Origin of the sequence: Lysobacter solisilvae, assembly GCF_016613535.2 — a bacterium.
Classification (GTDB): Bacteria; Pseudomonadota; Gammaproteobacteria; order Xanthomonadales; family Xanthomonadaceae; genus Agrilutibacter; species Agrilutibacter solisilvae.
The window spans coordinates 3,473,105-3,586,711 of record NZ_CP071518.1; the positions used below are offsets into that span (position 1 = coordinate 3,473,105).

General features: G+C 66.8%; 106 protein-coding genes, 3 tRNA genes and 7 pseudogenes (2 of these 116 only partly in view). 54 read left to right on the top strand and 62 right to left on the bottom strand.

Features of this window, described 5'->3' with window-relative positions; genetic code table 11:
• On the bottom strand, positions 1-472 hold the 5' portion of the coding sequence (locus I8J32_RS15290) for an SIMPL domain-containing protein (RefSeq protein ID WP_200615999.1). The gene continues 281 nt to the left of window position 1, outside the view; the window shows 472 of its 753 coding nt (coding positions 1-472); its start codon is at positions 470-472; its stop codon lies beyond the left edge, outside the window.
• A 308-nt stretch (positions 473-780) separates the two neighbouring features.
• Positions 781-1,278 carry a M48 metallopeptidase family protein gene (locus tag I8J32_RS15295; protein WP_200616001.1) on the bottom strand — a complete coding sequence of 166 codons (498 nt, stop codon included), beginning with the start codon at positions 1,276-1,278 and terminating at the stop codon, positions 781-783.
• A gap of 75 nt (positions 1,279-1,353) precedes the next feature.
• On the opposite strand from I8J32_RS15295, the gene I8J32_RS15300 reads away from it, so the two are divergent.
• On the top strand, positions 1,354-1,905 hold the full coding sequence (locus I8J32_RS15300; RefSeq protein ID WP_200616003.1) for a DUF2058 domain-containing protein: 552 nt from the start codon (positions 1,354-1,356) through the stop codon (positions 1,903-1,905).
• A 245-nt stretch (positions 1,906-2,150) separates the two neighbouring features.
• Here I8J32_RS15300 and I8J32_RS15305 read toward each other — a convergent pair whose 3' ends face one another.
• From I8J32_RS15305 to I8J32_RS15325, 5 genes are all read right to left on the bottom strand, one after another.
• Positions 2,151-2,942 (bottom strand): sensor histidine kinase, encoded by a 792-nt coding sequence (locus I8J32_RS15305; protein ID WP_207526660.1) that lies wholly within the window; start codon positions 2,940-2,942, stop codon positions 2,151-2,153.
• Entirely contained in the window at positions 2,893-3,267 is a 375-nt protein-coding gene (locus I8J32_RS15310) for an RsbRD N-terminal domain-containing protein (RefSeq protein WP_207526661.1), read from the bottom strand. The genes I8J32_RS15305 and I8J32_RS15310 overlap by 50 nt, the downstream gene beginning before the upstream one ends.
• 103 nt (positions 3,268-3,370) lie before the next feature.
• A complete protein-coding gene (locus I8J32_RS15315; RefSeq protein WP_200616008.1) occupies positions 3,371-4,852 on the bottom strand; it encodes a M15 family metallopeptidase in 1,482 nt (493 codons plus the stop codon).
• 362 nt (positions 4,853-5,214) lie between these two features.
• A complete protein-coding gene (locus tag I8J32_RS15320) occupies positions 5,215-5,712 on the bottom strand; it encodes a hypothetical protein (RefSeq protein ID WP_200616010.1) in 498 nt (165 codons plus the stop codon).
• Between the two features lie 301 nt (positions 5,713-6,013).
• A complete protein-coding gene (locus tag I8J32_RS15325) occupies positions 6,014-6,220 on the bottom strand; it encodes a hypothetical protein (RefSeq protein ID WP_200616013.1) in 207 nt (68 codons plus the stop codon).
• Positions 6,221-6,607: 387 nt separating this feature from the next.
• Between I8J32_RS15325 and I8J32_RS15330 the strand changes: the two genes are divergently transcribed.
• Positions 6,608-7,054, top strand: coding sequence for a fasciclin domain-containing protein (locus tag I8J32_RS15330; RefSeq protein WP_200616014.1), 447 nt, complete (start codon positions 6,608-6,610; stop codon positions 7,052-7,054).
• A 142-nt stretch (positions 7,055-7,196) separates the two neighbouring features.
• On the opposite strand, the gene I8J32_RS15335 is transcribed toward I8J32_RS15330, so the two are convergent.
• From I8J32_RS15335 to I8J32_RS15345, 3 genes are all read right to left on the bottom strand, one after another.
• On the bottom strand, positions 7,197-7,955 hold the full coding sequence (locus I8J32_RS15335) for a sensor histidine kinase (protein WP_207526662.1): 759 nt from the start codon (positions 7,953-7,955) through the stop codon (positions 7,197-7,199).
• The gene (locus I8J32_RS15340) at positions 7,930-8,370 is read right to left on the bottom strand and encodes a hypothetical protein (RefSeq protein ID WP_207526663.1); all 441 of its coding nucleotides are present in this window, start codon (positions 8,368-8,370) and stop codon (positions 7,930-7,932) included. Before I8J32_RS15340 ends, I8J32_RS15335 begins: the two co-directional genes overlap by 26 nt.
• 231 nt (positions 8,371-8,601) lie before the next feature.
• Entirely contained in the window at positions 8,602-9,252 is a 651-nt protein-coding gene (locus I8J32_RS15345; protein ID WP_207526664.1) for a sensor histidine kinase, read from the bottom strand.
• On the opposite strand from I8J32_RS15345, the gene I8J32_RS15350 reads away from it, so the two are divergent.
• Positions 9,251-9,892, top strand: a complete 642-nt coding sequence (locus I8J32_RS15350; protein ID WP_207526665.1) for a hypothetical protein — start codon at positions 9,251-9,253, stop codon at positions 9,890-9,892. The genes I8J32_RS15345 and I8J32_RS15350 overlap by 2 nt on opposite strands.
• Before the next feature lie 422 nt (positions 9,893-10,314).
• Positions 10,315-12,084, top strand: coding sequence for a serine hydrolase (locus I8J32_RS15355; RefSeq protein ID WP_200616019.1), 1,770 nt, complete (start codon positions 10,315-10,317; stop codon positions 12,082-12,084).
• Positions 12,085-12,226: 142 nt separating this feature from the next.
• Here I8J32_RS15355 and I8J32_RS15360 read toward each other — a convergent pair.
• Both I8J32_RS15360 and I8J32_RS15365 read right to left on the bottom strand, forming a co-directional pair.
• A tRNA-Ala gene (locus I8J32_RS15360) sits at positions 12,227-12,302 on the bottom strand.
• Positions 12,303-12,421: 119 nt separating this feature from the next.
• Positions 12,422-12,598: a hypothetical protein gene (locus I8J32_RS15365; RefSeq protein ID WP_200616020.1), complete on the bottom strand. Its 177-nt coding sequence runs from the start codon at positions 12,596-12,598 to the stop codon at positions 12,422-12,424.
• Positions 12,599-12,833: 235 nt separating this feature from the next.
• Here I8J32_RS15365 and I8J32_RS15370 point away from each other — a divergent pair, with 235 nt between their 5' ends.
• The 9 genes from I8J32_RS15370 (at position 12,834) to I8J32_RS15405 (ending at position 22,444) form a co-directional block, all read left to right on the top strand.
• A complete protein-coding gene (locus I8J32_RS15370; RefSeq protein ID WP_200616021.1) occupies positions 12,834-13,157 on the top strand; it encodes a hypothetical protein in 324 nt (107 codons plus the stop codon).
• A gap of 344 nt (positions 13,158-13,501) precedes the next feature.
• Complete coding sequence (locus I8J32_RS17895; RefSeq protein WP_284691289.1) at positions 13,502-13,636, top strand: hypothetical protein; 135 nt, start codon at positions 13,502-13,504, stop codon at positions 13,634-13,636.
• A 339-nt stretch (positions 13,637-13,975) separates the two neighbouring features.
• Positions 13,976-14,446: a hypothetical protein gene (locus tag I8J32_RS15375; RefSeq protein WP_207526666.1), complete on the top strand. Its 471-nt coding sequence runs from the start codon at positions 13,976-13,978 to the stop codon at positions 14,444-14,446.
• Between the two features lie 722 nt (positions 14,447-15,168).
• Positions 15,169-17,544, top strand: coding sequence for an EcoAI/FtnUII family type I restriction enzme subunit R (hsdR, locus tag I8J32_RS15380; RefSeq protein WP_200616044.1), 2,376 nt, complete (start codon positions 15,169-15,171; stop codon positions 17,542-17,544).
• A 73-nt stretch (positions 17,545-17,617) separates the two neighbouring features.
• Positions 17,618-19,087, top strand: coding sequence for a type I restriction-modification system subunit M (locus I8J32_RS15385; RefSeq protein WP_200616026.1), 1,470 nt, complete (start codon positions 17,618-17,620; stop codon positions 19,085-19,087).
• Complete coding sequence (locus tag I8J32_RS15390) at positions 19,084-20,766, top strand: restriction endonuclease subunit S (protein WP_200616027.1); 1,683 nt, start codon at positions 19,084-19,086, stop codon at positions 20,764-20,766. Before I8J32_RS15385 ends, I8J32_RS15390 begins: the two co-directional genes overlap by 4 nt.
• 74 nt (positions 20,767-20,840) lie before the next feature.
• Complete coding sequence (locus tag I8J32_RS15395; RefSeq protein ID WP_200616029.1) at positions 20,841-21,065, top strand: OST-HTH/LOTUS domain-containing protein; 225 nt, start codon at positions 20,841-20,843, stop codon at positions 21,063-21,065.
• A gap of 112 nt (positions 21,066-21,177) precedes the next feature.
• A complete protein-coding gene (locus I8J32_RS15400) occupies positions 21,178-21,600 on the top strand; it encodes an Sbal_3080 family lipoprotein (protein WP_200616030.1) in 423 nt (140 codons plus the stop codon).
• A 229-nt stretch (positions 21,601-21,829) separates the two neighbouring features.
• On the top strand, positions 21,830-22,444 hold the full coding sequence (locus tag I8J32_RS15405) for a HEAT repeat domain-containing protein (protein WP_200616031.1): 615 nt from the start codon (positions 21,830-21,832) through the stop codon (positions 22,442-22,444).
• A 730-nt stretch (positions 22,445-23,174) separates the two neighbouring features.
• On the opposite strand, the gene I8J32_RS15410 is transcribed toward I8J32_RS15405, so the two are convergent.
• Both I8J32_RS15410 and I8J32_RS15415 read right to left on the bottom strand, forming a co-directional pair.
• Positions 23,175-23,525, bottom strand: a complete 351-nt coding sequence (locus I8J32_RS15410; protein ID WP_200616032.1) for a nucleotide pyrophosphohydrolase — start codon at positions 23,523-23,525, stop codon at positions 23,175-23,177.
• Positions 23,526-24,204: 679 nt separating this feature from the next.
• Entirely contained in the window at positions 24,205-27,507 is a 3,303-nt protein-coding gene (locus I8J32_RS15415; RefSeq protein ID WP_200616033.1) for a bifunctional diguanylate cyclase/phosphodiesterase, read from the bottom strand.
• 533 nt (positions 27,508-28,040) lie between these two features.
• Here I8J32_RS15415 and I8J32_RS15420 point away from each other — a divergent pair.
• The 4 genes from I8J32_RS15420 to I8J32_RS15435 all read left to right on the top strand — a co-directional run bounded on the left by I8J32_RS15420 (position 28,041) and on the right by I8J32_RS15435 (position 34,699).
• Positions 28,041-30,470 (top strand): DEAD/DEAH box helicase, encoded by a 2,430-nt coding sequence (locus tag I8J32_RS15420; RefSeq protein ID WP_200616504.1) that lies wholly within the window; start codon positions 28,041-28,043, stop codon positions 30,468-30,470.
• Between the two features lie 1,129 nt (positions 30,471-31,599).
• Positions 31,600-32,562 (top strand): ribonuclease H-like domain-containing protein, encoded by a 963-nt coding sequence (locus I8J32_RS15425; protein WP_200613212.1) that lies wholly within the window; start codon positions 31,600-31,602, stop codon positions 32,560-32,562.
• Between the two features lie 152 nt (positions 32,563-32,714).
• Positions 32,715-33,671, top strand: coding sequence for an SOS response-associated peptidase family protein (locus I8J32_RS15430; RefSeq protein WP_200613215.1), 957 nt, complete (start codon positions 32,715-32,717; stop codon positions 33,669-33,671).
• Positions 33,672-33,871: 200 nt separating this feature from the next.
• Positions 33,872-34,699, top strand: a complete 828-nt coding sequence (locus I8J32_RS15435) for a hypothetical protein (protein WP_207526667.1) — start codon at positions 33,872-33,874, stop codon at positions 34,697-34,699.
• Positions 34,700-34,923: 224 nt separating this feature from the next.
• Here the strand turns inward: I8J32_RS15435 and I8J32_RS15440 are convergent, their stop codons facing one another.
• Positions 34,924-35,589 carry a glycoside hydrolase family 25 protein gene (locus I8J32_RS15440; RefSeq protein ID WP_200613221.1) on the bottom strand — a complete coding sequence of 222 codons (666 nt, stop codon included), beginning with the start codon at positions 35,587-35,589 and terminating at the stop codon, positions 34,924-34,926.
• 536 nt (positions 35,590-36,125) lie between these two features.
• Here I8J32_RS15440 and I8J32_RS15445 point away from each other — a divergent pair.
• Positions 36,126-36,911 carry an ROK family protein gene (locus I8J32_RS15445; protein ID WP_245156354.1) on the top strand — a complete coding sequence of 262 codons (786 nt, stop codon included), beginning with the start codon at positions 36,126-36,128 and terminating at the stop codon, positions 36,909-36,911.
• Between the two features lie 71 nt (positions 36,912-36,982).
• On the opposite strand, the gene I8J32_RS15450 is transcribed toward I8J32_RS15445, so the two are convergent.
• From I8J32_RS15450 to I8J32_RS15560, 24 genes and pseudogenes are all read right to left on the bottom strand, one after another.
• A complete protein-coding gene (locus I8J32_RS15450; RefSeq protein ID WP_200613226.1) occupies positions 36,983-37,780 on the bottom strand; it encodes an amidohydrolase in 798 nt (265 codons plus the stop codon).
• A 306-nt stretch (positions 37,781-38,086) separates the two neighbouring features.
• Positions 38,087-39,529: an NADH-quinone oxidoreductase subunit NuoN gene (gene nuoN / locus I8J32_RS15455; protein ID WP_200613229.1), complete on the bottom strand. Its 1,443-nt coding sequence runs from the start codon at positions 39,527-39,529 to the stop codon at positions 38,087-38,089.
• Positions 39,530-39,588: 59 nt separating this feature from the next.
• A complete protein-coding gene (locus I8J32_RS15460) occupies positions 39,589-41,100 on the bottom strand; it encodes an NADH-quinone oxidoreductase subunit M (protein WP_200613232.1) in 1,512 nt (503 codons plus the stop codon).
• 13 nt (positions 41,101-41,113) lie between these two features.
• Positions 41,114-43,309: an NADH-quinone oxidoreductase subunit L gene (nuoL, locus tag I8J32_RS15465; RefSeq protein ID WP_200613235.1), complete on the bottom strand. Its 2,196-nt coding sequence runs from the start codon at positions 43,307-43,309 to the stop codon at positions 41,114-41,116.
• A gap of 88 nt (positions 43,310-43,397) precedes the next feature.
• Positions 43,398-43,664 carry an NADH-quinone oxidoreductase subunit NuoK gene (gene nuoK, locus I8J32_RS15470; protein WP_245156530.1) on the bottom strand — a complete coding sequence of 89 codons (267 nt, stop codon included), beginning with the start codon at positions 43,662-43,664 and terminating at the stop codon, positions 43,398-43,400.
• Positions 43,665-43,723: 59 nt separating this feature from the next.
• Positions 43,724-44,347: an NADH-quinone oxidoreductase subunit J gene (locus I8J32_RS15475; protein WP_200613237.1), complete on the bottom strand. Its 624-nt coding sequence runs from the start codon at positions 44,345-44,347 to the stop codon at positions 43,724-43,726.
• 7 nt (positions 44,348-44,354) lie between these two features.
• Positions 44,355-44,843, bottom strand: coding sequence for an NADH-quinone oxidoreductase subunit NuoI (nuoI, locus tag I8J32_RS15480; RefSeq protein ID WP_200613239.1), 489 nt, complete (start codon positions 44,841-44,843; stop codon positions 44,355-44,357).
• A gap of 20 nt (positions 44,844-44,863) precedes the next feature.
• Positions 44,864-45,931 carry an NADH-quinone oxidoreductase subunit NuoH gene (gene nuoH / locus I8J32_RS15485; RefSeq protein ID WP_207526668.1) on the bottom strand — a complete coding sequence of 356 codons (1,068 nt, stop codon included), beginning with the start codon at positions 45,929-45,931 and terminating at the stop codon, positions 44,864-44,866.
• A 2-nt stretch (positions 45,932-45,933) separates the two neighbouring features.
• Positions 45,934-46,164: a molybdopterin dinucleotide binding domain-containing protein gene (locus I8J32_RS18160; protein WP_407061036.1), complete on the bottom strand. Its 231-nt coding sequence runs from the start codon at positions 46,162-46,164 to the stop codon at positions 45,934-45,936.
• Positions 46,140-48,169 (bottom strand): annotated as a pseudogene (gene nuoG, locus I8J32_RS15490) (NADH-quinone oxidoreductase subunit NuoG); the annotation flags it as partial. The pseudogene nuoG and the gene I8J32_RS18160, both read right to left, overlap by 25 nt.
• 1 nt (position 48,170) lies before the next feature.
• Positions 48,171-49,521 (bottom strand): annotated as a pseudogene (nuoF, locus tag I8J32_RS15495) (NADH-quinone oxidoreductase subunit NuoF).
• 11 nt (positions 49,522-49,532) lie between these two features.
• Positions 49,533-50,060, bottom strand: coding sequence for an NADH-quinone oxidoreductase subunit NuoE (gene nuoE / locus I8J32_RS15500; RefSeq protein WP_200613248.1), 528 nt, complete (start codon positions 50,058-50,060; stop codon positions 49,533-49,535).
• Complete coding sequence (locus I8J32_RS15505) at positions 50,057-51,358, bottom strand: NADH-quinone oxidoreductase subunit D (RefSeq protein ID WP_200614418.1); 1,302 nt, start codon at positions 51,356-51,358, stop codon at positions 50,057-50,059. The genes nuoE and I8J32_RS15505 overlap by 4 nt, the downstream gene beginning before the upstream one ends.
• 17 nt (positions 51,359-51,375) lie before the next feature.
• Positions 51,376-52,099: pseudogene (locus tag I8J32_RS15510) on the bottom strand (NADH-quinone oxidoreductase subunit C).
• Positions 52,100-52,121: 22 nt separating this feature from the next.
• Entirely contained in the window at positions 52,122-52,664 is a 543-nt protein-coding gene (locus I8J32_RS15515) for a NuoB/complex I 20 kDa subunit family protein (protein WP_407061037.1), read from the bottom strand.
• 34 nt (positions 52,665-52,698) lie between these two features.
• Entirely contained in the window at positions 52,699-53,055 is a 357-nt protein-coding gene (locus tag I8J32_RS15520; RefSeq protein ID WP_200613257.1) for an NADH-quinone oxidoreductase subunit A, read from the bottom strand.
• A 217-nt stretch (positions 53,056-53,272) separates the two neighbouring features.
• A tRNA-Leu gene (locus I8J32_RS15525) sits at positions 53,273-53,357 on the bottom strand.
• A gap of 143 nt (positions 53,358-53,500) precedes the next feature.
• Complete coding sequence (secG, locus tag I8J32_RS15530; protein WP_200613260.1) at positions 53,501-53,983, bottom strand: preprotein translocase subunit SecG; 483 nt, start codon at positions 53,981-53,983, stop codon at positions 53,501-53,503.
• Between the two features lie 17 nt (positions 53,984-54,000).
• Positions 54,001-54,750: a triose-phosphate isomerase gene (tpiA, locus tag I8J32_RS15535; protein ID WP_200613263.1), complete on the bottom strand. Its 750-nt coding sequence runs from the start codon at positions 54,748-54,750 to the stop codon at positions 54,001-54,003.
• Between the two features lie 133 nt (positions 54,751-54,883).
• Positions 54,884-55,837, bottom strand: a complete 954-nt coding sequence (locus I8J32_RS15540) for an isopenicillin N synthase family dioxygenase (RefSeq protein WP_200613266.1) — start codon at positions 55,835-55,837, stop codon at positions 54,884-54,886.
• Between the two features lie 38 nt (positions 55,838-55,875).
• Complete coding sequence (gene glmM, locus I8J32_RS15545) at positions 55,876-57,237, bottom strand: phosphoglucosamine mutase (protein WP_200613269.1); 1,362 nt, start codon at positions 57,235-57,237, stop codon at positions 55,876-55,878.
• A 151-nt stretch (positions 57,238-57,388) separates the two neighbouring features.
• Positions 57,389-58,276, bottom strand: a complete 888-nt coding sequence (gene accD, locus I8J32_RS15550) for an acetyl-CoA carboxylase, carboxyltransferase subunit beta (RefSeq protein WP_200613272.1) — start codon at positions 58,274-58,276, stop codon at positions 57,389-57,391.
• A gap of 233 nt (positions 58,277-58,509) precedes the next feature.
• Positions 58,510-59,301 carry a tryptophan synthase subunit alpha gene (gene trpA, locus I8J32_RS15555; protein ID WP_200613274.1) on the bottom strand — a complete coding sequence of 264 codons (792 nt, stop codon included), beginning with the start codon at positions 59,299-59,301 and terminating at the stop codon, positions 58,510-58,512.
• A 67-nt stretch (positions 59,302-59,368) separates the two neighbouring features.
• Entirely contained in the window at positions 59,369-60,517 is a 1,149-nt protein-coding gene (locus I8J32_RS15560) for a pyridoxal phosphate-dependent aminotransferase (protein ID WP_200614419.1), read from the bottom strand.
• A 96-nt stretch (positions 60,518-60,613) separates the two neighbouring features.
• On the opposite strand from I8J32_RS15560, the gene I8J32_RS15565 reads away from it, so the two are divergent.
• The 15 genes and pseudogenes from I8J32_RS15565 to I8J32_RS15635 all read left to right on the top strand — a co-directional run bounded on the left by I8J32_RS15565 (position 60,614) and on the right by I8J32_RS15635 (position 72,148).
• Positions 60,614-61,087 (top strand): DUF3293 domain-containing protein, encoded by a 474-nt coding sequence (locus tag I8J32_RS15565; RefSeq protein WP_200613277.1) that lies wholly within the window; start codon positions 60,614-60,616, stop codon positions 61,085-61,087.
• Positions 61,088-61,175: 88 nt separating this feature from the next.
• Positions 61,176-61,865 carry a heme ABC exporter ATP-binding protein CcmA gene (gene ccmA / locus I8J32_RS15570; protein WP_200613280.1) on the top strand — a complete coding sequence of 230 codons (690 nt, stop codon included), beginning with the start codon at positions 61,176-61,178 and terminating at the stop codon, positions 61,863-61,865.
• A gap of 147 nt (positions 61,866-62,012) precedes the next feature.
• Positions 62,013-62,705, top strand: a complete 693-nt coding sequence (gene ccmB, locus I8J32_RS15575; protein ID WP_200613283.1) for a heme exporter protein CcmB — start codon at positions 62,013-62,015, stop codon at positions 62,703-62,705.
• A 102-nt stretch (positions 62,706-62,807) separates the two neighbouring features.
• Positions 62,808-63,560 (top strand): heme ABC transporter permease CcmC, encoded by a 753-nt coding sequence (ccmC, locus tag I8J32_RS15580; protein WP_200613298.1) that lies wholly within the window; start codon positions 62,808-62,810, stop codon positions 63,558-63,560.
• Positions 63,557-63,757, top strand: a complete 201-nt coding sequence (ccmD, locus tag I8J32_RS15585) for a heme exporter protein CcmD (RefSeq protein WP_200613301.1) — start codon at positions 63,557-63,559, stop codon at positions 63,755-63,757. Before ccmC ends, ccmD begins: the two co-directional genes overlap by 4 nt.
• Positions 63,754-64,227, top strand: a complete 474-nt coding sequence (ccmE, locus tag I8J32_RS15590; RefSeq protein WP_200613303.1) for a cytochrome c maturation protein CcmE — start codon at positions 63,754-63,756, stop codon at positions 64,225-64,227. Before ccmD ends, ccmE begins: the two co-directional genes overlap by 4 nt.
• 3 nt (positions 64,228-64,230) lie before the next feature.
• Positions 64,231-66,133, top strand: a pseudogene (locus tag I8J32_RS15595) (heme lyase CcmF/NrfE family subunit); the annotation flags it as partial.
• Between the two features lie 152 nt (positions 66,134-66,285).
• Positions 66,286-66,837, top strand: a complete 552-nt coding sequence (locus I8J32_RS15600) for a DsbE family thiol:disulfide interchange protein (RefSeq protein WP_407061038.1) — start codon at positions 66,286-66,288, stop codon at positions 66,835-66,837.
• Positions 66,834-67,283 carry a cytochrome c-type biogenesis protein gene (locus I8J32_RS15605; RefSeq protein WP_407060974.1) on the top strand — a complete coding sequence of 150 codons (450 nt, stop codon included), beginning with the start codon at positions 66,834-66,836 and terminating at the stop codon, positions 67,281-67,283. Before I8J32_RS15600 ends, I8J32_RS15605 begins: the two co-directional genes overlap by 4 nt.
• Positions 67,284-67,290: 7 nt before the next feature.
• Positions 67,291-68,286 (top strand): tetratricopeptide repeat protein, encoded by a 996-nt coding sequence (locus tag I8J32_RS15610; RefSeq protein ID WP_200613310.1) that lies wholly within the window; start codon positions 67,291-67,293, stop codon positions 68,284-68,286.
• Between the two features lie 201 nt (positions 68,287-68,487).
• Positions 68,488-69,579 (top strand): homoserine O-acetyltransferase MetX, encoded by a 1,092-nt coding sequence (gene metX, locus I8J32_RS15615; RefSeq protein WP_200613313.1) that lies wholly within the window; start codon positions 68,488-68,490, stop codon positions 69,577-69,579.
• 101 nt (positions 69,580-69,680) lie between these two features.
• On the top strand, positions 69,681-70,301 hold the full coding sequence (locus I8J32_RS15620) for a cysteine dioxygenase family protein (RefSeq protein ID WP_200613316.1): 621 nt from the start codon (positions 69,681-69,683) through the stop codon (positions 70,299-70,301).
• A 568-nt stretch (positions 70,302-70,869) separates the two neighbouring features.
• A complete protein-coding gene (locus tag I8J32_RS15625) occupies positions 70,870-71,322 on the top strand; it encodes a DUF2214 family protein (protein ID WP_200613319.1) in 453 nt (150 codons plus the stop codon).
• Positions 71,323-71,436: 114 nt separating this feature from the next.
• A tRNA-Leu gene (locus I8J32_RS15630) sits at positions 71,437-71,523 on the top strand.
• Positions 71,524-71,677: 154 nt separating this feature from the next.
• Entirely contained in the window at positions 71,678-72,148 is a 471-nt protein-coding gene (locus I8J32_RS15635) for a hypothetical protein (protein ID WP_200613322.1), read from the top strand.
• Positions 72,149-72,157: 9 nt separating this feature from the next.
• Here I8J32_RS15635 and I8J32_RS15640 read toward each other — a convergent pair whose 3' ends face one another.
• The 4 genes and pseudogenes from I8J32_RS15640 to I8J32_RS18165 all read right to left on the bottom strand — a co-directional run.
• Complete coding sequence (locus tag I8J32_RS15640) at positions 72,158-72,661, bottom strand: hypothetical protein (protein ID WP_200613324.1); 504 nt, start codon at positions 72,659-72,661, stop codon at positions 72,158-72,160.
• 160 nt (positions 72,662-72,821) lie between these two features.
• Positions 72,822-73,808, bottom strand: coding sequence for a hypothetical protein (locus I8J32_RS15645; protein WP_200613327.1), 987 nt, complete (start codon positions 73,806-73,808; stop codon positions 72,822-72,824).
• Positions 73,809-74,101: 293 nt separating this feature from the next.
• On the bottom strand, positions 74,102-77,833 hold the full coding sequence (locus I8J32_RS15650) for a restriction endonuclease (RefSeq protein ID WP_245156356.1): 3,732 nt from the start codon (positions 77,831-77,833) through the stop codon (positions 74,102-74,104).
• 144 nt (positions 77,834-77,977) lie between these two features.
• Positions 77,978-78,103 (bottom strand): annotated as a pseudogene (locus I8J32_RS18165) (helix-turn-helix transcriptional regulator); the annotation flags it as partial.
• Positions 78,104-78,514: 411 nt separating this feature from the next.
• Here I8J32_RS18165 and I8J32_RS15655 point away from each other — a divergent pair.
• From I8J32_RS15655 to I8J32_RS15690, 8 genes are all read left to right on the top strand, one after another.
• A complete protein-coding gene (locus I8J32_RS15655) occupies positions 78,515-78,667 on the top strand; it encodes a hypothetical protein (protein WP_200613332.1) in 153 nt (50 codons plus the stop codon).
• Between the two features lie 45 nt (positions 78,668-78,712).
• A complete protein-coding gene (locus I8J32_RS15660; protein ID WP_207526670.1) occupies positions 78,713-79,477 on the top strand; it encodes a hypothetical protein in 765 nt (254 codons plus the stop codon).
• Positions 79,478-79,686: 209 nt separating this feature from the next.
• Positions 79,687-80,367: a recombinase family protein gene (locus tag I8J32_RS15665; RefSeq protein ID WP_200613336.1), complete on the top strand. Its 681-nt coding sequence runs from the start codon at positions 79,687-79,689 to the stop codon at positions 80,365-80,367.
• A 367-nt stretch (positions 80,368-80,734) separates the two neighbouring features.
• A complete protein-coding gene (locus I8J32_RS15670) occupies positions 80,735-81,259 on the top strand; it encodes a hypothetical protein (protein ID WP_207526671.1) in 525 nt (174 codons plus the stop codon).
• A gap of 288 nt (positions 81,260-81,547) precedes the next feature.
• On the top strand, positions 81,548-82,138 hold the full coding sequence (locus I8J32_RS15675) for a hypothetical protein (protein ID WP_200613340.1): 591 nt from the start codon (positions 81,548-81,550) through the stop codon (positions 82,136-82,138).
• 187 nt (positions 82,139-82,325) lie between these two features.
• Positions 82,326-82,508 carry a hypothetical protein gene (locus tag I8J32_RS15680; RefSeq protein WP_200613342.1) on the top strand — a complete coding sequence of 61 codons (183 nt, stop codon included), beginning with the start codon at positions 82,326-82,328 and terminating at the stop codon, positions 82,506-82,508.
• 157 nt (positions 82,509-82,665) lie between these two features.
• A complete protein-coding gene (locus tag I8J32_RS15685) occupies positions 82,666-83,466 on the top strand; it encodes a ParB N-terminal domain-containing protein (RefSeq protein WP_200613344.1) in 801 nt (266 codons plus the stop codon).
• An 835-nt stretch (positions 83,467-84,301) separates the two neighbouring features.
• On the top strand, positions 84,302-84,442 hold the full coding sequence (locus tag I8J32_RS15690; RefSeq protein WP_200613346.1) for a hypothetical protein: 141 nt from the start codon (positions 84,302-84,304) through the stop codon (positions 84,440-84,442).
• 50 nt (positions 84,443-84,492) lie between these two features.
• On the opposite strand, the gene I8J32_RS15695 is transcribed toward I8J32_RS15690, so the two are convergent.
• On the bottom strand, positions 84,493-85,917 hold the full coding sequence (locus I8J32_RS15695) for a tyrosine-type recombinase/integrase (RefSeq protein WP_200613349.1): 1,425 nt from the start codon (positions 85,915-85,917) through the stop codon (positions 84,493-84,495).
• Positions 85,918-86,381: 464 nt separating this feature from the next.
• Between I8J32_RS15695 and I8J32_RS15700 the strand changes: the two genes are divergently transcribed.
• From I8J32_RS15700 to I8J32_RS15730, 7 genes are all read left to right on the top strand, one after another.
• Complete coding sequence (locus I8J32_RS15700) at positions 86,382-86,795, top strand: DUF2170 family protein (protein ID WP_245156357.1); 414 nt, start codon at positions 86,382-86,384, stop codon at positions 86,793-86,795.
• Positions 86,796-86,804: 9 nt separating this feature from the next.
• The gene (locus tag I8J32_RS15705; RefSeq protein WP_200613354.1) at positions 86,805-87,554 is read left to right on the top strand and encodes a PspA/IM30 family protein; all 750 of its coding nucleotides are present in this window, start codon (positions 86,805-86,807) and stop codon (positions 87,552-87,554) included.
• 25 nt (positions 87,555-87,579) lie between these two features.
• Complete coding sequence (locus I8J32_RS15710; RefSeq protein WP_200613356.1) at positions 87,580-88,632, top strand: potassium channel family protein; 1,053 nt, start codon at positions 87,580-87,582, stop codon at positions 88,630-88,632.
• Positions 88,629-89,306 (top strand): YjfK family protein, encoded by a 678-nt coding sequence (locus tag I8J32_RS15715; protein ID WP_200613359.1) that lies wholly within the window; start codon positions 88,629-88,631, stop codon positions 89,304-89,306. Before I8J32_RS15710 ends, I8J32_RS15715 begins: the two co-directional genes overlap by 4 nt.
• An 85-nt stretch (positions 89,307-89,391) precedes the next feature.
• Complete coding sequence (locus tag I8J32_RS15720) at positions 89,392-89,799, top strand: DUF350 domain-containing protein (protein ID WP_200613361.1); 408 nt, start codon at positions 89,392-89,394, stop codon at positions 89,797-89,799.
• A gap of 14 nt (positions 89,800-89,813) precedes the next feature.
• Positions 89,814-90,428, top strand: a complete 615-nt coding sequence (locus I8J32_RS15725; protein ID WP_200613363.1) for a DUF1190 domain-containing protein — start codon at positions 89,814-89,816, stop codon at positions 90,426-90,428.
• 65 nt (positions 90,429-90,493) lie between these two features.
• The gene (locus I8J32_RS15730) at positions 90,494-91,660 is read left to right on the top strand and encodes a glutathionylspermidine synthase family protein (RefSeq protein WP_200613365.1); all 1,167 of its coding nucleotides are present in this window, start codon (positions 90,494-90,496) and stop codon (positions 91,658-91,660) included.
• A gap of 197 nt (positions 91,661-91,857) precedes the next feature.
• Here I8J32_RS15730 and I8J32_RS15735 read toward each other — a convergent pair whose 3' ends face one another.
• From I8J32_RS15735 to I8J32_RS15775, 9 genes are all read right to left on the bottom strand, one after another.
• Positions 91,858-92,208: a hypothetical protein gene (locus tag I8J32_RS15735; RefSeq protein ID WP_200613367.1), complete on the bottom strand. Its 351-nt coding sequence runs from the start codon at positions 92,206-92,208 to the stop codon at positions 91,858-91,860.
• 671 nt (positions 92,209-92,879) lie between these two features.
• The gene (locus I8J32_RS15740) at positions 92,880-93,344 is read right to left on the bottom strand and encodes a hypothetical protein (RefSeq protein ID WP_200613369.1); all 465 of its coding nucleotides are present in this window, start codon (positions 93,342-93,344) and stop codon (positions 92,880-92,882) included.
• Between the two features lie 557 nt (positions 93,345-93,901).
• Complete coding sequence (locus tag I8J32_RS15745) at positions 93,902-94,366, bottom strand: hypothetical protein (protein ID WP_245156358.1); 465 nt, start codon at positions 94,364-94,366, stop codon at positions 93,902-93,904.
• Positions 94,363-94,566 (bottom strand): PspC domain-containing protein, encoded by a 204-nt coding sequence (locus tag I8J32_RS15750; RefSeq protein ID WP_200613371.1) that lies wholly within the window; start codon positions 94,564-94,566, stop codon positions 94,363-94,365. The genes I8J32_RS15745 and I8J32_RS15750 overlap by 4 nt, the downstream gene beginning before the upstream one ends.
• 35 nt (positions 94,567-94,601) lie before the next feature.
• Entirely contained in the window at positions 94,602-95,069 is a 468-nt protein-coding gene (locus tag I8J32_RS15755) for a YfeK family protein (RefSeq protein ID WP_200613373.1), read from the bottom strand.
• A complete protein-coding gene (locus I8J32_RS15760; RefSeq protein ID WP_245156359.1) occupies positions 95,069-95,545 on the bottom strand; it encodes a YbhB/YbcL family Raf kinase inhibitor-like protein in 477 nt (158 codons plus the stop codon). Before I8J32_RS15760 ends, I8J32_RS15755 begins: the two co-directional genes overlap by 1 nt.
• A gap of 101 nt (positions 95,546-95,646) precedes the next feature.
• Positions 95,647-96,717: a class III poly(R)-hydroxyalkanoic acid synthase subunit PhaC gene (locus tag I8J32_RS15765; protein ID WP_200614426.1), complete on the bottom strand. Its 1,071-nt coding sequence runs from the start codon at positions 96,715-96,717 to the stop codon at positions 95,647-95,649.
• A gap of 11 nt (positions 96,718-96,728) precedes the next feature.
• Entirely contained in the window at positions 96,729-97,787 is a 1,059-nt protein-coding gene (gene phaE / locus I8J32_RS15770; protein ID WP_200613376.1) for a class III poly(R)-hydroxyalkanoic acid synthase subunit PhaE, read from the bottom strand.
• A gap of 167 nt (positions 97,788-97,954) precedes the next feature.
• Positions 97,955-98,596: a CDP-alcohol phosphatidyltransferase family protein gene (locus tag I8J32_RS15775; protein WP_200613379.1), complete on the bottom strand. Its 642-nt coding sequence runs from the start codon at positions 98,594-98,596 to the stop codon at positions 97,955-97,957.
• Positions 98,597-98,890: 294 nt separating this feature from the next.
• Here I8J32_RS15775 and I8J32_RS15780 point away from each other — a divergent pair, with 294 nt between their 5' ends.
• From I8J32_RS15780 to dinB, 4 genes are all read left to right on the top strand, one after another.
• Complete coding sequence (locus tag I8J32_RS15780) at positions 98,891-99,298, top strand: hypothetical protein (protein WP_207526672.1); 408 nt, start codon at positions 98,891-98,893, stop codon at positions 99,296-99,298.
• Between the two features lie 9 nt (positions 99,299-99,307).
• Positions 99,308-100,627, top strand: coding sequence for a DUF1800 domain-containing protein (locus I8J32_RS15785; protein ID WP_207526673.1), 1,320 nt, complete (start codon positions 99,308-99,310; stop codon positions 100,625-100,627).
• A gap of 13 nt (positions 100,628-100,640) precedes the next feature.
• Positions 100,641-102,098 carry a DUF1501 domain-containing protein gene (locus I8J32_RS15790; protein WP_200613385.1) on the top strand — a complete coding sequence of 486 codons (1,458 nt, stop codon included), beginning with the start codon at positions 100,641-100,643 and terminating at the stop codon, positions 102,096-102,098.
• 274 nt (positions 102,099-102,372) lie between these two features.
• Entirely contained in the window at positions 102,373-103,428 is a 1,056-nt protein-coding gene (gene dinB / locus I8J32_RS15795) for a DNA polymerase IV (RefSeq protein WP_245156533.1), read from the top strand.
• 17 nt (positions 103,429-103,445) lie between these two features.
• Here dinB and I8J32_RS15800 read toward each other — a convergent pair whose 3' ends face one another.
• From I8J32_RS15800 to I8J32_RS15820, 5 genes are all read right to left on the bottom strand, one after another.
• Positions 103,446-105,080 (bottom strand): glycerophosphodiester phosphodiesterase family protein, encoded by a 1,635-nt coding sequence (locus I8J32_RS15800; RefSeq protein WP_207526674.1) that lies wholly within the window; start codon positions 105,078-105,080, stop codon positions 103,446-103,448.
• Between the two features lie 330 nt (positions 105,081-105,410).
• Positions 105,411-106,307 (bottom strand): DUF3298 and DUF4163 domain-containing protein, encoded by an 897-nt coding sequence (locus I8J32_RS15805; RefSeq protein WP_200613400.1) that lies wholly within the window; start codon positions 106,305-106,307, stop codon positions 105,411-105,413.
• A 113-nt stretch (positions 106,308-106,420) separates the two neighbouring features.
• Positions 106,421-107,134, bottom strand: a complete 714-nt coding sequence (locus I8J32_RS15810) for a pseudouridine synthase (RefSeq protein ID WP_200613403.1) — start codon at positions 107,132-107,134, stop codon at positions 106,421-106,423.
• Positions 107,135-107,215: 81 nt separating this feature from the next.
• On the bottom strand, positions 107,216-107,494 hold the full coding sequence (locus I8J32_RS15815) for a GNAT family N-acetyltransferase (protein WP_200613406.1): 279 nt from the start codon (positions 107,492-107,494) through the stop codon (positions 107,216-107,218).
• 34 nt (positions 107,495-107,528) lie between these two features.
• Complete coding sequence (locus tag I8J32_RS15820; RefSeq protein ID WP_207526675.1) at positions 107,529-108,515, bottom strand: hypothetical protein; 987 nt, start codon at positions 108,513-108,515, stop codon at positions 107,529-107,531.
• Positions 108,516-108,647: 132 nt separating this feature from the next.
• Here I8J32_RS15820 and I8J32_RS15825 point away from each other — a divergent pair, with 132 nt between their 5' ends.
• Positions 108,648-108,842 carry a hypothetical protein gene (locus I8J32_RS15825; protein WP_200613412.1) on the top strand — a complete coding sequence of 65 codons (195 nt, stop codon included), beginning with the start codon at positions 108,648-108,650 and terminating at the stop codon, positions 108,840-108,842.
• Between the two features lie 72 nt (positions 108,843-108,914).
• On the opposite strand, the gene I8J32_RS15830 is transcribed toward I8J32_RS15825, so the two are convergent.
• The 4 genes and pseudogenes from I8J32_RS15830 to I8J32_RS15845 all read right to left on the bottom strand — a co-directional run bounded on the left by I8J32_RS15830 (position 108,915) and on the right by I8J32_RS15845 (position 112,838).
• Entirely contained in the window at positions 108,915-109,517 is a 603-nt protein-coding gene (locus tag I8J32_RS15830) for a rhomboid family intramembrane serine protease (protein WP_200613416.1), read from the bottom strand.
• 92 nt (positions 109,518-109,609) lie between these two features.
• On the bottom strand, positions 109,610-110,248 hold the full coding sequence (locus tag I8J32_RS15835) for a hypothetical protein (RefSeq protein WP_200613418.1): 639 nt from the start codon (positions 110,246-110,248) through the stop codon (positions 109,610-109,612).
• Positions 110,249-110,292: 44 nt separating this feature from the next.
• Positions 110,293-111,926 (bottom strand): annotated as a pseudogene (locus I8J32_RS15840) (POT-type proton-dependent oligopeptide transporter).
• A 278-nt stretch (positions 111,927-112,204) separates the two neighbouring features.
• Positions 112,205-112,838, bottom strand: a pseudogene (locus I8J32_RS15845) (glutathione S-transferase family protein).
• 270 nt (positions 112,839-113,108) lie between these two features.
• Between I8J32_RS15845 and I8J32_RS15850 the strand changes: the two are divergent.
• Positions 113,109-113,607, top strand: partial view of a M14 family metallopeptidase gene (locus I8J32_RS15850; RefSeq protein WP_200613425.1) — the 5' end (the start) only. It continues 1,298 nt past the right edge of the window; only the first 499 of its 1,797 coding nucleotides appear in the window; the start codon lies at positions 113,109-113,111; its stop codon lies beyond the right edge, outside the window.

Sequence of the window (113,607 nt, forward strand, 5' to 3'; positions counted from 1 at the left end):
TGGGCCCGTTGATCTGGTTGGCGCCGGTCGCCACGAGCGCGTCCAAGATGCCGCCCAGGCGGCCGATGTCCCGCACCGTCACGTTGACCGTGTTGGACGCGTAATAGCCCTTGATGCGCGGCGGCCGGTTCGCCAGGTACTGGTAATCCGGGTTGAGACTGACCCCGCTGGTCTGCACATCCTTGGCCGCGATGCCCGCGGCGCGGATGGCGGCCACGACGCGGGTCATCTGCTCCGCGTTGCGGCGGATCGCGCCATTCGCATCCGGGGCCAGCGTGAGCACGCCGGTCGACAGCGTCGCGATATCGGGCGCGCGCCGGGCCTCGGCGGCGGCCGACACCGTCACCAGGGTGACGCGGCGGGACTCACTCTCGGCGGCGTCCTGGCGGCTGCAGGCGGTGTTGGCGAGGAGGGCAAGGCCCAGCAGGGATGCCGCTGCGGTACGGGAGAGAAGCTGGACTCGGGTGGCCATGGGGATTCCGTGGAAGGCGGTAGACGTCTTCAACGGCGCAGGCCCAGGCACGGGGTTACGCGGCGGGCGGCGGGCGCCCGCCGTTCACGGACGCGCGTGCTGTGCGAACCGCGGCCGAAGCCGGCTGGGACATGGGGCGGGTCTCGACCCGCCGCCGTCCGATCCGGGTGAGGTGATGCTTGCCCCGCGGCTGTGGCATGGCGATGGCGGGTCGAGACCCGCCCTATGCGTGACGTGGGTCGAAAAGGTTCGCGAAAGGCTCAGGCCATAGGGCGGGTCTCGACCCGCCGCCTACCGTCAGCGCGCGCTCAGCGCGCCCGCATCTCCAGTTCGGTCAGGTACAGCCGCGTATCGAACTCCAGCTGGTGGTAATCCGGCTCGATGTGCGCGCACAGCCGGTAGAAGTCCTTGTTGTGCTCGGCTTCCTTCAGGTGCGCCAGCTCGTGCACCACGATCATCTTCAGGAACCCGGCGGGCGCATCGCGGAACACGGTGGCGATGCGGATCTCGCGGCTGGCCTTGAGCCGGTCGCCCTGCACCCGGGAGATGCTGGTGTGGGTGCCCAGCGCGTGCTTCATCACCTGCAGCTTGCCGTCGTAGAGCACCTTGCCCAGCGGCACCGACTTGCGCAGGTGCCGGTCCTTGAGCGCCTGGACGTAGTCGTACAGCTGGGCGTCGTTGCGCACGGCGTGCAGCTGGCCGTAGCGCTCGTTCAGCATCGCGCCCAGCCGACCCTCCTCGATCAGCGCATGCACCCGCGCCAGCACGTGGGGCGGGTATCCGGCGAGGTATTTCAGCGGTTGCATGGGCAGCGGGGGACGGGAGGCCGGCGGAGGACGGGAGGTATGATGGGCCCGAATTCCCCCATACGAAACCGCGACATGGCCAAGGCGAACCCGCTCCAGGAACAGCTGCTCAAGGCCGGCCTGGTCAAGAAGTCCAAGGTGGCCGAGGTGGCGCGCGAGCAGGTCAAGGCGCGGCACGGCAAGGGCGCGCCGGAACTTACCGAAATCCAGCGCGAGGCCGAACGCGCCCGGGCCGAGAAGGCCGAACGCGACCGCGCGCTGGCCGCCGAGCAGAAGGCCAAAGTGCGCGCGAACGAACTGCGCGCCCAGGCGCGGCAGATCATCCAGGACAAGAAGGTGCCGCGCGCAGGCGAGAGCGAATACCGCTTTACCGCCGACGGCGCCATCCGCACGGTGCTGGTCAACGACGAGCTGCGCCGGCAACTGTCCTCCGGCGCGCTGGTGATCGCGCGCCTGGGCGACCGCTACGAGCTGCTGCCGCGCGTGGCCGGCGACAAGGTCCGCGAACGCGACGCCAGCATGATCGTGCTCGACCACGGCCAGCAGGACGCCGCGCCCACCGCCGGCACGTCCGAGGACGACGCCTACTACGCGCAGTTCCAGGTGCCCGACGACCTGGTCTGGTAGTCGCGCCCGCTATAGCCCCTTCCCCCGCTTCGCGGGGGGTGAGAGGACGCGCTTGCGGACCACTGGTCCGCGCGTCATCGAACGCCAGCAGGCTGTGCCTGCTGGCCGGGACGGTTGGGATGGGGGCCGCAGATCGCCGCGCTCCAGACCCCGCGTAGTAGCCCGGGGCTTTCAACAGCGAAGCTGGTAAAGCGCCAGCGCACTCGGGGCTCTTCGACCATCGCCGACATCAACTCGCGGCGCCATCAGCTCCGCGGCAGATGCAGCCGGAAGCTCGTCTTGCCCTTGTTCGACTCGGCGCTGATCGTGCCCGCATGCGCCTGGGCGATCTGGCTCACGATGAACAGGCCCAGGCCTAGGCTGGCCTGCTCCAGTTCCCCGCCGGAGACGCCGCCGCGCCGCAGCGGCTCGAACATCAGGTCCAGGGTCTCGCGGGGGATGGCCTCGCCGGGGTTGTCCACGACGATTTCTGCGCTGCCGCCTTCCTCGCGCAGTTCGACCAGGATCTCGCCGCCGCGCGTCCCGTACTTGAAGGCGTTGATCACCAGGTTGGCGAGCGCTTCGCGGATGCGGGCGGCGTCGAACATGCCGCGCACCGCCGCAGGCGACTGGAAACGGATGCGAAGGTCGGGCATCGAGGTCTGCAGCAGGTCGATTTCCTCCCGGCACGCCTGCACCAGGTCGATGTCGCGCCGCTTGACCTCGAAGCCCATGCCCATCTGCGCGCGGTTGTACACCAGCAGCTTGTCCAGCAGCTCGCGCATGCGCTCGCCGCTGCGGATGAGCCGCTGCGCGGCGGCGGCGATCGGCGCATCGACCGCCATTTGGGCGATGGTTTCGGAAGTCATCACGATCGCGCTGAGCGGGCTGCGCAGGTCGTGGCCCAGCACGCCCAGGAAGATGTTGCGCCAGCGTTCCACTTCCACCGCGTAATGGCTGACCGACTCGGCGATGGCCTCGTCGATCGCCTCGTTGAACCGGGTGACGTCATCGGCCGAGGCAACATGGCCCGGCGCATCCGCCCACAGCCGCAGCACCGACGCGCGCAGGGCGCGGTATTCGGAGACCAGGGTGCGAGATGCTGTAACCGCTGTGGGCGCGATGCAGGGCGTGCGTGCCTGCCGCCGAGCGGGTGCTGCCGACCGCCGACACCGCGCGGCCGTGCGACTTCTCGATTTCCTCGGCACGCGTCTGCGGCCTGCGCAAATCCGCCACGATCGCCTCGACGATGTCGGGCAGGTGGTCGCGCAGGGCGACGTCGTCCAGCGGCGTGCCGACCTCCACCGACCGGGCGAAGGTGATCGCGTCATCGATGATCGTTTCGGCGTGTCCTTCGATGAAGTCCGCCAGCCCGCTGCCCATGTGCGTCCATCCGGTTCGCCGGGAAATCCCTCGAGCATCCTAGGCCATTCCCCCTGGCCCGGCCGGCGGGCATCGGCCAGGGCCCGGCTGACTGGCGCCCACCTCAGGCCGGAAACACCCGCTCGCCCCGCTCGTAGGCATCGCGGAAGCGCGACATGCCGTGCGTGCCGCCGTTGACGCACTTGCGGGCCTTCTCCAGGTTCCGTTCGGCCAGCGCCGCGCGCGCGCGGCCTTCGCAGTTCTTGAGGAACTGGCCGAGGATGCGCCCCGCCAGTGCACTGTCGTTGGCGCGCTCCGGGTCGTCGAGCAGGTTCACGCCCAGCTGGCCGCCGACGCGCCGGTAGTTGTCGCGGCCGGTCAGCTGGACGAAGCCGCGGCCCTTGAAGCGCGCGCCATCCCCCGGCTGGGTGTTGCCCAGGATGCGGGCGACGTTGGTGCCCGGGTCGTACAGGTCGAAGGGATGCGTGCGCGTGTTGAAGCCGCTGCGACCTTCGGAGATCGGGCGGAAGCCCTCGGTCTCGGCGCGGATGGTGGCCAGCGCCATCAGCACCATGTCGCGATCGCCCAGGCCCGCCGCGCGCAGGCCGGCGAGCACGGACGGCAGGTGGGTGGTGATGTTCGACTTGCCGGTGTTGGGGAACATGCGCGACACCAGCGCGGGGGTGACATCGCCGGTGATGTCCGCGCGGCCGCCGACGATCACCACGCCCACGCCGCCGCCCGCATCGGGCTGCACCGGCGTCGGCGCCTGGTCGAGCGGGCGCAGGAACGACAGGCTCATGAAGCCGTCGGCCAGGCCGTCGCCGATGAAGTCGACCTGCGCCCAGCCGTTCTCGCGACGCAGCACGTTCACCTGCGTGCCCGCCGGCACGACGCGCTTGATGTCGCTGTCGGCCGACGGTCCGCTGCGCAGGCGCAGGCCGTCGCGGGCGATCACCACGTGCGGGTCGAACACCGCCGGCGCGACCGGCACGGTGACCGGTTCGACCACCGGCAACGGTTCGCCGCCGGTGGCCCGCAGCGCAAGCAGGTAGGCCTCCAGGCCGGGCACGGTCGCCGGATCCAGCCCCGCCGCCAGTTCCTGCGGCGAGACGTCCAGCTCGAAATGCATGCAGTCCTTGACCGAATTCCAGCTGCCGCCCCACTCGAAGATCGGCCGGCCCTCGCGGGTGCGGATGTTGCGCACGTCGGCGATCATCGCCTCGGTCATGTCGGTGTCGGCGTGGTGCGCCTTGACGTCCAGCGCCCGCTCGTCCTGCGTGTCCTTGTCGGAGAAGCGCACCGCGCGCGTGCCCTCGTGGTCGCGGTATGGATTGGTCGTCCAGTTCACGTCCAGCGCGATGCCGTAGGCATGCAGGCTCTTGCCCGAGCCGCCGGTGATCTTGCGGCAGTTGTAGCTGTCGGTGTCCTTGGGGCGGATCTCGTAGCCGTGGTGGTGCATCACCGCGGCCAGCGCCTCGAAGGCTTCCGCCGCCGGCGGCACCACCCGGATCTTGTCCGGCCCGAAGGGGATGAGCATCATCGAGTCCTCGTCGCACTCGAACTCTTTCCAGGCGCTACGCAGTTGGGGCGTGGTCTTCGACATGGCACGGCTTCCTTTTCGGCGATCGAAGCGGTGGCCGGCGAAACCGGGGTGGACACAGTGCGGCGGCCCTATCTGGGAAGAACGCCGGGGTCGAAGGATTGCGGCCGGTTCGCGTTGAAATGGCCGACGAACGGGCGCGCGGGCGGGCGCAACTTCCGCCCAGTGCTGGGGGCGGCCGTCGTGATCAGGCGCATGTGGTGGCCGGACGCAGCGAGTCAGGCCCGTCGCGCACGCCCGCGCCCTGGAGGCAAGGGCTGCGTCAGAAACAGGAAAGGGCCGCATCTGCGGCCCTTCCGGCTGGCGGGTAGCGCGGCGGCGATCGCACTGCTGCCGACGCTCGCCCTGCGTGCAACACAGCCACGTCATCCCGACGCGGAGTGCTCTCCGATCACGGGGACGACGGCCGGTTCGCCTTCCAGCGTGTCCGCGTCCGTGTCCGCGACGTCCCCGGCGCGCAGCGTCAGGCCGGTGTCCTGCCCCGGCTGGTCGGAGTAATCCCCGGGCTTGCGCAACTCGCCTCGTCCGAGGGGGTGAAAGGCATTTCCATGGAGTGTGCTCATGAGCTTGGGCCTGAAAAGTGGCGGCAGGGGTGAAGCCGCCTGGGTGAAGGGTGGCGTCAGCGTGCCGTAATGAAGTTGTCCGGCTTCCAGCAGGACCAGCCCCAGGACTTCGGGCACGCAGGCGAAGGGCTGCGATTCCCACTCGGACCAGATGCGCGACCAGATGTCCGACGGCATGAGGTGGGAGTGGATGGTGCCTTCGAAAGTCAGCGGTCCGTATTCGGCGGCGGCCTGCGACGGTTCGACGCGGACCGGCACGACCACCCACGACGCGAGGCTGGAGTAAAGCGAGACAAGCATGGGAATGAACCTCGGCAGCGGAGTGAGCTGCACGGAGGCCCGCAAGAGCACGACGAAAAGCGGACATCGCCGAGTGCAGGTTCCAGTATTCGCGCGCCTGCATCAGCGCAGGATGAAAGGTCCGCGTACATCAAGCGGGCGCGATGCGTCGGCATGGTGTATCAGCGCGGTCTGTCAGCGCGGTCTGTCAGCGCGAATCGTCTGCAACGCCGACTCGTGCGCAGGCAGCGCCGGCCACTCCGCTGCGGGCGGAGAGCGGACTGAGCGCCTGGAAATACCCGGCGGGCCGGGCTGTCGCTGCCTACTGGACGCAGAGCAGCGTTACTTTCTCGACGGGTTCCGCACCCAGCGTATGACGGGGCCTCAGGCCTTCGGCGACCTCGCCACGCGGTGGATCCGCAGGCCAGCCTTCATTCTCGGCCGACTCGATCGCCGAGACAGGTTGATCGTTGTGCCACCCGCCGATGACGCCCAGGCGGACCGTGCGATGGAGCTTGATGGGATTCATGGCGTCCCCTGGCCGTATACCGGGAGCTCCCGCGAAAGGGTTGCATCGCAGCCCTGGAAGCTCCCAGCCAAGCTAGCACCGATCTCCGCCTGCCCCGCCCCTCCCGGACCGGCGGTCGCACCGCCCCCCTGTGCGGCATCCACGGCAATCCACAACACCGCGTGACGACGTGCGCGTTCCGCGCGCCGTGGATAACACGCAACTAACAAGTCAAAGCGCACTCTGCCCCGGCACTACGACGCACAGTCGTAACGGCCACTCAGCCGCGCTGTACTTCCCCCCTTTCCTCTCCGCACTGAGCCCCGCGTTCCTGCCACCGGCAGGGCCACGGCTTCGGCCGCTCTCGATTTCGCAATCTGCGGATCGCATCAAAAGGCATCAAATTCCATGGACACCGTCACCCGCACCCCGAGCCCGACCAAGACCATCCTCGACAACGCCGCCGCCAACGGGTCGTTCAAGACCTTCGGCAAGGCGATCGAACGCGCTGGCATGGGCGAGACCCTGCGCGGCGCAGGCCCGTTCACCATCTTCGCCCCGACCGATGCCGCTTTCGACAAGCTGCCGGCCGGCCGCCTGGACAACCTGCTCAAGCCCGAGAACAAGGAAGAACTCGTTGCGCTGCTGAACTACCACGTGGTCAGCGGAAACACGACGGTCGCCGCCGTCGGCAAGTGGGATACCGCCAAGACCATGAACGGTCAGTCGGCACCGATCAAGCTCAACGGTGACAAGGTCAGCATCGGCGACGCGAAGGTCACCTTGGCCGACATCGCCTCCAGCAACGGCGTCATCCACGGCATCGACACGGTCAACATCCCGACCAAGCAGTAACGGTCAGCGGTAACAGTCGCTGCGGCGCAAGCAGCGAAGCGGCGGGGCGAAAGCCCCGCCGTTTTTTTGTGCGGCGGTCGATCGCGACGTGTTGCGACTAATGCGACGCACTGCTCGACCGCATCACCCGCCCTGCGTCGCGCTACGCGACGATCGCCTCCAGCTCGCCTTCCTCCGGCTCCGTGCCCGGCAGCCAGTGGCGCGGCAGGTCCAGGCTGAAGACGCAGCCCAAGCCAGGCAGGTTGCGCACACCCAGCGTGCCCAGGTTGGCCTCGGCGCAGCGGCGGGCGATCGTCAGGCCCAGGCCGAGACCGCTGGTGTCCTCGCCCGCCTGCGTGAAGGGCGTGAAGAATCGCTCCGCGTCACCTGGAGGCAGGCCGCCGCAGCGATCCTCGACGTCGATCAGGATCCGGTCGGCCGCGGCATACGCGTTGAGGGAGATCTCGCTGTGCGGGTGCGAGAACTTGAAGGCGTTCTGCAGCAGGTTGCCCACCGCGGACAGCAACAGGTCGCGGTCCGCATCGACCGCCAGCGAGGGATCCACGTTCGATACCGCCAGCGTGCATTCCCGCACCCCGGCCTCGAGCGAGGCGGAAAGCTTGACCTCGGCGATGAAGTCCGCCAGCGAGAACAGCCGATGCTGCACCGGCATGCCGGCGGACGTACGGACTTCAGCCAGGGACCGGTCGATCAGGTTGGCCAGGCCCACCAGGGCCCGGTCCAGCACGCCGCCCGTGGCGCCGTTGACGCCGACGTCGCCCAGCTTGATGACGGACAGCGCGAGCGTCGCCGTCGAGAGCAGGTTGCGCAGTTCGTGCGCGAAGAAGCCCAGCCTGCGGTTCAAATCGGCCGCATGCACGCCCGCCATGGCGAAGTCATGCTGGTAGCCGAACTCCGTCACGGCATTGGCGATGGCATTGTCCAGGCATCGGTTGAGCGTGCGGAACTCGCTGGCCTCGATCTGAACGCCGCGCTCGAACGCCAGGTCCGTGATCGCCTTGGCACACGTCGCCGTAATCGTGGACGACCTCTTCGATCGTGTAGCCCCGCTGCAGCAGTTCACGGCCATGCTGGGAGGCCGATTCGCCGATCTCCGACAGCGCCGGCTTGCCTCCGCCCGCCGCGCCGGAAACCTTGCGGCTTTCCGACGGGTGCGAGGTCTGTTCCATCCGCAGGGTGCGGATCAACTGCTCCAGGAACACCGTGACCCCGTGTTCGAGTTCTTCCTCGCCCACGCCGGCGGCCCGTCGCGCCACCTTGGCCCTGCAGCGTGCGATCAGTTCTTCCTGGTTGTTGGTAAGGAACTCGTGCAACATCCCCTCACCATACGCCGATTCAGCTGGATAGCGCCTCCTCCGGCCGGAGTCGCGGCGAGCCGTACAGGCGCCGCGTGGGCGAGCAAGCGCGTTCACGCCGCGAAGATCCACCGACCGCCATGCGCGAACCATGCATTCGTCGCCTGCCAGCCAAGTGAATGCGTGTATTCGCGCACGGCTGGTTGATTTCGGCGACGCGATCGAGCGGCTGCGTTCTCGCGCCTCGGCAGCTCAGGTCGCCCGCATCAACCGCGCGGCAGGCGCAGCTGAAAGGTCGTCCTGCCCCCCTGACGATTCCGCGCGGATGGTCCCCTGGTGGGCCTGCGCGATCTGGCTGACGATGAACAGTCCCAAGCCCAGGCTGGCCTGCTCCAGGTCGCCGCTGGATACGCCGCCGCGCCGGAGCGGTTCGAACATCAGCTCGAGCGTTTCCGGGGCGATCGGGTCGCCCTCGTTGGTAACGTCCAGCGCGACGCCGCCGTCGTCGTTGCGCAGCACGACGCGGATCTCGCCGCCGCGCTGGCCGTATTTGTGCGCGTTCACCACCAGGTTGGCCAGGGCCTGGCGGATGCTCACGGCATCGAACTGCCCGCGCACCGATTCGGGGGAGTGGAACTGGATGCGCGCTTCGGGCGTCGAGGCGCGCAGCAGTTCGATCTCTTCGCGGCACGCGGTGACGAGGTCGACGTCCTCCTTCTGGATCTCGAAACCCAGCCCCATCTGCGCCCGGTTGTACACCAGCAGCTTGTCCAGCAGCTCGCGCATGCGCTGGCCACTGCGGATGAGCCGCTGCGCGGCGGTCGCCGTCGTGGCCTCGCCCGTGGTGCGCGCGATCAGCTCGGAGGTCAGGACGATGGCGCCCCAGGGGATTGCGCAGGTCATGGCTGAGCACGCCCAGGAAGATGTTGCGCCAGCGGTCCATCTCCTCCGCGTAGTACGCCACCGACTCGGCGACCGCTTCGTCGATCGCTTCGTTGAACCGGGTCACCTCATCGGGCACGGCCGGCGCCTTGTCGGGCGCGGAGGCCCACAGGCGCAACACCGATGCGCGCAGGGCGCGGTATTCCGACACCAGGTGGGAGACGCTGTAACCGCTGTGGGCGCGATGCAGCGCGTGCGTGCCCGCGGCCGACCTTGTCCGGCCCTCCTTCGCGCGGCTCTCCGACCTGTCGGCTTCCCCGGTTCGGCCCTGGGACCTGTCGGCCTTCTGCGCACCGCCCAGGGATTTGTCGCCATCCTCCCCACCGCCCCCGGAAAAATCGTCGCCCTCCTCCGCGCGGCCCTCGGACTTCTCGACTTCCTCCGCGCGGGTCTGCGTCGTGCGCATGTCCGCCACGATCGTCTTGATGATCTCGGGCAGGTGATCGCGCAGCGTCACCTCGTCCAGCGGCGCCCCGACATCCACGGTCCTGGCGAACGTGATGGCGTGCTCGACGATGGTTTCAATCTCACGCTCGATGAAGTCCGCCAGCCCGCTTTGCATGCCGTTCATCCGGTTCGGGGAATCCCCGCCCAATCCTAGGCGATCGCCCGGGTAGGGCTTGCGAAGACGGCATCGCTGCGCTGACATCCCGCCCGGCGCACCTGCCGTGCAGCCGGTGATCCGGGATGGGTCGGACGCGTTCACGCAGGCTCAAACTGGCGCTGGCACTCCCCGAGCTACTGCGCCGACGCGCGAGGCGACGGCGAGCCATGTGCGAAGGTCATGTTCAGTCGCGCCAGGCTTCAAAGACATTTTTTCACTCGGCCTGGAGGGTGTGGGCCGCAGTCCTCGACTGGTCCCTGAGGAGCCCCCAGATCCGGGCGGTTGACTTGCTGGTCAAACTGACGTCCTCTCACACGACCACGCATCATTACGCAAGAGGGAAGATGAGCTTCGTACGGCAGCACCGCCACGAGTCGCGTAAGGCTCTCGTCCCCAGCCTTCTCTGTTGTTCAATCGCGGTGCTTGCGACCAGTGCGGCTGTCGCCTGCCCGGCCCCACCGGCGCGTGCCGGCGGCGCCGTCAATGCGCATACCCGCTTCGTCGAGCAGAACCTGTTTCCCGCCGTGATGGAGGCTGGCGCCAAGCCGCTGAGCCTGTCCAATCGCATGCAGGCGTACGGCGTCCCGGGCGTCAGCGTGGCCGTGATCCACAAGGGCAAGGTGGATTGGGCGCGAGGCTGGGGTGTTCGTGACGCGACCCGATGCAAGCCGGTGACCGCGGACACGGCCTTCCAGGCGGCTTCGATCAGCAAGGTCGTGACGGCGGTCCTCGCCCTGCGGATGGTCGAGCAGGGCAGGATCGGTCTCGATCGCGATATCAATGCCTACCTGCGTTCATGGCAGCTGCCGGACGCTGGCACCACGTCGGCCGCACCCGTCACTCTGCGTCGATTGCTCAGCCATACCGCCGGCCTCAATGTCCACGGATTTCCCGGTTATCAGGCCGGCGCAGCCGTCCCGACTGCCGTCCAGGTGTTGAACGGGCAGCCTCCCGCGAACACCGAGGCTGTCCGGGTGATTTCCCCGCCCGATCCCGAATGGCGCTATTCCGGCGGTGGGTACGTCATCGCACAGGTCGCGCTGGAAGATGTCGCGCGGACGCCGTTCGCGCGCCTGGCCGAAAACGAAATTTTCCGGCGCGTCGACATGCCACACAGCGCCTTCTCCCAGCCGCCGTCCCCTGCCATTGCCGCGAACGCTGCCAGTGGGCACATCGATGGCAAGGTCGTCGCCAACGGCTATCACGTCTACCCGGAACTCGGCCCGGCCGGTCTGTGGACCACAGCGGAGGACCTCGCCCACATGCTGCTGGACCTGCAGGCCGCGGCCGATGCGCGGCCCGCGCGCCTGCTCTCGCCTGCCATGGCGAAGGCCATGTTGACGCCGGTAAAGGGCCAGTGGGGCCTTGGCCCCGCGCTGTCCGGAACGGGCGCCGGCCGGCGCTTTGGTCACGACGGCGTCAATGAGGGCTTCCAGTCGACGATGGTGGCCTATGTCGAAAAGGGCGAAGGGGTGGTTGTCCTGACGAATGGTGCGGGCAAGCGCCTGGCCGACGAGATCGTTCGCGCCGTCGCCACCGACTATGGCTGGACCGAACTGGCCAGCAAGCCAACGATCGAAGCGCATCTGCCCACGGCGGCACTCGCGGCGCTCGCGGGAAGATACGAGGGTGGGGGCCTTTCCGTTTACCTGGACCTGCGCGACTCCCGCCTGTATGCCAATACCGGAGGCCCAGAGCCGGAGCGCCTGATCGCGCTCTCCGCGGATCGTTTCAGGACATCTGCGAGCGGGATAGTAGTGGAGTTCGACAGAGCGCCCGACGGAAGCCCACTCGGCTTCAGGATCGTCGAAGGCGGACCTCCCATTAGCCTGGCGAGGAGCGCGGCGCCCACGTCGGACCCGCTGGCGCAGCCTCTCTTCATTCGTGGCTCGATGAACGACTGGGGTACGTCGGCGCCGCTCATCAAGACGGCGGACGGCCAGCTGATGGCGGACCTTTCCCTCGGCGCCGGCGAGCATCAGCTGAAGATTGGATCGGGTGACTGGCAGACGGCCGATTTCGGCCTCGTGGGCGCCACTGCGGTGCAGGAGCCCTTCGGTGTCCTGCCTCTGGTTCCACGCGGTGGAAACATCCGCTTGCAGCTTGCCGCGCCAGGCACGATCCGATTTCAGCTGAAGCAGGCTCCCACCGGATTGGTCCTCGAGATCCGCCGGTTGGAAGGAGACTGACCGGCACAGCGTCCGCGTGGGGGCGGGAGCGGCCGACATTGGCCACGGCGAACGCCTGCCGCCCCGTACGCAATCCCGCCCGCCCGGCACGCCGCACCCGCCAAAAAGAAAAGGGCCTGCTTGCGCAGGCCCTTCGGATACGTGGTGGAGCGGAGGGGGATCGAACCCCTGACCTTCGCGATGCGAACGCGACGCTCTCCCAGCTGAGCTACCGCCCCACGTAGGGGCGCAAGTTTAACGGGGTTGGCCGGGGGATGCCAGCCGGGCCGCGGCACCTCCCCCGCCCCAGCCCAGCGCTCCGGGAGGCCGTCTTCCGCGCGAAGGCCGGAAGCGAGGTTCAAACGCAGTTGGCCATCCAGGGATATTGGGCTGGCTCCGCCAGGTCCTGGTCGGCGCAGGTCAGCGTCGTGGCTTCGCCGCCCGCCATCGGGAGCAGGTGGAGCTTCGCACCGCTGTTGTCGCGAGGGGACAGGAAAGCCAGCGTGCTTCCGTCCGCTGCCATGAAGGCCAGCATGCGTCGAAGTCGACGCTGGAAGCAGCGCTGTGCACGAGTGCAATCACCTCGCAGGCAAGCATTCGCATGGAGCGTTCCCACGTGTTTTCTCCACGCAGCATTCAGCTTCCGTCGTTGCTGCCATGGAACGACACGAAGTGAATGGGGCTATGGCGCTACCTCACCGCAGTGTCATTGCCGCCCGCGTAGCGTCAGCGAACCGGCGACCTGTCGGAACATATTTGGAGAAACAGAAATGGGTAACAACCAGAATCAGCAAGGCGCCGGCAGCCAGACCGAACGTAAGGAAGGCGGCAACCAGATGCAGGACCAGAAGGGCGGAAGCCAGGCTGTCAATGCTGCTGGTCAGACCGACAAGCAGGAAGGCCGCAGCGCCGCCGGACAGAATGAAAAGCAGGACAGCCGCAGCGGCGGCCAGAACGAAAAGCAGGAAGGCCGCAGCGCTGGACAGACGGACAAGCAGTCCGCCAGCAGCGATGCCAAGACCGAGCAGAAGCCGGCCCGTAGTGGCCAGAGCGATCGCCAGGACACCCGCGGCGGGCAGAACGCCCAAGCGTAATTTTGTCGGGCTGCAAGGCCTTTGACTCCCTGGGAAGGGAGGGCTCATGCCCTCCCTTTTTTGTTGTGGCCGCCGCGCGGCTGGGCGGGCTGATATGTGGCACGCCAGCCCGCGTGCTGTCGGAACCGTGGTGGGAACCTCACGCCGGGCTGCGCGACCCAGGGCGCGAAAATTGCATCCGTTGCAGCGCAAGCCGCTGGTCGCCTACCCCGCCGGCGATGCCGCGCCGCTGGACGCCGCGCGTAAAATGCGACCACGGGTACGAGGTCGCGCCATGAACATGCCGCAGGGAACGGATCCCGGGCTGATCAACCTGTTCGCCGCACTGGCCCAGGCACCGGCTCATGCTCGCGCCGTGGGAAGAAGTCGAACCCGACCTTGAACAGGGCTGGACGGAACTGGCGAACGGCTCCCCGCCCTGGGACCGGGTGGCCGAACTGATCCGGCAGGCCGCGACATCGAAGACCCGTGAGGGCTGACAACCGGTGCGACGACCGGGCGCCCGCGCACATGCGGCAGGTCCGGAGCGGCGGCGATCATCGCCCGCCCGGAATCGACGGCGCGGCGCCGCTACGCCGACTCGGCGTATTTCCTGCCGCCCACCCCGTCCGGGTCGGCCCGCTTTCTCCGTATCCCTCTTTCAACGCAGATCGTGGCGGTGCCCCGCGCACCGACCCAGACCCACCCGCGGTCTGCGTTGCTTCGCTGTTTGCCGACGCATTTCGGTAGATGAGCAGTTACGCCGCACGGACCGCGGCGAAGCATGGACATCCGGCCAAACCCGGACTTGCAGATGGACAACCACGGAAGACACGCAGATGCAGAATTTGATTTCAATCACCCTGACCGACCAGGACCTGGCCGACTTCGACGAGGCCCTCGCCACCCTGCGCCGGCTGATGGCGCCAATGGTGTCGCTCCAGGCCGCCGACCGCCGGGAACTGAGCAAGATGGGCCCCAAGTCAGAGGCCTTCTGCAGCCAGACCCTCGCGGTCCTGGCCAACAACCCCGGCATGGTCCCGCCCAACCTCGGCTTCCCCGAGGCGCAGGCGGACTACAAGACCCTGCAACAGCTCCGCCCCCGCTTCGCCCTCCTCCGCCAGCTGGCCGAAAAGTCCGACGACAGCGAACTGGCCCTGGGCAGCGACCTCATGGCCTGCTGCCTGGAGGGCTACCGCCTGATGTCCGGCGCCGGCCAGGCCGAGTCCCTGAAGGCCGCCCGCCGCGCGCTGTCGCAGCGCTTCGCCCGAAGGGCGGGCGCCGGGGAGCCGGAGGTGCCGCAGTCCTAGTCGTGGTTCCGTCTGATCGCCTTTCACTCCTGATCGTCTTTCAGTCCTGATCGTCGTTCAGTCCTGATCGTCATTTCAGCCCTGATCGTCATTTCAGCCCTGATCGTCATCCCCGCGAACGCGGGGATCCAGTGACTTTGCAGTCCCAGTGAGCCCGGCGGATCGGCCAAGCGCCTGATCCGCCGGGCTTTTTTATTGCGCCGAGCTCGGAGCTCGGCCCGTGGGGATAAGTGCTCGGCCCGTGGGGATAAGTGCTCGGCGGGTGGGGATAAGTGCTCGGCGGGCCGAGCGAAAAGCTCGGGGCGCCGAGTAAATTGCTCGGGCTGCCGAGCGAATTGCTCGGGGGGCGGAGCTTTTTGCTCGGGAGGCCGAGCGAAAGGCTCGGGGTGCCGAGCTCAGAAGGCGGGGGGCCGAGCGATTTGCTCGGGGCGCGGGAAGTTTTGCTCGGGGCGCCGAGTAAAAAGGGCGGCGGTCGGGAATTTGAGCTCGGGGGGCCGAGCACTTATCCCCAACAGTGCAGAAGTTATCCCCACGGGCGAATCCGCAGCCCAAGTTGCACGCCGATCAGACTGAAGCACTCACTTTGCCCAATCAGTCCCGCCGGTAGCTCCCCGCCTCCAGTACCCAGAGCGGCTCGCGCGCCGCGGCGCCGGCAGGCATGATCAGCGTCCAGCACTGCGAGGGGGACGCAGATGACCGTGGCCGGCATCGCGGGAAACCAGATCGACAAGAAGTCACTATCGGAGCGTGACATCTGCACGCAGTTCATCGTGCCGGCTCTCAACCGGGCGGGATGGGACTTCGAGCTCCAGGTCCGTGAAGAGGTCTCGTTCACTAAGGGCCGCATCATCGTCCGCGGCAAGCTGCATACCAGGGGCGAGGCCAGGCGCGCCGATTTCGTCCTGTACCACCGGCCCAATCTGCCCCTCGCCGTGATCGAGGCGAAGGACAACAAACATTCGGTCGGCTCGGGCATGCAACAGGCCCTAGGCTATGCAGACGACCTGCAAGTGCCCTTCGTGTTCTCCAGCAATGGCGACGGGTTCCAGTTCCACGACCGCACGGGCCTCTCCGATCCGGTCGAGCAAGAGCTGACGCTGGACCAGTTCCCAACCCCGCAGGAACTGTGGCGGCGTTACTGCCAATGGAAAGGACTGGCTGACGGCGCGGCCGAGCGAGTCGAGGCGCCGTACTACGACGACGGGTCCGGCCGCAGCCCCCGTTACTACCAGGTCAACGCCATCAACCGGACCGTCGAGGCAGTTGCCCGCGGCCAGGATCGCATCCTGCTGGTCATGGCCACTGGCACGGGCAAGACCTACACCGCCTTCCAGATCATCTGGCGACTTTGGAAGTCCAGGCAGAAGAAGCGCATTCTGTTTCTGGCCGACCGCAACATCCTCGTCGACCAGACGCGCAACAACGACTTCAAGCCGTTCGGCGCGCCAATGACCAAGATCGCCAAGCGCCAGATCGACACCTCCTACGAGATCTACCTGTCGCTTTATCAGGCGGTCACGGGCAACGAGGAGGAGAAAAACATATACCGGCAGTTCTCGCGGGACTTCTTCGACCTGGTCGTCGTGGACGAGTGTCATCGCGGCAGCGCGGCCGAGGATTCAGCTTGGCGCGAGGTGCTGGAATACTTCTCCGGTGCGACCCATATAGGCCTCACGGCCACGCCCAAGGAAACCCGCGAAGTCTCCAGCACGCTCTATTTTGGCGATCCAGTCTACAGCTACAGCCTCAAACAGGGCATTGAGGACGGCTTCCTGGCGCCCTACAAGGTCGTGCGCATCGACTTCGACCGCGACCTGCAGGGCTGGCGGCCGCCCAAGGGCATGAAGGACAAGCACGGCAACGAGATCGAGGACCGCATCTACAACCTGAGCGACATGGACCGGAACCTGGTCCTGGAGGCGCGTACCCATGCCGTTGCCCAGAAGGTCACCGAATACCTGGCCACCGATCCCTACCAGAAGACCATCATCTTCTGCGACGACATCGACCATGCCGAGCGCATGCGCCAGGCGCTGGTCAATCTCAACCCGGAACGCGTCCGCGAAAACCGCAAGTACGTCATGCGCATCACCGGAGACGACAAGGAAGGCAAGGCCGAGCTGGATAACTTCATCAACCCGGAAGAACGGTATCCGGTCATCGCCACCACCAGCAAGCTGATGACCACGGGGGTCGATGCACAGACCTGCAAGCTCATCGTGCTCGACCAGCACATCAAATCGATGACCGAGTTCAAGCAGATAATCGGCCGTGGCACCCGCATCAACGAGGACTACGGCAAATACTGGTTCACGATCATGGATTTCAAGAAGGCGACCGAGCTGTTCGCCGATCCCGCCTTCGATGGCGATCCAGTGCAGATCTACAGTCCCGGCCCTGGCCAATCGCCTGTCCCGCCGGATGAGGGCGTTGAAGTGGATGGAGGTACGGGCAGTGCGGACGTGGAAGGTGGCGTGGACGCGGATGGCCGGCGCGGCGAACCGCGCATCCGCTACGTGGTCGACAACCTCCCCGTCACCGTCGTAGCCGAGCGCGTCCAGTATTACGGGCCGGATGGCCGTCTCATCACCGAATCGCTCAAGGACTACACCCGCGAGCGGGTCCGGCGCCAGTTCGCCTCGCTCGACGAGTTCCTGCGCCGGTGGTCCGATGCAGCGCAGAAAAAGGCCATCATTCAGGAGCTGGCCGAACAGGGCGTGCTGTGGGAGGCGCTGTCGGAAGAGGTGGAAGTCAAGCTTGGCAAGCAGCTAGACCCGTTCGACCTGGTCTGCCATGTCGCCTTCGACCAGCCCCCGTTGTCGCGCAGGGAACGCGCGGACAACGTGCGAAAGCGCAACTACTTCGCCCGATATGGTGGCGCCGCGCGCCAGGTGCTGGAAGGCCTGCTCGACAAGTATGCCGATACGGGAGTCGAGCACATCGAAGACATCCGCATCCTGCAGCTGGATCCTTTCCGCCGGCTGGGTGCACCAATGGAACTGGTGTCCAGCCTTGGCGGGCGTGACGGCTACCTGCAGGCGGTGCGTGACCTTGAAGACCAGCTGTACACCGCGAGCAATGACGGCGCCGCAGCCTGATCATTCCGCAGAATTTTCTCATCCCTGACCATCGCGCGGTGACCAAATCCCGCGCCCAGAAGAAGAAGACCGCATGTCTATCGGCTCCACCATCAAATCCATCCAGGACATCATGCGCAAGGATGTCGGCGTCGACGGCGACGCCCAGCGCATCGGCCAGCTGGTCTGGATGCTGTTCCTCAAAATTCTTGACGACCGCGAGCAGGAATGGGAGTTGCTCAACGAGGATTACCGCTCGCCATTGCCGCAGCGGTTGCGCTGGCGGACTTGGGCAGCCGACCCGGAAGGCATCACCGGCGACGAACTGAAGGAGTTCATCGACAACGACCTGTTCCCGTCGCTGCGTGAGCTGGCGCCGCGCCAGAACAAGCCGCTGGGCTACGTCGTACGGGACGTGTTCCAGGACGCCTACAACTACATGAAGTCAGGCCAACTGCTGCGCCAGGTCGTCAACAAGATCCAGGCCGGTGTGGACTTCAACAAGGCGCAGGAACGCCATGCCTTCGGCGATATGTACGAGCAGTTACTGCGTGACCTTCAGGCGGCCGGCAATGCAGGTGAGTTCTACACGCCGCGCCCGGTCACCGAGTTCATGGTGCGCATGGTCGACCCAAAGCTGCACGAAACGGTGATGGATCCGGCCTGCGGCACCGGCGGCTTCCTGACCTGCACTATCGAACACAAGCGCAAGAATTACGTCCGAACCGCCGAGGACGAACAGGTTTTGCAGGCCAGCATCCTGGGCGTCGAGAAAAAGCCGCTGCCGCACCTGCTGGCCACCACCAACATGGTCCTGCACGGGATCGAGGTGCCCAGCCAGGTCCGGCACGACAACACCCTGTCCCGACCGTTGACGAGTTGGGGACCGGGCGAGCGGGTGGACTGCGTGGTCGCCAATCCCCCGTTCGGCGGCATGGAGGAAGACGGCATCGAGAACAACTTCCCGTCGGCCTTCCGCACGCGCGAAACGGCCGACCTGTTCCTCGTTCTGATCATGCAGGTGCTCAAGTCGGGCGGTCGCGCGGCGGTGGTCCTGCCCGACGGTTTCCTATTCGGCGAGGGCATCAAGAGTCGGATCAAGGAAAAGCTGCTAACGGAGTGCAACCTGCACACCGTCGTCCGCCTACCCAACGGCGTGTTCAACCCCTACACCGGCATCAAGACCAACCTCCTTTTCTTCACCAAGGGCACACCGACCCGCGAGGTGTGGTTCTACGAGCACCAGTATCCTGCCGGCACGAAGAGCTATTCCAAGACAAAGCCCATGCGCGTCGAGGAGTTTGCGGTCGAGGCAGCTTGGTGGGGTAGCGAGACCGACGGCTACGCCGCGCGGGTGGAGAACGCATTCGCTTGGAAGGTCGGTGTCGATGATCTTAAGGCGCGGAACTGGAATCTGGACTGCAAGAACCCGCACGTGGGTGAACAAATTAGTCACGATCCCGACGAACTCCTCTGCCAGTATGAAAAGCTGCAGGGCCAAGTCAGCGAGCTGCGTAATCAGCTCCGGACCATGCTGGCCGAAGCGCTGGAGCGAGGCCAATGACTGCGCAGCTCGTCGAGAATATGCCGCTGCTGGCGGGCGCCCCCAATGGCATTCAAAGGCTCCGTGAGTTAATTCTTGAGCTGGCAGCGCGCGGGAAGTTGGTGCCGCAAGACCCGAGGGATGCACCGGCTCGTGAGTTGCTGAGGGATATTTCCAAAGAAAGATCGAAGCTGATGGCGGAGGGAAAGATCCGCAAGCAGAAGGCCCAAGCAGAAATCAATGATGAGGGGAAGCCGTACGAGTTGCCTGCTGGATGGCAATGGACGCGACTTGCAGAGGTTGGTCATGATTGGGGGCAGAAAACTCCGAATCGGGATTTCACCTATATCGACGTCGGCTCCATTGACAACGCCGCCGGCGTGATCAAAGACCCACAGATTTTGACGGCAAAGTCGGCACCTTCGCGGGCACGAAAGCTCGTCAGGCGTGGAACGGTCATCTACTCAACGATCCGTCCGTATCTTCTGAATGTGGCGGTCATTGATCAAGATTATGCGCAAGAGCCCATCGCGAGCACTGCGTTTGCAGTTGTTCACCCCTATCTGGCCATGCCGTCAAGGTACTTCTTTTGGTACCTGCGGAGCCCTGTTTTTGTTCGTTACGTTGAATCAGTACAGATGGGCATTGCCTATCCGGCAATCAACGATGGCCAATTCTTCAGCGGGCTGATTCCGCTCCCTCCCCTCGCCGAGCAACACCGCATCGTCGACAAAGTCGATGAGCTCATGGCGCTATGCGACAGACTGGAAGCCCGCCAGGAAGGTGCCGAAAGCGTGCACGCGCAACTGGTTCGTGCGCTGCTCGACAGCCTGACTCAAGCCGTCGATGCCGAAGACTTCGCTGCTAGCTGGCAGCGTTTGGCCGAACACTTCCACACCCTGTTCACCACCGAATCCAGCGTCGACGCTCTCAAGCAGGCAGTGCTGCAATTGGCCGTGATGGGCAAGCTGGTTCCGCAAGATCAAGGCGATGAACCAGCTAGTGAGTTGCTCGAGCGAATTTCTCAGAGAAAGGCGCAACTAGTGGCTGAGGGGAAGGTTAGAAAGCAAACCGCATTGCCCGAGGTTGAGACTAATGAGTGGCCCTACGTACTGCCATCGAGCTGGAGATGGGTACGGTTTGGCTCGATCTCAGAAACACGCCTCGGAAAGATGCTCGATAGCGCAAAGAACAAGGGGACGCTGCGGCCTTACCTCCGAAACACCAATGTTCAGTGGTTTACGTTTGAACTCGATGACCTCAAGAAGATGCGATTTGAAGACCAAGAGCGTCATGAGTACCGGGTTAGTCCGGGAGACCTGGTTATTTGCGAAGGGGGGGAGCCGGGGAGGTGTGCTGTCTGGCAGAGCGACGTTGAAGAAATGTTTATTCAGAAGGCTCTACATCGCGCTCGCCCTTGGCTGGGCGTTTCACCATTCTTTATTCAGTTTTGCTTGAAGGTAGGCGCTCAATCAGGGTTGCTTGATCGGTACTTCACTGGGGCAACCATCAAGCATTTGTCTGGCGAGAAGCTGGCGCGGTATCCCATACAGCTTCCCCCAGTAGCTGAACAACATCGAATCGTTGCCAAAGTGAATCAACTGATGGCCCTCTGCGACCAACTCAACGCCCGCCTGAGTCAGGCCCGCCAGATGCAAGAGCATCTGGCCAACGCCTTGGTCGAGCAGGCCGTAGCCTGACCGAGTTTGCTGATGCCCATCCGCACCCAGATCTTGACCGTCGCCGCTCAGCCGGCTTACCCATACCACTGGAGATGATTCGCCAGGCCATTTGGGAGGGGTCCGATGAGGAGGGCTGGGCGCAACTCGGCGCCGCCGGTCATTACCTCAACAAGATTCGTCCGGACTTCGACCCGCGCCTGTACGGGCAGAAGAAGCTCAGGCACCTGTTACGCGAGCATCCTCGACATTTTACCTTGGAAGAACGCATCCCGCCGGGTGCCACAGGGAAGACCCTTTATGTGCGCGCACTCGAATAAGCGGCACATAGACGGATATGCAGCCTCCGGCCCAAATTCGTATTGCTGATCCGGGAATCGGCCGGCAAATCAAGGCCGATCTACAAGACTCACCAAATCCACAGGGGATTCCATGAAGAAGTTCGCATTGGCGGCAATGTCCATCGCTGCGCTTACCGCCTGCACTGCCGTGCAGGTCAAGCCGGTCACCGGCGTGGCGGAGCTCAAGAAGGTCTGCGTCGTCAGCAACCCGAAGGTGATCGTCGAGGACTTCGTGGATGTGGTGCGGGACGGGTTCAGCCGTCATAGCATCGCGACGGACGTGGTGAGTAGCGAGGCGGCTGGTGGTTGCGATGTCACCCTGACGTATACGGCACTCAGGTCCTGGGATATGGCGCCGTATCTGTCGCATGCGGAGTTGCGCTTGTGGCGGGGTGGCATGCAGATCGGGTACGCGGAGTACCACCTTCGCGGGAAGGGTGGGTTTGCGCTGACGAAGTGGCAGGGGACGAAGGCGAAGATGGATCCGGTGATTGATCAGTTGTTGGCGCAGTGAGGTAGGCGCTGGGCGGAAGTCGCTGGATCCCCGCGTTCGCGGGGATGACGAGGCTGGGGGGGGGACGGGCCTTTTCGTGGACAAGGCGGACGTCCATGGACGACCAGCTTCGCGAGGCGCTTCCCGCCTTCGCGGGGATGACTAGCCTCAAGAATGACGCGCCTCCCCGCCTCGCGGGGATGACGGCGGTAGGTGGGGCACCGGGCTGGGAATCGGAGGGGGCGCGGGGATGGGAAGCTGGATCGATGTGCATCGCTGGATGCTGGTCATGCTTGCTCGGCTTACCTTCAACCCGGTGAAGGAGGCCTGGTATCCCGTCGATCGCTCGGGGCGGCCGGATCTGCGGTACTACCGCGATGACTTGGCCCACTACGTGCGCTTGTACGAGATGTATCTCGATGCGTTGCGGGAGCGGCGCTCGCAGGGGCGTCGGTTGTGGACGTTGCGGACGCATGCGCAGTGGGGACTGATCGCCAAGGGCCCGGCGGCGGCGGGGTATGCGGCGGCGCTGTTGCGGCATGCCGAGGCTTCTGCGCGTGAGGATGGTGCTGCGATTCTCGGGGCGCTGGTGGGCGATGACGCGGCGGTGGACGTGCTGGTGGGGGCGTTGCAGGTGGAGCAGGACCTCGAGGCGCGCGATGCGATCGTGGTGGCGTTGGGGCGGTTGCGGAATCGGCGTGCCCTGCCCGCGCTTGCTGCGCTGGTTGAGGATGAGGACGGCGACGGGGATACGCGGTGGACGGCGGTGGAGAGCGTGGGGCTTATCGCGAGGCGGCGGTTTATTGGGCAGGTGGATCCGGTGGGGGCTGCGCGGGAGTGGTTGCGGGGGCGTGAGGTGCGGTAGCTTCGCTGTGGTCGCTGCGGAGAGCGAAAGTCGCTGGATGACCAGCTTCGCTGTTGAAAGGCGCTTCCCGCGTGCGCGGGGATGACGAGGTTGGTGGAGGCGGCTCTTAGCGCCTTCCGTGAAGTCGCTATGACATTGCCAAGAAGAGGAGGTCACTAACCATGCCCGCAAAGGCTACAAGGAAGCCCAGTGCGCCCGAGACCACTCATGAACTACGTGCGAAGGCTGTTTTCAACGCCCACTTGAAAACGCCCGGGCTCGTGGATTGGCGAAGGTTCGTAAAATCTCCGCACTTCGAATTGCTGGCAGCGTCGGCTACGGACCACTACAAGCAACACGGGGACTCTACCCTGATTGCGCGGCTCGTGAAGCCACTTCAAAGCAACCTCGCTTACAAACCTGTTCTCTTGTGGTTTCTTGACAGCTGCCAATTGGAAAGTGAGTTTGTTGGACTCGACTTGCGCCTGCGGCGAACCTCGGCACCCCGCGCGCTCGAAGGCAACTTGGCGCACTACCTGCGTTCTTACCGGGGAACCGCGACTGCGATGGGCGCCAAGCAGGACAAGGCTCCTACACCAGACCCAGAGCGTGGCCGAGGTGGCAATCCCTTCTTGCAGGGCGGCGCACCAGGCTTAGGTAAGAGGAGCTAAGGGTCCGACGGGACTCCTGACTTGGATCGCGATCGCGACCGACGCTCCCAGCATGAGCAAACCAGGGCCCGGCCCCGCAGTCACAGCTCGGTGTACTTCGTGATCCTGCCTTTTGCCTTTTCGACCGGGTATTTGGCGGCGTTCTTGGCGAGCTTGTCCCTCGCTGCGGCCATGATGTCGACGTCGAGCTTGTCGGCCAGGCGGATCAGGTAGAAGAGGACGTCGGCGATTTCGTCGCCGACGGCTTGGCGCTTGGCGTCGGTGAGGGACCAGCTTTGTTCCTCGGTGAGCCACTGGAAGTGTTCGAGGATTTCGGAGGCTTCTACGGCGAGTGCGGAGGCCAGGTTCTTGGGGGTGTGGAACTGGTCCCATTCGCGCTCTGCTGCGAAGGTGCGGAGGGTGGATTTCAGGGATTCGATGTCGGTGGGCATGGGTGGCTCCGTGGGGCTGGGGGAATGCTACATGCCGTTGCAGGGGCGTCGCTTGGGTGCGCCTTGCTTGCCCAGGGGCCACAAGTCCGTTGGTTGTGGTGGAAAGCGGAAGTCGCTGGATCCCCGCGTGCGCGGGGATGACGGGGGTGGGGGATTGCGAAGGCTTCGGGGACGGGACGAGAGCGGAAGTCGCTGATTGCGAAGGCTTCGGGGACGGCGCGGGGAGCGGAAGTCGCTGGATCCCCGCGTGCGCGGGGATGACGGGCTGGGGGATCACGAAGGCTTCGGGGAGGGACTGGAGCTAACGTCCATGGATCCCCGCCTTCGCGGGGATGACGGGCTGGGGATTACGAAGGCTTCGGGGGGACGGCACTAGAGCGGAAGTTGCTGGATCCCCGCGTGCGCGGGGATGACGAACTCGGTGATCTGTATGACCAGCTTCGCTGTTGAGAGGCGCTTCCCGCGTGAGCGGGGATGACGGACTGGGGGGTGCACGAAGTCTTCGTCGACTGCACAAGGCTAGCGTCCATGGATCCCCGCCTTCGCGGGGATGACGGACGTGGTGCCTTCGCGGGGATGAGTAGGGCTTGCGCAGGGATTGACGTGCGGCGGTGCGTGGATCACGAGCGAGGCGTCAGCGCTTGTAGACGAAGCAGGCGCGTACGAGGTCCTCGTGTCGCTAGATCACCGCAGCCGCCCCCTCCCCCACCCGGCCCCTATCCAGCTCCAACTCGAACGCCCCCGCCGACAGCGGGCGGGCGAACAGGAAGCCCTGCATGTTGCGGCAGCCCATGTCGCTCAGCGCGCCGGCCTGCGCCTCCGTCTCTACGCCCTCCGCCACGACCGAGCACTCCAGTGATTCGGCGATGCCCAGGATCGCCTGGATCACGGCGCGGCCTTCGTTCTCGTCGGGGAGGCCGTGGACGAAAGCGCGGTCGATCTTGATGGTGTCGAAGCGGAAGTCGGCGAGGTAGCTGAGGCTGGAGTAGCCGGTGCCGAAGTCGTCTACCGCAAGACGCACGCCGAGGGCGCGGATGCGGTCGACGAGTTGGCGGGAGCGGACGTTCTGGCCGAGCATCTGGCTTTCGGTGAACTCCACTTCCAGCAGCGATGCGGGCAGGTGGGCGTCGGCGAGGGCGCGTTCGATGTTGTGGACGAGGCGGTCGACGTCGGCGCGGGCCAGGGACATGTTCACGGCGACGGGGACGGGCTTGAGGCCGGCTTCGTGCCAGGCGCCGACCTGGCGGCAGGCTTCGCGCAGGACCCATTCGTCGATCGCCATGACCAGGCCGGTTTCTTCCGCCACGGGGATGAAATCACCCGGCGGGATGTCCATGCCGCGCGGATGGTGCCAGCGGACCAGGGCTTCCATGCCGACCAGGTCGCGTTCGGGGTAGCGGACCTTGGGCTGGTATTCCAGGAACAGCTGGCCTTCCTTGATCGCGGTGCGCAGTTCGGTCTCCAGGCGCAGGCGCTGGTCGGCGCGTTCGCCCATGGCGGCGGTGTACAAGCTGAAGCGGCCGCGGCCGGCCTGCTTGGCGTGGTAGAGCGCGGTGTCGGCCTGCTTGATCAGCAGCTTGGGGTCGGTGCCGTTCTCGGGGAACACGGTGATGCCCACGCTGGCGGAAACGTGCAGCGTGCGCTTGCCGTATTGCAGGGGCTGTTCGATGGTGCGGATGAGCTGTTCGGCGGTGCGCTCGAGCTGTTCCTGGCCGGCCACGCGCGGCAGCAGCAGGACGAACTCGTCGCCGCCCTGCCGGCTCACGACATCGGTTTCGCCGACCGCGCGCTCGAGGCGGTCGGCGACCTTGCGCAGCACCCAGTCGCCGGCGTGGTGGCCCAGCGAGTCGTTGATGTGCTTGAACAGGTCCAGGTCGACGAACAGCAGGGCGCCGTTGCAGACCTCTATGGCCTTTTCGCAACTGAGCAGCCATTCGGCCAGGCGCTCCTGCAGCAGGCGGCTGTTGGGCAGGCCGGTCAGGTGGTCGTGCTGCGCCAGGTAGGCCATGCGCTGCGCCATCGCGTGCGTCTGGCTGATGTCGCGCACCACCATCACGCCGCCGATGACCTGGCCGTCGTCGTCGCGCAGCGGGGCATCGGAGACTTCGACCTGCAGGCTCTCCTGGCCGGGGCGCCGCAGCAGCAGGTCGGCCTCGTAGATGTCGTCGCCCGGGCCGCGCCGGGATTCGATGTGCACCGCTTCGGCGCCCGCCTCGTCGGAATCGTAGAGGCGCACGATCTGCTCCAGCGGTTTGCCGACGGCTTCGGTGCTGGACCAGCCGGTGATGTCCTCGGCGACGCGGTTGAGCGAGGTGACGGCGAGCGCGATGTCGTAGGTCAGCACCGCATCGCCGATCGACTGCAGGGTCACGCGTGCCTGCTCGCGCTCACGGCGCAGGTCGTCCTCGGCCTGCTGGCGCCGGCTGACATCGCGGATGCCCGCCACCACCTGCGAGGAGGCGGCGCCGGCGAGCCGGCTCAGCACCACTTCCACCGGGAACCCGCGGCCATCGGGCCGGCGGCCTTGGAAGGCCAGCACGTCCCAGGTGCGTCCATCCGGGTCACTTTCATGCGTGGCGGCCATCGCCTCGGCGAGGCGTTCGGGATCGTCGATGAAACGGCCGATCGGCTCGCCCAGCATGGCGTCGCGCGACACGCCGAAGATGCGTTCGGCCTGTTCGTTGACCAGCACGATGTGCCGGGTCGGCACGTCCACCACGACCATGGCGTCGGGCGCGGACTCCAGCAGGTTGCGGAAGCGGCGGTCGGCCTCGTGGCGCCAGGTGACGTCATGGCCGAGGACCAGCACGCTGCCGGCGCTGGGCAGCGGTTCGTACACCGCTTCGAGCAGCGTGCCGTCGCCCATGGTGACGTCGAAGCGTTGCGGGTGGCCTTCCAGCGCGCGCTCCAGGTGGGGCTGGATCTGTTCGGCCACCTGGTCGCCCAGCAGGTCGCGCGGACGCTTGCCGATGATGGCTTCCGGCGGCAGGCCGTAGGTGGCCTGGTATTTCGCGTTGACGAAGCGGTAGCGCAGGTCCTTGCCGATTTCCGCGACGAACGCAGGCATCGCGTCGGTGAGGATGCGCACGCGTTCGCCGGCGCGGATGGCGCGATAGCGCTCGCGGTTGCGCTGGCTGCTCATGAACGCGACCAGCAGCGGGCCCACGGCGCAGATGCAGCTCGACAGCCACATGTCGACCAGCGCCACGCCCTCGCCGGCCGCGCGCAGCACAGGCAGGTAGCCGCGATGGTGGGCGTCGACCACGAACAGCACACTGGCGATCATCAGGGCGTTGCACAGCGCGGTGCCGAGCACGCCGGTGCGCACCGCCACCATCAGCAGCGGCAGCGAAATCAGCACGAACGGATGGCGCGCGTAGACCAGGCTGGCAATCACCACCAGCACCGTCATCGTCGCCAGGGACCAGAACTCGGGCGCCTGGGGGCCGATGGTCAGCCGTTTCAACTTCGTTCGGTCCAGCGCCCAGAGCAGCGGCAGGCCGACGAACATGCCGAAGGCGTCCGCGCGCCACCAGTCGACCCACAGCCGCGTCCAGGGCACGTCGGTCACCAGCCAGCGGGTCCAGGCGCCAAAGGCCGCCGCGAAGGCAGGCACGACGAGCACGCACAGCACGAGGAAGGCGAACACGTCGCGGTCGGCCAGCGGCTTGCCCGGGCGCAGGCCGAGGCGCCGGATCACCGCGCAGACGGCGTAGATCTCGAAGGCGCTGGTCAGGCCGCCGAGGAAGGCCAGGTCCACCCGGCGCTGGAGCGCCACGCCGTTGAGCGTCACCGCGAGCACGACCGCCGCCAGCAGCCACGGCAGGCGGACATGGGGGCGATGCACGGCGTAGCCGATGACCAGCGCGTTGGCGATCCAGATCGACGCGACGCCCCCGCTGGCCAGCTCGATCTGGAACGTCGACCACGCGACCACCCAGTAGCAGGCCGTAACGATCGCAAACCGCATCAGCTGCTGCATGCCGGCCGCCATCCCAGGGAGGGGGTCCAGCGGAGGAGTGTGCCGGGCTTACTGTTGTGAAGGTGTCGTTGGGGGGCGAGCTCCCTCCCCCGCTCTGCGGGGGAGGGTTGGGGTTGGGGCCGCAGGTCGCGGTGCTCCTGTTGCGTGCGACATATTGATTCACCCAGATGCGGTAGCTGCCGTTGCCCGGGCTACGAACAGGTGGCGCGGTTCGCGGCGATCGTCTGCCCCCATCCCAACCTTCCCCCGCGAAGCGGGGGAAGGGGCTGATGCGCGGCGATCGTTGGCCCCCATCCCAACCTTCCCCCGCGAAGCGGGGGAAGGGGCTGATGCGCGGCGATCGTTGGCCCCCATCCCAACCTTCCCCCGCGAAGCGGGGGAAGGGGCTGATGCGCGGCGATCGTTGGCCCCCATCCCAACCTTCCCCCGCGGAGCGGGGGAAGGGGCCAAGCGCAAGCGGGGGAAGGGTCACGCCCAGTCGCAGCCGATGAGACGCCCTCGCCCTACATAGAGCGCTCCTGCTGGAGCCCGCGATGTCGTCCGCACTGAGTCTGTTCGCCCCGCCGCCCCTGCCCGCGCCCAAGGCCGATGGCGGTGCGCTCGCCACGCGCCTGGCCGGCAAGCACGCCGGGCTGGTCACCGGCCATTTCGTGCTGCCGGGGCGCGAGGGCGTCTACGCCGACCTGCCCGCGGACCTGCCGGAGGCGCTTGCCGCGGCCCTGAGGGCCCGGGGGGTCGGCCGGCTCTATGCCCACCAGGCCCAGGCCTGGGACGCCGTGCAGCGCGGCGGGCACGTCGTCATCGCCACGCCCACGGCCTCGGGAAAGTCGCTGTGCTACACGCTGCCGGTGGTGGCCGGGGCGATGACGCGGCAGGCCAAAGCGCTTTACCTGTTCCCGACCAAGGCCCTCGCCCAGGACCAGGTCGCCGAGCTGCTGGAACTCAACCGCGCGGGCAACCTGGGCCTGCGGCCGGCGACCTTCGACGGCGATACGCCCGGCGACCAGCGGCAGGCGATCCGGCTCAATGGCGACATCGTGGTGAGCAACCCGGACATGCTGCACCAGGGGATCCTGCCGCACCACACGAAGTGGGCGCAGTTCTTCGAAGGCCTGCAGTACGTCGTGATCGACGAGATCCACAGCTATCGCGGCGTGTTCGGCTCGCACCTGGCCAACGTGCTGCGGCGCCTGCGGCGGGTGTGCGCGTTCTACGGGGCGTCGCCGCAGTTCATCCTGTGCTCGGCGACGATCGGCAATCCGCAGGCGCATGCGGAGGCCCTGCTGGAAGGCGAGGTCACCGCGATCACCGAATCCGGCGCGCCGACCGGGGACAAGCACGTGCTGCTGTGGAACCCGCCGGTGGTGAACCCGGACCTGGGGCTGCGGGCGTCGGCGCGCTCGCAGAGCAACAAGATCGCGCGCACGGCGATCCGCGCGGGCCTGAAGACGCTGGTGTTCGCGCAGTCGCGCACGATGGTCGAGGTGCTGACCAAGTACCTGAAGGACGTCTTCGACAGCGACCCGCGCAAGCCGGCGCGCATCCGCGCCTATCGCGGCGGCTACCTGCCCACGGAGCGGCGCGAGGCCGAACGCGCGATGCGGGCCGGCACGATCGACGGGATCGTGTCGACCTCGGCGCTGGAGCTGGGCGTGGACATCGGCAGTCTCGATGTCGTCGTGCTCAACGGGTATCCGGGCTCGGTCGCGGCGACCTGGCAGCGCTTCGGGCGTGCGGGCCGGCGGCAGCAGGCTTCCGTGGGCGTGCTGGTGGCCAGTTCCGATCCGCTGGACCAGTACGTGGTGCGGCATCCGGAGTTCTTCAGCGCCGCCACGCCGGAGCAGGCGCGCATCGCGCCGGACCAGCCGGTGATCCTGCTCGACCACATCCGCTGCGCGGCCTTCGAACTGCCCTTCCTGAAGGGCGAGCGCTTCGGGCCGGCGGCGCCTTGCGGGGTCGACCCCACGGTGTACCTGGAACTGCTGGCGCAGGACGGCGTGGTGCATGGCGAGGGCGACCGCTGGGAGTGGATCGCCGACAGCTATCCGGCCAATGCGGTGAGCCTGCGCTCGGTGGCGGACGGCAACTTCGTGGTGGTGGACCGCACCGATGGGCGGCAGGTGATCATCGCCGAGGTGGATTTCTCGTCAGCGCCGCTGATGCTGTACGAGGGCGCGATCCACATGGTGCAGTCCACGCCCTACCAGGTGGAACGGCTGGACTGGGAAGGCCGCAAGGCCTACGTCACGCGCACGCACGTGGACTACTACACCGACGCGATCGACTACACCAAGCTCAAGGTGCTGGAGCGATTCGACGGCGGCATCGCCGGCGCGGGCACCTGCCACCACGGCGAGGTGCATGTGGTGCGGCGTGTGGCCGGGTACAAGAAGATCCGCTACTACACGCACGAGAACATCGGCTACGGGCCGGTCACCCTGCCCGACCAGGAGATGCACACCAGTGCGCTGTGGTGGCAGCTGCCGCAGGGCGAGCTGGATGCGCGCTTCGCGTCCCGGCAGGACGCGCTCGACGGCTTCCTGGGCGCGGCGTACGCGCTGCACGTGGTGGCCAAGGTGGCGGTGATGGCCGACGCCGCCGACCTGCAGAAGGCGGTGGGCAGCGGCGATGGCGCGTGGTCGGCGCATACCGACCGCAACGGCCGCGGCCAGCTGCGCGCCACGGATGGACAGGCGATGGAGCTGGCGGGGATCGACGCGCAGGAGCGCTTCGTGCCGACGGTGTACCTCTACGACAACTACCCCGGCGGCGTGGGCCAGAGCGAACCGCTGTGGCATCGCCAGCACGAGCTGATCGTGCGCGCGCGCGAGCTGGTGGAGCGCTGCGACTGCAAGGCGGGCTGCCCCGCCTGCGTGGGTCCGGTGCTGGCGGCGCAGGAGGATGTGGAGACGACGCCGCGGGCGCTGGCGTTGCGGGTGTTGTCGGCGTTGGAGGGGGCGTGAGGGCCAGGCGAGAGAGCCCAGGACATTCCGTAATGCCCGCGCAGGCGGGCATCCATGGACGTAGGTTTTTCGGGAGGAGAAACGCGTGGGCTCAGACATCTCGTCATGCCCGCGCAGGCGGGCATCCATGGACATGGGGGTTTGCTGGAAGGAAAACGAGTGGGCTGACACCCCTCGTCATGCCCGCGTACGCGGGCATCCAGTGGCGTGGCTCTTCGGGGCCCACGCAAAAGTCACTGGATCCCCGCGTTCGCGGGGATGACGACCAAGAAGCGTTCGCCTACGCGGGGACGACCAGCAGAACAACGTCCATGGATGACCAGCTTCGCTGTTGAGAAGCGCTTCCCGCCTGCGCGGGGATGACGAGCAAAGGGACGTAGGTTTGCGAGGGAAGCGAGCGGGCCTAAACCTCCCGTCATGCCCGCGAAGGCGGGCATCCATGGACGTAGGTTTTTTCTGGAATAGAAGCGGGTGGCTCAGACATCTCGTCATGCCCGCGAACGCGGGCATCCAGTGGCGTGGCTCTTCGGGGCCCACGCAAAAGTCACTGGATCCCCGCGTACGCGGGGATGACGACCAAGAAGCGTTCGCCTACGCGGGGATGACCGGCAGAACAACGTCCATGGATCCCCGCCTGCGCGGGGATGACGAGCAAAGGGGCGTAGGTTTGCGAGGGAAGCGAGCGGGCCTAAACCTCCCGTCATGCCCGCGAAGGCGGGCATCCATGGACGTAGGTTTTTTCTGGAAGAGAAGCGGGTGGGCTTAGACATCTCGTCATGCCCGCGAACGCGGGCATTCAAACGGCTCGTCATGCCCGCGCAGGCGGGCGTCCAAATGGCTCGTCATCCCCGCGAAGGCGGGCATCCATGGACGTGGGGGTTTGCTGGAAGGAAAACGAGTGGGCTTACACCCCTCGTCATGCCCGCGAACGCGGGCATCCAGTGGCGTGGCTCTTCGGGGCCACGCAAAAGTCACTGGATCCCCGCGTACGCGGGGATGACGAGCAAGAACAACGTCCATGGATGACCAGCTTCGCTGTTGAGAAGCGCTTCCCGCCTGCGCGGGGATGACGAGCAAATACAACGCCCCGCCTGCGCGGGAATGACGAATACGAGGTAACGCGCACCGCATGACACTCACCCTCGCCAAGCTCCAGCAACTCAAGCGCCAGGCCGGTGGAATGGCGGGGGCAGTGGGCGGGCCTGCGCCGAGCGAAGTGACGCCGGTGACGGCAATCTCCCCGTTCGACTCGCTGCCAACGGCACCGGCCCCGACCACCCCGCCCCTGCTCGGCCTCGACAACCTGCGCCAGTTGCTGCGCCTGCGCACGCCGGCGCCGTTGCGCGTGCGCGTGCCGCAGGACCGCTCGCTGCCGGGGGAGGAGATCGCGCCGGGCCTCCATCTCACCCAGGCCACGCTGCCCGAGGACGCCCTGCCCGCGCACCTCGACGGCAGCTTCGACCGCAAGGAGCCGATCGCCACCGCCCACCTGCTGTTCTTCGACACCGAGACCACCGGCCTGGCCGGCGGCACCGGCACGCGGGCTTTCATGATCGGGGCGTCCGACTGGCACCAGGGCGCGCTGCGCATCCGCCAGCTCACCATCGCCAACACCTCGGCCGAGCGCGCGATGCTCGAGGTGTTCCGCACCTGGCTGACACCCGACACGGTGCTGTGCAGCTACAACGGCAAGTGCTTTGATGCGCCGCTGCTGGCCACGCGCTACCGGCTGGCGCGCATGCGCAATCCGCTCGCCGACCTGCCTCACGTCGACCTGCTCTATCCGACGCGGCGGCGCTACCGCGGCGTCTACGAGAACTGCCGGCTGGCCACCATCGAACGCCAGGTGCTGCGCGTGGTGCGCGAGGACGACCTGCCCGGTTCGCAGGCGCCGGCCGCGTGGCTGGACTACCTGCGCGGGGGCGGCAGCGGGATGCTGCGGCGCGTGCTGGCGCACAACCACCAGGACGTGGTGTCGCTGGCGGCGCTGCTGCGCCATCTCAGTGCGGCGACGGTGGCCGACGCGCTGGCGGCCGCGGCAGCGGCAGAGGCGGAGGCGGGCATGCAGGATGCCGGGGCGTTGCGACTGTGAATGGGGGGTTCCTGCGGGCTTGGGTTGCATCCAGGGCTCGGTGGCGTCGTGGTTTGCCTTCGTCGCGCGTTGCGACGCGTTTGGGCTACTCGTTGCTGTGTTTTCATCGGGGCGCGCTACCATCTTCTCAGGCCCCCGCCGGCATCTCCCCCATGTGCTATTCGGCCCGGATCGAAGCGGACTACCACGAGTACACGCGGCTGTATGGCGCGGACATCTCGATCGGTGACTTCGTCAAGCTGTACTGGAACCGCAAGGAAGGCGCGAAGCTGCGCATCCCCAAGGCGGTCGACGCCGCCTTCGCGCGCGACGGCTCGCAGGAGGCGCGGCAGGTGCGCGAATGGATCGCGCAATACGACGCGCAGCAGGCGACGAAACTGGAGCAGGACCTGTTCAAGCAGCGCAAGCGCCTGGCCGACGCGCAGCGCACGCTGCAGGTGAAGACCACCAAGGCCGCGCAGGAAAGCCAGCGCATCGCCACCGACAAGATCGCCTGGACGCTGGGCAAGCTGGCCGACCTGCGCCGCACCGCGTTGACGGGCGAGGACGCACGCATCTTCCCGGGCTGGTACGCGCCGGTGCTGGTGGTCGAGAACGGGCGGCGCGTGGTCAAGCCGATGCGCTACCAGTGCCGGCCCGCCGGCAAGCCGGCCTTCTACGACAGCAAGTATCCCGGCTGCTACAACGCGCGCCGCGACAACCTGCGCGGCTTCTGGAAGGAACAGTTCGGCCATACGCACGGCCTGGTGGTGATGGACGCGTTCTACGAGAACGTGAGCCGGCACGCGGTGGAGCGCCGGGAACTGCGCGCGGGCGAGACGGAGGAGAACGTGATCCTCGAGTTCAGCCCCACTCCGCCGCAACCGATGCTGGTCGCCTGCGTGTGGTCGCACTGGCGCCAGGGCGATGAGGAACTGCTGTCATTCGCCGCCATCACCGACGACCCGCCGCCGGAGATCGCCGCCGCCGGACACGACCGCTGCGTGATCCCCATCAAGCCGGCGAACATCGACGCGTGGCTGAATCCCGACCCGGCGAACCTCGATGCGGCGCTGGCGATCCTGGACGACCGCGAGAGGCCGTATTACGAGCATCGGCTGGCGGCGTAAAGACCGCGGGACGCAGACTGATCCCGCGCGACGTCCGCCAGACCCTCCCTGCCTTGCTGCCGTGCGAGCACCGACGATCATTCCAGGGCGCGGGGGTGAGTGCCGGACAAGGTGCATCGTCCAGGATCACAAGGACCATCCACGGCAAGAATCTGCTTTTCCCGCTGAGGGAAATTGCTAGAGTAATCGCCGACCGCGGCATGTGGTCGACCAACCTACACAAGGAAAAATGGATTATGTGGATTCGTGTTGTACTGGGATGCATCCTGCTCGCCGCCAGCTTCGGGGCATCCGCCAAGACCATCAATTGCTCGGCCTGCACTTCCGTCCAGCGCATGACCAAGGCCAAGCAGGCCGGGCCTCGCACGCATTACATGTTCGACCTGGCCAAGCCGTCCAACACTTTCAAGGTGACGGTTACAAACGTCTGTGAAGTCCAGTGGGACGGCAGGCGCGTTTGCCACCTGGAAACCTGGTTCGCGGCTCCCGAGCCGGCTGTACGCGATTATTTCAACCGAATCGCACAGGGTTCCGAGCGCTACGTGTCGATCAACGGGAATCTGTTTCCGCAGGACGGATACGAGATGCTCGAGTTTCCTCAGCTGCAATCGAACATCAACCTGTATCTGAGAGATTCGGGCACCATCTATTTCGCGGACATGTGGAATTTCGTGACTTCCGTCGCGCCGTTCGACCTGGAGATCCAGAAGACGGTCCTCTGGACGATGCCAGACGGCAGTACTTCGCTGTATGTCTATGACAAGGCAACAATGACCTGGAAGCTGGTTCCGGAAACCACCAAGGATTCGGAGGGGAATCGCATTCCGGACACTCTGCAGTCTGTTGCAGGCGGCGCGGGATCAACGATGATCTACACCTTCCAGGACCCCAACAACTGGCGCAATTTCACGGTTCGCATCGTCGACCTTGGAGCAAGCGTTCAGGGCACCGTTACCGTCGGCCGCATAATCACGGTTTCTTGCAGCCAGACCACTCAGGGAATCATCTGCACGATCAAGCAGTCCTGACGGTCGCCTGGACCTGACCTTCGGACGCTGGGTTGACGGAGCCAACCCAGCGTCCGATTTCGACAAGCGCCAGGCATCGCAACATGGTTCCCTTCTGCTGGCTGTCCAAGTCAGCACGGCAGAACCTTCGTCGAGGCGCGGCGATTGCCCTGCCCCCTCCCCAGCCCTTCCCTGCGAGCGGGGTAGCCGATGCGGGAGAAGGAGCTACTCCTCCGGTCTGATCGTCAAGCCGGCTCCGCCACCGGCGCCGCCGCCACGATCGCGCTGCCCTGCTTCCAGAACGCCTGCAGCTGCTCCGCCGTGCCGTTGAACTGGTCGCGGTCGCAGCGCCCCACGCCGGGCACTTCATACGGGCCGCTGCCGGCGGCGCCGTCGGTGTACTGCCACAGGGTCCAGCTGCTCCAGGCCTTGGCCACCAGCGGTGCGGTCGCGTACTGCGCCACCCACAGCCAGCACTTGGACAGCTCGGTCTGCGCGGGGCTGGTGATGCCCGCGGCGGTGAGCGCCTGCTTGATCGTGGCGCCGGAATACAGGCCCGGATAGCGTCCGGTGGCCTGGTGGATGTGGTGCACGAACTGTTCGGCTTCATCCAGCGTCATGCTGCCGCCCTGCGGGTTGGACTCGAAGTCCAGCACCAGCAGCGCGTCCTTGCCGGCGACCGACAGCAGGTGTTCGGCCTGCGCATCCGCGTCGCCCGCGGTGCCGAAATGGTAGGCGCCGAACAGCAGGCCGGCATCGAGGATGCGCGTGCGGTTCTGGGCGAAGGTCGGATCCACGTAACCGGGGCCCTGGGTGGCCTTGTGGAACACGCCGAGGATGCCGGCCTGTCGCACGGTGTCGAAGCTGGACACCTGGTTGTGGTGCGAGATGTCGATGACGGCGTTGAGCATGTGCGCCTCCTTGCGATGGTGGATGTGGGGCCCTGTGTCCTGCGCCATCCCTGGGCCGTGCGTCTTTGTAGCACCGGGACGTGGCGGGCGGAATGGTGGCGTCGACGCGGGCTGGGTCGTGGATGCGATGGAGGTTCGAACGCAGCGCCCTCCCCTGCCTCAACGCGCCACGCGGCACGCCGTGAACCCGGCGCGACAGGCGGCTTTCATCCGCGCACCGCGCCGGGTGCGCTATATCGGAGCCTCCCCGGCCCTGGACGAACGTCGACGCGTGCACCCTGCCCCGCTCCCCGCGGACACCCGTGGCCAGCACGCCGCAACGCGGCTGCCCGGGCTGACGATCGACAACTGCAACCTGACGGTGCGCGATCCCGACAGCGGCGGCTTCCTGGGCGACCGGGCGAGCCAGACCGCCTTCCGCGAGCTGCTGGCGCAGGCCCGCCAGCAATGCACCGGGCCCGACCCGTTCGGCGATACGCCCAGCGAGGAGATCCCGAAGAAGACCCTGGACCTGGTGCTGGTCGGCGGCGACGCCGATGCGGCGCACCTTGGTCCACGTGGCGGTGGAACGCTACGCGATGCGGCTGGCGGAGGTGACACGTGGCTTCCTCGCGCAACCCGAATGGCACGGGGTCAGCGCGATCGTGCTGGGCGGCGGTTTCGTGGAGAGCCGCTTCGGCGGGCTCGCGATCCGGCGTACCGCCTGCCTGCTCGCGCAGGACGGTGCGGGCGTGACGCTGCGCATCCTCCAGCACGACGCGGACGAGGCGGGCCTGCTCGGCTGGGTGCACCTGCTGCCCCAGGGCCTGCACGACGCGCACGAGGCGTTCCTGGCGGTCGACGTGGGCGGCACCAACCTGCGTTGCGGCATCATCGAGCACGGGCTGCGCGATGCCCCCGACGGCTCGGCCGCGCGCGTGCTCGAGCACATGCAGTGGCGCCACGTGGAAGACGAACCGCGGCGCGACGAGGCCGTGCTGCGGCTGGCCGGCATGCTCAACGGCCTGGCCGCGCAGGCGCGCACCCTCGGCATCGGCCTGGCGCCCTTCATCGGCATCGCCTGCCCCGGCATGATGCAGCCCGACGGCCGCATCGCCCACGGCGCGCAGAACCTGCCCGGCGACTGGGAGTCGCCCTTCAGCCTGCCCGAGGCGCTGGATGCGCGCCTGGATGCGATCGGGGGCGAGCGTGCGTCGGTGGTGATGCACAACGACGCGGTCGTGCAGGGCCTGAGCGAACGCGCACGCATGCAGGGCGCCCGCCGCTGGGCCGTGCTGACGATCGGCACGGGATTGGGGAATGCGAGTTATACGACGGGGTGAGGGTGGCCGAGCCAATTCCCCGCCTTGCGGGGAGGGAGTTCATGGCCCGCCGCCGACATGCGCCCCACTTCTCACACCAGCCGGAACGCATCCCCGTCCAGCATCGCGGGGAAACGCGCGCGGTGTTCGAGCAGCGGCGCGGCCTGCAGCAGCATGGTGGAGACGACTTCCTCGTCGGTGGCTTCGGTCAGCGGGTGGCCGAGGAAGTCGATGATCGCGCTGTCGCCGGAGTACTCCAGGCCGTTGCCGTCGGTGCCCACGCGGTTGACGCCGGCGACGAAGCACAGGTTCTCGATGGCGCGCGCGCGCAGCAGGGTCTTCCAGGGATAACTGCGCGCGGCCGGCCAGTTGGCGACGAAGATCAGCAGGTCGTAGTCGAGACCGTTCTCGACCTCGACGTTGTAGCGGTTGCGAGCGAATACGGGGAAGCGCAGGTCGTAGCAGACCAGCGGGCAGATGCGCCAGCCTTTCCACTCCACGGTCAGGCGCTCCTGGCCGGCGGCGTAGCGCTCGTGTTCCTTGGCGTAGCGGAACAGGTGGCGCTTGTCGTAGTGCGTGAGCTCGCCGTCGGGCTTCACGAACAGCAGGCGGTTGTAGACGCCCTGCGCGGTGCGCAGCTGCACGCTGCCGCAGATCGCCGCGTCGATGCTGGCGGCGCGTTCGCGCAGCCAGTCGACGGTGGGGCCTTCCATCGTTTCGGCGCTGTCGATCGCCTCGTTGGAAAAGCCGCTGGTGAAGGTCTCCGGGAGGATGACCAGGTCGGTGAGGTTGTGCAGCGGCTCGATCAGCCGCGCGTAGTAGTCGCGGTTGCCGGCGGGATCGTGCCAGCGGGTCTGGCCCTGGACGAGGGATACGCGGAGGTTCTTCATGGGGCAACTCTAGCGCCGTCGCGTGAAAGCGTCATGGGGTGCTTCCATGACGTTGCGTTCTTTTACCGCGCCGCCGGCAACCAAGGGCTCTTCGGACAGATCGCCGTCGGTGAGGTCGGCCTGTCCGGAAGGTCGCAGCGCGCCGCGGCGCGTTCAAGGCTCCCGCGGGCCCGGGTTCCCCGGAGGCGCGATGCGCTATCGCTGGACCAGCTTCGCTGTTGAAAGCCCCGGGCTGCGGGGCTGGCCCCGAAACGCAGCGGGCGCCCCATGGGGCGCCCGGCGTGGTCTGGCTGTGCGGGGCGCGGATCAGGCGCCGAAGGCGTACTTGCACCAGGCCATGATCGGGCTCCAGGTGAAGCCCAGGGCCAGCAGGGCCAGCGCGTTGACGCCGAACACGACGGCCAGCGGGCGGTCGCTGTTGGCCGGCCGCGCGTCGCCCTGCGGCTCGTCGAAGTACATCGCCTTGACCACGCGCAGGTAGTAGAAGGCGCCGACGACGGCGAACACCAGGCCGACGATGGCCAGCCACCACAGGCCGCCCTCGAAGGCCGCGCGCAGGACCGCCAGCTTGGCCCAGAAGCCCAGGAACGGCGGCACGCCGGCCAGGGAGGCCATCACGCACAGGATCAGGCCGGCCAGCCACGGGTTGCGGGCATTGAGGCCCTTGTAGTCGTCGATGTTGTCGGCCTCGAAGTCCTTGCCCGCCAGCATCACGATCGCGCCGAAGGCCGCGGCCGACATCACCGCGTAGCTGATCGCGTAGAACAGCGCCGCCGCCATGCCCTGCGGGCCGCCACCGGCCAGGCCCATGAACAGGAAACCGACGTGCGAGACGGTCGAGTACGCCAGCAGGCGCTTGAGGTTGGTCTGCACCAGCGCGCTCAGGTTGCCGATGACCAGCGAGGCCACGGCCAGGGCGGCCAGCATCAGGCGCCAGCGGTCGTCGAGCGGGCCGGCGCCGGTTTCCAGCAGGCGGTACGCCATGCCGAAGTACGCCAGCTTGGGCGCCGAACCGATGAACAGCGTGATCGGCGTCGGGGCGCCGTGGTAGACGTCGGGCAGCCACATGTGGAACGGCGCCGCGCCGAACTTGAAGGCCAGGCCGGCCAGGGCGAACACGACGCCGGTGATCAGCATCGCGCCCTGCGTGGTCGCGTGAGCCGAGGCACCGATCGTGGCCAGGTCGAGCGAACCGGTGGCGCCGTAGATCAGCGACATGCCGTAGAGGATCAGGCCCGAGGCCAGCGAACCCAGCACGAAGTACTTGATCGCCGCTTCCGACGCGATCGGGCTGTCGCGGTCCAGCGCCACCAGCGCGTACGAGCACAGCGCCAGCATCTCCAGGCCCAGGTAGATCATCACCAGGTTGCCGGCCGACACCAGCAGCATCATGCCGCCGACCGCGAACAGCATCAGCACCGCGATCTCGCCCTGGTACAGGTTGCGCTGGCGCAGCCAGGGCCAGCTGTAGATCAGGGCGAAGATGCTGGTGATGCAGATCGCCAGCTTCATCACGTCCGCGGCCGTGTCGCGGATGAACATGCCGGACAGGACGGTGCCCTGCCCGCCGATGCCCATGCCGATCATCACCACCACCGCGCCGAGCGTGGCGATGGCCGCCACGTGGGTGACGATGCGGTGGCGCGCGTCGAGGAACAGGTCGAGCATCAGCCAGACGAAGGCGGCGCCCACGAGCACCAGCTCGGGGAGCAGCGGCATCAGTTCGGCGGCGGTGGGCATGTTCATCATCAGGCGGTCTCGGGCGGCAGGAGCGCGGTGGTGCGTTCGGCCTCAGCGGCCGACGCGTCCTACAGCTTGGAAGTGGCGATTTGGGTGGCGAGGTTGGCGATCGACGGTTCCATCAGGTCGGTCAGCGGCTTGGGCCAGATGCCCAGCGCCAGCACGCCTGCGGCGAACACGCCCAGCACGATCGCCTCGCGGAAATTGATGTCCTCCATCTCGGCGACGTGGGCATTGCCCACCTCGCCCCAGATCACGCGCTTGACCAGCCACAGCGTGTAGCCGGCGCCGACGATCAGGGTGATGGCGGCGGCGAAGGCGATCAGCGGGTGCTTCTGGAAGCTCGACAGGATGACCATGAACTCGCCGACGAAGCCCGACGTGCCCGGCAGGCCGGAGTTGGCCATCGCGAACAGCACGAAGAACGTGGCGAACCACGGCATGACGTTCACCACGCCGCCGTAGTCGCGGATCATGCGGCTGTGCATGCGGTCGTAGAGCACGCCCACGCAGGTGAACATCGCGCCGGAGATGAAGCCGTGGCTGATCATCTGCACCATCGCGCCCTGCAGGCCGAGGCGGGCGGCGTCGGCGTTGCCGAAATCGCGCACCAGGGCGAAGGAGATGAAGATGCCCAGGGTCACGAAGCCCATGTGCGAGACCGACGAATAGGCGATCAGCTTCTTCATGTCGTCCTGCACCAGGGCAACCAGGCCGACGTACACGACGGCGATCAGGCTCAGCGCGATCACCAGGCCGGCGTACTCGGCGCCGGCGTCGGGGACGATCGGCAGGGTGAAGCGCAGGAAGCCGTACCCGCCGATCTTCAGCATGATGGCGGCCAGGATCACCGAGCCCGCGGTCGGCGCTTCCACGTGCGCGTCCGGCAACCAGGTGTGCACCGGGAACATCGGCACCTTCACCGCGAAGGCCGCCAGGAACCCGAAGAAGATCCACATCTGCTCGGTTGCGGTGAGCTGCAGCGCGTACATGTCCGTGAGCTGCCAGCTGCCGCCCTTGAGGTACATGTAGATCAGCGCGGCCAGCATGAAGACCGAGCCGAGGAAGGTGTACAGGAAGAACTTCACCGCCGCGTACACGCGCCGCGGGCCGCCCCAGACGCCGATGATCAGGAACATCGGGATCAGCATGGCCTCGAAGAACACGTAGAACAGCATGGCGTCGAGCGCGCAGAACACGCCCACCATCAGGCCTTCCAGGATCAGGAACGCGGCGTAGTACTGGCTGACGCGCTTGTCGACCGAGCCCCAGGCCGAGATCAGCACCAGCAGCGAGGTCAGCGTGGTCAGGCCGATCAGTGCGATCGAGATGCCGTCCACGCCCAGGGCGTAGCGGATGTCGTAGGCGGCGATCCAGCTGTGTTCCTCGGCGAACTGCATGCCGGGGAAGGTCATGTCGACGCCGGTGAACAGGGGGATGCTGAGCAGCAGCGTGGCGGCGGCCACGGCGATACCGAACCAGCGCGCCGCGTTGGGGCGTTCGTTGCCGAAGGCGAGGGTCAGCAGGCCGCCGACGATCGGCAGCCAGATGAGCAGGCTAAGCAAGGGCCAGGAAGTCACGTTGCGAGGTCCTTTAGCGCCAGTAACGAATGAGCACGGCCAGCAGGGCGATCAGGCCGAGCAGCATCGCGAATGCATAGTGGTAGAGGTAGCCGGTCTGCAGGCGGCGCACCAGGCCCGCCGACAGTTCGGTGACGCGGGCGCTGGCGTTGACCAGGCCATCGACGATGTAGGTGTCGAACCAGCGCGAGGCGCGGCCGACGGCCACGCCGCCACCGGCGAAGCCGCCGATCCACAGCGCGTCCATGCCGTACTTCTCTTCGAGCACGCGCACCGGCAGCGACAGCGTGCGGCGGATCTTGCCCGACAGGCCCGGCCTGAGCAGGTACAGGAAGGTCGCCAGGGCGAAGCCGCCGAAGGCCAGCCAGAAGGCCGGTGCCTGGAAGCCGTGCAGTGCGAACGCAATGGGGCCGTGCCACTCCTCCTTGCCCACCGCGGCGATCGTGTCCTTGGCCGGGGCCAGGTCGATCGCGCCCAGGAAGAACGGCAGCTGCGGGTGGTGGCCCATCATGTCGGTGCCGAACAGCATCGGGCCGATGGTCAGGAAGCCGATCACGATCGAGGGGATCGCCAGCAGGATCAGCGGCAGGGTCACCACCCACGGCGACTCATGCGGTGTGTGCGCGTGGCCGTGGTCGTCGTGGCCATGCGCATCGTGCGCGTGGTCGTCGTGTCCGTGCTCGCCATGGGCGTGCACGTCATGGGCAGCCGGTGCGTGGTGCTCGTGCGCCAGTGCCTGCTCGTGCTCGGTCGAGTCCGCTTCCGGGGCGACGTAATGGTCCGGAATCGGGTCGTGGAAGTGTTCCTTGCCGTGGAAGGTCATGTACAGCAGGCGGAAGCTGTAGAACGAGGTCACGAAGGCGCCCAGCAGCACCGCCCAGTAGCCGTACGTGGCCACCCAGTTATGCGCCTCGTGCGCGTGGTGCGCGGCGGCCTCGATGATCGTGTCCTTCGAGTAGAAGCCGCTGAAGAACGGCGTGCCGACCAGGGCCAGCGTGCCGATCACCATCGTGATGTAGGTGATGGGCATGTACTTGCGCAGGCCGCCCATGCGGCGCATGTCCTGCTCGTGGTGCATGCCGATGATCACCGAGCCGGCGCCCAGGAACAGCAGCGCCTTGAAGAAGGCGTGGGTCATCAGGTGGAAGACGGCGGCGGAGTATGCCGACACGCCCAGCGCCACGGTCATGTAGCCCAGCTGCGACAGCGTGGAGTACGCGACGACGCGCTTGATGTCGTTCTGCACGATGCCGATCAGGCCGGTGAAGAAGGCCGTGGTCGCGCCGATGAACAGGACGAAGTTCAGCGCCGTCTCGCTCATCTGGAACAGCGGCGACATGCGCGCGACCATGAAGATGCCGGCGGTCACCATCGTCGCGGCGTGGATCAGCGCCGAGATCGGGGTCGGGCCTTCCATCGAGTCGGGCAGCCACACGTGCAGCGGCACCTGCGCCGACTTGCCCATGGCGCCGATGAACAGGCAGATGCAGATGGTGGTGGCGATGGACCACGTCCAGGGCGAGGACAGCGAGAGGCTGCCCAGCGTGCCCGACCACACGGTCATGTCCTTGCCGGCGATGGTCGGCGCGTTGGCGAAGACGGTGCCGTAGTCCAGCGAGCCGAAGAACATCAGCACGGCGGCGATGCCCAGCAGGAAGCCGAAGTCGCCCACGCGGTTGACCAGGAAGGCCTTGAGGTTGGCGAACACCGCGGTCGGACGCTTGAACCAGAAACCGATCAGCAGGTACGACACCAGGCCCACTGCTTCCCAGCCGAAGAACAGCTGCAGGAAGTTGTTGCTCATCACCAGCATGAGCATGGAGAAGGTGAACAGCGAGATGTAGCTGAAGAACCGCTGGTAACCCGGGTCCTCGTGCATGTAGCCGATGGTGTAGACGTGCACCAGCAGCGAGACGAAGGTCACCACGACCATCATCATCGCGCTGAGCTTGTCGATCATGAAGCCGACATGCGCGTCCAGCCCGGCCACCTGGAACCAGGTGTAGACGTTCTCGTTGAACGGCGCGGCGCCCTGGGACACCAGCTGCCAGAGCACGTACATCGACAGCGCGCAGCTCACCGCCACGCCGCCGATGGTCACGCTGTGCGCGCCGACGCGGCCGATGCGGCGGCCGAACAGGCCGGCCAGGATCGCGCCCAGCAGGGGCGCGAGCACGATGATCAGCAGATGGGTTTTGGACAGTGCCATCGGTTTTCCAATGCTTGCATTGCGACCAGCCGCGCCGCTGCCGGCGCGCATCCGTCGTGGAGCGAAAGTGCGTGCCGGGCCTTGCGGCTCAGCCCTTCAGCGTGTCGATCTGGCCCACGTTGATCGTGCGTCGGTTGCGGAACAGCGTGACCAGGATCGCCAGGCCGATCGCCGATTCGGCGGCGGCCACGGTCAGGATGAAGAACACGAACACCTGCCCGGCGGGATCGCCCAGCTGGCGCGAGAACGCGACGAAGTTGATGTTGACGGCGAGCAGCATCAGCTCGATCGACATCAGCAGCACGATCACGTTCTTCCGGTTGAGCACGATGCCGGCGACGCTGATGCAGAACATCACGGCGCCCAGCGCGAGGTAATGGCCCAGGGCCACGCCTCCAATCACGCTTTCAGGGGTCACGGCAGCGTCTCCTCACCGGCGGCCGGGGCCGGCGGCTTCACGGCGTCCATCTGGACGATGCGGATGCGGTCGGAGGCGCGCACGCGGGCCTGGGCCGACGGATCCTGGTGGCGCGCGCCGACGCGGCGGCGCAGGGTAAGCATGACGGCCGCGATCACCGCGATGGTCAGGATCACCGCCGCGACCTCGAAGGGCAGCATGAAATCGGTGAACAGCGCCTGCGCCAGCCATTTCGTGTTCGGGATGCTGCCCGCGTCGGCGAACGGCACGGTGATGGCCGCCTTGACGCCGATCAGGGTGAGCATCTGCGCCAGCATCACCACCGCCACGATCAGGCCGAACGGCAGGTAGCGGACGAAGCCCTCGCGCAGCGGCGCGACGTCGATGTCGAGCATCATCACCACGAACAGGAACAGCACCATCACCGCGCCGACGTAGACCAGCACCAGGGCGATGCCCAGGAACTCGGCGCCGGAGATTATCCAGGTGCAGGCCACGGAGAAGAAGGTCAGCACCAGGCACAGCGCGGCGTGGACCGGGTTGCGCACGGTGATCGTGCCCAGGGCCGCCATGGTGGCGACGGCGGCGAAGGCCAGGAAGGCGAATTTCACGAAGTCCATGGCGGCCTCAGCGGAACGCGGCGTCGGTGGCGCGGCGCTCGGCGATCTCGGCTTCGAGCCGGTCTCCGATCGCCAGCAGCTGCGTCTTGGTCACGATGTTCTGGCCCCGCTTGTCGAAGTGGTACTCGTGGATGTGGGTTTCCACGATCGAGTCGACGGGGCAGGATTCCTCGCAGAACCCGCAGAAGATGCACTTGAACAGGTCGATGTCGTAACGCGTGGTGCGGCGCGTGCCGTCCTCGCGCTTTTCCGAGTCGATGGTGATCGCCAGCGCGGGGCACACGGCCTCGCACAGCTTGCAGGCGATGCAGCGCTCCTCGCCATTGGGATAGCGGCGCAGCGCGTGGATGCCGCGGAAACGCGGCGACTGCGGCGTCTTCTCCATCGGGTACATCAGCGTGTACTTGGGCTTGAACAGGTACTTGAGCGTCAGCCCAAGGCCCTGCAGCAGCTCGATGAGCAGCAGGCTTTTGAAGTAGGAAACGATGCGGTTCATAGGGTTCTCGGCGTTCCCGGTCAGACGTTCGGCAGGAACACTTCGTAGTACGCCAGCAGCGCAGTGACGCAGATCCACGCGATGGTGATCGGAATGAACACCTTCCAGCCCAGGCGCATGATCTGGTCATAGCGGTAGCGCGGGAACGAGGCGCGGAACCAGATGAAGCAGCTGGCGAAGAAGAACACCTTGACCAGCAGCCACCACCAGCCGTCGACCGACAGCAGCGGGATGCCCAGGCCCTCGAACGGGCTCAGCCAGCCGCCGACGAAGAACAGCGAGACCAGGAAGCTGATCAGGATCATGTTCGCGTATTCGGCCAGGAAGAACAGCGCGAACGCCGACCCCGAATACTCGACCATGTGGCCGGCCACGATTTCCGACTCGCCTTCCACCACGTCGAACGGCGCGCGGTTGGTCTCGGCGACGCCGGAGATGAAATACACCACGAACAGCGGCAGCAGCGGCCACATGAACCATTCGAAGGCGCCGGCATTGCCGGCCTGCGCCATCACGATGTCGGTCAGGTTGAGGCTGCCGGCGGCGATCAGCACGCCAACCATCGCGAAGCCCATCGCGATCTCGTAGCTCACCATCTGCGCCGCGGCGCGCATGGCGCCCAAGAACGCGTACTTCGAGTTCGAAGCCCAGCCGGCGAGGATGATGCCGTACACGCCCATCGAGGTCATCGCCAGCAGGTACAGCAGGCCGGCGTTGGCGTTGGACAGCACCAGCTTCGCATCGAAGGGAACGACGGCCCAGGCCGCGAAGGCCGGCGCCAGCGCCAGCAACGGCGCGAACTTGAACAGGAAGGGCGCGGCCCGCGTGGGCTGGATGACTTCCTTGAACAGCAGCTTGAACACGTCGGCGAAGGCCTGCAGCACGCCGCGGCCGACATACATCGGCCCCCGGCGGACATGCATCCAGCCGATCAGCTTGCGCTCCCACACCACGTAGAACGCCACGGTGATGATCACCGGCATGGCGATCAGCAGAATCTTCAGGATGATCCAGCCCACGCTGCCGGCGACGCCCAGGCCGAGCATCCAGTCGCGGAAACCATCCACGCCATTGGCAAGGAATTCCATGCTCACGCCCTCCCCGCCTGCACGCGACCGGCGCCCAGCGGCGTGGTCGCGCCGTGGCCGGTCTCGATCCACACCGCGCCGCGCGCGACCTTGTCGCTGACCACGACGGGCAGCGTCGCGGTGCCGGCGGCGGCGGTGAACCTGCCGACCATGCCCTCCTCCAGGCCCAGCGACTGCGCGTCGGCCGGATGCAGGATGGCGCGCGCCTGCGCGTTGAGCGGATGGGACTGCAGGTTGGCGGCACGGCGCACGGTGGCGTCGCTGCGGTAGACACCGACGCTCAGCGCCAGCTCCAGGCCTTCGTTGCCGGCGACAGGCGCCGTCGAGGCCGCGGTCGCGGCCGCGTCGCGCGGCTGCAGGCCGGCACGCAGGCCCCCCAGGTCGGTGAACTCGAAACCATCGGCGCCCAGCTGACCACCCAGTGCACGCAGGACGCGCCAGCCGGCACGCGCGTCGCCAGGCAGCTTGCCGCCGGCGATGGCGGCCTGGTCCAGGCCTTCCAGGTTGGTCAGGGTGGCGTCGATCTCGGGCAGCAGGCCGATCGGCAGGATGACGTCGGCGACCGCGCGCGTGGAGCGGCAGGCGTAGTGGCTGAAGGCCACGACCTGCGCCGACTTCAGCGCCTGGTTGGCCGCGGCGGTATCGGCGAAATCCAGGCCCGGTTCGATGCCGTAGAGGACATACGCCGAGCGCGGCTGCGCCAGCATGGCCTGCGCGCCGCGCGTGCCGGGCAGCACGCCGTGGCGGGCCAGGCCCACCGCGTTGGCGCCCTGCGGGATGCGGCAGACGCGGGCGTTGGTGGCCTGTGCGAAGTCGGCCGCGGCCTGGCGGATGGCCGAGGCGTGCACGCTGTTCTCGGCGACGCCGCCGACGATCACCACCGCACGGGTGGCGTCCTTGAGTGCTTCGCGCAGGCCGGCGTCGGCGAGGGCGCCGGCCAGCTGCGACGGCGCGACGATGCGCGCACTCGCCGCGGTGAATGCGAAGTCGAAATCGACCGGATTCACCACGTGCACCTTGGCGCCACGCGTCCAGGCCTTGCGAACGCGGGCATGCAGCAGCGGCACTTCGTGGCGCAGGTTGCTGCCGACGATGACGATGACGTCAGCCTTGTCCAATTCGGCGACCGGCATGGCAAAGGGCTGCGCGACCGCGCCATCGGCGAGGTCGTGCTGACCGATGCGGTGGTCGATGTTGGCGGTGCCCAGCGCCTGGGCCAGGCGGGCCAGCAGCGCGCCCTCCTCGTTCGAGGTGGCCGGGTGGACGAGCACGCCCAGGTTGTCGGCGGCGTTCTCGCGCAGGATGTGCGCGGCCTTGGCCAGCGCTTCCTCCCACGAGGCCTCGCGGAAGTCTTCACCGTCCCGGATCAGCGGATGGGTCGCGCGGTCCTGCGCATACAGGCCCTGGTGCGAATAGCGGTCGCGATCGGACAGCCAGCACTCGTTGACCGCTTCGTTCTCGCGCGGGACGGTGCGCAGCACTTCGCCGCGACGAACATGGAGGAACAGGTTGCTGCCCAGCGCGTCGTGGTAGCCCAGCGATTCACGGGCGGTGAGCTCCCACGGGCGCGCCTTGAACTGGAACACCTTGTTGGTCAGCGCGCCCACCGGGCAGACGTCGATGACGTTGCCGGACAGTTCGGTGGTCAGCGGCTTGCCGTCGTAGGTGCCGATCTGCAGGTTCTCGCCGCGGTACATGCCGCCCAGCTCATACGTGCCGGCGACTTCCGCGGTGAAGCGCACGCAGCGCGTGCACTGGATGCAGCGGGTCATCTCGGTGGCGACCAGCGGACCGATGTCCTCGTCAGGCACCACGCGCTTGCGCTCGGCGAAGCGGCTGACCGAGCGGCCGTAGCCCAGCGACAGGTCCTGCAGTTCGCACTCGCCGCCCTGGTCGCAGATCGGGCAGTCGAGCGGATGGTTGATCAGCAGGAACTCCATCACGTTGCGCTGCGACTTCAGGGCCTTTTTCGCTGCGCGTGGTGACCTTCATGCCATCCATCACCGGCGTGGCGCAGGCCGGCGCGGGCTTGGGCATCTTCTCCACTTCGACCAGGCACATGCGGCAGTTGGCCGCGATGCTCAGCTTGTCGTGGTAGCAGAAGCGCGGGATCGCGATGCCGGCCTTGTCGGCCGCACTGATGATCATCGAGCCCTTGGGCGCGGCGCACTCGACACCGTCGATGAAGACGGTGACGTGGTCGGGCGGAAGATTCGGATTGATGGGCTGTGCGCTCATGTTATGCGGCGACCTTTTCCACGACGGTGCCGGCGCGCTGGTCGTCGACCAGGAAGCGGCGATTCACGATCGCGTATTCGAACTCATCCCAGAAATGGCGCAGGAAGCCCTGCACCGGCCATGCGGCGGCTTCGCCGAAGGCGCAGATGGTGTGGCCTTCGATCTGGCCGGCCGCGGCGCGCAGCATGTGCAGGTCGTCCAGCGTCGCGGTCTTCTCGACGATGCGGGTCAGCATGCGGTACATCCAGCCGGTGCCTTCGCGGCACGGCGTGCACTGGCCGCAGCTTTCCTTGAAGTAGAAGCGCGCGATGCGCTGGCAGGCGCGCACCATGCAGGTGGTCTCGTCCATCACGATGACCGCGCCCGAACCCAGGGCCGGAACCGGCCTTCTGGATCGAGTCGTAGTCCATCGTCAGGGCCATCATCACCTCGCCCGGCAGCACCGGCATCGAGGAGCCACCCGGGATCACGCCCTTGATCTTCCGCCCATGGCGCATGCCGCCGGCCAGGTGCAGCAGGTCCGCGAACGAGGTCCCCAGGCGGATTTCATAGTTGCCCGGACGCGCGACATGGCCGGAGACCGAGAAGATCTTCGGGCCGCCGTTGTTGGGCTTGCCCAGGTTGAGGAACCACTCCGCGCCGTTGCGGATGATCGCCGGCACCGAGGCGTAGGTCTCGGTGTTGTTGATCGTGGTCGGCTTGCCGTACAGGCCGAAGTTGGCCGGGAACGGCGGCTTGTAGCGCGGCTGGCCCTTCTTGCCTTCCAGCGACTCCATCAGTGCGGTTTCTTCGCCGCAGATGTAGGCGCCCGCGCCGAGCGCGTTGTACATGTCGACGTCCACGCCCGAACCCAGGATGTCCTTGCCCAGCCAGCCGTTCTTGTAGGCCTCGGCCAGGGCTTCTTCCAGGTGCTCGAAGGGCTCGTGGTGGAACTCGCCGCGCAGGTAGTTGTAGGCCACGGTCGAACCGGTGGCGTAGCAGGCGATCGCCATGCCCTCGATCACCGAGTGCGGGTTGTAGCGCAGGATGTCGCGGTCCTTGGCGGTGCCCGGCTCGGATTCGTCCGAGTTGCACAGGATGTACTTCTGCGTGCCCGAGCCCTTGGGCATGAAACTCCATTTCAGGCCGGTCGGGAAGCCCGCGCCGCCACGGCCGCGCAGGCCGGACTGCTTGACCATCTCGATGACCGCGGCCGGATCCATCTTCTCGGTCAGGATCTTGCGCCAGGCGCTGTAGCCGCCGGTCTTGAGGTAGTTCTCGTACGACCAGGGCTTGTCGAAGTGCAGCGTCGTGTAGACGACGCTGTGCTCCTGCGGAGCAGGACCGACCGGGCCGGAATGTTCGTGTGCCATCGCGTCCGGCCTCACTTGAGCTCGTCGAGCAGCTCGTCAACGCGCTGGGCGTCGAGCTTCTCGTGGTAGTGGCCGTTGATCACCACGACCGGGGCGCCGCAGCAGGCGGCCACGCACTCTTCCTCGCGCTTGAGATAGATGCGCCCGTCGGCGGTGGACTCGCCCAGGCGGCAGCCGAGCTTCTTCTCGGCGTGCGCGACCAGGTCCTCGGCGCCGTTGAGCCAGCAGCTGATGTTGGTGCAGAAGGCGACGTTGTGGCGGCCGACCTGCTGGGTCTCGAACATCGAGTAGAACGAGGCGACCTCGTAGGCCCACACCGGCGGCAGGTCCAGGTACTTGGCCACCGCGGCGATCAGTTCGTCGCTCAGCCAGCCGCCGTTCTGTTCCTGTGCGGCATGCAGGCCCTGCAGCACGGCCGAGCGCTTGCGGTCCGGCGGGAACTTGGTCAGCCAGTGGTCGATGTGGGCGCGCGTCTTGTCGCTGAGCACGACCAGCGGGTCGACGTTGCGCGCGTTTTCGAAATTGCCAGTGGCTTTCATCGATCGATCTCACCAAACACGATGTCGTAGGTGCCGATCATCGCCACCACGTCGGCCAGCATGTGGCCCTTGACGATCTCATCCATGGACGACAGGTGCGCGAAGCCCGGCGCGCGCAGCTTCACGCGGAACGGCTTGTTGGCGCCGTCGGACACCAGGTAGCAGCCGAACTCGCCCTTGGGCGCTTCGACCGCGGCGTAGGTCTCGCCGGCGGGGACGCAATAACCTTCGGAGAAGAGCTTGAAGTGGTGGATCAGGGCTTCCATGTCGTCCTTCATCTCTTCACGGCGCGGCGGCGCGACCTTGAAGTTGTCGACGATCACGGGGCCGGGATTGGCCTTCAGCCACTTCACGCACTGCTGGATGATGCGGTTGGACTGGCGCATCTCCTCGACGCGGACCAGGTAACGGTCGTAGCAGTCGCCGCCCACGCCCACCGGGATGTCGAAGTCGACCTCGGCGTACTTGGCGTAGGGCTGCTTCTTGCGCAGGTCCCAGGCAATGCCCGAGCCGCGGATCATCGGGCCGGTCATGCCCCACGCCAGCGCCTGCTCCGGCGTCACCACGCCGATGCCGACGGTGCGCTGCTTCCAGATGCGGTTGTCGGTCAGCAGCGTCTCGTACTCGTCGACGCGCTTGGGGAAGTCTTCCGTGAAGCGCTCCAGGTAGTCCAGCAGCGAACCTTCGCGCCATTCGTTGAAGCGCTTGAGCTGCGCGCCCTTCTTCCAGGGCGATTCCTTGTACTTGGACATGCGCTCGGGCAGGTCGCGGTACACGCCGCCCGGGCGGTAGTAGGTCGCATGCATGCGCGCGCCGGAGACCGCTTCGTAGCAGTCCATCAGCTCCTCGCGCTCGCGGAACGCGTACAGGAACACGGCCATCGCGCCGAGGTCCAGCGCGTTGGAGCCCACCCACATCAGGTGGTTCAGGATGCGCGTGATCTCGTCGAACATCGTGCGGATCCACTGCGCGCGTTCCGGCGCCTGGATGCCCAGCAGTCGTTCGATGGCCAGCACGTAGGCGTGCTCGTTGCACATCATCGAGACGTAATCCAGGCGATCCATGTAACCGATCGACTGGTTGAACGGCTTGGATTCGGCCAGCTTCTCGGTGCCGCGGTGCAGCAGGCCGATATGCGGGTCGGCGCGCTGGACGATCTCGCCGTCCATCTCGAGGATGAGGCGCAGCACGCCGTGCGCGGCCGGATGCTGCGGGCCGAAGTTCAGCGTGTAGTTGCGGATCTCGGCGTTGAGCACGCCCGAGCCGGCCGAGTCCCTGTGCAGGCTGGTGGCGCGCATGTCGGAGGCAGTGCTGCTCACTTCTTCACCTCGTTGCGCTGGGCCGTCTCGCCCGCCGCGGTCTCGTAGCGCGCGTCGTCGCGGATCACGCGCGGCACGAGCACGCGCGGCTCGATCGAGACCGGTTCGTACACCACGCGCTTCTTTTCGGCGTCATAGCGCACTTCGACGTTGCCGATCAGCGGGAAGTCCTTGCGGAACGGGTAACCGACGAAGCCGTAGTCGGTCAGGATCCGGCGCAGGTCGGGATGGCCTTCGAAGACGATGCCGTACAGGTCGAAGGCTTCGCGTTCGAACCAGTTCACACCCGGCCACACCGACGTCAGCGACGCCACGACCGGGAGCTCGTCGTCGGCGGCGAACGTGCGCAGGCGAACGCGCTGGTTGTGCTGGTAGGACAGCAGGTGGGCGACGGCGGCAAACCGGCGCTGGGGCGTTGCGGCGACGCCGTTGGGCGATTCGCCCCCAGGCGAAGCGGCCGGCGCCCTTGCCTTCCACGCCGCGGGAGAAGCCCTCGGAGGACACGTCGGTGTCCCATTCGTCGCTGCCGAAGCTCAGGTAGTCGACGCCGCTGACGTCCACGCACTGCTCGAAACCGAAATCGTCGTGCAGCGCGTTGGCGGCCGCTAGCCACTGGTCGGGGGCGACCTCGAGGGTCACCTCGCCGCGCGGCTGGGCGACCGTGACGGCGGCATCGCCGAAGCGCGCCTGCAGGCGCGCGACCAGGTCGGAAACGGACATGTTGCTGGAAGTGGCGACCATGTCAGCGCACGCCCTGCTTGTTGTCGCCGAAATTGGTGCCGCGACGGATCTTCTTCTGCAGCTGCAGGATGCCGTAGACCAGCGCCTCGGCCGTCGGCGGGCAGCCCGGCACGTAGATGTCGACCGGCACGATGCGGTCGCAACCGCGGACCACCGCGTAGGAATAGTGGTAATAACCGCCGCCGTTCGCGCAGCTGCCCATCGAGATGACCCACTTCGGGTCGGGCATCTGGTCGTAGACCTTGCGCAGCGCCGGGGCCATCTTGTTGACCAGGGTACCGGCCACGATCATCACGTCGGACTGGCGCGGCGACGGACGGAACACCACGCCGTAACGGTCCAGGTCCAGGCGCGCGGCGCCGGCGTGCATCATCTCGACGGCGCAGCAGGCCAGGCCGAAGGTCATCGGCCACATCGAGCCGGTGCGCGCCCAGTTCCACAGGGTGTCGAGGTTGGTGGTGACGAAGCCCTGCTGCATCACCGGGTTCTGGTCCTCGGGCAGCAGCAGGTCGTCGAGCCGCCCTTCCGGCAGCGGGTTGTGCATCAGGCCCGAAACAGTCTGAAGAATGCTCACAGACTCACTCCCATTCCAGCGCGCCCTTCTTCCAGACGTAGACGAAACCGATCACCAGCAGCGCGAGGAACACGCCCATCTCCACCAGGCCGAACACGCCCAGCTCCCGGAACACCAGCGCCCAGGGGAAGACGAAGGCGATTTCCAGGTCGAAGACGATGAACAGGATGGCGATGAGGTAGTAGCGCACGTCGAACTGCATGCGCGCGTCTTCGAACGCGGCAAAACCGCACTCGTAGGGCGACAGCTTCTCGACAGTAGGGCGCTGCGGACCGAGCAGACGGCCCACTACCAGCAGGGCGACGCCGATGCCGCCGGCGACGATCAGGAACAGCAGGGTCGGCAGGTATTCGGCCAGCACTCGCGTTCTCTCGCTTGAAGGCAGGCGTGAGCGGAGAGGCGTGAAAGCAAGGAGAGGCAAGGCCCCGCCCCGATCTTTCGACCTACCGCCTTGAACCTGCGCTTTGGCTCAAAAGCAAGGAGCGAGTGAAGAGCAGTAGGAAAAGAGAGGAAGCACGAACAGATGTTCCGCTCTTTCTCTTTTCTTACTCCTCTCCACTCACTCCTGTCGGTTTTTTTGGTGCCCAAGGGGGGACTCGAACCCCCACGACCTAAGTCGCTACCACCTCAAGGTAGTGCGTCTACCAATTCCGCCACCTGGGCTGAAACTCTGTAGCCATCCTGGCGGCCTTCCCGTTCGTGAAGACCGGGACTGCCTGCGGACCCCGCCGACGCGTCGGCGCTGCCCGTCACCCGACATCCGTGCCGGGCTGGAAAAGACTGCTAATGGTACCGCGTTTGCGCCGTCAGCCCTGCGGGGGCGTCGTCGCCGGAGCGTCCTGGGAAGCCGGAGCCGGTTGCGCCGCGGGGGCGGGAGCGCCTTCACCGACCGGGGCCGAAGGCACCGTCGCCGGCGCGCTCGCCGGGACTGCGGGCGCGGCTGCGGGCGCCGTGGCCGGTGCCGAAGGCACGGCCGAACCGCTCGCCGGCTGCGCCGGAGCGGCCGGGATTTCCGACATCAGGCCACCGGCGGGCTTGGCGCCGGCCTGCGGGCGGTTGCCCACGCTGGCCTGCCAGGCCATGAAGAGGCTGATGGTGAAAAACGCGATGGCCAGCCACTTGGTGGACTTGGACAGGAAGTTCGACGCGCCGCGCGCGCCGAACACCGTGCCGGACGCACCGCTGCCGAAGCCGGAACCGGCCTGGGCGCCAGCGCCGCGCTGCATCAGGATCAGCGCGATCATCGCGATTGCGATCAGCACGTAGATAACGTTGAGGAACAACATCATCGCTTGGGAACTCGAAGTTATGCCGCCGCAGCGGTAATGGCATTGAAGTAGGCGGCCACCAGGGAGGCTCCGCCGATCAGGCCGCCATCGACGTCGGGCTGGGAAAACAGCGCAGCGGCGTTGTCGGCGTTGACACTGCCGCCATACAGGATGGGCAGCAAGCCAGCGATTCTAGCATCGTGCTGGGCGATTTCGCCACGGATGAATGCGTGGACCTCCTGCGCCTGCTCCGGCGTGGCGGTTTTGCCGGTGCCGATGGCCCATACCGGCTCGTAGGCCAGGATGGCTCCGTCGAACGCCTGCGCCCCGCCCTGCTCGAACACCGGGGCCAGTTGTTCCTGAATGCGCCAGGAGGTCTGTCCGTTGTCGCGCTCGCGCAGGGTCTCGCCGATGCACAGGATCGGCGTCAGCCCCGCCTCCTTGGCGGCGAAGAACTTCCGGGCGACCAGCTCGCTGGTCTCGCGGTGGTACTGGCGGCGTTCCGAATGGCCCACCAGGCCGTATTTGGCCCCCACGTCGACCAGCATGGCGGCCGACACCTCGCCCGTGTAGGCGCCCTTCTGGTTGGCGCTGACGTCCTGCGCGCCGAACTGGAGCCCCTTGTCGCCGTAGCGATCCACCAGCTCGCCCAGGTAGGTCAGCGGCGGCAGGATGATCCGCTCCACGCCAGGGGCGGCCGGCGCCGCGATCAGCGCGTCGAGCAGCTCGCGGGCAAAGGCGCGGTTGCCATGCAGCTTCCAGTTTCCGGCAGCGATCTTGCGGCGCATGGGGCGGTCCCGGTGGGGTTCGAAGGGCGCGCAGTTTATCAGTGGTCCTGCGCGGCGAGGAGCGGTGCGCCGCCGAACATGCCGCCAGGCACGGTTGTCCCGCATGGCGGCGCGCGCGGCGGCCGGGAAAGGCCTACTTCAGCTTGATTTCCGCCAGGCGCTCTTCCAGGTAGCCGTGCGCGGTGATCGGCTCCGGATAGCGGCTGGGATTGTCCGGCGTGATGCACGAAGGCAGCACGTCGATCAGGAAGTCGGGGTTGGGATGCAGGAAAAAGGGCGTCGAGTAGCGCGGCAGGCGTGCCTTTTCGCCCGGCGGGTTGACCACGCGATGCGTCGTCGACGGGTACACGTGGTTGGTCAGGCGCTGCAGCATGTCGCCGATGTTGACCACGATGGTGTCGGCATCGGCGGTGAACGGCACCCAGTCGCCCTTGCGCGACTTCACTTCCAGGCCTTCCGAGCTCGCACCGACCAGCAACGTGATCAGGTTGATGTCCTCATGCGCGCCGGCGCGGACATTGGGAATGTCGTCGGCGGTGATCGGCGGGTAGTGGATCGGCCGCAGGATCGAGTTTCCCGAGTCGGTCTTGTCGGCGAAGTAGTCCTCCGGCAAGCCGATGTGCAGCGCCAGCGCCGCCAGCACCTGCGAACCCAGGTGGTCCAGCGCGTCGTACAGGCCGTAGGCCATCTCGCGGAAATGCGGGACTTCCGTCGGCCACAGGTTGGGCGGCATCACGTCGGCGTACTTCGAATCCCGCGGGATCTCGCGCCCGACGTGCCAGAACTCCTTGAGGTCGAAGTACTTGGAATCCTTCGCCGTCTCGATGCCGAACGGCGTGTAGCCGCGTGCACCGCCGCCGCCGGCGACGTGGTACTTGCGCTTGGTCTCGTCGGGCAGCGCGAAGAACTGCTTGAACACATCGTAGGAACCGTCGATCAGCGACTGCCCGATGCCATGGTGGCGGATGCCGGCAAAGCCCCATTCGCGATAGGCCGCGCCCAGTTCGGCGATGAAGGCCTCACGGTCGGCGCGGCTGGACGGATGGGTGAAACGGCGGATGTCGAGGGTCGGGATCTGCGACGCCATGGGGTTCTCTTTCGTAATGCCGGTTGCGTTGGGAAAAATCATTGCGCCGCGTCGCGCACGGCCTGGGCCAGCGCGTCCAGCGTGTTCTGCATCAGGGCGTCGTCATCGGCCTCGACGGTCACGCGGACCACCGGCTCGGTGCCGGAAGGACGCAGGAAGGCGCGGCCGCGGCCGGCCACGGCGGCCTGCGCGGCGTTCAGCGCGGCCAGCACCGAAGGCGCTTCGGCCGGCTGCACCGCACCCACGGCATAGCGCACGTTGACGGTCTTCTGCGGCACGCGGTCCAGGCCTTGCAGGGCTTCGCCCAGGCCGATGCCGCGGCGGCGCAATACTTCGAGCACCTGCAGCGCGCTGACGATGCCGTCGCCGGTACCGGTACGGTCCAGGCACAGCATGTGGCCCGAGGCCTCCCCGCCCAGGACGCCGCCGTGGGCGACCAGCTGCTGGTGCACGTAGCGGTCGCCGACCTTGGCGCGCACGAAGCCGATGCCGTCGCGCTCGAGCGCCTGCTCGAGGCCGAAGTTGGTCATCAGCGTGCCGACCACGGGCCCGGCCAGGCGGCCGGTCTGCTTCCAGTCCCGCGCCAGCACGTAGAGCAGGTCGTCGCCGTCGCGTACCCGGCCCTCGCCGTCGACGAACATCACCCGGTCGCCGTCGCCGTCGAAGGCGATGCCCAGGTCGGCGCCGGTTTCGCGCACGCGCTGCGCCAGCGCTTCGGGGTGGGTCGAGCCGACGCCGTCATTGATGTTCAAGCCGTTGGGATCGACACCGATCGCGTCCACGCGCGCGCCCAGTTCGCGCAGTACCAGCGGACCGAGCTGGTAGGTGGCGCCGTTGGCGCAGTCCATCACGATGCGCATGCCGCCCAGGTCGAACCCGTGCGGCACGGAATTCTTGCAGGCCTCGATGTAGCGGCCCAGCGCGTCGCGCGTGCGCACGGCCTTGCCCAGCCGCTCGGACGCCACGGTGCTGAAGGGCTGCTCCAGCGCGCTCTCGATGGCCAGTTCGGTGGCGTCGTCGAGCTTCTCGCCGTGGGCGGAGAAGAACTTGATGCCGTTGTCGTAATGCGGGTTGTGCGAGGCGGAGATCACGATGCCGCCGTCGGCGCGCATCGAGCGGGTGAGGTGGGCCACGGCCGGCGTCGGCATCGGGCCCATCAGCTCCACGTCCACGCCGGCGGCCACCAGCCCGGCTTCCAGCGCCGCCTCGAACATGTAGTTCGAGATCCGCGTGTCCTTGCCGATGATCACGTGCGGCTTGCGCCAGTCGCGCAGGCCCTCGTAGGCGCGGTGCAGCGCGTAGCCGTAGGCGTTGCCCAGGCGCAGGACGAAGTCGGCCGAGATCGGGCCCTCGCCCACGCGGCCGCGGATGCCGTCGGTGCCGAAGTATTTGCGGGTCATGGGCGGGCGAACCAAAGGCGGGAGGGAACGGGGAACACGGAAACGCGCAAGCGGGGGACGCGGGACTGCGGGAAGCACGGTCCGGGAGGATCTTCAGCAGACCACGCCGCTTCCACGCTCCCTGCTCCCTGTCCCCGCTTCACCGCAGGCCTCACGCCGCTTCCACGTCTTCCGGTGGCGCCGGCTGCCGCATCATCATCGCCAGCAGGTGCGCCAGGCGATCGCGCAGTTCGCGGCGGTCGCAGATCTGGTCCACGGCGCCGTGGTCGACCAGGAACTCCGAACGCTGGAAGCCTTCCGGCAATTTCTCGCGCACGGTCTGTTCGATCACGCGCGGGCCGGCGAAGCCGATCAGCGCCTCCGGTTCGGCGATGTTGATGTCGCCCAGCATCGCGAAGGACGCCGACACGCCGCCGGTGGTGGGGTGGGTCATGACCGAGATGTAGGGCAGACCCTTGGCCCGCAGGCGGCCCAGGGCGGCCGAGGTCTTGGCCATCTGCATCAGCGAGAACAGGCTTTCCTGCATGCGCGCGCCGCCGCTGGCGGAGAAGCACACGAACGGGCAACCCACTTCCAACGCGCGTTCGGCGCCGCGGGCAAAACGCTCGCCCACAACCGAGCCCATCGAGCCGCCCATGTAGGCAAAGTCGAACGAGGCGGCGACCAGGTCGCGGCCCTTGAGCGTGCCCTGCATGGCGATCAGCGCGTCGCGCTCGCCGGTGGACTTCTGCGCGGCCTTGATGCGGTCGGAATAGCGCTTCTGGTCCTTGAACTTCAGCACGTCCGTCGGGCCCAGCTCGGCGCCGATCTCGCTCATGCTGTCGGCATCGAACAGCGCCTTCAGGCGGGCGCGGGCCCGGATGGGCATGTGGAAGCTGCACTTCGGGCAGACCTCGAGGTTTTCCTCGAGCTCGGGCCGGTACAGCACCACGCCGCAGCGATCGCACTTCTCCCACAGCCCCTCCGGGACGCTGCGCCGCTTGGCCGTGGCCGAATCGGTGCGGATGCCGGACGGCATGAGTTTCTTCAGCCAGGACATGTGTTGCGTCTACCCCTGTTCAGGCCTTGATGGCGAACGACCAGTTTACCGCGACACGGGGAAAACCCGCTCCTCGGCGATCGTGAGGGGAAAGTGTGGCAAACGTCGCGGAATTCAAGGTCCGGGGCCATGACCGCCGGGGAGCGTCGAGCGGTCAGAGCAGACCGGCAATCCGGGCGAAGCCCAGGGCGCGGCTGCCCCGAAGCGATCAGCCAGTGCCCGGCGCGGGGAAATCAGGCGTCCAGCGCCTGCCGCAACTCCCGCAGGAATTCGCCGGCCCGGGCCACCGGGTCCGCTGCGCCGTCCAGCGCGGCCACCAGGGCGCTGCCGACGACCACCCCGTCGGCCTGGGCGGCCATGGCCTTCGCCGAGGCGGCGTCCTTGATCCCGAACCCGGCCGCGACCGGTACCCGGCTGCGGGCACGGATGGCTTCCAGGCGGCCTGTGGCGGCGGCCGTGTCCAGGTGGTCGGCGCCGGTCACGCCGGCAAAGCTGACGTAGTAGAGATAGCCGCTCGCCTGCCCGCACAGCAGGTCCAGGCGGTCGTCGGTGGTGGTCGGCGAAGCCAGCAGGATCAGCGCCAAGCCGTGCTCGGCGAAGGCCTGGCGGAACTCGCCGGCTTCTTCCGGCGGCAGGTCGACGAGCAGCACGCCGTCCACGCCCGCCTCGACCGCCTCGCGGGCAAACCGCTGGGCGCCGCGGATCTCGATCGGGTTGAGGTAGCCCATCAGCACCACGGGCGTATCGGCGTCATCGCGGCGGAACGCGCGCACGCTGTCGAGCACGAAACCCAGGCCGGCCCCGCGGGCCAGCGCGCGTTCGGAGCTGCGCTGGATGGTCGGACCGTCGGCCATCGGGTCGGAAAACGGCACGCCCAGTTCGATCACGTCCGCGCCGGCGGCCGCCAGTGCGTGCATCACCGGCACGGTGGCTTCCAGCGAGGGATCGCCCGCGGTGAAGAACGGCACCAGCGCCTTGCGGCCCTGCGCTTTGAGACGGGCGAAGCGGGTGTCGATGCGGGTCATGGCTAGGTCCGGAGCCACGCGGGCTCGCGCAGGTGGAATGTGGGAGCGGCAACGCGAACCGCGATGATCAGAGCTTCTGCAGCCGCTCGATCGCCGCGTCCAGGGTCTGCGCGTTCTTGGCGAAGCACAGCCGCGCCAGGCGCTGGCCGGCCGGCGCGGACTCGTAGAACGGCGACAGCGGGATCGCAGCCACGCCCTTTTCCACCGTCAGCCAGCGGCAGAAGGCGACGTCGTCCAGGTCGCTGACGTCGGAGTAGTCCACCAGCTGGAAATAGCCGCCCGGCACGGGCAGCGGCCGCAGGCGCGTGGTCAGCAGCTGCTCGCGGAAGTGGTCGCGCTTGGCCTGGTAGAAGGCGCCCAGCTCGTCGTAGTGGGCCGGCTCGGCCTCGATCATTTCGGCGAAGGCCCATTGCGCCGGGGCGAACGTGCAGAAGGTGTTGTACTGGTGGACCTTGCGGAACTCGGTGGAAAGCGCCGGCGGGGCGATGCAGTAGCCGACCTTCCAGCCGGTGCAGTGGTAGGTCTTGCCGAAGCTGGACACCACGAAGGCCCGCTGGCGCAGCTGCGGGTAGCGCAGCACCGATTCATGGCGGGCGCCGTCGAAGACGATGTGCTCGTAGACCTCGTCGGACAGCAGCCACATGTGGGTGCCTTCCAGCAGCTCGGTGAGCTGCTCGATGTCCTGGCGGGTGAACATGGCGCCGGACGGGTTGTGCGGCGAGTTGATCATCAGCATCCGCGTGCGCGGCGACACCGCGGCGCGGATGGCGGCCCAGTCGGGGGCGAAGGTGGCCGGATCCAGCGGCACGTGCACGGCGCGGCCGCCGGCCAGGTCGATGGCCGGTTCGTAGCAGTCGTAGCAGGGGTCCAGGACGATGACCTCGTCGCCCGGGCGGACCACGGCCAGCACCGCGGCGAAGATCGCCTCGCTGGCGCCGGAGGTGACGGTGACCTCGGTGTCGGCGTCGGGCCGGTGGCCGTAGCAGCGCTCGGTCTTGGCGGCGATGGCCTGGCGCAGTGCGGGGATGCCGGTCATCGGCGCGTACTGGTTCTTGCCCTCGCGCATGGCACGGTCCAGGGCCTGGACCAGCCGCTGCGGGACATCGAAATCCGGGAAGCCCTGCCCCAGGTTCACCGCGCCGTGCTCCATCGCCAGCTGCGACATGACGGTGAAGATGGTCGTACCGACCTTGGGGAGCTTGGTTTCCGGGGTCATCGAGGGGGCGGTCATGGGGGAAAATCCGGAGTGTAAGGAATCGTGCTTCTGCGGCCTAATGACTTCACTGTCATGGACCGGACTGGAGACTCCCACATGCGCGCGCTGCGGATCGTCGACGCCCTGGAACTGGCCGCCGCCTACGCGGGGGCCGAATACGCCGTCGTGATGGACGGCGACGCCCTGCCCCTGCGTGTGGGCCGCCCCGCCAGCGACCTGGAGGCCTACCTGCCGGCGCGCAGCTACGCCCTCATCACCGCCTGGAACCCGGCGTCCATCCCGCATTCGGACGCGGCCAACGAATCGGCCAACGCTGCCCTGGTCGCGCGACTGGATGCGGCCGGCATCGCGCGCCAGCCGGCGCAGGGCTACTCCAGCGACGGGCAGTGGCGCGAGCCGGGCTGGCTGCTGTTCGATGTCGGCGAGATGGGCCTGGACCTGCTGGCGCGCGAATTCGGCCAGGCGGGCGTGCTGGCCTGGTCGCATGGCCAGCCGGTGCGCCTGCGCATGCAGCTGTCGCGGCCCGAGCGGGCGGACGAACTGAGCTGCGTGGACTGGGCGCTGGACTGATCCAGGGCAGGTCGTCCGGGGTGGCGATCGCTTAAACTCGCCGGCCTCGCGGCCGTGGCCGCCTGATCGGTGGCCACACGCCCGCGCCATGACCACCCCCGCGCATCGGTCCGAATCCGCCGCCACCCCGGAACGCGCTGCGTTGCTGGAGGTGCGTGGCCTGCGTTTCAGCCGCAACGACGAACCGGTGTTCGGGCCGCTGGATTTCGACGTCGACGCGGGCGAGGCGCTGCTGGTGCAGGGCGACAACGGCGCCGGCAAGACCACCCTGCTGCGCGTGCTGGCCGGCCTGCTCCGGCCCGATGGCGGCGATATCCGCCTGGGTGGCCATGCGCTGATGGGCCGTGCCCGCGACGCGGCCGAACGGTCCCATGCCATGGCCTACCTGGGCCACCTGCCCGCCCTGAAGGCCGACCTGAGCGCGCTGGAGAACCTGGAATTCCTGTGCGGCCTGCATGGCCGCCGGCCGACCCAGTCGCCCGAAGCCGCGATGGCGGTGACCGGCCTCGCCGGCTTCGAGGACGCGCTGGCCCGCCAGCTGTCCGCCGGCCAGAAGAAGCGGCTGTCGCTGGCCCGGCTGTGGCTGTCGCCCGCCCCGCTGTGGCTGCTCGACGAGCCCTACGCCAACCTCGACCTCGAAGGGATCGAACTGGTCAACCGGATGATCCAGGCCCACCTGCACGAGGGCGGCGCCACCCTGGTCACCACCCACGGCGCCTACGCCGCGCCGCCGGTGCGCACGAAGATGCTGGTCATGCGCAGGCCCGCCCATGCGTGAGCCGCGGGGTGCCGCCAGCGGTCGGAGCCTCGTATCCGCGGGCCCTCGGGTGCGTCTCCAGTGCCCCCGACCGCACCACGCGGCTGCGGCGTACCGCGCCGACGACGCCCGCGTCCCGCCCGTTGCCTGCCGCGCCGGGGCCCATCCATGACGCCCGGCATCGCCCCCACCCTGGCCGGCGCCGCCCGCGCCCTGCTCGTCCGCGATGCCCGCCTGATCTGGCGCCGCCGCGGTGATGCGCTGCAGCCGGCTCTGTTCGCGTTGCTGGTGGTCACCCTGTTCGCGCTGGCGCTGGGCGGCGAGCGCGAGGCGCTGGGCCGTTCGGCCGGCGCCGTGCTCTGGCTGGCCGTGCTGCTCGCCGGCCTGCTGGCGCTGGACACCCTGTTCCGCGGCGACGCCGAGGACGGCTCGCTGGAACAATGGATGCTGGCGCCGGTGCCGCTCCCCTGGCTGGTTGCGGTACGCACGTTCATGCACTGGGCGACCACCGCGCTGCCGCTGCTGATCGCCACGCCCGTGCTGGCGCAGATGCTGCACCTGCCCGCCGCGCAGCTGCCCGCGGTCATGGTGTCGCTGGCGCTGGGCACGCCGCTGCTGAGCCTGCTGGGCGCGGTGGTCGCCGCGCTGACGGTCGGAATGCGGCGCTCCGGTATACTTGTGGCCCTGCTGGCGCTGCCGCTGTACGTGCCCGTGCTGGTGTTCGGCGCCGGCAGCGTGGCCGCCTCGGCACAGGGACTGGATGTCACCGGCGCCTGGCTGATGCTGGGAGCCGGCCTGATCCTCGCCCTCGTGCTGGCGCCGCTGGCCGCGGCGGCGGCGATCCGGATCTCGCTGAACTGACCCAACCACACCCTTCCGCCGGCTGCGCGGCTCCCTGTTCCACCAGGGCCTGGTTCCCGCAGGCCTGATCCTTGAAAGCCCATGGGGCAACGCCACGAGCGCATGAATCCGATCGTCCGCTGGTTCCACCAACTCGGCTCGCCCCCGTACTTCGACCGCTTCGCCGCGCGCTGGGCGCCGTGGGCCTACGGTTGCGGCCTGCTCGTCATGGCCGTGGGCCTGTATCTGGGCCTGTTCCGGGTGCCGGCGGACTACCAGCAGGGCGACAGCTTCCGCATCCTCTACATCCACGTGCCCAGCGCGTGGATGAGCATGGCCGTGTTCGCGCTCATGGCCGTCTACGCCGCGATCGCGCAGATCTGGCGCATCAAGCTGTGCGAGATCCTCGCCATGGCCTGCGCGCCGATCGGCGCCGCCTTCACCGTCATCACCCTGGCGACGGGATCGATCTGGGGCCGGCCGATGTGGGGCACCTGGTGGGACTGGGACCCACGCCTGACCACGGAACTGATCCTGCTCTTCATGTACCTGGGCGTGATCGGCCTGTACAACGCCATCGACGACCGCCGCGCCGCCGCGCGCGCCGCCGGGTTCCTGGCCATCGTCGGCGTCGCCCTGCTGCCGGTGATCCGCTATTCGGTGGTCTGGTGGAACTCCCTGCACCAGGGCCAGACGATCCGCCTGCTGGGCGATTCGACCATGGACTCCAGCATGATCGCGCCGCTGGTGCTGATGATCGTGGGCACCAAGCTGTGGTTCATCGGCGCCCTGCTCGCCCGTTCGCGCGCCGACAACCTCCGCCGCGAGGCGGGCAAGGCCTGGGTGGCGCAACAGGCCACCGGAGCGCGTCCATGAGCTACGCGGGCTACCTGATCGCCGCCTACGCGGTGTTCGTGCTGGTGCTGGGCTGGGATTTTGTCGCCACGCACTGGCAGATCCGCCGCGAACTGCGCAATGCGCGCATGCGCGCCCAGCGCGAGGCGGCACGCAAGTCGGCGCCGGGCACGACGCCGGCACGCACCACCGATCCACGCACCGAACTGAGCCGATGAATCCCGTCCGCCGCAACCGCCTGCTGTTGATCCTCGCCCTGGTCGTCGCCGCCGGCATCGCCGCCACGCTGGTGACCTGGGCCATCCAGCGCAACATCACCTACCTCTACACGCCCAGCGAAGTGCTGCGCGGCGAGGCCGGCCAGCATGCGCGCTTCCGCCTGGGCGGGATGGTGGCCGCCGATTCGTTCAAGCGCGCGCCCGGATCACTGGAAGCGCACTTCCGGGTCACCGATGGCGATGCGCAGATGCCCGTGGTCTACAACGGCATCCTGCCCGACCTGTTCCGCGAGAAGCAGGCAGTGATCGCCACCGGCCGCATGGAAGGCGACCGCTTCGTCGCCGAGCAGGTGCTGGCCAAGCACGACGAGACATACATGCCCAAGGAAGTCGCCGACAAGATGGGCATGGCGCACAAGAAGCACGACGTGCAGGCGCCCGGCGCGGCGCCCGCCACGGAAATGAAGTAAGCCATGCTGCCCGAACTCGGCCAGTTCGCCCTCGTCCTGGCGCTGCTCATTGCCGCGCTGCAGGCCGTGCTGCCCCTGCTGGGCGCACACCGGGGCATCGGCGCCTGGATGGCGGTGGCGCGGCCGGCCGCGTACGCGCAGCTGGCGCTGGTGGCGATGGCCTTCGCCATCCTGACCCACGGCTTCGTCACCCAGGATTTCTCGCTGCGCTACGTGGCCACCAACAGCAACAGCCTGCTGCCCGTGGTCTATCGCTATACCGCCGTGTGGGGCGCGCACGAGGGCTCGCTGCTGCTGTGGGCGCTGATCCTGGCCGCGTGGACGGGCGCGGTGGCGCGCTTCTCGCAGCGCCTGCCCGCCACCGTGGTGGCGCGCGTGCTGGGCGTGATGGGCGTGGTCGCGGTGGGCTTCCTGGCCTTCCTGATCTTCACCAGCAACCCGTTCGAGCGCCTGCTGCCGGCGGTGGCCGAAGGCCGCGACCTCAACCCGCTGCTGCAGGACCCGGGGATGATCATCCATCCACCGATGCTGTACCTTGGGCTACGTCGGGTTCTGCGTGCCCTTCGCCTTCGCCATCGCCTCGATGCTCGAAGGCGGCGCCATCGACGCGCGCTGGCTGCGCTGGACGCGGCCGTGGACGAATGTCGCCTGGGCGCTGCTCACCGTAGGGATCGCGCTGGGGTCGTGGTGGGCGTATTACGAGCTGGGCTGGGGCGGCTGGTGGTTCTGGGATCCGGTCGAGAACGCCTCGTTCATGCCCTGGCTGGCCGGCGCGGCCCTCCTGCATTCGCAGGCGGTGACCGAGAAGCGCGGCAGCTTTGCCGGCTGGACGGTGCTGCTGGCGATCGCCACCTTCTCGCTGTCGCTGCTGGGCACCTTCCTGGTGCGTTCGGGCGTGCTGACCTCGGTGCATGCCTTCGCCTCCGATCCGGCGCGCGGCCTGTTCATCCTGACCTTCCTGGGCGTGGTGATCGGCGGCTCGCTGCTGCTCTATGCCCTGCGCGCACCCGCCCGCGACGAGGGCAAGCCCTTTGCCACGGCATCGCGCGAAACGCTGCTGCTGGCCAACAACCTGCTGCTGTCCACCGCCTGCGCGATGGTGCTGCTGGGCACGCTCTATCCGCTGCTGGCCGATGCGCTGGAGCTGGGCAAGATCTCGGTCGGCCCGCCCTACTTCGCAATGATGTTCCTGGTGCTGATGGCGCCGCTGGTGCTGTTGCTGCCCTTCGGGCCGGTCACCCGCTGGCAGCGCGAACAGGTCGCGGTGCCGATGGCGATGCTGCTGCCGTGGGCCGGCCTGGCTGTCGGCGCGGCGATCGCGGCCTATTTCCTGGCGCCGTATTCCTCCTGGAAGGTGGCCGCCGGCGTGCTGGGCGCGTTGTGGGTCGCCGTCGGCACGGCGCGCTTCGTGTGGACGCGGCTGGCCGGCGGTGGTCGCCAGTTCACCGCCGAGATGCTGGGCATGACGCTCGCCCACCTGGGCGTGGCGGTGTTCCTGATCGGCGCACTGCTGACCGAAGGCCTGAGCCAGCAGCGCGAACTGGCCGTGTCGCAGGGCCACAGCGTTGAGCTGGGCGGCTACGAATTCCGCTTCGAGGGCGTGGAGCGCTACCAGGGCCCCAACTTCCAGGCCGATCGTGGCGAAGTCACCGTGTTCCGCAACGGCGCGCCGCAGGCCGTGCTGCATCCGGAAAAGCGCGCCTACGCCAGCGGCGGCCAGGTGATGACCGAGGCCGCCATCGACCCGGGGATCACCCGCGACCTGTACGTCGCGCTGGGCGAACCGCTGGGCGACGGTGCCTGGGCGCTGCGGGTGCACGTGAAGCCCTTCATCCGCTGGATCTGGGCCGGCGCGCTGCTGATGATGCTCGGCGGCCTGGTGGCCGCGACGGATCGCCGCTTCCGCGCGGCACGACCGGCGGGCGCCCGCGATGCGGCGACTGGCGACATTGTTGTCGACGTGCCCGAAATGCTGCCCGTGCAAGCGGCCGCCACGTCAGCGCGCCACGCGATGGGCGACCACGATTTCGACTTTGCCGACGCCCAGGGAGACGCCGACTGATGAAGCAAGCAACCCGCTGGCTGCCGCTGGCCGTGGTCGCCGTGCTGGGCGTCCTGCTGGCCGTGGGCGTCTGGATGAGCCGGAATCCGAACCGGGAAGCCCTGCCTTCGCCGCTGATCGGCAAGCCGGCGCCCGAATTCCACCTGCCCGTGCTGCACGAACCCGAGCGCCAGTTCGGCACCCGGGACCTGCGCGGCGCGCCCTACCTGCTCAACGTCTGGGGCAGCTGGTGCCCGGGCTGCCGCGACGAACATCCGGTGCTCACCCGCTTCGCCGAGACCCGGCGCGTGCGCGTGGTCGGCTTCAACTGGAAGGACGAGCAGGCCGACGCGATGGCGTGGCTGGAGCAGTTCGGCAACCCCTACTGGGTGATCGTGCGCGACTACGACGGCCAGGTCGCCATCAACTGGGGCATCTACGGCGCGCCGGAAACCTTCCTCGTCGACGGCAAGGGCATCGTGCGCTGGAAGTTCGTCGGCCCGCTGACCGACGAGGTCGTCCAGTCGCAACTGCTGCCTGCGCTGGCGCAGCTGGACGCAACGAAATGAAGGCCTGGATCCTCGCACTGCTGATGGCGTGCTGCGCCGTGGCGACGCCGCCCGTGTTCGCGCAGGCGGGCCAGGCGGAGGCGCCGCTGACCTTCACCGACACCGCCGAGGAAGCCCGCTTCCACGCCCTGGTCGCGGAGCTGCGCTGCGTGATGTGCCAGAACCAGTCGCTGGCCGATTCCAACGCGCTGATCGCGCGCGACCTGCGCCGCGAAGTGCTGGAGCTGATGCGCCAGGGCCGCAGCGATGCGCAGATCAAGGACTTCCTGGTCGAGCGCTACGGCCAGTTCGTCCTGTATCGCCCGCAGGTGCGCACGAGCACGTGGCTGCTGTGGTTCGGCCCGCTGGTGGTGCTGCTGGCCGGCGGCGTCCTCGTGGCCCGCATCGTGCGGCAGAAGGCGGCCGCCGCGCCCGCGCGCGACGCCGACGACGGACAGGAATGGTGATCGCCGCATGACCGCTTTCGTGATTGCCGCGGCGCTGGTCGCGCTGCTGGCCCTGGGCTTCGTGCTGCGGCCGCTCTGGCGGGAAGGCCGTGCGACCGGCGCGGCGCTGATGGTGTCGTTCGGCGCGGTGGCCAGCCTGGTCTATGTGCTGGTGGGCACGCCGCGCGCGCTCGATGCGACCCAGCTGACCGAACCCAGGACGCTGGACGCCGCGGTGGCGCAGCTGGAGCAGCGCCTGCGCGACGACCCCGACCAGGTCGAGGGCTGGCGCCTGCTCGGACGCGCGCTGTCCACGCAGGGGCGCGCCGCCGAGGCGCGCGATGCGTTCGGCAAGGCGGCCGCGCTCGCCCCCGAGGATGCCGACGTGCTGAGCGAAGCCGCCGAGGCCCGCGCCCTCGCCGCGGCGGACCGCAACTTCGATGCGAGCGCCGTGGCGCTGCTGCGCCAGGCCCTGGCTCGGCAGCCCATGCACCAGCGCGCCCGCTGGTTCCTGGGCATCGCCCAGCGACAGGCCCGGCAGCCGGCGGAAGCCGCGCGCACCTGGGAACCGCTGCTGGCCATCGTGGACAGCCAGACGGCCGTGGGTCTGCGCGAGCAGATCAACCTGGCGCGCGCCGAGGCCGGCCAGGAGCCCTTGCCCGGCGCCGCACCGGCGGCGGCGACCGGCGGCCTGCGCGTGACCATCGCACTGGATCCCTCGCTGCCACCGCCGGCAGGCGCCACGCTGTTCGTCATCGCGCGACAGGCGGGCGGCCCGCCGATGCCCGTGGCGGTGGAAAAGATCGCTGCGCCGAAATTCCCGCTGGAGGTCGTCCTCGACGACAGCGACAGCCCCATGCCGACGATGCGGCTGTCCGCGCTGAAACAGGTCGAAGTCATCGCGCGCCTGTCCAGCACCGGCGATGCGACGCCGCGGCCCGGCGACCCGGAATCCAGGGCCTTGCCGGTATCCTTGCCCGCCAAGGCGCCGGTCGCGCTCACGATCGACCACGCGCGCGACTGACCGCGCGCGCCAGGACCAGGGAAGGCCCATGCATCCACCAACACGGCAGCCGCCTGCCCCGGCGCACCACAACGTTGCGCGGCGGGTTCGGTGCACGGATGCGGCGCGGCCGATGATGCAAGCGCGTCCGTGCAACCGGCGCGGCGCGACCACCACCGCGCGCACGACCCGCCCCTTACGCCCAGGCCTCACGCTGACGCAATGACCGAATTCATTCCTCCCGGCACCCGCTTCCATCCCCTGCCCTCGCCCTTCCCGATGAAGCGCGGCGGCGCGCTGGTCGGCGCGCACGTCGCCTTCGAGACCTGGGGCGAACTCAACGCCGCGCGCGACAACGCCGTGCTGATCGTCACCGGCCTGTCGCCCGACGCCCATGCCGCGGCGAACGAGGGCAATCCCGAGGCGGGCTGGTGGGAGCCGATGCTGGGGCCGGGAAAACCCATCGACACCGATCGCTGGTTCGTGGTGTGCGTCAATTCGCTGGGCAGCTGCAAGGGTTCCACCGGGCCGGCCTCGATGAACCCGTCCACCGGCGCGCTCTACCGCCTGGATTTCCCCGACCTGTCGGTCGAGGACGGCGCCGATGCGGCCGCCAGCGTCGTGCGCGGCCTGGGCATCACGCGCCTCGCCTGCCTGATCGGCAACTCGATGGGCGGCATGACTGCGCTGTCGCTGCTGCAGCGCCATCCGGGCATCGCCCACGCGCACATCAACATTTCCGGCGCGCCGCGGGCGCTGCCGTTCTCCATCGCCATCCGCTCGCTGCAGCGCGAGGCGATCCGGCTGGACCCCAACTGGAACCACGGCCAGTACGACGAGGTGACCTATCCCGAATCGGGCATGCGCATGGCGCGCAAGCTGGGCGTGATCACCTATCGCTCGGCGCTGGAATGGGACGGCCGTTTCGGCCGCGTGCGCCTGGAATCCGACCGCCCGGATGAGGAGCCCTTCGGCCTGGAGTTCCAGGTCGAGAGCTACCTGGAAGGCCACGCGCGCCGCTTCGTGCGCCGCTTCGACCCCAACTGCTACCTCTACCTGAGCCGTTCGATGGACTGGTTCGACCTGGGGCCGGACGGACTGCGCCAGATCCACGTCGACAAGGTGCTGGCCATCGGCGTGCACACCGACATCCTGTTCCCGCTGCAGCAGCAGCAGGAGATCGCCGACGGCCTGCGCGAAGGCGGCGCGGACGCCACGTTCCTGCCGCTGGAATCGCCGCAGGGACACGATGCGTTCCTGGTCGACATCGCGCGCTTCGGGCCGGCGGTCGCCGGGTTCCTCGCCACCCTGTGACCCCGGCACCGGCCGCCCGGACGGGCGGGCCGCGCGTCCGGCGGGTGCAAATCGGGCAACGGACCGCTTTCCCCGCGGTCCGGCCGGGCTAGAATCGGCATATGGACATTACCAGCGCTCATCAGTCCGATCCCTGTCCGGATCTTGACTTTCCCGGCCACGACAAGCTGATCGCCGCGATCGATGCCGCCGTCGTCGCCGGCGACGAGCACGAGGTCACCGCGTCCCTGCGCAACGCGCTGTGCCGGATGATCCGTGACCGCGACGTCCAGCTGCCGGCCTGCGTCTACGACCGGATCGAGGACCACTACGCGCGTCGCGAGCTCTACCGCAGCCCGCAGCACGGCTACAGCGTGGTCGCCATGACCTGGGGCCCCGGCCAGGGCACGCCGGTGCACGACCATTCGGGCCTGTGGTGCGTGGAAGGCGTCTGGGACGGCGAGCTGGAGATCGTCCAGTTCGAACTGCTCGAACGCGACGGCGACCAGTTCCACTTCCGCGCCGCCGGCGGCATGCATGCCGGCCCCGGCAGCGCGGGCAGCCTGATCCCGCCGCACGAGTACCACACCATCCGCAACACCAGCGACAGCAACGTCGCCATCTCGCTGCACATCTACAAGGCGCCGATGGAGTGCTGCTCGATGTTCGTGCCGCGGGAAGGCGAGTGGTTCGTGCGCATGGACAAGACCCTGTGCACGGATACGACGGATACGGCGGAGTAAATCTTCGCGCCTGGCCGGATCGCGCCTGACGCCCGCGTCCCACCTGAAAGCCGCCTCCGGGCGGCTTTTTTGCTGCCCCCGGTAATCCGTCGCATCTCCGGCACGCGCGATGGCGGGTTGAAACCCGCCCTATTGCAGCGCCATAGGGCGGGTCTTGACCCGCCGCCCGATAATCCGTCGCATCTCCGGCGCGCGCGATGGCGGGTTGAAACCCATCGCACCCCATAGGGCGGGTCTTGACCCGCCGCCCGATGATCCGTCGCATCTCCGGCGCGCGCGATGGCGGGTTGAAACCCGCCCTATTGCAGCGCCATAGGGCGGGTCTTGACCCGCCGCCCGGTGATCCGTCGCATCTTCGGCGCGCGCGATGGCGGGTTGAAACCCGCCCCATCGCAGCCCCATAGGGGGGGTCTTGACCCGCCGCCCGGTGATCCGTCGCGTCTTCGGCGCGCGCGATGGCGGGTTGAAACCCGCCCTACACGCCACGGCCTCGCAACTGACTTCCGCCACTGGAACTTGCCGCGCGCGTCACGCAGCATCGCCGCTCCCTCCCCGCCGTGATGCCCGCATGCTGACCGACCTGACGCTCGCCAGTGTCCACCACCTGCTGTTCTTCGCCATCATCGCGATGCTGGCCACCGAATCGGTGCTGCTGCGCGGACGTATCGACGCGGCCACCATCCAGCGCCTGGCAGGCGTCGACCTGGGCTACGGCTTGAGCGCGATGGCCCTGATCGGCGTCGGCATCGCCCGCCTGGCCTACGGGGTGAAGGGTTCCGACTTCTACCTGCACAACCCCTGGTTCCACGCCAAGATGGGCACGTTCCTGCTGGTGTTCGCGTTCTCGATCAAGCCCACGATGATGTTCCTGCGCTGGCGCAAGACCCTGCGCACCGACCCGGCTTTCGAACCCGATCCCGCGCTCGTGCGGCAGCTCGCGCGCCTGGTCCGCATCGAACTGGCGCTGATCGCCCCGATCCTGGTCTTCGCCGCGATGATGGCGCGCTACGGCGGCTTCTGAACGGCATGCTCTGAAAGCCGCGCTCTGAACGCCATGTCCACGCCCATCGGCCTGCGCCGTCCCCCACCCCCGCCGTGCCCGCGCGCAGCCCCCTCGGCTATACTGCGGCCCCGCGCCGGAATGGCGGAATCGGTAGACGCAGCGGACTCAAAATCCGCCACCCTTAAAAGTGTGTGGGTTCGAGTCCCACTTCCGGCACCACCCCCTCCTGAGGCTTAAAAATCAGGCACTTACTAGGCGATGACCCATGCCGTCTAGTACACCTCTCTAGTACACCGAGACGAAGGCCTCAGGCGATCCCTGGGGCTTTTTTCGTATTGCGTATGCTCTCCCCACATCCCGGGGGAGTGAGCGCATGAGTACAGCAATGCTGGCCGTCTTTGAAGCTGCCGAGGGCCTCAAGCTCGCTGCGGACCTAATCAAGAGCGCGATGGCTGCGGGCGACGCGTTAGACAAAGCCGAAATGAGGTTCAAGTTGGCGGACGCGCTGAACGCCCTTGCAGACGCCAAGAACAGCGTCACGGACGCGAAGGAAGAACTTCAGCAGGCCTACAAAGAGCTGGATGAGATGCACGAGAAGCTCAAGCTCAAGGCCAAGACCGTCAGGTTCAAGGACGGGTATTACGAACTCGATGGAGAGGGCGCAGCATCGGGAGACCCGTACTGTTCTAAGTGCTGGGAAGTCGACCACCGGCTGGTACATCTTGTGCGCGGTGACCGGACCGAGCAGTTCACCTACTGCCCTAGTTGCAAACAGAAGTACTCGCGATGGGCCACACCGTTTGAGCTGGATGCCGAGATCAGAAAGAAGTACGAACCGGCCTAGCGCTTGCGCCTATAGGATGTCCAATTTCGCGTGCGAAAGGGTGATGACCATGGACGTCACGGCTGCGATACGCCCGGTAACTCGAACGGGCTTGCGGCTATGGAGTACTTGAAGCTGCGGGTACAACTTCGATGGAACGTCGCATATGACGGCCACAATAGGTGCGCCAGGTTTCTGTTCTGGCCCCATGGTCACCGATAGGGTGCCGAAGCGTTCGGTGCCTGAACCGAATTCCAAGTCCCATTGGACCCCCACACCGACCAGCCCCTTCTCAACGTGCTTGCGCTGTAAGGGCGGTGAAGCTTTGAACAGTTCCACCACCTCGGCCAACGTGAGCTTGCTAATCGCGGGCTCAGGCTCAGGCCCGGCTGACGGGAAGTACCGCTTTGAGAGGCGGGTGTAGCCATCTTTGGCGGCTTCTTTCAGAAACGCACCGAGGAGCGTTCCCGCGAAGCCCGCAACGAGAACCGATTTCCAGTCCATCGCCAAGAAGAAATTCTTCCAACCTTCCATGCCAAACGCCCCCCATCCCCTTGAAGTCGGCCTAGAGTAGGTTGGTCGCCGATTCTTCGCAAAGTGGCCGCAAGCAGATCCAGAGTGGGGGGCTTCATGCCACACGCCAAAGTGCGAGAGTCCGGCACGTAGCGAATACGATCAGCAATTCGGGCAGTCACTACCAGATCGGCTCAGCTCGCATTGCCGATAGGCTGAGACTGTAGTCCTGCACGAACTGGTCGCAGAAGAGTTCGTCCAGAATAACTTGCTCCTGTGGGACTCGAACAACCTGTTCCAGTTGCTGAGTTACGAGCGCCCGGCTATGCCTAGACAGTCCGGCAGCGGTCCCAATTACTGCACGCCTCTTGTCGAAGCCTCCGCCACCGCCAGAGGCAAGCAGCTTCAAGTTCAGACGGTCATATCCAAACCCCATAAAAACAACAGTCTGACAACTACGAACCAGTTGCTTGATCTTTGCGGTTTCAGGACTAGTCTTCGAGCTCTCTGTAAACGTTTTGATCTCTCCGGCGAGCTCAAGCAACACGTCGCCCGCAACTTCATCGCCAAAGTGCACCCGACGACGGTCTCCGGACTGCCAATCCAAGCGCCCAATGCTGCCGTACGGGTGATAGATCTCTACATGACTCAATAGATCGACTGTTTCTTCGTCCCCCAGGGAAAAGTAGTCGCGAATCCAATTGAATAATTGATGCTCAACGCACCTGTCGTAGTTGAATACGATGAACTTGAGCGAGGACAACCGATCCGCCAGGCCGGCCCTTTCCCTCTTTGTGCATCCGATGAAATAGTTCCTGCAAAACCGGTTGAACCACCCTTCTTGCAGACCCTCGTGATTCATGCGGTTGCAGGAATCTGAGCGCGAAACGAAGAGCGTACTCTTCGACTCTGCCAGCAAGATTTCACGGACGATAGCAAGCTTTCCACAGAGTTCGATTTCCGAATCGCCTTTGTGAGCATGGATGTAGTTGTCGATTGACGGCGCCTGCGCCATGCCGTTTGAAATTCTCTCAGCAGCCCTGACATGAGTGTGCAGGCTGTTTCCTGGGCCCAACTTGTGTCGAATGGCCGACAAGATTGGCCGGTCGCCGAGAGGATGACCGAATGCGTCAACCGTGAATCGGAGCCGATTGGCGATGTTTGCCATCAGTTCCTTACCGGTTGGAAGCCCGTATTCCTTGCTCGCTCCGGCGCCAACGATAAGGACAAGATCCCCGCGGTCTGTCAAAGACTATCCTCCACTGTGATATTCCTGGGTGGCTACATCTGCCAACCAGCCCGCCTCACCCACAAGGTACAACACGAGCCGCGGGAGCGGGCTAGGCCATGTTGGGCGGGGGATTTGAAAGGACACGCGAATCAGAACCGGCGACCAGCGCCCCCCCAGCCCCTCCCGAATTCGTAAAAGCTTTAGGTCTGGCGCTCAAGGGACTGTCCGCTTCATCCCCTGTCCTCGTCCAGTCGATCTAGATTTCGCCCCTCCTCACGCTGGTTAGCAATCTCCAGCTCCGCATGCTTTCGCAGATCATCAAAGAGCTTGAACGCGGGGTCGTGCTTGCCCAGCCCGGCCAGGACTTGCTGTGCGCGATCGAGCAGCCTCAAGTCCTGCGGGAAGGGTTCGCCTGGCGAGCCCATGCGCATCCCCGAAACTGACGCCGCATAGAGCGCCGATGACAGAGTCCGGTTCGCCTGCGGCCCAAAGCTTCGTGAAGCGCGTAGCAGTCGAATCACAAACTCCTGGTGTTCAAACACAAATCCATTGGGAGCCTCGCGCAACACGGTGGACACAACCTCATAGTGGCGTTCGGTCCCCGCAGATAGCCATGAATCCATGAACGAAACTAGGTTGGCATCGAACGTGCAACAAGACTCGATCATGTCGCCGAACAGGTACAGCACTGAGTCATCCGCAAGAGCCCAGTCAAACAGCTCGCGAAGATGTATGCCCGCTTCCGGGATGGCCATGAGACCGAAGTTCCCATGGGATGGTCGGCGGGGAATTGCCCTGTACTCCCAGTCGCGCTCACGCTCGGAGCCGCGGATAACTCGCCGCTTCAGGAAGTCCAAAACCGAGCGCGGATAAACGCGCATGGACTTTCTGAGAAATTCCTCAATCCAATAGTCACCAATTGATTTCAGACCTTCGATTTTGCTGAGGAGCGTCTCGACCTGCTCTAAAGTTAGGCGCTCAAACTGGATCGACTTCTCGCTAGTCAGCCACAACAAATATTCGTGAGCTACGCGCGAGGATACGGCCAAATTTGCATGCAGGAGCAAATCAATCGCAAGGTCCATATCCACGCGGGAAACTTGACGGACCGCCCCAGCGGCCATGATGTGCACTCGCTCTTCGTCAGACGCAGTAATGGCGCGGAGCGCGGTTATGTCCACTGCTTCAAACACTGAAAGCGACACCCGGCTATAGGCTTCAGCCAGAATACCGACTTGCGCACTTTGATGTGCCACCAAAATGACCTCAATCGCCGACATCGCAATCGGTGAGTCTTTGGCGCGAAGATGGGCGAGCGCCATACCCGCGAAGTCCGAAAGCTGGGTTCGCGAACCGTGCAGTGCTTGATCAAGGACCAAAGATGCAAGGTCGGCGGAGCGACCAAGAATCGCGTCCATTAGGATGTGCGAAGAAGTGCTCTTAGCTACCTGAATCTCCTCAAGGCAACTCTCAAGCAGATCAGCCAACCCATCAGCAGGGTAGGTATCAACAAGCTTCTCAGCGAACTCCGCCAATTCGCGCTGTGAATCCTCCCAGCCTCCTGTGTACCGTTCGCGCGTGAGATGCCCCCAGCCATCTACCAACATACGAACGGTGCTCGTTCGCATATCCCTATTCAACGATTCGAGGATGGCCTGGGCGTTCTCCCGGATTGCACCTTGGCCGTACTGCGAAAGCCAACTAACTACACTTCCTAGCCTCGTTAACACAGTGGATGCCAATTCGCCGGACTCAATCGTGCTTCTAATCCGTTGAAGGGTGCTCAAAAACTCAGCGTTCCAACTCTCTCGCGCCTCTTCTCCCGGGGTCGCACCGAGCAGGCCTCGCGGAGCTTGTAATGCCTCTCCAAGCGCACCGGCGGCGGCATGGGCCTTCGCCACGTCCGTGTGCGTGAGGAGTGCAATGCAAGCATCGATAACCTTTGCCCGGACTCCAGCGACCGCCGCTTGCCGGACCGAGAATGGCACCATGGATATGGCTCGTGCAGTTGCCGAGGTTGTGTACCCCTCCGTAGATAGTGCCGAAGTCAGCACGTCCAAAGGCGTGTGCGCACCCGTCCAACTGCTCTCATACGGAAGCAACGAGAGCATGAAATCTACGACCTGTTCCATGTAATAGACCGACTTGTCAGGCTCAGGTGCAGCTAACTCCGAAAGCAGTCGTATCGCATGGTTTGGATGCTGATTCGTCGGCCTACTGTCATTCTGCCCAATTTCCCACAGCAGCGCGAAGGCGTCAGCCATACCCTCTTCGTTGTAAGCCGCGTTTCGAGCAATGACAGCGAGCTGGTCATCAAGGTGGCCATTGCTAATCATTCTTCGTACGAATGCGAGTGCCTGGGACGGCTGATAGAAGGCCGCCGCCGCAGCTGCTCGAAGATGAGGATTTGCATAAGGGCTCGACCACCGTAGCCTTCCCCACAGGTCGTCGAGCAGCTTGGACTGCTTCATGCCACTCGACCGCCGCCAATCAAGACGGCCGAGGTTTGCGAGAACGTGCCCCGCATAGCCGGCCGGCGCAAGATCAAACACCTCTTCTGCGAAGCCGTTGGACCCGCCACCGGCCGAAACAATAGCGTCCTCGATGAGGAAGTCCGCCAAGAGATCTGGCGCGATGCGACTCCCAGCACCGCGTTCGAACAAGACCCCTGCGTCGCGAAGCCGCTTGATGATCCGATTGACTTCGGGCACTGGGAGTTCTGAGATCTTGCTCAAAGTTGATGCAAGCTGCGCATCTAGATCGGTAATAGGCTGTAGCAGCGCAATAGCAGCGAGTGTCGTTCGGACATGCGACTCATTGAGGGACAAGCTAATCCCGCGAACAGTTGAGTCGATCAGGCGCGCAAACAACTCGGAGCGAAAGCGCTCTTCATCGTGAAGAAACTCCGGAAGAGCCTCCCCCTTACCCAAAACCTGCGCTGCCAATACCGTAGCGAGGGGGCAGTCTTTCGTGTACTCGGCCACCCTCCGTGCGTATGCCTTGTCGGCACCAAAGTGCACCAGCGCCGAACAGGCCAACTGCTCGGCTTCGGCGGCGGAGAGTCGCCCCAATTCGTGGGTGGGTAGGTCAGCGAGAGGCGTCGACTGCTCGCGAACCAGACGGAGCCCGTACGGCCTAAGGGCCAATATGAGCTTCGCGCGGTTGGATGGGTGCGCGACGTAGCTCGCGAGGAGAGCAATATCCTCTCTCTCATGCGCGTCGTCGCAAATGAGCAGTTTCTCGCCCGCCCCGAGTGCTTCCAACTCGCGCGAAGTTAGGGGCTCGCGAGAAAGAAAGTAGGTGCGCCGATCGGCCGTGCTTTCGTCTTCGGTGAGCTCTTTCAGGAGGCGAGTCTTTCCAGCGCCCCCTGCGCCCAGCACCGCTATGGCGCAAGAATTTGGGGCGCGGACGAAGTCGATGAGCGCTTTTGTGTCGGCTTTTCGACCAACGAGCTTCCACGCATGAGAGAACCCTGGACCAAAGTCCGACATAGCGGCGAAGAACTCTTCAGGCGTACGCCACACCGAAGGCTCAGTCTCTCCCAACAGTGCAAGGCGTTGGCCAGGAAAGTAGGAGTCTACAAGCCGCCTGAGGTCAACCTTGGAGAGGTTTAATCGAGCCTGCCGAGTGATGTCCTCCCTGTCCCATAGCTCCCAACCTGGGTAGCGCCGGATGTGCTCACGCGCCCGAGGGCTTGCAAGTCCGGTGAAAAGAATGACTTTGCTGTCGGCAAGAGCCGTATGCGCGGCAACGGCCTCGTCAATCTTGCCTTGGCCGAACGTCGAATGCCGCTTGCATTGGTATGTAATGCGAGTGCCATCTGCGAGGTCAGCGATAACGTCTAAGCCCTCTTGCTTATGGCCGCGGTCTCCGTAGCGAGACACCTTCGAGGACTGGCCGTGAAGCAGTTTCGCGAGGTCCGCAGAGAACCGCTCAAGGGAATCTGGGGACAGGGCATCCAAGGGCCACGGCGCGTCAATCGGCCGTTGAGCAGGCGACTTGGCAGCCGGAATGCTCGGCCCGTAGCCAGACGAAAGCAGGAGCTGATCTAGGTCTGCGCTTACGGCCGCAGCGACTTGAGGCATTTGCGTGAGCCTTGGCCTGGACTGCCCCAACTCCCATCGACTGACAGTCTGCTGAGCCACACCCAACTGAGAGGCGAGCTCTGCTTGACCCAGGCCAGTCGCCTCCCTGGCAGAAGCCAACGCTTGGCCGAAAGCTATCCACTTCATGGCGCTCGTCACTCACAATGTGTGTGTCACAAGTATGGCACACATTTCATGTGTAACGAAGAGCTAGGCCGCCCGGATTCCGTGCGGGAATTTTTTGATAGAAATTTCCGAGGCAACTCCATAGAGCGACGCCGCAGCAACCCCCCGCACCCCCTTCCAGGCGCCTGCGTCAAACCGCCCCCTTCTGCCTCCCTCTGCCCCCATCTCGCGCGCCCCTCGCCGACACGAAGGACAACATGGTAAATGACAGGAGCACTTTTGCGGCTTGTATTTACCATCTCGAAATGCTGCATTTTCCCTCCGAAATAGCGGCCTAACTCCATTTTGCCCATCTCGTGCGCGTCGCTCGCTCTATACTATCTCCGCAGGAGCAGCTAGATTTGGCGCATCCCCGCCCTCGGAGCGCCAGGCATGATCGACCTCACCCCCCTCATTTCGATGATCAGGGACGCGCTGCACGCTGACAGCGCCACCTTGGCCTACGTCGTGTGTCTCGGCGCCCTTGGTGTTGCGCTCTACGCGTTGCATGTCGCCTTGGTCGCGCTCCGCCGCGAGAGGAAGTAGGCCATGAGGAAGGCAGCTGCGTTCCCGAACTGGTGGATTCGCGACATGCTCCTCAAGCGCTTAGGCGCTGGCGAATCCACGACGGGACGGAGCATCGCGGCATTGAAGGTGTACCTGGCGATCGCACTCTCGGCGGATGAGCTGTTCGCCAAGGTGCAGGTGTCGCTTACCCAGCTTGAGGTGCTGACAGGCTTGTCGCGCCCGATGGTGATCGCCGGTATCCGTGCGCTGGAGGAGCTCGGTGCGCTGGGGGTAGATCGCCACGGGTATCGAAGCACCTACCGGCTCATCGAGTCAGAAGATCGGAAGCAGTTCTCGAAGCTCCCGCGCGACATCGTCCGCGCACGCCTGAAGAACGTGCCCAATGGAAGTGCAGAAGCCTTGGCTGCCCTCAAGGTCTACCTGACTCTCCTCACGGTCAGGCAGCGCAACTCTCACTTGGCGCCTGTGTCACACCGTCGAATTCAGGCGTACACCGGCATCCGGCCGGCGACGATCGCCAAGGGCACCAGCATCTTGATTGAGCACGGCTTGGTCCGGCACTCCAATCGGCCGAGTTTCACGGGTCCTGACGGCCACCCTGTTAACAACTACTACGTAATCGGCGTGCTTGGCGAACACGATCAAGCTGATGACGTTGATCCACTCACCGGGGGCGCGGCTGTGACGGCCACCTCCGGGCTGGAACACGAGATGGTGTCGGAGTTCGAAGCTGAACGCGCGACTCCCGAGCCTCCCCAGGTCGCCACCCCCTTGGACCTCACCAGCGATGAGATGGAAGAGATCATTGCGATGTACAATTCCACCTAACGTCGGTTAGGAGGATTTGGTCTATGACCCTCCCCAATCTGTCGCTGCCACCTAACGCATAGAAGACCGCTTTGGTCAGTGCCACCTCTCGGTAGAAGCCCTTGAATTTGTCACGGCCACCTAGAACCGCTCTGCGCCGGCATTCGGGCCAGGGGGGACCTAAGGCCCACTCCGACCTTCCTCACCCTCCAGCTCTTTGGAGCCCCCCCATGGCGACCTCACCCAAACTCGTTGCGTACTACCGGGTGTCTACGGCCCGCCAAGGCCGATCAGGACTCGGGCTGGCCGCCCAGGAGGCCGCGGTCAAGGAGTACGCCAACAACGCTTCTGGCGCTGTGCTGGCCTCGTTCACTGAAATCGAGAGTGGCAAGCGCGACGACCGCCCAGAGCTCACCAAGGCGCTGCAACTTGCGGACGTTACGGGTGCAACGCTCGTAATCGCCAAGCTGGATCGACTCAGCAGGGACGCGGCCTTCCTCCTCCAACTGCAGAAGTCGGGAATCCGGTTTGCCGCGGCCGACATACCCAATGCGGACAACACGACTATTGGCGTCCTGGCTGTCATCGCCCAAACGGAGCGAGAAGCCATCTCTAGGCGCACCAAGGAGGCCCTAGCGGCCGCCAAGGCCCGAGGCGTGAAGCTGGGTAACCCCAACGGCGCGGAGGCCCTCAGGCGCGCTGGCAGGGGCAACCAGGCAGGCACCGCAGCTGCCGCCCGAAAGGCCAAAGAACATGCCGCAAAGGTGAAGCCGATCGTCGATGCACTGGGGGAAAGCGGGTTCAAAACCTTTGGAGCCATTGCGGGGGCATTGAACGCGCGGGGCGTCCTCACCCTGCACGGAAAGAGCTGGCATTCCTCCAGCGTTCGCAATCTACTTGCGCGCAGCTAGTAGCACCCAGGACCAGGCCAGGAACACGGCGGCGATCTGCCGCATACCGTTCTACCTTGTTTCGCGCCCTGCCTGCTCTGGCGGATCATCCCCGGCGCCCAACCCACCCCCACCCTCTCTAGTGACGCCTGCGGATGCACGCGTGCTCCCACCCATTGCCTTTTTGGCTCCCGCGCTTTCCGCGCCCGTGTGCCCCGGTGTACCTCCCCGAAACTGACTAGGAGAAATGAGAGAAAGTCGATATCAGCAATGCGCAGCCCCTGGCTGCTTCCAGCATCCCCGGCCGTGTAGCAGGTACTGCGCGGCCCACTACAGGCGCCTTGAGCGCACCCGGGACCTCCGCGGACGCGTCCTCAGGAAGGGCGAATTGAAATACCCGCGTGCCGAGTGCCTAGCCTTCATCGAAGCGCACGAAAGCCACCCCGCCGTAGCCGCGGCCCTCGAGTACATGGACGACTTGATCAGGCCTTCTGAGAAGGCAGGCTTCCTGCGACGCGAGTTCGCAAGGCTTCGAGCGGCAGGCGCCACACCAAAAACGATGCTCGCGTCGGCCATGGGGCTGTTCTTCTGGGCCGAATGCAACGGCCACTGGGAGCCGGGTCTACGTCCCTTCAACGACAGATGCTTCGACCTCAACCTAGGCCGAGCACTCCTCGGAACCGTCCCGGCCCAGACCCGCATTACGTCCAGCGGGAAAACCAGCTACGTGCGGGTGCGCCCAAGTCACGCGGAAGCCCTAGGGCAGAACCTAAGGGTCTCTGTGGGGCTCCTCTGCCTTACGTCCGCACGGAAGATTCTCAAGGATTCTGGCTGGTACGCACCCGACGAACGAGGGCGCTTGATCCTCGAAGCAATGAAAAGCGCCCCCTTTGACCGTAACGATGAGGAGTAGAACGACAACGACACAAGAGCAACGAATGCAAACCAGTGCTTTTCGGGCCGATCGAGCCCATGCGGCCCTCATCCAACGCCGGGGCGAACTGCACCGCCTATTGGAACTCAGGGGTGAAATTCGGCCTAGCGAACCAGAGCGTTCGCGAATCGAAGACGAACTCAGGTTCGTTGAAGCAACGCTCGCCCTCTTCTCGGAATAGGCGAGCCAACCCCGCACGGGTCAGGCGCAGATGCCTTGTGCGGATTCTAGAGCTGCGCAAACTCCGAACAGGAGAAGGAATCAACTTTGAGTGACAAAACAAACCGCCCCGAACCCGGGACCGACGAGTACGACTTGGCGATGGTTCGGAAATTCAGGGCTCAACAGGGTAGCGAAGAGGCGCCATTAGCCGACCTCGGCATTGGAATCCGTCAGACGCCCAACGGGCCCATTAGCGTCCAAATGCGGCCGAACGAGTCGGTCACCCATGGTGACCCCACAGGAGGTGCGGCGGGAATTTCGCCGGCAGCGGCCGCCCATCAGGTGGAGCTGATCAGGTCTGAGATCGCGAGGCTTCGCGAGGAACTGGAAGAGCGCAGCACGATTCTGGACCCCGATACCGGCCAGGCCCGCTTCTACCATCAAGGCGGCAATCGGACATTCCGCGAGGTGCGGCTGCGCCAGCTGGAAGAGGCAACGTTGCCCCACGCGTTGATGGTGCATCAGGCAGCGATTGAGGCCCAGGCTGCGCAGCCGACGCTCGAAGAATCGCTCCTGGCCGAGAAGGATCGACAGGCTGCGAAGAGGGTTCGTGCCGAGGAGATCGTGGCGGACCAGGAAGCTGTGGATTCAGCAACGCGCATTTACGAGCAACGAAGGAACAGCAGGCGCGGCTAAGGCCGCACCGCGTCAGGAGGACAGCCCGCGTCGCAATGAGCTGACGCGGTAAACCGAGGGAGACCCGGTCCAACCTCGGTTCCACTTCGGGCCCGAAACGTAATGTCGCCACGGCGCGTTGCGCAGTATGGAGAACCCGGAGGGGGACTGAGGGAGGGCCGTCAACCATCAGGAAAATTTGCATGCAATGAACACCCCAAATGGCCGGGTGCGGGAAGCGCCCTACGTCTATCGCATGATCAGCTTTGAGCTTGCGTGCTTCGATCGACTCAAGGAGGAGCAGCGCCGACTGCAACAGCAGTTTGGGCGCACCGTCACGAACTCCGAGGCGTTGTGCAGTTTGATCAAGCGTGCCCCTCGGTGGGATTGAGGGGATGCGAATGGAGAAGATGCAATCCAAGCCCCACCAGGACCAGCAAACGGCGCCCGAGTGCACACCGCAAGCACCGCCCAGCGCCCCACCTCCCAGGCCACCTCAGGGGCCACCTCAGGGGCCAGCGAAAGAGCACCCGAAGGAGGTCGTTAGGGTGAAGCTGGACCAGATCAAGACGCACAAGGCACTGCAGCCACGAAACCTGCTATTGCTCAAGGCGCGCGACCAAGTCAGACAGGAACAGTCCTCCCAGTCCCACATACACGACATGTGTCTGTACTTGAAGGCGTCCTCAAATGTGGATTTGATCCCTTTGCATTTGGCGAGCGTGGACGGCGCGCTGTATGTGGTTGACGGACACCACCGGCTAGCCGCGTACAAGCGCGCGAAGAGGGCCGACCTCCCCGCACAGGTGGAGACGATGACGCTTCGACAAGCCAGCCACGCTTCCAAGTTGGCGAACGTCAAGTACACGAAGCTTGAGATGAGGCCGGAACAGAAGCGCGACGCTCTCTGGCAGCACATGGCCTTCATTACCAACAACGGTTCTTTGGGTCTACCCAAAGGAGTCAGCCAAAGGTCACTTCAGGGGCAGTTTGGGGTGGCCTTAGATACGGTGCAGAGGATGTTGGCGAGGCTCCCCAAGGTGGAACCGGGTGAGTTCCCAAAGGAGCACTGCGACGCCATTACGGGGTTCCCTCATTGGAAGTTCGTGCGTCAGACAGTGGTGAACGACATGTACCAGCAAATGACTCCAGACGTTCGGCTGGATTGGCAAGCCCGCAAGTACACCCAGCGCCTAGTGAGGCTCTGGGACAAGACGACGCCGGAGGCCGTTGAACTGGCCCATAGGAGACTGAGGGAGGAGGCTGAGCGCGAGGAAGCGGCGGAGCGGATTGAGGAGCTAGACCAGGCCTACCTAAAGACCATGGAAATCAAGAGCGATGAGTTCTGACCGACATAGAGACCGTGCATGTCGGTCGATTGGGCGACCGATTCGGTCACAGGGATCGCCGAAGTGTCCGAACTAAGGGGCCGCGGGCCGTTGGTTCCACGGCTCAAGAAAGGGACTCCAGAAGCGCGGCGACGGGTAGAGGCCGAGGAGCCGGACCGGCATACCAAGCCAAAGACCCCCGAGCAACGCCGCCGCTCTGCTACTAGGCGCCGGCTCGCGAGAGTCCAGGAAAAGTTGGACTGGTACATCCACAGTCTGCTAGTCACGCACATGGACCGAAGCGGCCTCTGGCACTGGAACTGCCCGCCATTAATTTCGGACGCTGCTTGGCGAGGCACCCCTGCGAAGCCAGGCATCGCCTTGCTCATGGAGAGAATCGAGACGGACGCTCAAGCAGGATGCGACCTATCCGCCGAATTTCTTGCGCAGTGGCAAGAGGCCTTCGAGCTCTGTGACTACTGGAGAAACCAGCGCCCGCCGCCTCGGCACCAGGACTATAGACACCCGCAATGGCGGCTTCCCGCCGATGACGATTTTGACGACCTTGCCGAGCACATCGACTGACATGGACCAGTCAAGTGCAACGCCCTGCGCACAACTACGCATTCATTAGTTGCCTGCCGGAAACTACGCCTACCGCTCGTCGTCTCGTCCCGGCACAAGAATGATCGCAAGCCAATGAATTCCAATCACCTTCCACGCTGCTCACGGGATATTGAGCGAATGGGAAAGTATGCGAATCGGTAGGCGCCCATTAGGATGATCGCGCAAGGGAGACCAATCCGTCGCAGGCCCAGAGTGATCACTTCCAGGCTCTTCAGAGAGGCAAATTGAAATGAAAGTCGATGCCGCGTTTGAGAAACTCCTGCCGCGCGAAGTCTCAAGGACATGGACCATCACCAAGGGCGAGAAGTCAATCGAAGTTGAGATTGTTCTGCTCCGCCGCAGGTTGCTGATCGGGATTTGCACCCGCTAAAGCAACGAAACGTACCGGGGGCGCCCCACTGAGGCGCCCTCTTTTTTGTTCTAGGTCTGGCCGGATTCTATTTGCTCCAAGCCCCCTTTGCGTCCGCGAGGCCTTGCCGAAGCTTTGACACGAACGGTGGCGCCATGCGCCGCCACGAACGAATCAAGCGATTTTCCATAGGACACGTGCGCGATTGCATCCCGCTTGGCCTTGTCCGGCACACCTGCGGAGTACACACCCAAGGTCATCCCCTGCCGCTTGTGCCCCACGATTAGCTGAATTGTCGATTCGGGGACGCCTGCGCCTTCGAGCTGCGTGATGACGGTTCCGCGCAAGGCATGGAAGTCGAGCGCGGGATCATCAATACCCAGCGCACGAATGGCGCGTCCGAAGCGCTTGCCCACGTACCAAGCTCGCTTCTGGTCGGGCCCACCACGAAGAAGTCCCGGAATCAGGAAGCCATCAGGGCTCGCCTTAGCTAAGTGCTTCACCAAGGGTTGGATCGTCGGGTGGATCGGCACCCGACGCACGGCCGCGGCCGTCTTCCCCTCTTTGACTTGGAAGACTGTGCCATCCACGTCGGACACCGCGAGTTCTGCGACCTCCTCGCGCCGCATTCCGGTGTGCGCGGCAATGACCGTCAGGACCCAAACGGGGTCGGCCGTATCTATGCCCCTTAGGACCGTAGCCAACTCCGCAGGCTTCCAAGGCCGGCGGCCCCTGGCCTTTCCGCGCGTGGATTCTTTGATGCTGGCGGACATGCGATCGAACGGGTTCGCATCGATCACGCCGCGCGTTGTGAGCCACTCGAAGAACGCCCGGAGATCACTGACCTCCTTCTTGCGCGTTGTCGGGGACAGGGCCACCGAGGCGCCCTCTGCCGTCTTCCGTGTGCGTCGCTGGATCACGTCGGACACGTAACTCCCGGCCACCTTCCGCGACACCTCGCTGGCCTCTCGGTCGCCCCCAAACCAATCCCGGTATGCCCCGAGGTGCCGCCGCTTGTCTCCGAGGGTCTGGGCCGTGACGCTAGGCGCGCTCTCCTCCAAGTGCCGCTCAATCAGGCGCTCCAAGGTGTACTCCAGGCGACCTCGCATGGCCTTGTATGCCCTGCGGACAGTCTCGGTGGCCTCGGGGGAAAGATTGGGGTCACCCTCGGGGTCAAGGCCCAATGCCTTGGCCTGCCCCTCAAGGAAGTTGTCGGCCGCGGCTTCAAAGGCCGCCTCTGCTTCCCCTTCTGCGCGCGTCCCGCTTTCGACCGCGGCGCGCTCCTCTTTTGCATAGTCCAGCAACGCACGCGCCGCCTCCTCAGGGTTGGCAGCCTGGGCCCGTTTACCAGCCGCCTCCGCTATCTGCGCATGCAAGTCGGCAATGACAGCGTGCTTGCGCTTGCCGGCCTCGACCTTGTCCCGGGTGCCAAGGGATCGAACCAGGACCTTGGCGCCAACAGCGACTTGATGCTCCCGGGGTACGGCCAGTTGCACGTACCACCCCTGCTTTCTTTGCTTCAGGTAGGATGGCGCGGCCACGCTCTAGCACCGGAAGTTAGTACACTTCTCTAGTACACCATGTGGCACCGAAGGCGCAAATGCCTCGGGGAAAAGCCATTTATTGTATTTTGGGTTCGAGTCCCACTTCCGGCACCAGCAAGAAGGCCACGCCCACGGCGCGGCCTTTTTTGTTGGGGGTTCCGGCGGCGCACGTTCCCGCGTTCCCAAGCCGATCCGGGCTCCACCGTTGCCGATTCAGCCGTGCGGCCGGGCGGCGGTCGCCACGAGGCCACCGGCTTGTCTAAGATGCTACCGGCCCCTCGCCGCCAGGCAGGGATTGATCAGGCGCAAGGGCCCGCCGGATGTCACCGACCCGCAGCGTGCGACCACTCGCCGCGGTCCGCTCGCGCAGCGGTGCGCCCCTTCCCCTTGCCCCACCATGCGGACCCGGAGGTCCAATGTTCAGCACCATCGAAATCCACCAGCAGCTCAGTGACCGCTACGCCGCGGACGAGCAGATCTCCCTCGAGTTGTTCGAGGGCGCGGAGCCGGCGATCAACCTGACCCTGCACGAGTTCGGCGACATGCAGGTACAGCTGGCCGCCTACGGCCACCAGATCCTCGTCTCCACCGTGCTGGCGCCGGCCGAGCGCGTCCGCGATGCCGCCGGGCTCAACGAGGCCTGCCTGCTGCTCAATCCGCTCAACCCGCTGTCCAACCTGGGCATCGTCGAGCGCGACGGCAAGCGGGAGTACGTGGTGTTCGGCGAGCTCTCGGCCGCCTCCGACATCGACGCCATCGACGAGGAGATCCGCACGCTCGCCGCCAACACCATCGATGCCGCCGAATCACTGCGGCATTTCTTCGCCTGAGGCCTGTCCATGAGCATCATCAACAAGCTGTTCACCCTGTTCCGCGGCACCGCCCACGAGGCGGGCCAGGCGGTCGTCGACAACAACGCCATCAAGATCCTGGACCAGGAAATGCGCGACGCCGGCACGCAGCTGGCGCGCTCGCGCGATGAGCTGACCAAGCTGATGGCGCAGAGCAAGCTGTCGCAGGGCAAGCTCGACGCGCGCGCCGCCAAGATGGCCGAATTCGGCCGCTACATCGAGGGTGCGCTCGGCAAGGGTGACCAGGCGCTGGCGCTGGAAGTGGCCGGCAAGCTGGCCCCGCTGGAAACCGAGCAGAAGGCCGAAGCGGCCTCCAAGCAGGCCCTGGACCGCTCGATCGCAACGCTGAAGGACACGATCAAGAAGACCGAGCTCCGCCTCAACGGCATGCGTACCCAGATCGACCAGGTCAAGGCGACCGAAGCCGTGCAGCGCGCGCAGGCCGCGATCGCCCAGCGCCACGCCGGCACCAACAGCCAGATGACCTCGGCCCTGGACTCGCTCGCCCGCATCCAGGAGCGCCAGGCCGAGAAGGCCGCCCGCATCGAAGCGGCCGAGGAACTGGAAGCCGACGCCGGCGATGGCGACCTCAACAAGCGCCTGGCCGCCGCGGGCCTGCTGACCGACAGCAGCGACGCCCATGCCGTCCTGGCGCGCTTCTCGCAGCCCAAACAGCTGACCCACGAGAACACCACCACGGTGCACGCCCTGCCGGCGCCGGACCACACGTCCAGGTAAGCCGGCCAGTACCAGGGGAAGTTCCGTGATCGTGATCGGCCGACTCGTCCGCTCATTGCGCCGCCACATGCGGCGCGTGAGCTGGACCGCCGTGTTCCTCGCCTACCTGGCGCACCTGCTGCTGACCTGGGCGCTGCTGGCGCTGGCCGGGGAATCGAAGCTGGTCGCGCCCGATGCGTTTCCCTACTACTACATGACCACGGCGACCACGATCGGTTACGGCGACCTGTCGCCGTCGACGACCGCGGGCCGCTACATCGTGGCCTTCCTGCTGATGCCGGGCGCGGTGGCATTGTTCGCCGCGATCCTGACCAAGACCAGCGCCTCCCTTCTTCTGTTCTGGAAACGCCACCTCATGGGAAAGATGAGCTACGACATGCAAGGGCACACCGTGCTCGTGGGCTGGCGCGGCGCGGAGTCCGTGCGCCTGGTGCAGCTGCTGCTGTCGGACACGGCGACCGACGATGAAGGCATCGTGCTGGTCGCGGAGGGGCTGAGCGAGAACCCGCTGCCCGACCAGATCCGCTACATCGCCGTCCCCTCGTATGCCGACGGCGCGGGCTACCAGCGCGCTTCGCTGCCGCAGGCCGGGCGCGTGATCGTGCATACCGCCAGCGACGACCAGACCCTGGTCGCCGTGCTGGCGATCAAGGCGCTCAAGCCGACCTGCCATGTCGTGGCGCACTTCGATTCGACCTCGGCGCTGAACCTGGTGCAGGCGCATCATCCGGACGTGGAATGCACCCGCCCGCTGACGGTGGAGATCATCGCCCGCGCGGCGCAGGACCCGGGCTCTTCGCTGGTGACGCTGGACGTGCTGTCGGCGTCCGACGCGGGCACCACGCAGTTCAGCATCGAGGTGCCCGCGGGCGTCCAGGGTTCGATCGGCGAACTGGCGACGGCGTTCCGCAACGAGGGCGCCATCCTGCTCGGCTACCGCGCCTCCGGCAGGGTGCCCCCGCAGATCAATCCGCCCGCCGACACCCGCATCGGCCCCGGCGCGACGCTCTACTACCTGCGCGACTGCCGGCTCGAGCGGAACCGCATCTTCGCCGCAGCCCAACGGGTGCCGGCATGAGCCTGTTCGACCGGCTGCTGGGCCGCAAGCCCGCGGCGCCGGCGATGCCCGCGTCCTTCGAACGTGGTGCGATCGGGCACGAACTCCCGCTCGGCCTGCGCATCGGCGGCCGCGTCAGCTTCGACCGCACCATGTACCGCGTCGCCCCGGACGCGATGACCGCCGAACTGCCGGACGGATTCCAGGGCATCCCCTGCTACGGGTACATCAATCTCGGCGACGGCTACGCCCTGCATCGCTTCTACCTCGACGACGACGCCTTCCTGCAGGTGTCCACCTGCGCGGGCGAAGTGGAGGCGGTGAAGGCCTTCGTCTTCCATGAGACGGTCAACCCGCCCAGCAAGCAGGCCTTCCAGCAGTTCGTGCTGGAGCACGCCCACCTGGGCGCGCCGCAGATCCAGTACGCCGGCCGCCAGTGGTTCCGCAGCACCCAGTCGACCGATGAAGCCGGGCGGATCCCCGCGATCTGCTACGACGAGGTGCTCTACCGGCACACGCCGCCGCGGCGCGACGACGACCTGACGCACTACGCGATGCTCTATCGCCGCGACGTGCCCGAACTGGAGCGCGAGGAGTTCCTGCTGGTCACCGCCGAGGACTCCGGCCCCAACGAGTTCTGCATCACCTATGCGGTCGGCGTCGACCTGGGCCAGGCGGACTTCGACGTCACCTGATCCAAACCGCTTCAACAGTTCAGTCGCGGTCGCCACCGCGCCATCTCACCCCACCCATCCTTCAATCCACCCTCAAGGGACATCCATGCAAGCCGCAATCTCCGCGCAGTCGTTCCTGGCCTTCCTGGCCTACTTTGGCCTGGGACTGGCTGTTCTGATCGCCGCCATCGCGATCGTCACGCTGATCACCCCCCATCGCGACATCACCCTGATCCGCGAGGGCAACGTGGCCGCCGCCACTGCCTTCGCCGGCTCGCTGATCGGCGTGGCGCTGCCCCTGCACGCGGCGATCAGCCACTCGGTCAGCCTGGTGGATGCGCTGATCTGGGGCGTGGTCGCCGCCGTCATCCAGGTCATCGCCTACCTGATCGCGCGCGCCATCTCCGGCCGCATTTCCAGCCAGATCACCGAGGGCGTGAGCGCCGCGGGCGTGTTCTCCGCCGGCGTGGCCATCGCCGTGGGCCTGGTCAACGCCGCCGCCATGACGCCCTGAGGCCCCGTACGAACATGAAGCGATCAAGTAATCTCCGCCTCACGCTGATGGCGGTCGCGATTCCGGCGGCCCTGGCCGGCTGCGAATCGGCCCCGACCGGCCAAGTCCTGGCCGACGCGCACGACTGCGACCTGCAGACCGAAGTGGCCCCGCTCGAATGCCGGGCCGAGTACGACAGGGCCCGGCTCGAGCATGAGCGCATCGCCCCGCGCTTCGAGAGCTCGTCCCAGTGCAACGAGCAGTTCGGCCAGTGCACCGAAATCACCAACGAACTCGGCCAGCCCAACTGGATCCCGCCGATGACGGGCTTCCTGCTGGGCTATGTCGCCAGCGACCTGGTGAACTCGCGTCGCGAAGACTGCCGCCGCAACCCGGATCAGTCCGACTGCCGTACCGGCGGTGGTGGCTACTACCGGATCGGGGGCAGCTCGCCGCTGTATCGCGATTACCGCTCCGGCGACTACCTCAAGCCGAACGGGGACGTCGCTTCCGACCGCCTGGGCAAGGTGACCGGCAAGGCCGGCAATACCGCGCCACCGGCGCGCGCCATCACCATCTCGCGCTCCGGCTTCGGCTCCTCCTCGGCCGCGCGCAGTTCCTTCGGCGGCGGCGGCCGCTTCGGCGGCTGAGCCTGCGGGCCCCGCCGCCACGGCGGCGGGTTCTGCATCCGCACCGCAACTTCATCGAGTACACCGTGCAACGCATCCGCATCGCGCCGCGCCCCGACTGGAAACAACAGGCCGAACGCCTGGGCTTCCATTTCCACACCATCGACGGCGAGGCCTACTGGGACGAGTCGGCCTACTACGCCTTCACCCTGCGCCAGATCGAGGAGGACATCGAGCCGGCCACGCAGGAAATCCACGACATGGCGATGGGCCTGGTCAACGACATCGTCGGTTCGGAAGAGCTGCTGTCGCGCCTGAACATCCCGGCCACGCACTGGGACTGGATCCGCGACTCCTGGCGCACGCGCGAGCCGCATCTTTACGGCCGCATGGACCTGGCCTACGACGGCCGCGGCCCGGCCAAGCTCTACGAACTCAACTACGACACGCCCACGTCGCTCTACGAGTCAGCCTATTTCCAGTGGGTCTGGCTGGAGCAGCAGATGGCGGCCGGCCAGCTGCCGGCGACCGCTGACCAGTACAACATCATCCAGGAACACCTCCTGGAAGCGCTGGCCACGCTGGCGCGCGGGGGCCTGATCCACAAGCGCATGCATTTCGCCGCCGTCCGCGACAGCGTCGAGGACCGCGCCACGGTGACCTACCTGCGCGACTGCGCCCACCAGGTCGGCATCGAGACCCGCGAACTGGCGATCGAGGACATCGGCCTGAGCCAGGACGGATGGTTCACCGACGTCGACGACACCGTGATCCGCACGATCTTCAAGCTCTACCCGCTCGAGTTCATGATGGTCGAGGAATTCGGCGCCGCGCTGACCACCGGCAAGCTGCAGCTTATCGAACCGGCATGGAAGTCGGTGCTCAGCAACAAGGGCGTCCTGCCATTGCTGTGGGAACGCCACGCGAACCATCCCAATCTGCTGCCGGCGATGTTCGCGTCGAGCGCTGATGCCACACCGGCAGGCTGGGTGCGCAAGCCGCTGCACTCGCGCGAGGGCGCCAACATCGAGATCGTCACCGCGCAAGGCCAGGCGATCCGGTCAGACGGCCCGTACGACGACGGTCCGGCGATCCTGCAGGCGTTCCATCCCCTGCCGGAGTACGAAGGCAACCATCCCCTGGTCGGCAGCTGGGTGATCGCCGACCAGCCGGCCGGCATCGGCATGCGCGAGGACGCGCATCTGATTACGCAGAATACGTCGCGGTTTTTGCCGCACGCGATTATTGGGTAATTGGGCGATCCGGAGTGCCCGTCCCGTGAGGGCGCGAGATCCACTTCCGGAACCTGATACATCGAGGATCGGACTAGACGTGGGTCGACAGCCCCATGGCCAACTTCCGGCACCTATAAAAAATGAAGGGCTCGCGAGCAATCGCGGGCCCTTGCTTATGGGCGACCCGAATCCGATTTGAGTGCGAACTGTCGGGCCTATAGCCCGAGCACCACCCGGATGTATTCGCCTTCCGCCGAGAACACGTAAGTTTCAAAGCCACCTTCAAGGGGCGTGCAAGCAGGTGGGTCGCCCGCAACCAATGCCCTGGAGGCGATCACCTCGATCTGATCGTTTGCCCCATGGCGCAACTGCAAGTTGCACTCGACGTCGGTTGGTCGACAGGTAGCCGCGACGCGGCGCTCCACAAACTTGACCGCCTTGATCTCGCCGGCGCTTGTCGGGTTTACCGGTGGGTTGTCGCTGAAGCACAGCTGCGGCTTGCTGGACCACGAGGCGCAGCCAGACGTCGCGATGACCATGCCTGCAATGGCGAGGCATTTGATCATCTTTGAGACACCGTCTTCTCGAGCATTCGTCATCGTAACTGCTGGCGGCTCAGGACTTCTGGCGTTGCCGGTCCCCACTCTGCGGCAGCCTATCCAACCGCTCCTGCTGCCCGGCGGGATCTTCCCGCAGGCCGCCTTGCCTGCCCGAATACCTGGTTCGCCTTCGCGAAGCCGAAAATGGTCTTCCCGAATCCAATTCCGGTCTTCCCGAATCCTTTTTCGGTCTTCCCGAATCCAATTTCGGTCTTCCCGAATCCGTTTTCGGTCTTCCCGAAGCCTGCAGAGGACTCGCGAAGACCAAATCAGTATTCGGGAAGGCAAATTTTGTATTCCGGAAGACGAAATCCGGATTCGCGAATCCAATTCCGGTCTTCCGGAATCCCTGGCGGCTTGCGGGAGTCCTCCACAGGCTTCCGGAGTGCTCCCAGCTCTTCCGGAGTCCTCGACAGCCTTCCGGAGTCCTCGACAGCCTTCCGGAGTCCTCCCCAGCCTTCCGGAGTCCTCCACAGCCTTCCGGAGTCCTCCCAGCCCTTCCGGAATCCTCCGCAGCCTTCCGGCAATGTCTCCCGCCCGTCCGGGGGCCCTCGCCCGTCGGCACTGGCACCCCCCAGAACAAAACAGGCCACCCGAAGGTGGCCTGCCCGATCACATCCAGTGGTAACGCCGCGCGGTCAGCTCTGCGGGTCTTCCTCCACCCGGCGCGACTTGCTCCAGCGTGCGGCCAGTTCCTTGCGCAGGCCTTCCAGCCCGTGGGCGGCGCTGGCGATCTTGATGTGGTTGTAGCCTTCCAGCGCCGCTTCCATCGCGTCGCTGCCCAACGCGCCGACGGTGTCGTCCAGGCGGGTCATCAGGCGCCGCATCTGCTCGAACACGGGGCGCAGCTTGTCGTGCGCGTCCATGTCCTGCTTGGCCGCCGCCAGGTCCAGGCTGGCCGGCACGATCTGCGGGTTCTGTTCCAGTCCGCGCAGGGCCAGCCGCACGAACACTTCCGACTTCGGACCCATGTGGCTGAGCGAGCGGCGGTCGGCCGGGTCCAGCGAGATCAGGCCCGGCAGGGCCGCCTCGATCTGCGCCAGGCCGGCCAGGGCCTGCGCCACCTGCGCCTCGGATACCGTCAGGGAAACCAGGTTCTGCATGACTTTCAAACTCCATTTGAATGCATGGATCGGTCCAGGCGTCCGCCTGGCCGCGCCCCGGGTGTCGGGGCGGCAAGGAGTTTGGCATCTGCAAAGCGCGTGGGATCGCCCGGATACAAAGCGGTACACGCTGGGACAATTCGATACAAATGGCCAGGGGGTGCGGCTGGCCGCTGGGGGGGTCGGATCCAGCTAGCGTCATTGCTGGACGATGCGCGCGCCGATCGATCAGGTGCGCGGCGATCGGCGGCCCCCATCCCAACCTTCCCCCGCAAAGCGGGGGAAGGGGCTGATCCACGGCGTTCCTGAGTCGGTCCGCCAGACCAAATAGAGAAGGCCCAGTTTCGATGAGGTTTGACCCTCACGCGACTGAGCCTTCCGTGCCGGAGCGGTTGCAACTGGTTTTTCAACTCCAGTTACTTGTTCTCCGACGCCTGCGAGAGTACGCGATGGTGCGTTAGCGCAAAGTCAAGGCGACTGGAGAAATTCCGCAAGCCGCGCGCTGCAAGTGGCTGTGCGGTGGTGCCCGGTCGCACACCGTTCACCGGCGCCTGCATTCAGCCGCGCCGTCCGTCCGCCGGACGGCTCCACGGCCACCACCCCGAGCCCGTCATCGCGTAGCGGTCGGCCGCGCGCTCGAAGCGGTTGCGCACGCTCACGCCGCCACTGAGCAGGTACAGCGGCAGGAACAGCACGCCCAGCGCCATGTACTGGTAGACGTGCGCGCGTTCATGGTCGGCCAGCAGAATCGGATCGTCGACGCAGTGGCCGGCGCGATGGGCGTAGGTGACGCAATGCTGGTCGAGCGAGTCGCCGGTATGCAGGATCACGTTGCCCAGCGTCAGCGCGCCGCCGGGGCCCCAGGGCCAGCGATGGAAGACCAGGGCCAGGTCCTGCGGACGCCAGTGGCAATGTGCGCCGAAGCACATACCCACGCCGCCGGCGATCAGGCCCAGCAGGGTGTTGGGCGACGCCCACAGGATGCCCAGCGCGTTGATCAACGGGCGCGGATTGGAATTCAAAACCCCTCGTCGGGCATCAGCAGCCAGAGGATCAGGTAGACCACGATGCCGGGGAAGGCGACCGACGCGATCGACAGGAGCACGAACGCGATGCGCACCAGGGTGGAATTCCAGCCGAAGCGGCGGGCGATGCCGCCCATGACGCCGGCCAGCAGGCGATCGTCGCGGGAACGGGACAGGGAACGGGTCATGTAGGTCATACGCCCAAGGTGCCGCGCGGCCAGTCTAGCCCGCGTCAACGGCCGGTGGGCGGCCGGCGCAGGGCCTGGAGCCGGTCGCGCAGCCACCTCGCCGAGGGCTGCGCGGCCTGGCCGGGACAGCGCACCTGGTAGGCGCGGCCGGTCATGCTGCTGCGGCTGGCGCCGTCCTCGATGAACTGCTCGGCCGAGACGATGCGGTCGTGGTCGCGCAGCCACTCGTACTTCCGGCGCAGGTGTTTTTCGGCCTCGGCGGCGTCATGCCAGCTGCCGTTGCGCTGGAAGCTGCAGCCCGAGCGGCCGAGCTGGGCGATGAGGTGTTCGATTTCGCTGCGTGCCGCCGCGGCCGGCACCGGCGCGGCGGTCGCGGCCTGCGCTGAGGCGGCCTGCGATGGCGGGGCGTGCGCAGGACCGGCGTGCGCCGACAGCGCCAGCAACCCGCCCGGCAACGCGGCCAGCAGGAGCCACGTCGGGAGGCGCCTGCGCCCGTCGCGGCCTGGACGCATCAACGCCCCGTCTTCTGGTAGGTGCCGACCAGTTCGGCGCGGGCCAGCACGTGGCCTTCCATCGCCCGCTCCAGGCCGGCCTTGTCCAGCACCGGCTCGGCGGGCAGCTCGATGTCGAGGGCGTAGAGCTTGTGGAAGTAGCGGTGCCGGCCGACCGGCGGACACGGCCCGCCATAGCCCGTGCGGCCCCAGTCGTTGCGGCCATCGCGCGCGCCGGTGGGCAGCTGCGTGCTGGCGCCTTCCTCCAGCGCGGCGACGTCGGCCGGCAGGTTGTAGACCACCCAATGCACCCAGGTGCGCTGCGGCGCGGCCGGATCGGGGGCGTCGGGGTCGTCGACGATCAACGCGAAGCTCTTGGTGTCGACGGGCACCACGGACCACGCCAGCGGCGGCGAACGGTCGCCGCCTTCGCAGGTCAGCTGCCTGGGCATGTCGCCGTTGGCGACGAACGCGCTGGATGTCAGTTGCAGGCTCATGGCAGGACCTCCATCGGTGGAACCGGACGAGCACGCGGACAGCATCACGGCCGCAAGCATGAACCCGCCGGCGCGGACGGCGACCGTCGCGCGCCGCGCCATCAGCTCGAGCGCTGCGCCAGCCACTGGTGGATCGCCTCGGGCACTTCGCGCTGCGCCCGGCTCGACACGTAGATGCCGATGTGGCCGCCGCGGAAGGACAGTTCGCTGTAGTCGTCGCTGCCCACCAGGCCCTTGAGCGCGCGCGAGGACGCCGGCGGGACCAAGTGGTCCTGCTCGGCGAAGATGTTGAGCACCGGCATGTCGACGTGGGCCAGGTCCACCGGACGGCCGCCGATGCTGATGCCGCCGTTGACGAACCCGTTGGCCTGGTAGAACTGCTTGGCGAACTGGCGGAAGGCTTCGCCGGCCTGGTCGGGCGAGTCGAAGATCCACTTCTCCATGCGCAGGAAATCCTCCAGCGCCTGCTTGTTGTCCAGGATGTCGACCATGCCGACGTACTTCTGCACGAACAGCCGCCACGGCTTGAGCGTGAGATAGGTCCAGTTCATGACGTCGGCCGGGACATTGCCCAGGGTGTCGACGAAGGTGTCCACGTCCACGCCGCGCACCCAGTTGGCCAGCATGTTGTCGCCGACGTGGAAATCCACCGGCGTGACCATGGTGACCAGGTTGCGGACCTTCTTCGGGTTGAGCGCGCTGTAGCACAGCGCGAACGCGCCGCCCTGGCAGATGCCCAGCACGTTGACGGCGTCGAGCCGGTACTGGCCGCGCAGGTAATCGACCGCGCCGCCGAGGAAGCGCTGGATGTAGTCCTCGAGCTCCAGGTACCGGTCGGAACGGTCCGGGTAGCCCCAGTCGAGCACGTAGACGTCCTCGCCGCGCTCCAGCAGGCCGCGCACGATCGACTTGTCGCTCTGCAGGTCCACCATGTAGGGACGGTTGACCAGCGCGTAGCTGATCAGCAGGGGTACCTTGGCGGTCGGCGTGCGTTCGCCACGGAAGCGGTACAGCGCCACCTTGCCGTCGCGCCACACTTCCTCGCGGGCCGTCGCGCCGTAGGTGACGTCGTCCACCTCATGCAGCGTCTCCAGGCCGGCGCGCAGCTTGGCCTGCACGTTCATGGCCTCCTGCGCGAGGGCGTCGGGCGAGAAACCGAACGGGCCGTACAGATCGCCGCTGCTCATCGTGCGCTCCCCTTCCTGGCGGCGGGCTTGCCGTTGGACTTGCCGGCGGACTTGCCGCCAACCTTGTCAGTGGACTTGCCGGTGGACGGGCCGGCGGCCTTGGCGGGCTTTTCAGCGGGACGCGCGGTACCGGACGGCGATGCCGACTGCGTGTCCGCTGCAGTGCCCGCACGCGCGGGGGCCTCGCGCTGCAGGGCGTCGCGCATCCGCCGCACTTCGCGCTCGAGCTGGACGATCTTGCGGTGCGCCGCGTCGATCTCGGTGCGCGTGGGCATGCCCAGCAGGTCGCAGGTCTGCTCCACTTCGCGCTGCAGGGCGCCGCGCACGCGCATCTGCGCGTTGACGTACTCGCCGTAGGTCTCGCGGAAGCGCGGCGACAGGGCGATTTCGGCGTAGGCCTCTTCGGCCGCGTCGATCCACAGGTCGAACAGCGCGCGTGCCGAGGTCAGCTGCCGGCCCGGTTCGCTGCGCTCGGCCAGCTTGTCCTCGAAGCGGCGCAGCGCCAGCTGCATCGTCTCGGCCATCAGGGCGTTGTAGGCGTTGGTTTTGTCCTGCAGCTCCAGCTGCGCCTGCGCCAGCGCCTGCAGGCGCTCCTGGTGCTCGCGGGCGAAGCCGAAGGCCGGCAGGCCCAGCCAGCTGCGGCCATCGCGCTGCATCGACTGCAGTAGCGGGGCCATCTGCTGCATCCACTGGTCCACGCCGTGCTGGCCCGGGCCGGACATGCCCTTGAACAGGTCGGCCATGCCCTGCCCGCCCAGCATCTGCTTCCACGCCGAGGCGATGTCGGCCGGCGCCGCGTTCTGGCCGGCGAAGCGCGCGGCCAGCTGCTGGATCTGCCCGTACCAGTCGCGGGCCTGGGAGTTGAACCGGTCCACCGCGTCGTCGACGCCGGTGTTGGGGAAGCTGCCGGCGCCCTTGGCCATCTGCGACCACCAGGACATGGCGTCGTTCCAGTTGGGCATGGCGGGTTGCGCCGGCGCGCCGGCGGTGCGCATCGCATCCCCCCAGGCAGTCCAGTACTGGCGCGTGAGGTTCTCGAAATCGTTCTGGGCCATTGCATCCTCCGTGGATACGGAATGATAGCAATGCGAATGTTGCGGTCCGTGCAGGGGCGCCTGGCCGCACGGGGCGGCCGGCCTCCGGGGCGTCGCTTCAGGGCCTTCTTTTCAGGCCCGTCGCGTCAGGGCCATCGCTTCAAGGCCGTCACTTCAAGGCCATCTCTTCAGGGCTTGGGAATGTGCAGCGTCTTGCTGATCATCAGCGAGCCCGAAAGCGCGAACATCAGCACCAGCGGGTGGAACTGCCAGGGGCCGAGCTGGATCATGCCCAGCCACACCTGGTCGCCGATCGCGCCCTGCATGGCGGCCACGGCCAGCACGACCACCAGCAGCAGGCTGGTCGGGATGGGCGTGCCCTCGAAGTACTTGACCTTGTCGCCGCCGCCGGACAGCTGCTCGGCGGTGACGTTGTAGCGCGCCAGGCGGCTGACGCCGCAGCCGACGAAATAGCTCAGCACCGCCCAGTCCCAGCCGCCCTGCAGGCCGCACGCGTAGGCCAGCGCGGCCGGGGCGACGCCGAAGGAGATCACGTCGGCCAGCGAATCCAGTTCCCGCCCCAGCGTGGAGGAGGACTGCCGCCAGCGCGCCACGCGCCCGTCGAGCGCATCGAAGATGAAGGCCGCGGGGATCAGCGCCATGCCGATCAGGAGGTCGCGCACCACGCCATCCTGCAGGAAGCGCATGGCCGAGAAGATCGCGCCCGTGCCGCAGAACGCGTTGGCCAGCGTGAACCAGTCCGCGAGATGGAAGCCGCGGATCATGGAGAAATGGCGCGACTGCCTGGGCGTTCCGGAGGGCTCGTTCATGGACCGATCGTGCCAAGGCGGCCCCGCCGCCGCAAGCGGCCGCGCACCTGCGTGCCGTGACAGGCACCCGTGCGGGCACCAGGGCAGGCGCAATGGCAGGCGAGTTGGCAGGTGAGATGGCAGGCACGATGTCGTCACGCCATGCACACTTGGGGCCGGCGCCCGGGGTGGTTCTGTGACGCGCCGCACGCCGGTCCTTTCGCACCGGTTCTAGCCTTCGTGGCGCAGTTGGGGATGAACCCCTCGGGATGGATGCACCTTATGGATTCGATGTCTGCGTGGGACCGCGCGCGCATGCGCGACCTGCTCCGCAAGCGCTACGGCACGCTGGGCCGGCCGTTCTCCTCCACCCCGCAGGCACGCGACGGCCAGGTCGTCACCGCCACCGGTGAGCTGCTGACCACCAAGCGCGACACCGGCGGCGGCCTGCGCCCGGACACGCTGACCCTGCCCGTGGCCCCGGTCGCCGTCCGCGCGCTGGGTCACCTGAGCTACGGCGCCACGCCGGCGTCGATCGCCCAGTTCAACGCGCTGGGCGGCACCGACACCGACCGCGTCGCCAATTACGTCGAGTGGCAGCTGGACTGGTCGTCCATCGACGACAGCGCGCTGGACACGCGCCTCGCCAATGCCGGCTACACCACGCTGGGCAAGAACCTCACCCAGCTGTGGGCCGACCATGTCGCCTCCGACCCGGCCTAGGAAGTCCGCATGCGGCCGGCGGTGGAAGTGCAGCGCGCCTCGTTCGTGCGCGCGGTGCATTCGCAGCGCCAGCTGCGCGAGCTGGCGGTCAACTTCTGGCACGACCACTTCAACGTGACCGCGACCGAGGGCGAGGCCGGGCCGGTCTACGTCCACTTCGACCGCGACGTGCTGCGCCAGCACGCCTTCGGCAATTTCCGGGCGATGCTGGAGGCCGTGGCCCGCAGCACCTCGATGCTGTACTACCTGGACAACGCCGACAACACGCGCGCCGGCCCGAACGAGAACTTCGCCCGCGAGCTGCTCGAACTGCACACGATGGGCGCCGAGCACTACCTGGGCTTCACCGACCCGTTCGACATCCCGCCCTGCCCCGAAGACCCGACCTTCCCCTCGGGCTACTGCGACATCGACGTCTACGAGACCGCCGCCGCGTTCACCGGCTGGACGGTCAAGGACGGCCACTGGGAATTCCCGTCCGAGAACGACGGCAACTTCGTCTACCGCCAGGCCTGGCACGACGCCGGGCCCAAGTTCGTGCTCGGCAAGCTGCTCAATCCCGAGCAGCCGGCGATGAAGGACGGCCGCGACGTGCTCGACCGCCTGGCCGCCCACCCGTACGTGGCCCGCTTCATCTGCACCAAGCTGGTCCGCCGCTTCGTCAACGACACGCCCGACCCGTCGCTGGTCACCAGCGCGGCGGCAATCTTCCGCCAGCACTGGCAGTCGGCCGACCAGATCGAGCGCGTGCTGCGGCACATCCTCACCACCGGCGCGGTGATGAACAGCTGGGGGTACAAGCGTCGCCGTCCGTTCGAGGCGATGGTCGCGGCGATGCGCGCGATGGGTTGCGACTGGACGCTGCGGCTGGGCCACGACAAGAGCAACGAATTCATGTGGCGCATGGGCTACACCGGCCACCTGCCCTACGAATGGCCCGCGCCGAACGGCTATCCGGACATCGCATCGGCCTGGTCGGGCTCCAACAGCCAGGCGATGACCTGGAAGATGCTCAACTGGCTGACCGAAACCAGCGACACCGGCACGCCGCTCGCGCCGATCCTCGCCGTGACCCGTGCCAACGTGGCCTCGTGGACCGCCAACAACCTGGTCGACTACTGGTGCGGCCGCCTGCTGGGCCGCCTGCCGACGCCGGCGCGGCGCCAGGCGCTGGTGGCCTTCATGGCGCAGAACGGCGCGGCGGCCAGCTACGTCATCGAGGACACCGACGCCTGGAACGGCAACGACCTCAAGCGCCACTACAACCACCAGCGGCTGCGCAGCATGGTCTCGCTGATCCTGATGTCCCCCGAATTCCTGGGTCTCTGAGAGGACCGCCACGATGAGTTTCAGTCGACGCGAATTCCTCAAGGGCTGCTGCGCCAGCACGGTGCTGGGCGCCGGCGGCAAGCCGCTGATGATCTTCGCCGGCGACGCCGGCAAGCTGGCCGCCAACCCGCACGACACGATCGTGCATGTCTTCCTGCGCGGCGGCATCGACGGCCTCAACCTGGTCGTGCCGATCGACGGTGTCGATCGTGGCCACTACGAGCAGGCCCGCCCCAACCTGGCCATCGACGCCAGCGGCACCTACGGCGCCCTGCCCCTGACGCTGGCCAACGGCGCGGCCACCGGCTTCGGCCTGCATCCGTCGGCCACCGGCCTGCGCGACCTGTGGGCCGCCCAGCGCATGGCGATCGTGCACGGCTCGGGCCTGCCCGAAGCCACGCGCAGCCATTTCGACGCCCAGCTCTACATCGACCTGGGCACGCCCGGCGCGAAGGGCGGCAACAGCGGCTGGATGACCCGCGCCTGGAACATGCAGCCCGGCGCGACCGGCACCGAGAACATGCCCTCGCTGGGCGTCAACAGCCGCCAGCCGGTGTCGCTGCTGGGCTCGACCAAGGCCCTGGTGATGGCCGACCCGGACGATTTCGCGCTCGATTCGGGCGCCTGGGCGTGGCAGCGCACGCGCGGCGACTCGCCCGCGGGCCTGCGCGGCGTCAACGAAACCCTCGCCGCGATGTGGGCGGGCCAGACGCCGCTGGAAATCAGCGGCCAGGGCGCCGACCGCGCCCTGAAGGTGATCGCCACCCAGCCCTACGGGACTCTGCCGGCCGGCTGGCCCACGGGCGGTTTCGCCCAGCAGTTGTGGACGGTGGCCCAGTCGATCCAGTTCAACCTCGGACTGCGCTACGCCACGCTCGACCTGGGCGGCTGGGACACCCACGACGGCCAGGGCACCGCGGGCTCGGGCTGGAACTACTACCAGAACAAGATCAGCGAACTGTCGGCCGCGCTGACTGCCTTCCACGCGGCGCTGGACGCGAGCGGCCACATCGGCCGGGTGACGGTGGTCGTGCAGTCCGAGTTCGGCCGCCGCGTGCGCGCCAACGCCGCCGGCGGCACCGACCACGGCTACGGCAACCCCTTGCTGGTGCTGGGCGGCCCGGTCAACGGACGCCGCTTCTACGGCACCTGGTCGGGACTGGATCCGGAAGTGCTGTCGCCCTACTACGGCGACGTGCCGGTCACCACCGACTACCGGCGAGTGCTGTCGGAACTGCTGGTGCGCCGCATGGGCAATCCCTACCTGGGCCACGTGTTCCCCGGCTACGCGGGTTATTCGCCGCTGGGCATCGTCCAGGGCACGGACCTGGCCATCAAGTCGGGGCTGCATCCGGCCACCGCCGCGCCGTCGGCGATCGCACGGCCGGGGCGGCGCGCGCTGCCGGTGCATCGCGACGATGCGCTCGAGCGGTTCTGGAAGTTCCTGCAGTTCCTGATGTCGCGGGTGTAAAGCAGTCGATCCGGCTCGTCATCCCCGCGAGCGCGTGCGTGGAGGCGGGCTTTAAGCAGCAAAGCTGGTCACCCGTGGAGAGGAAGTCCCTGGATGACCAGCTTCGCTGTTGAAGAGCGCTTCCCGCGTTCGCGGGGATGACGAACTGACCGCGAGCCTGCGGCCAGCCTGTTTGCGACGGCGGCCTCACGCACGCCACGTCGCGCCTGCTGCGCCGGCAAACACCTAAAATGCCCTGGTGGACTCCCCGCCCCGCAAGATCGTGCACGTCGACATGGACGCGTTCTACGCGTCAGTGGAGCAGCGCGACGACCCGACGCTGCGCGGACGCCCCGTCGTCGTGGCCTGGCGCGGCGCCCGCTCGGTCGTGTGCGCGGCCAGCTACGAGGCGCGGGTCTTCGGCGTGCGCTCGGCCATGCCGGCCATCCGCGCCGAGCGCCTGTGCCCGCAGGCTGTGTTCGTGCCGCCGGACTTCGTGCGCTACAAGGCCGTCTCGCGGCAGGTGCGCGAGATCTTCGCCCGCCACACCGACCTGATCGAACCGCTCTCGCTGGACGAGGCCTACCTCGACGTCACGACGACGAAGACCGGCCTGGCGACGGCGACGGAGACCGCACAGGCCATCCGCGCGGCGATCCGCGAGGAAACCGCGCTCACCGCCTCGGCCGGCGTGGCGTCCAACAAGTTCCTGGCCAAGATCGCCAGCGACTGGCGCAAGCCCGATGGCCAGTTCGTCATCCGTCCGCACCAGGCGCTCGCCTTCCTCGAGCCGCTCCCCGTCGGCCGCCTGCCCGGCGTGGGCAAGGTGACCGAGGCGCGGCTGGCGCAACTGGGCATCGCCACCGTCGGTGATGTGCGTACGATCGCCCTCGAAGTCCTGGAAGGCCACTTCGGCCGCTGGGGCCGCCGGCTGCACGAGCTGTCGATGGGCATCGACGAGAATCCGGTCGAAAGCGAGCGGCCGACGATGCAGATCTCGGCCGAGGACACCTTCGAGCACGACCTGCCGCTGGAGGAGATCGAGCCGCACATCCGCCGCCTGGCGCAGAAGACCTGGGCCGGCTACGAACGCGAGCGGCAGTCCCGCGCCGGACGCATCGCGCGCACCGTCGTGCTCAAGCTCAAGACCGCCGACTTCCGCGTGCTCACCCGCAGCCTCACGCCGGCCAGCGTGCCCGCCTCGGAACTGCAGCTGGCCGACATCGCCTGCGAACTGCGCGCCCGCGTGGACCTGCCGCACCGCACCCGCTATCGCCTGGTGGGCGTGGGCCTGTCGGGCTTCATCGATCCGGACAGTTCGGCCGAGCAGAGCGACCTGTTTGCGGGCTGAGCTGGCGGTCGACGCCGCTACAATCCAGGCAGACACTTCGACCGCCCCTGCCATGCCGACCCTCGCCCCCCCGTTCTCCCGTCCTGCGCGTGCTGCGCAACCTCGTGCTGGCCTGGGTGGCCCTGTCGCTGCTCGGGCTGGCGGGCGCGATCGCGCTGTCGGTCTACGCGATGGGCTGGGGTTGCACGGGCGAGGCGCCGCTGGCCGCCGGCGCGTCGTGGGGCGTGTGCGCGCTGGGCTGGTCGGTGGGCATCCTGGGTGCGCTGGCTTCGCTGTTCTGCGCGGTGGTGACGCTGTTCTTCGTCCAGTTGTTCTACTGGGCCGGCGCCGACATCAAACAGGTGCACGGTCGCCCACGGCGCCGGTGGTTCAGCCGCGAGGCCTTGTTCGACGAGGTCGTCGACGAAGCCGTCGACGAAGCGCTCGACGTGCTGGATTAACCGGCTGCCTGGCCGGACGGCGCGCGGCGGCCGGCAGGGTCGAGCGCCAGGAAGCGCTCGCGCGCGGCGACGCCCTCGTCGGGCTGGTCGATGAAAAAGCCCTGCACCCCGAGGCCGTACAGCTGCATGGCTTCGTCCCTGGACCAGCTGCGGGCCCGTGGCCGTCTGGTTGAGATAGCGCGCTTCGGCGCGCAGCGTGTAGGGGTGGACGAGCAGGCCCAGGGCCAATGCGTCGGCCAGCATCGGGTGGACCCGATCGGCGTGACACGACGACACATCGACGCCGCCGCAGCCATCGGCCACGATGACGGTGGCCCCGTGCGGCAGCAGGTTGCCCTTCCACGGCCCGATGCCGCTGGCGTAGTGCTTCTTCAGCCAGTCCAGCGCCGGCGCGGTGGCCAGGTGCGCGTAACGCGTCGCCGGCCCCAGGCCGCCTCCGACGGCATCGACCAGGGTGCCGTACACCGCGCGCAAATCGTCGCCCTGCGCCAGGTGCCAGCGCAGGTCATGCGGCATCGACGACGCCAGCTCGCCATACAACTGCACCAGCGGAAACCGCACGCCCGCCGCGGGCATCAGCGTGCGCTGCAGTTCCAGCAGGTTCTCGATCTCGAAGCTCTGGATGTAGACCTGCGCGGGGTCGGTGAAGCCTTCCTCGACCAGTGTCCGGATCAGTGCCGCGCCCAGGCAGATCCCGATCGGCGTGCCGTCAATATGGCGCCCTTCGCGGGCGAAATACGTCGGGTGCTTGGTTTCCGGATACACCCCGATGCGTCGGTGTGGGCTGCTGTGCGCCCTGGCGAGGCGGACGATCTCGGCGAACGTGGGTATCGGGTACAGGCCGTCGAAGCGCGCGTTGGCGGACCGCACGTCGGGAATGCGCTCGCGCGCCCGCAGCGTGCGCAGTTCGGCCAGGGTGAAGTCTTCGGTGAACCAGCCGGTGACCGATCGGCCGTCGACCGTCTTGGTCGTGCGCAGGTGCGCGAACCGCGGATGGCGCGCGACGTCGGTGGTGCCCGATATCTCGTTCTCGTGGCGCGCGACCAGCACGCCGTCGCGCGTGGCCACCAGGTCGGGCTCGATGAAATCCGCCCCCTGGCGGATGGCCAGCCGATACGACTCCAACGTGTGTTCGGGCCGATAGCCACTCGCACCCCGGTGACCGATGACGATCAGGCCATGCGCATCCGGGGCGTGCGAAGCGGCGGTCACGGGGCGCGATTCCTCGTCGACAACGGGGTTGGCGGCAGCACGCATGTCGGCCGGGCCATGGCGGCACGGGCTCGACGCATGATGAACCTGCATCGGCCATCAGGGAACGCCGCGCGGGCTCCGGCTGCTGCCGGCTGTTCCGGTCATTGCCTGGCTGGCCCGGCTCCGGACCCGGGCCGCCAAGTCCGCCGCGCAGCCGGCATGCATCGCCACGCCGCGCGCTCTTGGAAGTTGGCCAGCAGGCGCCGCCATCGGGCAGCTACCGTGGACCGCTTTCGCGCAGGGGGCTTGCCGGCTTGCGGACGCCGGCCCGCGACCGGCCCGCGCCGGTCAGGTGCTCTGGAACAGGCCGCGGTACTGCGGCGCCACGTAAGGCAGCAGCGCCGCGGCAGGTACCTCGACGGTCTGCGTGCCATCGGAATACGGACCCACCTGGTAGGGCGGGAACACGAAGCGCATCGCGCGGATGTGGCCATCACTGCCCACCACCGGCTCGAACTGGCTGTAATGCGCCGGGTCGGGCTGGGTGCCGTCCTCGATCATCTTGCTCGCGCTCTTGAGCACTTCCACCCGTTCGCCGGCCGGCAGTTCATCGGCATCGACGCGCTGGGACAACGCCGTGTGCAGCTGCTCGCGCACCAGGCCGGCGATGGCTTCCCAGCCTTTCGCATCGGGCACCAGGTCCTGCGCGGTGAGCAGGCGGTTCTGCGCCGGCAACCACACCCAGCGTCCGATCAGCGGCGCGCCATGCGCACCGCCGGTGTAGCTGCTGCCGTCCACGGCCACGACCACCAGCTGGGGCGATACGTGCAGTTCGCTGAAGGGCAGCACGAGCTCATAGGCCGCTTCGCTGCCCCCCTTTTCACGCCCCTGCACCGCCTGCATCAGCTCGGCGCGCGCGGCGTCCGAATAGCGACGCAGTTCCGCGGCCAGGCCGGGGTACCGGGTCGCCACGGCCGGATAGCTGATGCCGATGATGTAGTCGGGCGTGTGTTCGGTGACGTCCTTGAGCTCCATCGCGGGTGCGGCGGCCGGAGCGGCAGGCGCGCCCGAGGTCGCCGGTGCCGGAGCCCCGGGCGCCTGCGGTTGTTCCTTGCGGCACGCCGGAAGCGTGCAGGCCAGCACCAGCACGGCCAGGACAGCCGCGGGGATGCGCCGCGCGGCGGCTGCCGGCAGCGGGTTGGAATGGGGGTGGGAAGCAGTGCGTGTGCGCGGGATTCGGCGCATTGGGATCGGTCCTTGTTTGAGCGGCACGGTATCGCCGGCCGCGTGATGTCCTTATTCACGTAAAAGCGCGTCGCAGGCAGACACGGCGCGCGATTTCGCCCGCTGGCGGGCGACTACCACTCCGTGCGTTGCGGCAGCAGGCCGCGCAGCTCGGCGTCGGTGAGGTTGCGCCATTGTCCGACCTTGAGGTGCGCGAGCTTGACGTTGCCGATGCGCACGCGGATCAGCTGTTTCACGCGCAGGCCGAAGTGCGCGGCCATCAACCGGATCTGCCGGTTGAGCCCCTGCACCAGCACGATGCGGAACCCGAAGCGCCCCAGCTTGCCGGTCCGGCACGGCAGCGTGGTCTGGCCATGCAGCGGAACGCCGCGGCTCATGCCGCGCAGGAATTCGTCGGTGACCGCGTGGTTGACCGCCACCAGGTATTCCTTTTCCAGCTTGTTCTCGGCGCGCAGGATCTCGTTGACGATGTCGCCGTTGCTGGTGAGCAGGATCAGGCCTTCGGAATCCTTGTCCAGCCGTCCGATCGGGAAGATCCGCTTGTCGTGGCCGACGAAGTCGACGATGTTGTCCTTCACACCCGACTCGGTCGTGCAGACGATGCCGACCGGCTTGTTGAGCGCGATGTACACGTGCTTGCGCTGGCCCTTGGCCGCGGTGCGCACCGCCAGCTTCTGGCCGTCGACCAGGACCTCGTCGCCCTCGCCGACCTCGGCGCCGACGCGGGCCCGCAGGCCGTTGACCGTGACCCGGCCCTCGGCGACGAGGCGGTCGGCCTCGCGCCGGGAGCAGAAACCGGTGTCGCTGATGTGCTTGTTCAATCGCATGGGCGCGCATGCTGGCACACGCCAGCCGGTTTGTAGAGCCGCCGATGCCGGGACCGGGCCTTCGGCGGCCCCGCAGCGGCCTCAGGCCAGCAGGTCGGCGTACTGGACGTGCTTTTCGATCCACCCGGCGGCGTAGGAACAGGCCGGGCGCACGCGCACGCCGGCCTCCCGGGCGAACTCGAACACCGCGCGCACCAGCGCCGAGGCGATACCCCGTCCCTCCAGGGGCCGGGGCACGCCGGTGTGGCTGATGACCAGGACGTCGTCCTCGTAACGGTAGGCGACTTCGGCCTCGAGCCCGTCGACGACGGCGGTGAAACGGTGGCCTACCGGATCGTGGTGGATTTCAGGGGAAGCCATGGTCGGGGCCGGATCGGAACTGGTGGACGCGTGCTCAGTGTCGGGCATCGCGCCGCCCCTGGTTGTGGCGATCCTCGGTGCTGATGCTGCCCTCCAGGGCCGGCTTGCGGCTTTCCTGGGCGTGCAGGACTTCCGCGCTCGCCATGGCGGAGGCTTCGGCTTCGCTGCCGTGGTAATCCGAGCTCAGCGGCTGGCCGTGCGGCGTTTCCATCTGGCGCCACGCCGGCGTCTGCCGGTCGCGCTCGTGCTTGGCTTCCAGCAGCTCGCGGGTGTTGGCCAGCGCCTGCTCCGGGGTGATCTTCTGGCGGGCGCGCCGCGGCTGCGCGGTGGTGCCGGCGCGCTTGGCCGGGGCCTTCCCGGGCCGGGTGGCCTTGACGGCCTTCGGCGCCAGGGTGCCGGTCGCCTTCATGCTGGACTTGATTGCCTTCGTGGCTTTCGTGGCTTTCGTTGCCTTGATGGCCTTCGTGGCCTTGGAGGCTTTCGTGGCCTTTACCGCATTGACGGCCTTCGTAGCCTTCGTAGCCTTGGTGGCCTTCACGGCTTTGGTGGCCTTGGTGGCCTTGGTGGCCTTCGTGGCCTTGGTGGCTTTCACAGCCTTGGTCACCTTCGGCGCCTTGGAGGCCTTGGTGGCCTTGCTGGCCCTGACGGTCTTCGTTGCCCGGCCCTTGGTGGCGGCCGTCGCCTTGGCGACCTTGCGGGCAGGCGTCGACTTCTTCGCCGCCTTCCGGGCCGTCGCCCTGGCCGGTGCGGCCTTCTTCGCCGCGGCGGAGCGCCTCATGGAGGCCTCCCCCGGACGGGTGGTCGCGCTTGCCGCGGTCGCCCGTTTGCGGGTGGCCGTCTTGACGGCCTTCTTGGCCGAACGGGTCGCCTTCTTCGCGGTTTTGCGGGCTCTAGTCGCCATGTTCTCTCCCTTCGTGTCGAAGCGGACGGCCCAGCAGCCGCCCGGTCTTGGCCTGCGGCGATCGATAGCACGGGCTGCATTCACGCCAAGTGAGCGGCGGACAGTGACCGTACGCGTCATTTCGCCCCGTTCGATTGGGGACGGTGACCTCGACCGTCACTGTTCCAGGCAATTCGGGGAATTTCTGGCTGGCACGGAAGCTGCTTGGTTTCTCGTCAATCCGTTGTCCGTTATCCAGGTGAGGGTAAGCCCATGTCCGAGATGTCGACGGCGCCGATCGAGCAGTTCAGCGACGAAGCCCTGATGCACCGCTTGTTCGAGCTGTACGAACACCCCGAGGACCATGCGGCGGAGATCGCGGCCCTCGACGCCGCCATCCTGGCGCGCCTGGCCGCCACCTATACGCCCGATCCGGGCGGATCGCCGCGAATCCGCTTCGCCGCGTAGCTGCGCACGGCCACGTTCGGCGACCCGACGGCAAGCGCCGTCGCGGTCAGCCCGCACGATCACCCCGCACGATCACCCGAAGCTGGGATTCATCAGCCGGTTGAGGAAGTGCGTGCCGATGCGCTGGTCCATGGCCAGCATGAAGAGCACGCCATAGATCGCACCGGACAGGTGCGCGCTGTGGTTGATGTTGCCGCCGCCCTGCCGGTCCTTCCAGAACGAATAGGCGACGTAGCCGATCGCGTACAGCACCGCGGGCACCGGCACGGGGATGAAGATCAGCGACCAGGGTTCCAGCAGGATGAAGGCGAACAGCACTGCCGACACCGCGCCGGAAGCGCCCAGGCTGCTGTAGTGCGGATCATGCCGGTGGCGCAGGTAGGTCGGCAGGATCGCGACGACTATCGCCGAGAGATAGAACAGCGGAAACACCACCGGCCCGGCCACGGCGGTCATGAACTGCTCGATCATGCGGCCGAAGAAGTACAGCGTGATCATGTTGAACAGCAGGTGCGACCAGTCCGCATGCAGGAAGCCGTGCGTGAGCAGGCGGTCGTACTGGTGCTGGCGATCGATCGCCGGCGGCCACAGGATCAGGCGCTGCAGCAGCCGGGGCCGCTCGAAGGCCTGCCAGGACACGACAACGGTCAGGACGATGAGGGCGAAGGTGAACATGTCGGGCGGATTCTCGTTGCGCGTGCGCCGGACCGGGCGTGCGGGGCGGGCCTGCCCGCCGGGCCATCAGGAATGCGTGGGCTGCCGTTGCGTCAGCGCGCGGCGTTGAATCGCGCCGCGATGGCCTGGGCACGCAGTTGCGCCAGTTCGTCCTGGCGCGTCTTGAACGCACCGGCCAGGTCGGCGGCCATGCCCTGCCAGGGGTCGCCGAGGGATGCGTCCATTTCCGCGCGCCCGTCCTCGACCTGCTGGCGCTGTTCGGGCGGCAGGTCGGACGCCTGGGCCTGCGCGCCCATCGCCTTGAGCGCCTTCTGCATTTCCGCCTTGCCCAGCACGGTGTCGACGGCATTCTTGACGAACAGGTAGCGCGCCGGCGTCAGGCCCGACGCCCTGGCGCCTTCCACCTCGGTATCCAGCGTGGCCATCTCCATCATCGCGGTGGCCTCGGCGTCCTTGTCGGCGCGGCTGCGCGCCTGGGCGACCTTGTCGCCCGCCGCCTTGAGCAGTGCGATCTCCTGCTGCATGCCGCGGGCGTAGGCGTCCAGTTCGGCCACGCGCAGCGGGCCGTCGTCGACGGCGGGCGCCGCGGCCTCGGCCGTGCGGCCGTTGGCCGGCGCCTCGATCCGGGGGGCGGCGACGTCGGCCGCGGGCTCATCGCCCTTGCCGCAGGCGGCGAGCGTGGTGGTCAGGGCAAGCGCGAGGGCGACGCGCGCGATGGAGGCGATCTTCATGGAAAGTCCCGTGGACAGGTCAGATGGAAAAATGTGCAGGGCGGTCACTGCGTCCGGTAGTTGTCCTGCATCGGATAACCGCGCGCATAGACCGCGAACGCCGCGGCGGCCACGAAGGCGAACGCGGCGAAGAAGAACATCAGGAACGCGTTTTCGCTCAGGCCGGTGGTGGCGATCTTGGCGATGACCGCTTCATTGCGGACCGCGGCATTGGTGATCAGCACCCACAGGCTGCCGAAGGTGCTGGTGAGGTACCAGAACGCCATGATCACGCCCTTCATCGACTGCGGCGCCTGGCTGTAGGCGAACTCCAGGGCGGTGGCCGACACCAGCACCTCGCCGAAGGTCAGCAGCAGGTAGGGCACGCCCTGCCACGCCAGCGAGGTCGGCGCACCCGAATCGATCTGCAGCTGGATGAGGCCGGCGACCACCCAGGCCAGGCCCGAGAAGCCGATGCCCCAGCCCATGCGGCGCAGCGCGGTGGGGGCGATGCCTATGCGACGCAGCGCCGGATACAGCAGCAGGTTGTTGAACGGGATGATCAGCATCACCAGCAGCGGATTGAGCGCCTGCATCTGGCTGGCTTCCTTGACCAGGAAGCTGGGCCACCAGGCCAGGTCATGCGGCACCACCATGGCTTTGCCCTGCAGCACCCAGGTCGAAGCCTTCTGGTCGAACAGCGACCAGAACGGAGTGGTCAGCGCGAACACGATGATGATGCGCAGTACCGCGCGCACACCGTCCACCGCCTCGGCGGGATGATCGGCGCGGGCGCGCTCCAGCTGCATCCAGGTGCCGATGCCGCCAAAGGCGATGAGAGAGCCCAGGGCCAGGCAGGCGGTGATGACGAACCCGAAGTCCTCGGGCCAGAAGGCCAACTGCGCACCGAACAGCAACGGCATCGATATCAGCAGCAGCACCGCCGCCAACGCCAGGCCGAACATGAATACCACCAGGCCTCTGGCCGGCCCTGCCCGCCTGCCTGCGCCGTCAGCGCCGTGCGGGCGACGTTGAAGAACGAATGCGGGTCCTCGCCGCGCGTCGGAGGCACGCGGACGTACTGCTTGCGGCCGAGCCAGAAGATCAGCGTGGCCAGGAACATCAGCACGCCCGGAATGCCGAAGGCGACCGCAGGGCCGAAGTTGCGCAGGAACAGCGGCATCAGCAGCGAGGCGAAGAAGCTGCCGAAGTTGATCGTCCAGTAGAAGAAATCGAAGACGATCTTGGCCAGGTGCTTGTTGGCCTGGGTGAACTGGTCACCGACGAAGGACACCACCAGCGGCTTGATGCCACCCGAGCCCAGCGCGATCAGGAACAGGCCGGTGTAGAAGCCGGTGCGGTTGTCCTCGAACATCGCCAGGCACGCGTGGCCGGCGCAATAGATCAGCGAGAACCACAGGACGGTGTTGTACTTGCCGAAGTAGCGGTCCGAGAGCCAGCCACCCAGCAACGGAAAGAAATACACGCCGATGACGAAGCTGTGGAAGACCTCCTTGGCCATCCCCTCGCGTTCGGCCTCGGGCAGGTAGGCCAGGATGACGCTGCTGACCAGGAACTGCACCAGGATGTTGCGCATCCCGTAGAAGCTGAAGCGCTCGCAGGCCTCGTTGCCGATGATGTAGGGAATCTGCCGGGGCAGGCGTGCCGCCGGCGCGGCGGAGGCTGCAACTTCGCTCATGAAAACGGCTCGCTGGTGCGGATGTCGCGGAAGGCCCAAGCCTACCCGATCGGGCCCGGCGGATGCCCGTCGCGCCCAGGGCGCCGCTTCGCGCGCGGGCGGATCCGATGCGGCAGCGCCGAAGGCCATGTTCGGCAAGGCGCCGCACCGGCCATGGCGAGTGGCGTGGAGTGGCGGCGCCTGGCACTGGCCGCACTTGCCTGCCCGACCTTCCCCGCCGGACCTTCCCTGCCGATCGCGCTTTCAGGCGCCCGCGGGACGCGTCCGGGCGGGATGCCTCACGACCACTCGGTCAGCCCTTCGGCCTCGTAAAGCGCCTGGAAGGACGGCCGCATCTTCATGCGCTGCGCCAGCGCGGCCAGGTGCGGCCAGGTCGTGGCGGGCTGGGGCATGTTGCGCGACCAGCGCATCAGCATCGTCAGGTAGAAGTCGGCCGCGCTGACGTGGTCGCCCAGCAGGTAGGGGCCATGTGCGCCCAGGTGCGTGTCCAGCCGGTCCCAGGCGGCGTGGATGCGCGGGGCCACCTGCTCCAGCACCCGTTCGCGATGGTCCTCACCGGCCAGTTCATGCGGGTACCACCAGATGCGGAACAGCGGCTGCACCACGTTGGCCAGGTGGAACATCCACTGCAGGTAGGCCGGACGCAGGGCGTCATCCGCAGCCGGGGCCCAGGCCCGCGTCCGCATGCCGCTCGGCCAGCAGCATGCTCAGGGCCGAGCATTCGAAGCGCGGCACGCCGTCGTCGATCAGCGTGGGCACCACGCCATTGGGATTGAGCGCGAGGTATTCCGGCGACTTCTGCTGGCCGGCCTTGGTGTCGACCAGGCTGAGCTCGTGCGGGACGCCAAGTTCGATCAACAGCCAGTGCACGACCATGCTGGCGGCGCCGGGGGCGTAGTAGAGCCGATACATGCCGCGTCTCCGTGTGGAATGCGCGCATGATCGCACGCGGGCCGACGTGCCCGCGCCGGCCACGTCGCCGTCGGCAGGTGCCGTCGCCCGCTGTCTTGCATGGCGCTCGGCAGCGTCCCATCGGCGCCACGCCGGCTTCGCGCCGCGCCCCGTTACCATCGCCGGTCCCGGAGCCGCTGCACCCGGGATTGGCCCAGCGCCACCGGCCCCGTCCGGTCGGCAACCCCGGACCCCGCCGGGCCGGCACCCGTCATTCGCCAGGAACCCTCCATGCCCCTGCGTCCCTCCTTCGTCGCCCCGCTCGCCGTGCTGCTCGCCACCGTCCTTCCCGCGCTGCCCGCCGGCGCGTACACCCAGTCCGCCCCCGCGGCCGATGACCTGAGCACGCTCGCCCAACGCACGGGCTACCAGCAGACCGGCCGCTACGACGAAGTCATCGCGCTGTGCGAGGCGTTCCAGCAGCGCCATCCCAAGGCCGTGCGCTGCTTCGATTTCGGCACCACGCCGCAGGGTCGTGCGATGAAGGCGATGGCCGTATCCACCGCCGGCGCGCTGGATCCGCAGGCCGCGCGCGGGGCCGGGCTGCCGGTGATGCTGGTCCAGGGCGGCATCCACGCCGGGGAGATCGACGGCAAGGACGCCGGGTTCGCGCTCATCCGCGAACTGCTGGACGGCCGCAAATCCAATCCGCTCGACCACGCCGTGCTGCTGTTCGTGCCGGTGTTCAACGTCGACGGCCACGAACGCTTCGCGGCCTGGAGCCGGCCCA

Excerpts from the sequence above, each read along its gene's own strand:
- I8J32_RS15400 (WP_200616030.1), top strand. The coding sequence starts at position 21,178 with ATGAAGAAGTTCGCATTGGCGGCAATGTCCATCGCTGCGCTTACCGCC.
- I8J32_RS15475 (WP_200613237.1), bottom strand. The coding sequence starts at position 44,347 with ATGGACTTCGTGAAATTCGCCTTCCTGGCCTTCGCCGCCGTCGCCACC.
- I8J32_RS17895 (WP_284691289.1), top strand. The coding sequence starts at position 13,502 with ATGCTCGCGCCGTGGGAAGAAGTCGAACCCGACCTTGAACAGGGCTGG.
- I8J32_RS15715 (WP_200613359.1), top strand. The coding sequence starts at position 88,629 with ATGAGCCTGTTCGACCGGCTGCTGGGCCGCAAGCCCGCGGCGCCGGCG.
- nuoE (WP_200613248.1), bottom strand. The coding sequence starts at position 50,060 with ATGAAAGCCACTGGCAATTTCGAAAACGCGCGCAACGTCGACCCGCTG.
- trpA (WP_200613274.1), bottom strand. The coding sequence starts at position 59,301 with ATGACCCGCATCGACACCCGCTTCGCCCGTCTCAAAGCGCAGGGCCGC.
- phaE (WP_200613376.1), bottom strand. The coding sequence starts at position 97,787 with ATGGCCCAGAACGATTTCGAGAACCTCACGCGCCAGTACTGGACTGCC.
- I8J32_RS15395 (WP_200616029.1), top strand. The coding sequence starts at position 20,841 with ATGATTCGCCAGGCCATTTGGGAGGGGTCCGATGAGGAGGGCTGGGCG.
- I8J32_RS15625 (WP_200613319.1), top strand. The coding sequence starts at position 70,870 with ATGCTGACCGACCTGACGCTCGCCAGTGTCCACCACCTGCTGTTCTTC.
- I8J32_RS15810 (WP_200613403.1), bottom strand. The coding sequence starts at position 107,134 with ATGCGATTGAACAAGCACATCAGCGACACCGGTTTCTGCTCCCGGCGC.
- nuoK (WP_245156530.1), bottom strand. The coding sequence starts at position 43,664 with ATGTTCTGCATCAGCGTCGCCGGCATCGTGCTCAACCGGAAGAACGTG.
- I8J32_RS15735 (WP_200613367.1), bottom strand. The coding sequence starts at position 92,208 with ATGATCAAATGCCTCGCCATTGCAGGCATGGTCATCGCGACGTCTGGC.
- I8J32_RS15425 (WP_200613212.1), top strand. The coding sequence starts at position 31,600 with ATGACACTCACCCTCGCCAAGCTCCAGCAACTCAAGCGCCAGGCCGGT.
- accD (WP_200613272.1), bottom strand. The coding sequence starts at position 58,276 with ATGTCCTGGCTGAAGAAACTCATGCCGTCCGGCATCCGCACCGATTCG.
- I8J32_RS15705 (WP_200613354.1), top strand. The coding sequence starts at position 86,805 with ATGAGCATCATCAACAAGCTGTTCACCCTGTTCCGCGGCACCGCCCAC.
- I8J32_RS15390 (WP_200616027.1), top strand. The coding sequence starts at position 19,084 with ATGACTGCGCAGCTCGTCGAGAATATGCCGCTGCTGGCGGGCGCCCCC.
- I8J32_RS15430 (WP_200613215.1), top strand. The coding sequence starts at position 32,715 with ATGTGCTATTCGGCCCGGATCGAAGCGGACTACCACGAGTACACGCGG.
- ccmB (WP_200613283.1), top strand. The coding sequence starts at position 62,013 with ATGACGCCCGGCATCGCCCCCACCCTGGCCGGCGCCGCCCGCGCCCTG.
- I8J32_RS15700 (WP_245156357.1), top strand. The coding sequence starts at position 86,382 with ATGTTCAGCACCATCGAAATCCACCAGCAGCTCAGTGACCGCTACGCC.
- I8J32_RS15345 (WP_207526664.1), bottom strand. The coding sequence starts at position 9,252 with ATGACCTGCGCAATCCCCTGGGGCGCCATCGTCCTGACCTCCGAGCTG.
- I8J32_RS15375 (WP_207526666.1), top strand. The coding sequence starts at position 13,976 with ATGCAGAATTTGATTTCAATCACCCTGACCGACCAGGACCTGGCCGAC.
- I8J32_RS15565 (WP_200613277.1), top strand. The coding sequence starts at position 60,614 with ATGCGCGCGCTGCGGATCGTCGACGCCCTGGAACTGGCCGCCGCCTAC.
- I8J32_RS15790 (WP_200613385.1), top strand. The coding sequence starts at position 100,641 with ATGAGTTTCAGTCGACGCGAATTCCTCAAGGGCTGCTGCGCCAGCACG.
- ccmE (WP_200613303.1), top strand. The coding sequence starts at position 63,754 with ATGAATCCCGTCCGCCGCAACCGCCTGCTGTTGATCCTCGCCCTGGTC.
- I8J32_RS15830 (WP_200613416.1), bottom strand. The coding sequence starts at position 109,517 with ATGTTCACCTTCGCCCTCATCGTCCTGACCGTTGTCGTGTCCTGGCAG.
- I8J32_RS15350 (WP_207526665.1), top strand. The coding sequence starts at position 9,251 with ATGGCTGAGCACGCCCAGGAAGATGTTGCGCCAGCGGTCCATCTCCTC.
- I8J32_RS15505 (WP_200614418.1), bottom strand. The coding sequence starts at position 51,358 with ATGCGCGCCACCAGCCTGCACAGGGACTCGGCCGGCTCGGGCGTGCTC.
- I8J32_RS15450 (WP_200613226.1), bottom strand. The coding sequence starts at position 37,780 with ATGAAGAACCTCCGCGTATCCCTCGTCCAGGGCCAGACCCGCTGGCAC.
- I8J32_RS15640 (WP_200613324.1), bottom strand. The coding sequence starts at position 72,661 with ATGGAAGGTTGGAAGAATTTCTTCTTGGCGATGGACTGGAAATCGGTT.
- I8J32_RS15325 (WP_200616013.1), bottom strand. The coding sequence starts at position 6,220 with ATGAATCCCATCAAGCTCCATCGCACGGTCCGCCTGGGCGTCATCGGC.
- I8J32_RS15295 (WP_200616001.1), bottom strand. The coding sequence starts at position 1,278 with ATGCAACCGCTGAAATACCTCGCCGGATACCCGCCCCACGTGCTGGCG.
- I8J32_RS15660 (WP_207526670.1), top strand. The coding sequence starts at position 78,713 with ATGCTCCTCAAGCGCTTAGGCGCTGGCGAATCCACGACGGGACGGAGC.
- I8J32_RS15420 (WP_200616504.1), top strand. The coding sequence starts at position 28,041 with ATGTCGTCCGCACTGAGTCTGTTCGCCCCGCCGCCCCTGCCCGCGCCC.
- I8J32_RS15665 (WP_200613336.1), top strand. The coding sequence starts at position 79,687 with ATGGCGACCTCACCCAAACTCGTTGCGTACTACCGGGTGTCTACGGCC.
- nuoI (WP_200613239.1), bottom strand. The coding sequence starts at position 44,843 with ATGAACCGCATCGTTTCCTACTTCAAAAGCCTGCTGCTCATCGAGCTG.
- I8J32_RS15835 (WP_200613418.1), bottom strand. The coding sequence starts at position 110,248 with ATGAAGATCGCCTCCATCGCGCGCGTCGCCCTCGCGCTTGCCCTGACC.
- I8J32_RS15330 (WP_200616014.1), top strand. The coding sequence starts at position 6,608 with ATGGACACCGTCACCCGCACCCCGAGCCCGACCAAGACCATCCTCGAC.
- I8J32_RS15825 (WP_200613412.1), top strand. The coding sequence starts at position 108,648 with ATGTCCGAGATGTCGACGGCGCCGATCGAGCAGTTCAGCGACGAAGCC.
- tpiA (WP_200613263.1), bottom strand. The coding sequence starts at position 54,750 with ATGCGCCGCAAGATCGCTGCCGGAAACTGGAAGCTGCATGGCAACCGC.
- I8J32_RS15760 (WP_245156359.1), bottom strand. The coding sequence starts at position 95,545 with ATGAGCCTGCAACTGACATCCAGCGCGTTCGTCGCCAACGGCGACATG.
- secG (WP_200613260.1), bottom strand. The coding sequence starts at position 53,983 with ATGATGTTGTTCCTCAACGTTATCTACGTGCTGATCGCAATCGCGATG.
- I8J32_RS15415 (WP_200616033.1), bottom strand. The coding sequence starts at position 27,507 with ATGCAGCAGCTGATGCGGTTTGCGATCGTTACGGCCTGCTACTGGGTG.
- I8J32_RS15540 (WP_200613266.1), bottom strand. The coding sequence starts at position 55,837 with ATGGCGTCGCAGATCCCGACCCTCGACATCCGCCGTTTCACCCATCCG.
- metX (WP_200613313.1), top strand. The coding sequence starts at position 68,488 with ATGACCGAATTCATTCCTCCCGGCACCCGCTTCCATCCCCTGCCCTCG.
- I8J32_RS15320 (WP_200616010.1), bottom strand. The coding sequence starts at position 5,712 with ATGCTTGTCTCGCTTTACTCCAGCCTCGCGTCGTGGGTGGTCGTGCCG.
- I8J32_RS15775 (WP_200613379.1), bottom strand. The coding sequence starts at position 98,596 with ATGAACGAGCCCTCCGGAACGCCCAGGCAGTCGCGCCATTTCTCCATG.
- I8J32_RS15690 (WP_200613346.1), top strand. The coding sequence starts at position 84,302 with ATGAAAGTCGATGCCGCGTTTGAGAAACTCCTGCCGCGCGAAGTCTCA.
- I8J32_RS15655 (WP_200613332.1), top strand. The coding sequence starts at position 78,515 with ATGATCGACCTCACCCCCCTCATTTCGATGATCAGGGACGCGCTGCAC.
- I8J32_RS15620 (WP_200613316.1), top strand. The coding sequence starts at position 69,681 with ATGGACATTACCAGCGCTCATCAGTCCGATCCCTGTCCGGATCTTGAC.
- I8J32_RS15385 (WP_200616026.1), top strand. The coding sequence starts at position 17,618 with ATGTCTATCGGCTCCACCATCAAATCCATCCAGGACATCATGCGCAAG.
- I8J32_RS15605 (WP_407060974.1), top strand. The coding sequence starts at position 66,834 with ATGAAGGCCTGGATCCTCGCACTGCTGATGGCGTGCTGCGCCGTGGCG.
- I8J32_RS15610 (WP_200613310.1), top strand. The coding sequence starts at position 67,291 with ATGACCGCTTTCGTGATTGCCGCGGCGCTGGTCGCGCTGCTGGCCCTG.
- I8J32_RS15720 (WP_200613361.1), top strand. The coding sequence starts at position 89,392 with ATGCAAGCCGCAATCTCCGCGCAGTCGTTCCTGGCCTTCCTGGCCTAC.
- I8J32_RS15340 (WP_207526663.1), bottom strand. The coding sequence starts at position 8,370 with ATGTTGCACGAGTTCCTTACCAACAACCAGGAAGAACTGATCGCACGC.
- I8J32_RS15300 (WP_200616003.1), top strand. The coding sequence starts at position 1,354 with ATGGCCAAGGCGAACCCGCTCCAGGAACAGCTGCTCAAGGCCGGCCTG.
- dinB (WP_245156533.1), top strand. The coding sequence starts at position 102,373 with ATGGACGCGTTCTACGCGTCAGTGGAGCAGCGCGACGACCCGACGCTG.
- I8J32_RS15725 (WP_200613363.1), top strand. The coding sequence starts at position 89,814 with ATGAAGCGATCAAGTAATCTCCGCCTCACGCTGATGGCGGTCGCGATT.
- I8J32_RS15315 (WP_200616008.1), bottom strand. The coding sequence starts at position 4,852 with ATGTCGAAGACCACGCCCCAACTGCGTAGCGCCTGGAAAGAGTTCGAG.
- I8J32_RS15635 (WP_200613322.1), top strand. The coding sequence starts at position 71,678 with ATGAGTACAGCAATGCTGGCCGTCTTTGAAGCTGCCGAGGGCCTCAAG.
- I8J32_RS15805 (WP_200613400.1), bottom strand. The coding sequence starts at position 106,307 with ATGCGCCGAATCCCGCGCACACGCACTGCTTCCCACCCCCATTCCAAC.
- I8J32_RS15815 (WP_200613406.1), bottom strand. The coding sequence starts at position 107,494 with ATGGCTTCCCCTGAAATCCACCACGATCCGGTAGGCCACCGTTTCACC.
- I8J32_RS15820 (WP_207526675.1), bottom strand. The coding sequence starts at position 108,515 with ATGACGCGTACGGTCACTGTCCGCCGCTCACTTGGCGTGAATGCAGCC.
- I8J32_RS15405 (WP_200616031.1), top strand. The coding sequence starts at position 21,830 with ATGGGAAGCTGGATCGATGTGCATCGCTGGATGCTGGTCATGCTTGCT.
- I8J32_RS15755 (WP_200613373.1), bottom strand. The coding sequence starts at position 95,069 with ATGCGTCCAGGCCGCGACGGGCGCAGGCGCCTCCCGACGTGGCTCCTG.
- ccmA (WP_200613280.1), top strand. The coding sequence starts at position 61,176 with ATGACCACCCCCGCGCATCGGTCCGAATCCGCCGCCACCCCGGAACGC.
- I8J32_RS15645 (WP_200613327.1), bottom strand. The coding sequence starts at position 73,808 with ATGGCAAACATCGCCAATCGGCTCCGATTCACGGTTGACGCATTCGGT.
- I8J32_RS15435 (WP_207526667.1), top strand. The coding sequence starts at position 33,872 with ATGTGGTCGACCAACCTACACAAGGAAAAATGGATTATGTGGATTCGT.
- I8J32_RS15445 (WP_245156354.1), top strand. The coding sequence starts at position 36,126 with ATGCGGCGCACCTTGGTCCACGTGGCGGTGGAACGCTACGCGATGCGG.
- I8J32_RS15310 (WP_207526661.1), bottom strand. The coding sequence starts at position 3,267 with ATGGGCAGCGGGCTGGCGGACTTCATCGAAGGACACGCCGAAACGATC.
- I8J32_RS15440 (WP_200613221.1), bottom strand. The coding sequence starts at position 35,589 with ATGCTCAACGCCGTCATCGACATCTCGCACCACAACCAGGTGTCCAGC.
- I8J32_RS15370 (WP_200616021.1), top strand. The coding sequence starts at position 12,834 with ATGGGTAACAACCAGAATCAGCAAGGCGCCGGCAGCCAGACCGAACGT.
- I8J32_RS15410 (WP_200616032.1), bottom strand. The coding sequence starts at position 23,525 with ATGCCCACCGACATCGAATCCCTGAAATCCACCCTCCGCACCTTCGCA.
- I8J32_RS15780 (WP_207526672.1), top strand. The coding sequence starts at position 98,891 with ATGCGCGACCTGCTCCGCAAGCGCTACGGCACGCTGGGCCGGCCGTTC.
- ccmC (WP_200613298.1), top strand. The coding sequence starts at position 62,808 with ATGAATCCGATCGTCCGCTGGTTCCACCAACTCGGCTCGCCCCCGTAC.
- I8J32_RS15785 (WP_207526673.1), top strand. The coding sequence starts at position 99,308 with ATGCGGCCGGCGGTGGAAGTGCAGCGCGCCTCGTTCGTGCGCGCGGTG.
- I8J32_RS15365 (WP_200616020.1), bottom strand. The coding sequence starts at position 12,598 with ATGCTGGCCTTCATGGCAGCGGACGGAAGCACGCTGGCTTTCCTGTCC.
- I8J32_RS15515 (WP_407061037.1), bottom strand. The coding sequence starts at position 52,664 with ATGCACAACCCGCTGCCGGAAGGGCGGCTCGACGACCTGCTGCTGCCC.
- ccmD (WP_200613301.1), top strand. The coding sequence starts at position 63,557 with ATGAGCTACGCGGGCTACCTGATCGCCGCCTACGCGGTGTTCGTGCTG.
- I8J32_RS15680 (WP_200613342.1), top strand. The coding sequence starts at position 82,326 with ATGAACACCCCAAATGGCCGGGTGCGGGAAGCGCCCTACGTCTATCGC.
- nuoH (WP_207526668.1), bottom strand. The coding sequence starts at position 45,931 with ATGGAATTCCTTGCCAATGGCGTGGATGGTTTCCGCGACTGGATGCTC.
- nuoN (WP_200613229.1), bottom strand. The coding sequence starts at position 39,529 with ATGATGAACATGCCCACCGCCGCCGAACTGATGCCGCTGCTCCCCGAG.
- I8J32_RS15560 (WP_200614419.1), bottom strand. The coding sequence starts at position 60,517 with ATGACCCCGGAAACCAAGCTCCCCAAGGTCGGTACGACCATCTTCACC.
- I8J32_RS15740 (WP_200613369.1), bottom strand. The coding sequence starts at position 93,344 with ATGCAGAACCTGGTTTCCCTGACGGTATCCGAGGCGCAGGTGGCGCAG.
- I8J32_RS15750 (WP_200613371.1), bottom strand. The coding sequence starts at position 94,566 with ATGACCTACATGACCCGTTCCCTGTCCCGTTCCCGCGACGATCGCCTG.
- nuoL (WP_200613235.1), bottom strand. The coding sequence starts at position 43,309 with ATGGCACTGTCCAAAACCCATCTGCTGATCATCGTGCTCGCGCCCCTG.
- glmM (WP_200613269.1), bottom strand. The coding sequence starts at position 57,237 with ATGACCCGCAAATACTTCGGCACCGACGGCATCCGCGGCCGCGTGGGC.